This is a genomic window from Colwellia sp. MB3u-55, assembly GCF_014076785.1.
Taxonomy (GTDB): Bacteria; Pseudomonadota; Gammaproteobacteria; order Enterobacterales; family Alteromonadaceae; genus Colwellia_A.
Genome location: NZ_JACGUS010000110.1, coordinates 1 through 110259, shown reverse-complemented (window position 1 = coordinate 110259; position 110259 = coordinate 1). Strand labels below are relative to the sequence as shown.

100 protein-coding genes and 2 pseudogenes are annotated in these 110259 nt (G+C 37.4%); 59 read left to right on the top strand and 43 right to left on the bottom strand.

The window, feature by feature from the left end; translation table 11 throughout:
• From infB to H4J66_RS08780, 7 genes are all read left to right on the top strand, one after another.
• Positions 1 to 2176: translation initiation factor IF-2 (gene infB, locus H4J66_RS08810; protein ID WP_182173307.1), on the top strand; the 2176-nt coding region annotated here is incomplete at its 5' end.
• A 169-nt stretch (positions 2177 to 2345) separates the two neighbouring features.
• Entirely contained in the window at positions 2346 to 2780 is a 435-nt protein-coding gene (rbfA, locus tag H4J66_RS08805; RefSeq protein ID WP_182173304.1) for a 30S ribosome-binding factor RbfA, read from the top strand.
• 11 nt (positions 2781 to 2791) lie between these two features.
• Entirely contained in the window at positions 2792 to 3754 is a 963-nt protein-coding gene (gene truB, locus H4J66_RS08800) for a tRNA pseudouridine(55) synthase TruB (RefSeq protein WP_182173301.1), read from the top strand.
• A gap of 244 nt (positions 3755 to 3998) precedes the next feature.
• On the top strand, positions 3999 to 4268 hold the full coding sequence (gene rpsO, locus H4J66_RS08795; protein WP_070376186.1) for a 30S ribosomal protein S15: 270 nt from the start codon (positions 3999 to 4001) through the stop codon (positions 4266 to 4268).
• A gap of 347 nt (positions 4269 to 4615) precedes the next feature.
• On the top strand, positions 4616 to 6733 hold the full coding sequence (gene pnp, locus H4J66_RS08790; RefSeq protein WP_182173298.1) for a polyribonucleotide nucleotidyltransferase: 2118 nt from the start codon (positions 4616 to 4618) through the stop codon (positions 6731 to 6733).
• 96 nt (positions 6734 to 6829) lie between these two features.
• Positions 6830 to 7726 (top strand): lipoprotein NlpI, encoded by an 897-nt coding sequence (gene nlpI, locus H4J66_RS08785; protein WP_182173295.1) that lies wholly within the window; start codon positions 6830 to 6832, stop codon positions 7724 to 7726.
• Positions 7727 to 7756: 30 nt separating this feature from the next.
• A complete protein-coding gene (locus H4J66_RS08780) occupies positions 7757 to 9139 on the top strand; it encodes a hypothetical protein (protein ID WP_182173292.1) in 1383 nt (460 codons plus the stop codon).
• Positions 9140 to 9187: 48 nt separating this feature from the next.
• Here the strand turns inward: H4J66_RS08780 and H4J66_RS08775 are convergent, their stop codons facing one another.
• Positions 9188 to 9451 carry a hypothetical protein gene (locus tag H4J66_RS08775; protein WP_182173290.1) on the bottom strand — a complete coding sequence of 88 codons (264 nt, stop codon included), beginning with the start codon at positions 9449 to 9451 and terminating at the stop codon, positions 9188 to 9190.
• A 179-nt stretch (positions 9452 to 9630) separates the two neighbouring features.
• On the opposite strand from H4J66_RS08775, the gene H4J66_RS08770 reads away from it, so the two are divergent.
• Positions 9631 to 11310, top strand: coding sequence for a SufS family cysteine desulfurase (locus tag H4J66_RS08770; RefSeq protein ID WP_182173287.1), 1680 nt, complete (start codon positions 9631 to 9633; stop codon positions 11308 to 11310).
• On the opposite strand, the gene tcdA is transcribed toward H4J66_RS08770, so the two are convergent.
• Both tcdA and H4J66_RS08760 read right to left on the bottom strand, forming a co-directional pair.
• A complete protein-coding gene (tcdA, locus tag H4J66_RS08765; RefSeq protein ID WP_182173284.1) occupies positions 11307 to 12107 on the bottom strand; it encodes a tRNA cyclic N6-threonylcarbamoyladenosine(37) synthase TcdA in 801 nt (266 codons plus the stop codon). The two genes, H4J66_RS08770 and tcdA, sit on opposite strands and share 4 nt — an antisense overlap.
• 676 nt (positions 12108 to 12783) lie before the next feature.
• A complete protein-coding gene (locus tag H4J66_RS08760) occupies positions 12784 to 14070 on the bottom strand; it encodes a citrate synthase (protein WP_182173281.1) in 1287 nt (428 codons plus the stop codon).
• A gap of 409 nt (positions 14071 to 14479) precedes the next feature.
• Between H4J66_RS08760 and sdhC the strand changes: the two genes are divergently transcribed.
• The 14 genes from sdhC to H4J66_RS08690 all read left to right on the top strand — a co-directional run bounded on the left by sdhC (position 14480) and on the right by H4J66_RS08690 (position 31816).
• Entirely contained in the window at positions 14480 to 14854 is a 375-nt protein-coding gene (gene sdhC, locus H4J66_RS08755) for a succinate dehydrogenase, cytochrome b556 subunit (RefSeq protein ID WP_182173278.1), read from the top strand.
• On the top strand, positions 14848 to 15195 hold the full coding sequence (sdhD, locus tag H4J66_RS08750) for a succinate dehydrogenase, hydrophobic membrane anchor protein (protein WP_182173275.1): 348 nt from the start codon (positions 14848 to 14850) through the stop codon (positions 15193 to 15195). Before sdhC ends, sdhD begins: the two co-directional genes overlap by 7 nt.
• On the top strand, positions 15196 to 16968 hold the full coding sequence (gene sdhA, locus H4J66_RS08745) for a succinate dehydrogenase flavoprotein subunit (RefSeq protein WP_182173272.1): 1773 nt from the start codon (positions 15196 to 15198) through the stop codon (positions 16966 to 16968).
• Positions 16969 to 16981: 13 nt separating this feature from the next.
• Positions 16982 to 17692, top strand: coding sequence for a succinate dehydrogenase iron-sulfur subunit (locus H4J66_RS08740; RefSeq protein WP_182173269.1), 711 nt, complete (start codon positions 16982 to 16984; stop codon positions 17690 to 17692).
• Between the two features lie 159 nt (positions 17693 to 17851).
• The gene (locus H4J66_RS08735; RefSeq protein WP_182173266.1) at positions 17852 to 20659 is read left to right on the top strand and encodes a 2-oxoglutarate dehydrogenase E1 component; all 2808 of its coding nucleotides are present in this window, start codon (positions 17852 to 17854) and stop codon (positions 20657 to 20659) included.
• A 19-nt stretch (positions 20660 to 20678) separates the two neighbouring features.
• The gene (gene odhB / locus H4J66_RS08730) at positions 20679 to 22154 is read left to right on the top strand and encodes a 2-oxoglutarate dehydrogenase complex dihydrolipoyllysine-residue succinyltransferase (protein WP_182173263.1); all 1476 of its coding nucleotides are present in this window, start codon (positions 20679 to 20681) and stop codon (positions 22152 to 22154) included.
• A gap of 200 nt (positions 22155 to 22354) precedes the next feature.
• Positions 22355 to 23521 (top strand): ADP-forming succinate--CoA ligase subunit beta, encoded by a 1167-nt coding sequence (gene sucC, locus H4J66_RS08725; protein WP_182173260.1) that lies wholly within the window; start codon positions 22355 to 22357, stop codon positions 23519 to 23521.
• A complete protein-coding gene (sucD, locus tag H4J66_RS08720) occupies positions 23521 to 24393 on the top strand; it encodes a succinate--CoA ligase subunit alpha (protein ID WP_182173257.1) in 873 nt (290 codons plus the stop codon). Before sucC ends, sucD begins: the two co-directional genes overlap by 1 nt.
• 1234 nt (positions 24394 to 25627) lie before the next feature.
• Positions 25628 to 27619 (top strand): hypothetical protein, encoded by a 1992-nt coding sequence (locus H4J66_RS08715; protein ID WP_182173254.1) that lies wholly within the window; start codon positions 25628 to 25630, stop codon positions 27617 to 27619.
• Between the two features lie 658 nt (positions 27620 to 28277).
• Positions 28278 to 29033 carry an ABC transporter substrate-binding protein gene (locus H4J66_RS08710; RefSeq protein WP_182173251.1) on the top strand — a complete coding sequence of 252 codons (756 nt, stop codon included), beginning with the start codon at positions 28278 to 28280 and terminating at the stop codon, positions 29031 to 29033.
• A gap of 163 nt (positions 29034 to 29196) precedes the next feature.
• Positions 29197 to 29463, top strand: coding sequence for a hypothetical protein (locus tag H4J66_RS08705; protein WP_182173248.1), 267 nt, complete (start codon positions 29197 to 29199; stop codon positions 29461 to 29463).
• A gap of 9 nt (positions 29464 to 29472) precedes the next feature.
• Positions 29473 to 29988, top strand: coding sequence for a DUF2785 domain-containing protein (locus H4J66_RS08700; protein WP_182173245.1), 516 nt, complete (start codon positions 29473 to 29475; stop codon positions 29986 to 29988).
• Positions 29989 to 30252: 264 nt separating this feature from the next.
• The gene (locus H4J66_RS08695) at positions 30253 to 30840 is read left to right on the top strand and encodes an LURP-one-related/scramblase family protein (protein ID WP_182173242.1); all 588 of its coding nucleotides are present in this window, start codon (positions 30253 to 30255) and stop codon (positions 30838 to 30840) included.
• A 22-nt stretch (positions 30841 to 30862) separates the two neighbouring features.
• Entirely contained in the window at positions 30863 to 31816 is a 954-nt protein-coding gene (locus H4J66_RS08690) for a glyoxylate/hydroxypyruvate reductase A (protein ID WP_182173239.1), read from the top strand.
• An 85-nt stretch (positions 31817 to 31901) separates the two neighbouring features.
• Here H4J66_RS08690 and H4J66_RS08685 read toward each other — a convergent pair whose 3' ends face one another.
• From H4J66_RS08685 to lgt, 4 genes are all read right to left on the bottom strand, one after another.
• Positions 31902 to 32834, bottom strand: a complete 933-nt coding sequence (locus tag H4J66_RS08685; RefSeq protein WP_182173236.1) for an exopolyphosphatase — start codon at positions 32832 to 32834, stop codon at positions 31902 to 31904.
• A gap of 300 nt (positions 32835 to 33134) precedes the next feature.
• Positions 33135 to 33239: a DUF2789 family protein gene (locus tag H4J66_RS20775; protein ID WP_404842798.1), complete on the bottom strand. Its 105-nt coding sequence runs from the start codon at positions 33237 to 33239 to the stop codon at positions 33135 to 33137.
• A gap of 211 nt (positions 33240 to 33450) precedes the next feature.
• Positions 33451 to 34287, bottom strand: a complete 837-nt coding sequence (locus tag H4J66_RS08675) for a ribonuclease H family protein (RefSeq protein WP_182173233.1) — start codon at positions 34285 to 34287, stop codon at positions 33451 to 33453.
• 13 nt (positions 34288 to 34300) lie between these two features.
• Positions 34301 to 35089, bottom strand: coding sequence for a prolipoprotein diacylglyceryl transferase (gene lgt, locus H4J66_RS08670; protein WP_182173230.1), 789 nt, complete (start codon positions 35087 to 35089; stop codon positions 34301 to 34303).
• 109 nt (positions 35090 to 35198) lie between these two features.
• Here lgt and H4J66_RS08665 point away from each other — a divergent pair, with 109 nt between their 5' ends.
• From H4J66_RS08665 to H4J66_RS08650, 4 genes are all read left to right on the top strand, one after another.
• Positions 35199 to 36116 carry an aldo/keto reductase family oxidoreductase gene (locus H4J66_RS08665; protein WP_182173227.1) on the top strand — a complete coding sequence of 306 codons (918 nt, stop codon included), beginning with the start codon at positions 35199 to 35201 and terminating at the stop codon, positions 36114 to 36116.
• 160 nt (positions 36117 to 36276) lie between these two features.
• Positions 36277 to 36858 (top strand): DUF2975 domain-containing protein, encoded by a 582-nt coding sequence (locus H4J66_RS08660; RefSeq protein WP_182173224.1) that lies wholly within the window; start codon positions 36277 to 36279, stop codon positions 36856 to 36858.
• Positions 36858 to 37067 (top strand): helix-turn-helix transcriptional regulator, encoded by a 210-nt coding sequence (locus H4J66_RS08655; RefSeq protein WP_070376211.1) that lies wholly within the window; start codon positions 36858 to 36860, stop codon positions 37065 to 37067. Before H4J66_RS08660 ends, H4J66_RS08655 begins: the two co-directional genes overlap by 1 nt.
• The gene (locus tag H4J66_RS08650; RefSeq protein WP_182173221.1) at positions 37051 to 37653 is read left to right on the top strand and encodes a hypothetical protein; all 603 of its coding nucleotides are present in this window, start codon (positions 37051 to 37053) and stop codon (positions 37651 to 37653) included. The genes H4J66_RS08655 and H4J66_RS08650 overlap by 17 nt, the downstream gene beginning before the upstream one ends.
• Before the next feature lie 26 nt (positions 37654 to 37679).
• Here H4J66_RS08650 and H4J66_RS08645 read toward each other — a convergent pair whose 3' ends face one another.
• Positions 37680 to 38948, bottom strand: coding sequence for an MFS transporter (locus H4J66_RS08645; RefSeq protein WP_182173218.1), 1269 nt, complete (start codon positions 38946 to 38948; stop codon positions 37680 to 37682).
• Between the two features lie 141 nt (positions 38949 to 39089).
• Between H4J66_RS08645 and recR the strand changes: the two genes are divergently transcribed.
• Together recR and htpG are read left to right on the top strand one after the other, a co-directional pair.
• Positions 39090 to 39695 (top strand): recombination mediator RecR, encoded by a 606-nt coding sequence (recR, locus tag H4J66_RS08640; protein ID WP_182173215.1) that lies wholly within the window; start codon positions 39090 to 39092, stop codon positions 39693 to 39695.
• A 178-nt stretch (positions 39696 to 39873) separates the two neighbouring features.
• Positions 39874 to 41835 (top strand): molecular chaperone HtpG, encoded by a 1962-nt coding sequence (gene htpG, locus H4J66_RS08635; protein WP_182173212.1) that lies wholly within the window; start codon positions 39874 to 39876, stop codon positions 41833 to 41835.
• A gap of 64 nt (positions 41836 to 41899) precedes the next feature.
• Here the strand turns inward: htpG and H4J66_RS08630 are convergent, their stop codons facing one another.
• Both H4J66_RS08630 and H4J66_RS08625 read right to left on the bottom strand, forming a co-directional pair.
• A complete protein-coding gene (locus tag H4J66_RS08630; RefSeq protein WP_182173209.1) occupies positions 41900 to 42346 on the bottom strand; it encodes a DUF255 domain-containing protein in 447 nt (148 codons plus the stop codon).
• 316 nt (positions 42347 to 42662) lie between these two features.
• On the bottom strand, positions 42663 to 45212 hold the full coding sequence (locus tag H4J66_RS08625; protein ID WP_182173206.1) for an ATP-binding protein: 2550 nt from the start codon (positions 45210 to 45212) through the stop codon (positions 42663 to 42665).
• 641 nt (positions 45213 to 45853) lie between these two features.
• On the opposite strand from H4J66_RS08625, the gene adk reads away from it, so the two are divergent.
• Both adk and H4J66_RS08615 read left to right on the top strand, forming a co-directional pair.
• Complete coding sequence (gene adk, locus H4J66_RS08620; RefSeq protein ID WP_182173203.1) at positions 45854 to 46498, top strand: adenylate kinase; 645 nt, start codon at positions 45854 to 45856, stop codon at positions 46496 to 46498.
• Positions 46499 to 46711: 213 nt separating this feature from the next.
• Positions 46712 to 47113: an MAPEG family protein gene (locus H4J66_RS08615; protein ID WP_182173200.1), complete on the top strand. Its 402-nt coding sequence runs from the start codon at positions 46712 to 46714 to the stop codon at positions 47111 to 47113.
• 117 nt (positions 47114 to 47230) lie between these two features.
• On the opposite strand, the gene H4J66_RS08610 is transcribed toward H4J66_RS08615, so the two are convergent.
• The 11 genes from H4J66_RS08610 to hisG all read right to left on the bottom strand — a co-directional run bounded on the left by H4J66_RS08610 (position 47231) and on the right by hisG (position 56708).
• Positions 47231 to 47692 (bottom strand): GNAT family N-acetyltransferase, encoded by a 462-nt coding sequence (locus tag H4J66_RS08610; protein WP_070376220.1) that lies wholly within the window; start codon positions 47690 to 47692, stop codon positions 47231 to 47233.
• Between the two features lie 244 nt (positions 47693 to 47936).
• On the bottom strand, positions 47937 to 48233 hold the full coding sequence (locus H4J66_RS08605) for a hypothetical protein (protein WP_182173197.1): 297 nt from the start codon (positions 48231 to 48233) through the stop codon (positions 47937 to 47939).
• 147 nt (positions 48234 to 48380) lie between these two features.
• Complete coding sequence (locus tag H4J66_RS08600) at positions 48381 to 49265, bottom strand: hypothetical protein (protein ID WP_182173194.1); 885 nt, start codon at positions 49263 to 49265, stop codon at positions 48381 to 48383.
• Positions 49266 to 49415: 150 nt separating this feature from the next.
• Positions 49416 to 50036, bottom strand: a complete 621-nt coding sequence (gene hisIE / locus H4J66_RS08595; protein WP_182173191.1) for a bifunctional phosphoribosyl-AMP cyclohydrolase/phosphoribosyl-ATP diphosphatase HisIE — start codon at positions 50034 to 50036, stop codon at positions 49416 to 49418.
• Entirely contained in the window at positions 50030 to 50806 is a 777-nt protein-coding gene (gene hisF, locus H4J66_RS08590; protein WP_182173188.1) for an imidazole glycerol phosphate synthase subunit HisF, read from the bottom strand. The genes hisIE and hisF overlap by 7 nt, the downstream gene beginning before the upstream one ends.
• A gap of 61 nt (positions 50807 to 50867) precedes the next feature.
• Complete coding sequence (hisA, locus tag H4J66_RS08585) at positions 50868 to 51605, bottom strand: 1-(5-phosphoribosyl)-5-[(5-phosphoribosylamino)methylideneamino]imidazole-4-carboxamide isomerase (protein WP_182173185.1); 738 nt, start codon at positions 51603 to 51605, stop codon at positions 50868 to 50870.
• A complete protein-coding gene (gene hisH, locus H4J66_RS08580) occupies positions 51602 to 52225 on the bottom strand; it encodes an imidazole glycerol phosphate synthase subunit HisH (RefSeq protein ID WP_259368611.1) in 624 nt (207 codons plus the stop codon). The genes hisA and hisH overlap by 4 nt, the downstream gene beginning before the upstream one ends.
• Positions 52225 to 53307, bottom strand: a complete 1083-nt coding sequence (gene hisB / locus H4J66_RS08575) for a bifunctional histidinol-phosphatase/imidazoleglycerol-phosphate dehydratase HisB (protein WP_182173182.1) — start codon at positions 53305 to 53307, stop codon at positions 52225 to 52227. The genes hisH and hisB overlap by 1 nt, the downstream gene beginning before the upstream one ends.
• A gap of 1 nt (position 53308) precedes the next feature.
• On the bottom strand, positions 53309 to 54415 hold the full coding sequence (hisC, locus tag H4J66_RS08570; RefSeq protein WP_182173179.1) for a histidinol-phosphate transaminase: 1107 nt from the start codon (positions 54413 to 54415) through the stop codon (positions 53309 to 53311).
• Positions 54416 to 54417: 2 nt separating this feature from the next.
• The gene (hisD, locus tag H4J66_RS08565; protein ID WP_182173176.1) at positions 54418 to 55716 is read right to left on the bottom strand and encodes a histidinol dehydrogenase; all 1299 of its coding nucleotides are present in this window, start codon (positions 55714 to 55716) and stop codon (positions 54418 to 54420) included.
• 92 nt (positions 55717 to 55808) lie between these two features.
• On the bottom strand, positions 55809 to 56708 hold the full coding sequence (hisG, locus tag H4J66_RS08560; RefSeq protein WP_182173173.1) for an ATP phosphoribosyltransferase: 900 nt from the start codon (positions 56706 to 56708) through the stop codon (positions 55809 to 55811).
• A gap of 476 nt (positions 56709 to 57184) precedes the next feature.
• Between hisG and H4J66_RS08555 the strand changes: the two genes are divergently transcribed.
• The 8 genes from H4J66_RS08555 (at position 57185) to fadD (ending at position 64943) form a co-directional block, all read left to right on the top strand.
• Entirely contained in the window at positions 57185 to 57541 is a 357-nt protein-coding gene (locus tag H4J66_RS08555; protein ID WP_182173170.1) for a hypothetical protein, read from the top strand.
• Between the two features lie 97 nt (positions 57542 to 57638).
• Entirely contained in the window at positions 57639 to 59567 is a 1929-nt protein-coding gene (locus H4J66_RS08550; RefSeq protein WP_182173167.1) for an ATP-dependent DNA helicase, read from the top strand.
• A 45-nt stretch (positions 59568 to 59612) separates the two neighbouring features.
• Entirely contained in the window at positions 59613 to 60314 is a 702-nt protein-coding gene (gene tsaB, locus H4J66_RS08545; RefSeq protein WP_220463249.1) for a tRNA (adenosine(37)-N6)-threonylcarbamoyltransferase complex dimerization subunit type 1 TsaB, read from the top strand.
• Positions 60315 to 60380: 66 nt separating this feature from the next.
• The gene (locus tag H4J66_RS08540) at positions 60381 to 60860 is read left to right on the top strand and encodes a hypothetical protein (protein ID WP_182173161.1); all 480 of its coding nucleotides are present in this window, start codon (positions 60381 to 60383) and stop codon (positions 60858 to 60860) included.
• Between the two features lie 57 nt (positions 60861 to 60917).
• A complete protein-coding gene (locus H4J66_RS08535) occupies positions 60918 to 61598 on the top strand; it encodes a M50 family metallopeptidase (protein WP_182173158.1) in 681 nt (226 codons plus the stop codon).
• A complete protein-coding gene (locus tag H4J66_RS08530) occupies positions 61585 to 62163 on the top strand; it encodes a Slp family lipoprotein (protein ID WP_182173156.1) in 579 nt (192 codons plus the stop codon). The genes H4J66_RS08535 and H4J66_RS08530 overlap by 14 nt, the downstream gene beginning before the upstream one ends.
• Positions 62164 to 62168: 5 nt before the next feature.
• A complete protein-coding gene (locus H4J66_RS08525; RefSeq protein ID WP_182173153.1) occupies positions 62169 to 63041 on the top strand; it encodes an alpha/beta fold hydrolase in 873 nt (290 codons plus the stop codon).
• A gap of 237 nt (positions 63042 to 63278) precedes the next feature.
• Positions 63279 to 64943: a long-chain-fatty-acid--CoA ligase FadD gene (gene fadD, locus H4J66_RS08520; RefSeq protein ID WP_070376238.1), complete on the top strand. Its 1665-nt coding sequence runs from the start codon at positions 63279 to 63281 to the stop codon at positions 64941 to 64943.
• A gap of 59 nt (positions 64944 to 65002) precedes the next feature.
• On the opposite strand, the gene H4J66_RS08515 is transcribed toward fadD, so the two are convergent.
• Complete coding sequence (locus H4J66_RS08515; protein ID WP_182173150.1) at positions 65003 to 65749, bottom strand: YciK family oxidoreductase; 747 nt, start codon at positions 65747 to 65749, stop codon at positions 65003 to 65005.
• A gap of 269 nt (positions 65750 to 66018) precedes the next feature.
• Here H4J66_RS08515 and H4J66_RS08510 point away from each other — a divergent pair, with 269 nt between their 5' ends.
• Both H4J66_RS08510 and sohB read left to right on the top strand, forming a co-directional pair.
• Positions 66019 to 68439 carry a VolA/Pla-1 family phospholipase gene (locus H4J66_RS08510; RefSeq protein WP_182173147.1) on the top strand — a complete coding sequence of 807 codons (2421 nt, stop codon included), beginning with the start codon at positions 66019 to 66021 and terminating at the stop codon, positions 68437 to 68439.
• Positions 68440 to 68617: 178 nt separating this feature from the next.
• Positions 68618 to 69679: a protease SohB gene (gene sohB, locus H4J66_RS08505; RefSeq protein ID WP_182173144.1), complete on the top strand. Its 1062-nt coding sequence runs from the start codon at positions 68618 to 68620 to the stop codon at positions 69677 to 69679.
• Between the two features lie 167 nt (positions 69680 to 69846).
• Here the strand turns inward: sohB and H4J66_RS08500 are convergent, their stop codons facing one another.
• The gene (locus tag H4J66_RS08500) at positions 69847 to 70116 is read right to left on the bottom strand and encodes a hypothetical protein (RefSeq protein WP_182173141.1); all 270 of its coding nucleotides are present in this window, start codon (positions 70114 to 70116) and stop codon (positions 69847 to 69849) included.
• A gap of 296 nt (positions 70117 to 70412) precedes the next feature.
• Here H4J66_RS08500 and H4J66_RS08495 point away from each other — a divergent pair, with 296 nt between their 5' ends.
• The 4 genes from H4J66_RS08495 to rlmM are packed head-to-tail and all read left to right on the top strand — an operon-like array spanning position 70413 to position 73521.
• A complete protein-coding gene (locus H4J66_RS08495) occupies positions 70413 to 71321 on the top strand; it encodes a transcriptional regulator GcvA (RefSeq protein WP_182173138.1) in 909 nt (302 codons plus the stop codon).
• Positions 71311 to 71979, top strand: a complete 669-nt coding sequence (locus H4J66_RS08490) for an alpha/beta family hydrolase (protein ID WP_182173135.1) — start codon at positions 71311 to 71313, stop codon at positions 71977 to 71979. Before H4J66_RS08495 ends, H4J66_RS08490 begins: the two co-directional genes overlap by 11 nt.
• A gap of 19 nt (positions 71980 to 71998) precedes the next feature.
• Entirely contained in the window at positions 71999 to 72421 is a 423-nt protein-coding gene (locus H4J66_RS08485; RefSeq protein ID WP_259369095.1) for a DUF423 domain-containing protein, read from the top strand.
• Between the two features lie 11 nt (positions 72422 to 72432).
• The gene (gene rlmM / locus H4J66_RS08480; protein WP_182173129.1) at positions 72433 to 73521 is read left to right on the top strand and encodes a 23S rRNA (cytidine(2498)-2'-O)-methyltransferase RlmM; all 1089 of its coding nucleotides are present in this window, start codon (positions 72433 to 72435) and stop codon (positions 73519 to 73521) included.
• Positions 73522 to 73614: 93 nt separating this feature from the next.
• Here rlmM and H4J66_RS08475 read toward each other — a convergent pair whose 3' ends face one another.
• From H4J66_RS08475 to queF, 6 genes are all read right to left on the bottom strand, one after another.
• Entirely contained in the window at positions 73615 to 74622 is a 1008-nt protein-coding gene (locus H4J66_RS08475) for an isocitrate dehydrogenase (protein WP_182173126.1), read from the bottom strand.
• Positions 74623 to 74826: 204 nt separating this feature from the next.
• Positions 74827 to 75204, bottom strand: coding sequence for a DUF3192 domain-containing protein (locus H4J66_RS08470; protein ID WP_070376247.1), 378 nt, complete (start codon positions 75202 to 75204; stop codon positions 74827 to 74829).
• Between the two features lie 112 nt (positions 75205 to 75316).
• Complete coding sequence (xni, locus tag H4J66_RS08465; RefSeq protein ID WP_182173123.1) at positions 75317 to 76117, bottom strand: flap endonuclease Xni; 801 nt, start codon at positions 76115 to 76117, stop codon at positions 75317 to 75319.
• Between the two features lie 10 nt (positions 76118 to 76127).
• A complete protein-coding gene (gene ppnN, locus H4J66_RS08460; protein ID WP_182173319.1) occupies positions 76128 to 77468 on the bottom strand; it encodes a nucleotide 5'-monophosphate nucleosidase PpnN in 1341 nt (446 codons plus the stop codon).
• 105 nt (positions 77469 to 77573) lie between these two features.
• Positions 77574 to 79172: a GGDEF domain-containing protein gene (locus tag H4J66_RS08455; protein WP_182173119.1), complete on the bottom strand. Its 1599-nt coding sequence runs from the start codon at positions 79170 to 79172 to the stop codon at positions 77574 to 77576.
• Between the two features lie 206 nt (positions 79173 to 79378).
• Positions 79379 to 80242: an NADPH-dependent 7-cyano-7-deazaguanine reductase QueF gene (gene queF, locus H4J66_RS08450; protein WP_182173116.1), complete on the bottom strand. Its 864-nt coding sequence runs from the start codon at positions 80240 to 80242 to the stop codon at positions 79379 to 79381.
• A gap of 61 nt (positions 80243 to 80303) precedes the next feature.
• Between queF and syd the strand changes: the two genes are divergently transcribed.
• Positions 80304 to 80864: a SecY-interacting protein gene (syd, locus tag H4J66_RS08445; RefSeq protein ID WP_182173113.1), complete on the top strand. Its 561-nt coding sequence runs from the start codon at positions 80304 to 80306 to the stop codon at positions 80862 to 80864.
• Between the two features lie 7 nt (positions 80865 to 80871).
• On the opposite strand, the gene H4J66_RS08440 is transcribed toward syd, so the two are convergent.
• Positions 80872 to 81192 carry a hypothetical protein gene (locus tag H4J66_RS08440; protein ID WP_182173110.1) on the bottom strand — a complete coding sequence of 107 codons (321 nt, stop codon included), beginning with the start codon at positions 81190 to 81192 and terminating at the stop codon, positions 80872 to 80874.
• 207 nt (positions 81193 to 81399) lie between these two features.
• On the opposite strand from H4J66_RS08440, the gene H4J66_RS08435 reads away from it, so the two are divergent.
• The 8 genes from H4J66_RS08435 to ybaK all read left to right on the top strand — a co-directional run bounded on the left by H4J66_RS08435 (position 81400) and on the right by ybaK (position 86372).
• Entirely contained in the window at positions 81400 to 81783 is a 384-nt protein-coding gene (locus tag H4J66_RS08435; RefSeq protein WP_182173107.1) for a DUF3192 domain-containing protein, read from the top strand.
• Between the two features lie 213 nt (positions 81784 to 81996).
• Positions 81997 to 82641 carry a GNAT family N-acetyltransferase gene (locus H4J66_RS08430; RefSeq protein ID WP_182173105.1) on the top strand — a complete coding sequence of 215 codons (645 nt, stop codon included), beginning with the start codon at positions 81997 to 81999 and terminating at the stop codon, positions 82639 to 82641.
• Positions 82642 to 82937: 296 nt separating this feature from the next.
• Positions 82938 to 83483, top strand: coding sequence for a DUF7010 family protein (locus tag H4J66_RS08425; protein WP_182173102.1), 546 nt, complete (start codon positions 82938 to 82940; stop codon positions 83481 to 83483).
• Between the two features lie 125 nt (positions 83484 to 83608).
• On the top strand, positions 83609 to 84202 hold the full coding sequence (locus H4J66_RS08420) for an HD family hydrolase (RefSeq protein ID WP_182173099.1): 594 nt from the start codon (positions 83609 to 83611) through the stop codon (positions 84200 to 84202).
• A 116-nt stretch (positions 84203 to 84318) separates the two neighbouring features.
• Positions 84319 to 84915 (top strand): glutathione S-transferase family protein, encoded by a 597-nt coding sequence (locus H4J66_RS08415; protein WP_182173096.1) that lies wholly within the window; start codon positions 84319 to 84321, stop codon positions 84913 to 84915.
• Between the two features lie 108 nt (positions 84916 to 85023).
• The gene (locus H4J66_RS08410; RefSeq protein WP_182173093.1) at positions 85024 to 85401 is read left to right on the top strand and encodes a PH domain-containing protein; all 378 of its coding nucleotides are present in this window, start codon (positions 85024 to 85026) and stop codon (positions 85399 to 85401) included.
• Between the two features lie 95 nt (positions 85402 to 85496).
• The gene (locus H4J66_RS08405; RefSeq protein ID WP_182173090.1) at positions 85497 to 85811 is read left to right on the top strand and encodes a DUF2007 domain-containing protein; all 315 of its coding nucleotides are present in this window, start codon (positions 85497 to 85499) and stop codon (positions 85809 to 85811) included.
• A 93-nt stretch (positions 85812 to 85904) separates the two neighbouring features.
• Positions 85905 to 86372 (top strand): Cys-tRNA(Pro) deacylase, encoded by a 468-nt coding sequence (gene ybaK / locus H4J66_RS08400; protein WP_182173087.1) that lies wholly within the window; start codon positions 85905 to 85907, stop codon positions 86370 to 86372.
• A 57-nt stretch (positions 86373 to 86429) separates the two neighbouring features.
• On the opposite strand, the pseudogene H4J66_RS08395 reads toward ybaK, so the two are convergent.
• The 4 genes and pseudogenes from H4J66_RS08395 to H4J66_RS20320 form a co-directional block, all read right to left on the bottom strand.
• Positions 86430 to 88397 (bottom strand): annotated as a pseudogene (locus H4J66_RS08395) (LTA synthase family protein).
• A gap of 125 nt (positions 88398 to 88522) precedes the next feature.
• Complete coding sequence (locus tag H4J66_RS08390) at positions 88523 to 88870, bottom strand: diacylglycerol kinase (RefSeq protein WP_182173084.1); 348 nt, start codon at positions 88868 to 88870, stop codon at positions 88523 to 88525.
• Positions 88870 to 89877: a sulfatase-like hydrolase/transferase gene (locus tag H4J66_RS20325; RefSeq protein WP_310650642.1), complete on the bottom strand. Its 1008-nt coding sequence runs from the start codon at positions 89875 to 89877 to the stop codon at positions 88870 to 88872. Before H4J66_RS20325 ends, H4J66_RS08390 begins: the two co-directional genes overlap by 1 nt.
• Positions 89878 to 89909: 32 nt before the next feature.
• Complete coding sequence (locus H4J66_RS20320) at positions 89910 to 90566, bottom strand: DUF1705 domain-containing protein (RefSeq protein ID WP_259368673.1); 657 nt, start codon at positions 90564 to 90566, stop codon at positions 89910 to 89912.
• Positions 90567 to 90741: 175 nt separating this feature from the next.
• Here H4J66_RS20320 and H4J66_RS08380 point away from each other — a divergent pair, with 175 nt between their 5' ends.
• The 3 genes and pseudogenes from H4J66_RS08380 to istA all read left to right on the top strand — a co-directional run.
• Positions 90742 to 91509: a DUF3108 domain-containing protein gene (locus tag H4J66_RS08380; RefSeq protein ID WP_259368677.1), complete on the top strand. Its 768-nt coding sequence runs from the start codon at positions 90742 to 90744 to the stop codon at positions 91507 to 91509.
• 965 nt (positions 91510 to 92474) lie between these two features.
• On the top strand, positions 92475 to 93317 hold the full coding sequence (locus H4J66_RS08375; RefSeq protein ID WP_182173077.1) for a hypothetical protein: 843 nt from the start codon (positions 92475 to 92477) through the stop codon (positions 93315 to 93317).
• 944 nt (positions 93318 to 94261) lie between these two features.
• Positions 94262 to 95090 (top strand): annotated as a pseudogene (gene istA, locus H4J66_RS08370) (IS21 family transposase); the annotation flags it as partial.
• Between the two features lie 402 nt (positions 95091 to 95492).
• Here the strand turns inward: istA and H4J66_RS08365 are convergent.
• The 4 genes from H4J66_RS08365 to H4J66_RS08355 all read right to left on the bottom strand — a co-directional run bounded on the left by H4J66_RS08365 (position 95493) and on the right by H4J66_RS08355 (position 98389).
• The gene (locus H4J66_RS08365; RefSeq protein WP_259369094.1) at positions 95493 to 96230 is read right to left on the bottom strand and encodes a TetR/AcrR family transcriptional regulator; all 738 of its coding nucleotides are present in this window, start codon (positions 96228 to 96230) and stop codon (positions 95493 to 95495) included.
• 39 nt (positions 96231 to 96269) lie between these two features.
• Positions 96270 to 97523, bottom strand: a complete 1254-nt coding sequence (locus H4J66_RS08360) for a M20 family metallopeptidase (protein WP_409049360.1) — start codon at positions 97521 to 97523, stop codon at positions 96270 to 96272.
• A 107-nt stretch (positions 97524 to 97630) separates the two neighbouring features.
• Positions 97631 to 97759: a hypothetical protein gene (locus H4J66_RS20315; protein ID WP_259368675.1), complete on the bottom strand. Its 129-nt coding sequence runs from the start codon at positions 97757 to 97759 to the stop codon at positions 97631 to 97633.
• A 399-nt stretch (positions 97760 to 98158) separates the two neighbouring features.
• A complete protein-coding gene (locus H4J66_RS08355; protein ID WP_182173071.1) occupies positions 98159 to 98389 on the bottom strand; it encodes a hypothetical protein in 231 nt (76 codons plus the stop codon).
• A 353-nt stretch (positions 98390 to 98742) separates the two neighbouring features.
• On the opposite strand from H4J66_RS08355, the gene H4J66_RS08350 reads away from it, so the two are divergent.
• Together H4J66_RS08350 and H4J66_RS08345 are read left to right on the top strand one after the other, a co-directional pair.
• Positions 98743 to 100803: a S9 family peptidase gene (locus H4J66_RS08350; RefSeq protein ID WP_182173068.1), complete on the top strand. Its 2061-nt coding sequence runs from the start codon at positions 98743 to 98745 to the stop codon at positions 100801 to 100803.
• A gap of 185 nt (positions 100804 to 100988) precedes the next feature.
• Positions 100989 to 102368 (top strand): M28 family metallopeptidase, encoded by a 1380-nt coding sequence (locus H4J66_RS08345; RefSeq protein WP_182173065.1) that lies wholly within the window; start codon positions 100989 to 100991, stop codon positions 102366 to 102368.
• Positions 102369 to 102591: 223 nt separating this feature from the next.
• Here the strand turns inward: H4J66_RS08345 and H4J66_RS08340 are convergent, their stop codons facing one another.
• The 5 genes from H4J66_RS08340 to H4J66_RS08320 all read right to left on the bottom strand — a co-directional run bounded on the left by H4J66_RS08340 (position 102592) and on the right by H4J66_RS08320 (position 109784).
• A complete protein-coding gene (locus tag H4J66_RS08340; RefSeq protein ID WP_182173062.1) occupies positions 102592 to 105846 on the bottom strand; it encodes an amidohydrolase family protein in 3255 nt (1084 codons plus the stop codon).
• A gap of 229 nt (positions 105847 to 106075) precedes the next feature.
• Positions 106076 to 107341, bottom strand: a complete 1266-nt coding sequence (locus tag H4J66_RS08335) for an amidohydrolase family protein (RefSeq protein WP_220463250.1) — start codon at positions 107339 to 107341, stop codon at positions 106076 to 106078.
• Between the two features lie 81 nt (positions 107342 to 107422).
• Entirely contained in the window at positions 107423 to 108715 is a 1293-nt protein-coding gene (locus H4J66_RS08330) for an amidohydrolase family protein (protein WP_182173059.1), read from the bottom strand.
• Positions 108716 to 109197: 482 nt separating this feature from the next.
• Positions 109198 to 109488, bottom strand: coding sequence for an SIMPL domain-containing protein (locus H4J66_RS08325; protein WP_182173310.1), 291 nt, complete (start codon positions 109486 to 109488; stop codon positions 109198 to 109200).
• Between the two features lie 2 nt (positions 109489 to 109490).
• Positions 109491 to 109784 (bottom strand): SIMPL domain-containing protein, encoded by a 294-nt coding sequence (locus H4J66_RS08320; RefSeq protein WP_182173056.1) that lies wholly within the window; start codon positions 109782 to 109784, stop codon positions 109491 to 109493.
• A gap of 121 nt (positions 109785 to 109905) precedes the next feature.
• Between H4J66_RS08320 and H4J66_RS08315 the strand changes: the two genes are divergently transcribed.
• Positions 109906 to 110259 (top strand): transposase (locus H4J66_RS08315; protein ID WP_182173053.1); only part of this gene is annotated, 354 nt, incomplete at its 3' end.

The window sequence follows — 110259 nt, the reverse complement described above, 5'->3', positions numbered from 1 at the left end:
GCAAGCAGCCGCAGCGAAAGCAAAAACTGCTGAAGAAGCGCCAGTAAAAATTGCTGAAACTGAAGAAGCTAAAAAAGTTCGTCTTGCTTTAGAAGCTGAAACAAAAGCTAAGCTTGAAGAAGAAGCTAAAGAAGCAACAGCCGCCGCTAAAAAATTAGCAGAAGAAAATGAAGCGCGCTGGAAAGAACAAGAAGCTGAGCGTAAAGCTAAAGAGAAAGAGGTTGTTCATTTAACTTCTTCTAAATATGCTCAAGAAGCTGAAGATAAAAGTGACTCTGCTGATGAAAGTGGCCGTCGCCGTAAGAAGAAAAAAGCACCTGCAGACCGTAATGCTCGTGGCCGTAACAATGGCCGCGGTAAAGGTAAAACTTTATCTTCACCTGATAGCTTAAAACATGGTTTCACTAAACCAGTAGAAACAAAAGTACAAGATATTCGCATTGGCGAAACTATTTCGGTTGCTGAACTTGCCAATAAAATGGCTAAGAAAGGCGCGGAAGTAGTTAAAGCTATGTTCAAACTAGGCGCAATGGCAACGATTAACCAAGTTATTGACCAAGAAACAGCCGCGCTTGTTGCTGAAGATATGGGTTTTGAGGTTGTACTTGTTAAAGAAAATGCCTTGGAAGAAGCCGTACTTGCTGACCGTCATCATACGGGCATAGAGATTACTCGTGCACCTGTTGTTACTATTATGGGTCACGTTGATCACGGTAAAACATCATTACTTGATTACATTCGTAAAGCGAAAGTAGCAGACGGTGAAGCCGGTGGTATTACTCAGCATATTGGTGCTTATCACGTAGAAACTGGTCATGGTATGATCACATTCTTAGATACTCCTGGTCATGCTGCCTTCACTTCTATGCGTTCTCGTGGTGCTAAAGCAACGGATATCGTTATCATTGTTGTTGCTGCAGATGATGGTGTTATGCCACAGACTGTTGAAGCAATTCAACATGCTAAAGCCTCTGATGCGCCTATTATCATCGCCGTAAACAAGATGGATAAAGAAGGTGTTGATATCGAACGTGTTAAGAGTGAATTATCTCAACACGGTGTTTTATCTGAAGAGTGGGGCGGTGAAGTTCAATTTTGTCATGTCTCAGCTAAAACAGGTTTAGGTATTGATGACTTACTTGATTCAATATTGTTACAGTCTGAAGTTTTAGAGCTAACTGCTGTTGTCGATAAAATGGCAAGTGGTGTTGTTATTGAATCTAAATTAGATAAAGGCCGCGGCCCAGTAGCAACTATCTTGGTTCAAGAAGGTACTTTAAAGCAAGGTGATATTGTACTTTGTGGTTTAGAATATGGCCGTGTTCGTGCAATGCGCGATGAAAATGGTAAAGATATTCAATCAGCAGGTCCATCTATCCCAGTTGAAATTATTGGTTTAAGTGGTGTTCCACAATCTGGTGATGAAGCGACTGTTGTTAAAGATGAGAAGAAAGCACGTGAAGTTGCTTTATTCCGTCAAGGCAAATTCCGTGATGTGAAACTTGCTCGTCAACAAAAAGCTAAACTTGAAAATATGTTTGCAAGTATGGCTGAAGGCGAAATTTCTGAAGTAAATGTTGTAATTAAGTCAGATGTTCAAGGTTCACTTGAAGCTATTAGTGACTCATTACTCAAGTTATCTACTGATGAAGTTAAAGTCAGAATCATAGGTTCAGGTGTTGGTGCTATCACTGAAACTGATGCAACATTAGCGGCGGCTTCAAATGCCATCGTGGTTGGTTTTAATGTTCGTGCTGATGCATCTGCGCGTAAAGTGATTGAATCTGAAAACATTGATTTACGCTACTATAGTGTTATTTACGCATTAATTGATGAAGTTAAGCAAGCCATGAGCGGCATGTTAGCGCCAGAATTCAAGCAAGAAATCATTGGTCTTGCACAAGTTCGTGACGTGTTTAAGTCGCCTAAAATCGGCGCTATTGCTGGTTGTATGGTTACTGAAGGTATCATTAAACGTAGTGCTCCAATTCGCGTATTACGTGACTTGGTTGTTATATACGAAGGTGAGCTTGAATCACTTCGTCGTTTCAAAGATGATGTTGCAGAAGTTCGTAACGGTACTGAATGTGGTATCGGTGTTAAGAACTACAATGATGTTCGCGTTGGTGACCAAATTGAAGTATTCGAAACAATAGAAATTAAGCGTACGCTATAACTTTAGATTATTGCTGATTGACTGCTTTTTAGGTTAATCGGCTTCAATGTAATGAGATAGCTCACTTACTGTTGTACAAATATTAAATGGGGGCTTTGCCTCCATTTTTGTTTATATATTAAAAGTTATCAGGTAAAAGTCCTCGATAATTTTATTAGGAGAATTTCCTATGGCAAGAGAATTTGCTCGTACCGACCGTGTCGGACAAGAAATACAAAAAGAAATCGCGACTATTTTAATGCGCGAAGTTAAAGATCCACGCTTAGTCATGACAACAGTTTCTGCTGTCGAATTGACACGTGATCTAGCTTACGCAAAAATATTCGTAACTTTTTTTACTAATGAAGTTTCAGAAATAAAAAGCTCTATTGAAGTCTTAAATGAAGCTGCTGGTTTTATTCGCTCGTTATTAGCGAAGAAATTACGTGCCCGTATTATGCCGCACTTACGTTTTGTTTATGACAGCTCTATGGCTGAAGGTGTTCGAATGAGTTCATTGGTTGATGAAGCTGTCGCTAGCGATAAGCATATTGCTGAAAGCTCAGAGCGAGATGCTACTGCTTCTAACGAAGCAACTGATATCAACAACGAAGAAAATTCATAGGGTACAGCTAGATGGCTAAACGCAGAAAAGGTCGCCCAATTAATGGGGTGATCCTACTTGATAAACCGTATGACATGTCATCGAACAGTGCTTTACAAAAAGTTAAGCGTATCTTCTTTGCACAGAAAGCCGGGCATACTGGGGCATTAGATCCACTTGCTACCGGTATGTTGCCGATTTGTTTAGGTGAAGGGACTAAGTTTTCTCAATTTTTACTGGATACCGATAAAACCTATCAAGTAACAGCAAAATTGGGTGTGCGTACTACAACCAGTGACGCTGACGGTGAAGTTGTTGCGGAAAAACGGGTTGATGTTTCAAGTGAGCAATTAGCAATAGCACTTGAGTCTTTTCGCGGTACCACACAGCAAATTCCTTCCATGTACTCAGCGTTAAAATACAAAGGCCAGCCTTTATATAAATATGCGCGAGAAGGTGTTGAAGTCCCTCGTGAATCACGAGACATTACGGTTTTTCGTTTAGACTTATTACGCTTTGAAGGTGACGAAGTTGATTTAGATATTCATGTATCTAAAGGCACCTATATTCGTACTATTATCGACGATTTAGGTGAACTGCTTGGTTGTGGCGCACATGTTGCTAATTTACGCAGAAGTGCCGTGGGAAATTATCCCACAGATAAAATGGTAACACTGGAACAATTACAAGCATTAGTTACACAAGCAGAAGAACAAGAGATAGCGCCATCTACGTTGCTTGACCCTTTATTATTACCGATGACGACAGCCTGTGATGGTATCCCTGAGGTTTTTATCGATGATATGTCTGCTAACTTTTTGCGCCATGGTAATCCAGTACAAGCAGCTAATGTTCCGGCTGAAGGTTTAGTGCAGGTTTTTGTTGGAGACAATATCAATGATGGGGAGTTTATTGGTGTTGGTCATATAGACGACAACGGTTTAATTGCACCAAAACGCATTATTGTTTTAGACGAATTTTTGAAAACGCTGTAATAAATTATTTAACATTTGAGGATATTGGCTGGTTATCGCCTATATCCGTAAAATAAAACAGCGTTTACTCCGGGTTAAATGTTATTGAGTCTAACGGCAAGTTAATAATGGCCTGACACAAATATCAGTTGCAATTTCGTCTGTCGCTGATACAATGCGCGCTCTTTTGTCACCTTAGCTGAATTAGTGTTTGGCGAGGTGCGAATTTTAAGTACTTTCGGGTACATCACACTAAGGATTTATTATGTCTTTAAATGCTACAGAAAAAGCTGCAATCGTTGCAGAATATGCTCAAAAAGAAGGTGATACTGGTTCACCTGAAGTACAAGTTGCTTTGTTAACTACACAAATCAACCATCTACAAGGTCACTTCAAAGAGCACATCCATGATCATCACTCACGTCGTGGTTTATTACGCATGGTTGCACAACGTCGTAAGTTACTTGATTACTTAAAAGGCAAAAATGTTGAGCGTTACACAACGGTAATCGCTAAATTAGGTCTACGTCGTTAATATGTGACTTATTTGTTACCTTTTCTCAAAGGTAATATCAAAAAAAAGGAGCTTTATAGCTCCTTTTTTTATTGCTCATTTACCGGGTCACTTGCCCAAACTTAGTCAAAGTACGCTTTTTTGTCTTTTCTTAATAACAATTCCCCTTTCTGGCTAGTAAATAGCGCGTTTGATAGTATAATGTGCCTGCAAATTTTTAGAAAATTTAAGCTTTTGCAAAACTAATCAATCCAAACTGTATAATTTTTTGTTCAACTTAAGCTGTTAAAATTTTGCTCTAAGTGAATAAATAATTGTACAGATTGGTTAATCAATGAAAATTTATATCTAGCTAAAAAGGAACATTTATGTTCAATACTGTTACAAAAACATTTGAATTCGGTCAACATACCGTTACTTTAGAAACGGGTGCTATCGCACGTCAGGCAACTTGTGCTGTTATGGCAAGCATGGACGATACGTGTGTATTAGTGTCTGTTGTTGGTAAGAAAGAAGCAAAACCAGGACAAGATTTTTTTCCATTAACGGTTAACTACCAAGAGCGTACATACGCAGCGGGTAAAATCCCAGGTGGTTTCTTTAAACGTGAAGGCCGTCCTTCTGAAGAAGAAACATTAATCTGTCGTTTGATTGACCGTCCGATTCGTCCACTTTTCCCAGATGGCTTTACTAACGAAGTTCAAGTTGTTATTACGGTTGTTTCTGCTAACCCAGAAATTGCCCCTGACATCATTTCTTTATTAGGTACATCTGCAGCTTTAGCTATTTCAGGTATGCCATTTAGTGGTCCTGTTGGCGCAGCACGTGTTGGTTATACTGACGGCAAATACATTCTTAACCCATTACAATCTGAATTAGAAACGTCTAAGTTAAACTTAGTTGTTTCAGGTACTGATTCTGCGGTACTAATGGTTGAGTCTGAAGCTGATATTTTATCTGAAGAAGTTATGCTTGGCGCTGTTATGTATGGCCATGAGCAAATGCAAACGGCTATCACAGCAATTAAAGAAATGGCTGCTGAAGTTAACAATCCTAAGTGGGATTGGGTTGCACCAGTTAAAAATGCTGACCTTATTGCTAAAATTGCAGAATTGAGTGAAGCACAAGTTAACGAAGCTTACCAAATCACTGAAAAAGCTGTTCGTTACGAAAAAATCAAAGAAATCCGCGATGTTGTTGTTGAAACATTATTAGCAAGTGACGCAGATCTTAACGTTCAAGAAGCGAAAGATTTATTCCATGACTTAGAAAAAACTGTTGTTCGTGGTCGTATTACTAAAGGCATGCCTCGCATCGATGGCCGTGATCCTGAAATGATCCGTGCCCTAGACGTAATGACAGGCGTATTACCAAGAACTCACGGTTCTGCGGTATTTACTCGTGGTGAAACACAAGCATTAGTTACGGCTACTTTAGGTACACAACGTGATGCACAGCGTCTTGATACGATTATGGGTGAGAAGACTGACGCATTTATGCTTCATTATAACTTTCCTCCATACTGTGTTGGTGAAACAGGTTTTGTCGGTTCTCCAAAGCGTCGTGAAATTGGCCATGGCCGTTTAGCAAAACGCGGTATGTTAGCGGTTATGCCTTCACTTGAAGAATTCCCATATGCGGTACGTATTGTTTCTGAAATTACAGAATCAAATGGTTCATCTTCAATGGCTTCTGTTTGTGGTGCTTCATTAGCATTAATGGATGCTGGTGTGCCAATTAAAGCTTCTGTTGCTGGTATTGCAATGGGCTTAGTTAAAGAAGGCGACGATTTTGTTGTTCTTTCAGACATTTTAGGTGATGAAGATCACTTAGGTGACATGGACTTTAAAGTAGCGGGTACTACCGGTGGTATTACTGCACTTCAAATGGACATTAAAATTGAAGGTATCACTAAAGAAATCATGCAACTTGCTTTAAACCAAGCAAAAGCTGCACGTACTCATATCTTATCTGTAATGGATGAAGCTATCTCTGGTCACCGTGATGATATTTCACAGTTTGCACCGCGCATTCATACCATCAAAGTTAGCCAAGATAAAATTCGTGACATCATTGGTAAAGGTGGTGCTACTATCCGCATGCTTACCGAAGAAACAGGTACAACTATCGAGATTGATGACGATGGTACTGTTAAAATTGCTGCAACTAATGGTGAGCAAGCTGAAGATGCGATTAATCGTATTAAAGCATTAACGGCTGAAATTGAAGTAGGTACAATTTACCAAGGTAAAGTAGTACGTATCGTTGATTTTGGTGCCTTTGTTAACGTACTTCCGGGTAAAGATGGTTTAGTTCACATCTCTCAAATCTCTGACGAACGTGTTAATGCTGTAAGTGACGTATTAACTGAAGGCCAGGAAGTTACGGTTAAAGTACTTGAAGTCGACCGTCAAGGCCGTGTACGTTTAAGTATTAAAGAAGCTACTGAGAAAAAAGAAGCACCAGCAACTGACGCTGCTGAATAGCTTACTTAAAAAGTTAGATAAAAAGGGAGCCTGATGGCTCCCTTTTTTATATACTAAAATGAGTCAATACAAAATTTCATTAGGTACATTATTTCTGTGAATAAATTATTTAAAGTAGCGCTTGTCATCGTCATCTCATCTTTACAAGGTTGTGCAAGCAACCCAGAAAATGACGCATCGCTCGCCATGAATCAACTTATTATTGTTGAACCATTAGCCATAAATTATAAAAGTGAAATAGCGATAGCCCGTCTAACTGATGTTATTCAAAGAGCTGAAATAACCGATGCACAACGAGCTGAACTTTATTATGACCGCGGTGTTGTTTACGACAGTGTTGGTTTACGTTCATTAGCCCGTCTTGATTTCAATCGAGCTTTGCGTTTAAAGCCAGACTTTGTCGATGCGTATAATTTTTTAGGGATCCATTTCACCCAATTGCAAGAGTTCAACCAAGCTTATGAGGCTTTTGATTCGGCCATAGATTTAGCGCCTGAACATGAATATGCCTATTTAAATAGAGGGATTGCTTTATATTATGGTGGTCGTGCTGAACTATCTATTGATGATTTTAGTACTTTTCAGCAACGAAAAAGCAATGATCCTTACCGTATTCTATGGATGTATTTAGCCGAGTCAGCGGCAAATAATCTTGATGCGCAAACATCATTAAAGCTCGCTGCAGAGCAAGTTGAAGAGAGTGTTTGGGCTAAAAATATCATTGAACTTTATCTTGGTGAGATCACAGAACAAAAGTTTATTAGCCAATTATCAATAGGCGTAAATTCTAATAAGGCCTTAAGTGAACGTTTGTGCGAGGCATATTTCTACTTAGGTAAATACTATCAACTCAAAGACAATAATGAACTTGCAGCAAACTTTTTTAAATTAGCCTTGAGTACTAATGTCTATGAATTTGTTGAACACAGATATGCCAAACTTGAATTAGACTTAATGCGACAAGAGATTGTTAAAGCCGCTAAATCGTCTTAATGTGATGATGGATGTTATTTACACCTGCAAATGAAATATAAAGCCAGCTTAATCATCATCAGCTTATTGACCGTTATATCAATAAGCGCTTTTTTATCGGTAAACTCATTAATTAAAGCCGTAGAAAATGGTTATGCTAACCACTCACAATTAACGGTTATAAAAGCGCTTAGCTTAAATACTCTTTTGTATAAGCATTTGAATACATATGTTGATAACGACCCAAGATGGCAAAATATTGCTAAATCACTGGCTAAAAGCGATGGTGAAGTGGCAATTAAATTAGCCAATTATTATAAAAATAAGCAAGGTGACAATAATCAAAATATCGAGCTCTGGCTTGCACAAGCCATTCGATTAGGTCATCAGCAAGCGAGAATAGACTTAGCAAAAATTTATTTTGCCCATAACAAACGACTCCTAGCTAAAAAATTATTACTACCAATAACCTCTAATGGATCTGCCTTAACGCTTTTACTTGAGATTTTAATTTCAATAGGAGAAAAACAAGAGATAGACCGATATTTTAAGCAGTTTGAGATGATGAGCGCTGAAAAGCCATCTGAAGAACTTGAGTCTTTTTCGAAAAAACTATTTCGTTATAAGGTCTTAAATCCCCCTAATATATCGTCACAAGCAAATTGTCTGGCAAGCATTGCCCCCTTTGCAACGAATCTACGCGACTTAGCATATTTTGAAGAACTGATATCTTCATCGACGTTAGCAACATTACAACCTTATCTGTGTTTTTCACCGGTACAATACATCAGCAAAATAACACTCGCTTGTCAGCAAAATACTAATGAAGCGATCCGATGTGACGAATCTATCTGGCCAAACAATAAGCGAGTGTTAGCAGACAGGTTCATTGCTGTGCTTGTTGAAAAAGGTGGCGCTAACGTAAACGCGGGTATTTTATATATTGATCGTCATGATAATGCAGAAGTCTTTTATCATGAACTGGCTCATTTGCTTGGTTTTATTGATGAGTACGCGCTACCAAAAAATCATTCTCGTTGCTTGGCTGTGCAAAACGCTATGTTCTCCCATAATGTTGCAATTTTGCCACGCTTTTATCAAGGCTCTCGTGAGAAAGTCCGTGCGATAATTCTCAGCGAATTACCTTGGGCTAAATATATTTCAAGGGAAACATCGTTAGTGACTCATACTGCGCAAGGTTGGAAGTTAGGGACTGTTTCTAAAGAAGGTGATAGCGTAGGTGCTTTTATTGCTGAAAGCTGTAATGAAAAAGACTTTGTTGCAATAAAGCCTTTAAAGCAAAGAACTAGGATGCGTTATTATCAAACAGGCTTTCCAGTTTTATACTTAAAATTGCTAGCCGATAACCCCGAAAAGTTTTTAATGCCACACTATTTACATAATGTGAATCTAGCATTAAAAGCAAAAAAATAACGCTTTCGCGCTATTTTGATCAGCCAGGTTAGTTGAGAAAAGCTCTGCCTAACCTAAAGGAATAGGGCCAATAAATGCCTTACTCGCTTTAGTGGTCTCGTATTTATGGGGACTTTGAGACGTATTCATTTTCTTCTTTGGCTTCTTAATAATCATAGTCGCGGTTTTAACTTTTGCTATTGGCCACATAGTATTGTGATTAAGTGCACTTATCTCTTCATCTGTGATGTTATTTGAAACGGCTGTTGTAAAACCTTCTTGTGCTGGTTTTGGATGCTTATTTACTTTAATGAACCATGAAAATAACTTCATACTTTTCACCCTTTATTTTCTTTACTGTCTAACTTTAGTTTAAAATAGACAAATTCACCCATTATTTTGGACTTTTGTCTAAATAAATTAGCGAGACCGTTGATTGTTTAAATGATCAATTTTTATCGTATTATCAGGTATAATTGTGTCAGTAATATTATCTTTGCATGTAATCTCTTATGAATAAATTCGATGTCAGCACATTTCGCCAGCATTTTCCTTTGCTCAGTAATACCGTCAACGACTTGGCGTTAGTTTATTTCGACAATGGTGCTACCACTCAAAAGCCTCATGTGGTTATCGATACCGAAGCTGAGGTATATCAGCAATATAATGCTAATGTTCATCGTGCCTCACATGCTCTGAGTGCTAAAGCTACTTTGGCTTTTGAGCAAGCTAGAGCTAAGGTGCAACAGTTTATTCAAGCCAAATACTTAGAAGAAATCATTTGGACTCCAGGTACAACGGGAGGAATTAATTTAATTGCTCAGAGTTGGGGGCAGAAAAATTTACAAGTGGGCGATGAAATATTATTAAGCCATGCTGAGCATCACGCTAACATAGTGCCTTGGCAGATGATTGCCGAAAAAACTGGCGCTATTATTAAAGTTTTACCTTTAGATGCTAGCGGCCGGATCGATGAAAATGGCTTAGCGGATTATTTTAATGAAAAAACTAAGGTGGTCAGTTTTACGCATATTTCTAACGTGATTGGTAAAGTGAATCCCGTTAAAAAAATCATCACCTTAGCAAAAAAATATAAAGCCATAACCGTTATTGACGGTGCTCAAGCTTGTGCCCACTTAACACTAAATATGCAAACCCTAGACTGTGACTTCTACGTTTTTTCAGCACACAAAATGTTTGGACCAACCGGCGTTGGTGTTTTATACGGTCGACGTGACTTATTAACGGCTATGCCTCCTTATCAGGGCGGTGGTGAAATGATTAAAAAAGTCAGTTTCCAAGGAACATCATTTAACCAACTCCCCTTTAAATTTGAAGCTGGGACACCGAACTATGCTGGTGTTATTGCTTTCTCTGCCAGTATTGAATTCATTAATTCATTTGGAGTAACTCAGTTAGCAAAATATGAAAGTTTGCTGACATCCTACTGTTATGAAAAATTAACACAAATTAAAGCGGTTAAATTTGTTGTTGAGGAAAGACCTGATATTAGCGTACTTTCATTTACCGTCTGTGGTGCACACAATTACGATATTGCCAGCGGGCTAGATGCATATGGTATTGCCATTAGAAGTGGACACCATTGTGCGATGCCCTTAATGGATTATTTAAAATTAAGTGGCTGTATTAGAGTTTCATTAGCGGCTTATAATACTTATGCAGAAATTGATTTTTTTATTGAAAAACTAAACTTACTGATCCAAGGCGCGGATGACAATGTTGATAAAATTATTATTGAGCCACTTCACTTAGCACAGCCGGTCAATAAAACTAATCACTCAGCTATGATAGCAAGATTTAGTTTATTAAAAGGCTGGGACTCTCGTCATCGAGAAATAATGATGCTGGGTAAGTCTTTAGTTAGAATGGATAAAAGCTTCCGTAACAACACGACTTTAATTGTAGGATGCGAAAGCCATGCTTGGTTAATGGCAACTAAAAATACTCAAGATGAGTTTATTTTTAGTTGCGACAGTGACGCTAAAGTCATTCGAGGTTTAATGGTGATTATATTAGCTGCTTTTCAGCAGCTTACATCAGCACAGATATTAGCGTTTGACGACCAATCTTATTTTTCAACGTTGGGTTTGTTACAGCACTTGAGCCCATCACGTAGTAATGGCGTTAAAGCCATTGTTGAAAAAATTAAAATGATGGCAAGGCAACATTAAAGCTGACGCTTAGCTAAATATTTCTTAATCGCACGGCTGGTTGCAAAGAAAGCAAATGTGGCTGTAACGTGAGTAACCGCGCCAAAACCTGAGCTGCAATCTAACCGAACCGAACCATTTTGTGTTTGCTTTGCGTGACAAACATTGCCATTTTCGTCAGGATAAACCAGTTGTTCTGTAGAAAAAACAGCATCAATTGAAAACTTTCGCTTATTGCTTGTTTTCGCATCGGCTTTCGGGAAGTTAAATTCACGGCGCAGTTGATTTTTTACCTTAGCGAGCAATGGATCTTGATAAGTTTGGCTTAAGTCACACAGTTGAATCTTGCTTGGATCTGTTTGCCCTCCTGCGCCACCAATAGTAATTACCGGTATTTTATTACGTTTACAATGAGCAATAATAGCCGTTTTTATTTTCACTGAGTCAATAGCATCGATGACATAATCAAAATCGTTAGTTAATAGTTCACGCAAATTATCAAAAGTGACAAAATCTTCAATGACATTGACCTGACAGCTTGGATTAATTTGCTTAATACGTTCAGCCATCACATCGACCTTACTTTCTCCAATCGTTTCAGTAAGGGCATGAATTTGTCTATTGATATTGGTTGTACAGATATCATCTAAATCAATTAATGTTATCGAACCAATCCCTGTTCTTGCTAAAGATTCAGCAGCCCAAGAACCAACACCACCAATGCCTATTACACAGAAGTGCGCTTTTTCTAATAAAGCAGCACCTGCAACGCCGTAAAGACGTGCAATCCCACCAAATCTCATTTGATATTCAGACATACCGTTATCATTAACTCATAAAATTTTTAACATTATAAGGGTGAATTAACAGTGAATACAGCAAATCCCGTAAGCAATTAACTTTTTTCGTTATCTCGCTATTTTTACCCTGACCAATGACGACTTTATCCGCTGGCTGCAGTTTAATTTAAAGTGTTGAGGTACCGGAATTATCATGGCTTAGATGATCTATTAATAAATTAATGATTGAGAAGGGTAAGGTGATACTTAAAGTTGATTTAGCTGGGTATAGTGTTGAAAAATAAATATGCAGTGGCAAGGTATTAATTATTTTGCTTATAATTGATAAATCATCAGTATTTAAGAAAAAATATTGTAGTATTTTTTTGCTATTATTGGTACAGATATAACCCAGTATTAAGCTAAACCATCAGTTTTTGTTTTTTTAACTCTTTATTTATTAACACTATTTTTTATGTGTATAGTTGATATTTTTTATTTTTATAACGTGCAATTATTGAGCTTTCTATGTTTTTATCAAGGTAATGTTGGTTTTATTACAGCAAAGGGAACATTTATATTAGGTTGATGCAAAAAATCTCCTAATAGTGGAAGAAAAAAGGGTTATTAACTGTTTTTATTTTGTGACTAAAATTGAAGAAATAAAAAAGGTAGCGTGAGCTACCTTTCAAAGAGTGATTTATAAAATAAATAATTATCTTTTATTTAATGGGATAAATTCACGGTCAATTTCACCAATATAGTTTTGACGAGGACGACCAATTTTTTGACCCGCTTGACCCAACATTTCATCCCAGTGAGAAATCCAACCCACGGTACGAGACATAGCAAATACTACTGTGAACATGTTGGTAGGAATACCGATAGCTTTCAATATGATACCTGAGTAAAAATCTACATTCGGGTAAAGTTTTTTCTCAATAAAGTATGGGTCTTCAAGGGCTACTTTTTCAAGAGCCATTGCCACGTCTAAAAGAGGATCTTTTATGCCTAACTCTTTTAATACTTCATGGCATGTTTCACGCATTACTGTCGCGCGTGGATCAAAGTTTTTGTAAACACGATGTCCGAAACCCATTAAGCGGAACGAATCACTCTTATCTTTAGCACGAGCAACAAATTCGTCAACACGATCTAATGTACCAATTTGCTCAAGCATTTTTAAACAGGCTTCGTTAGCGCCACCATGTGCAGGGCCCCACAAAGATGCCACGCCTGCAGCAATACATGCATAAGGGTTAGCACCAGAAGAGCCGGCTAAACGGACTGTTGAAGTTGAAGCGTTTTGCTCGTGATCTGCATGTAATGTAAATATTCTATCCATGGCACGGGCAACAGTAGGGCTAACAACATACTCTTCTGCAGGTACAGAGAACATCATATGCAGGAAGTTTTCCGCATAGCTCAATTCATTACGTGGATAAACGAATGGCTGACCAATGCTGTATTTGTAAGCCATCGCTGAAATAGTTGGCATTTTAGCAATTAAGCGATGCGCACTACGCATACGTTGCACAGGATCTTCAATGTCTAAATCGCTATGATAAAATGAAGACATAGCACCAACAACACCACAAAGCATTGCCATTGGGTGTGCATCAGGTAAGAAACCTTGGAAAAAATGAGCCAGTTTCTCGTGAACCATAGTATGGTTGGTAATAATATTAACAAACTCATCATATTGAGTCATTGTTGGTGCATCACCATTTAACAAAATATAACAAACTTCTAGATAATTAGCTTGTTTAGCTAAACTGTCAATTGGATAACCACGATGTTGTAAAATACCTTTCCCACCATCGATATAAGTAATAGCTGATTCACATGAAGCGGTTGCTAAGAAACCCGGATCATAAGTGAAATAACCATACTTACCCAAAGTTCTGATGTCTATTACGTCGTTACCGGCGCTACCTGAAAGTATTGGTAAATCTGCAACTACGTTACCATCAATACTGAGAGTGGCTTTAGATTCAGCCATATGTTTAATCCCCTATAAATTATTTAATTCGCTTTGCTGAACTTACTTTTGAAAAGTTAGTCAGTTTTTATGAATATAAAACTAACCGTATTCTACTTCATTATACCCCCTTAAAGTCAAACCAATTGTTTCTACCTTAGACTAAAGTTAGATAATTGCTAAAGTAGCTCAAATAATAGTCTAATATCTTTAAAATAAAGGTGAAATTCTCGCGTAAGAAAATTGTAATTAAAAATGTTCAGCTATATAATCAAGCTGATTTAATTTTTTATTTGTAGGCTATTCCATTAACAGACAAATATTAACTAAGATCACTAGGGGATTGTTCAATTAATGGTAAATATGTTTAGTTATCTCATTGGGCAATAGTAAAAAAGTTGAAGACTCAAAAAACTCTTTAGGCGAAATTGTGAAAAAACAACGTCCTGTAAACCTAGATCTGACTACAATCAAAATGCATCCTTCGGCAAACGCCTCGATATTGCACCGTATTTCTGGTGTCATTATGGTATTTGCTATTGGTATTTTATTGTGGACACTTTCATTATCTCTATCTTCCGCTGAAGGATTTGCTCAAATTCAAGCATTTCTTGATGGCTTCCTATTCAAATTCATTTTGTTTGGCATAATCTCTGCGTTAACCTTCCATATATTAATGGGTGTTCGTCACTTATTCATGGATTCAGGCTATTTTGAAGAATTAGCTTCAGGTAATTCCAGTGCTAAATTTGCTATGGCTCTTTGGTTTGTGTTAACTGTAGTAGTAGGAGTATGGTTATGGTAAGTAACATTGCTACTGTAGGCCGAAATGGCGTACATGATTATATGCTGGTAAGAGCGAGCGCTATAATCTTAACAATATATACATTAATAATTGCTGGCTTTTTTGTGGTTACCCCAGAAGTTACTTTTGAAACATGGCATGGGTTTTTTAGCCTAATGTCAGTGAAAATTGCAACACTGCTTGCTCTTTTATCACTTGTTGTACATGCATGGATTGGTATTTGGCAAGTATTGTCGGATTACATCAAACCAGTATTTTTACGTGGGTCATTACAATTTCTCTTTTCTGTTACTTTGTTAGTCTACCTTGCGGCAGGCTTTTTAATTGTGTGGGGTGTATAAGTGGGCGTTCCAATTCGTGAATTTGACGCTATAGTTATTGGCGCCGGTGGTGCAGGTATGCGCGCTGCATTAGCTATTTCTGAATCAGGTAAATCTTGTGCCTTGATTTCTAAAGTTTTTCCTACTCGTTCTCATACAGTATCTGCCCAAGGTGGTATCACTGTTGCGCTAGGTAATGCGCATGAAGATCATTGGGAACAACATATGTACGATACCGTTAAAGGCTCTGATTATATCGGAGATCAAGACGCAATCGAATACATGTGTAAAACGGGTCCTGAATCTATTATTGAGCTAGAGAAAATGGGTTTACCTTTTTCTCGTACTGAAGAAGGTAAGATTTATCAACGTCCTTTCGGTGGTCAATCTAAAAACTTTGGTGGCGAACAAGCGGCACGTACAGCAGCCGCAGCCGATCGTACTGGCCATGCTTTATTACATTGCTTGTACCAACAAAACGTTAAAAATAAAACTAATGTCTACTCTGAATGGTATGCACTAGATTTAGTTAAAAATAGTGACGGTGCTATCGTTGGTACAACCGCTATTTGTATCGAAACAGGCGAGATTGTTTACTTTAAAGCTCGTGCTACGGTATTAGCTACCGGTGGTGCTGGTCGTATCTATGCATCAACAACTAATGCTCACATCAATACTGGTGACGGTGTTGGCATGGCAGTTCGTGCTGGCATACAGATGCAAGACATGGAAATGTGGCAGTTTCATCCAACAGGAATCGCTGGTGCAGGTACGCTTGTTACTGAAGGTTGTCGTGGAGAAGGTGGTTACCTGCTTAACAAAGACGGCGAACGTTTCATGGAACGTTACGCACCAAATGCTAAAGATTTAGCCGGTCGTGACGTAGTTGCTCGTTCTATGATGACAGAGATCCGCGAAGGTCGTGGTTTTGACGGTCCTATGGGTCCTCATCTTAAACTAAAACTTGATCATTTAGGCCGTGAAACGCTTGAAAAACGTTTACCAGGTGTTTGTGATTTATCTAAAACATTTGCACACGTAGATCCAGCAGTAGAACCTATTCCAGTTATACCAACTTGTCATTATCAGATGGGTGGTGTTCCTTGTAATGTGAATGGCCAAGCGATTAACTTTAACCCAGAAACGGGTAAAGAAACTATCGTTGAAGGGTTGTTTGCCGTTGGTGAAATCGCTTGTGTATCTGTTCATGGTGCAAACCGTTTAGGTGGTAATTCTCTTCTTGATTTAGTGGTCTTTGGCCGTGCAGCGGGTAATTTCTTAGGCACTTACCTAAATGATACGCAAAGCGGAAAAGATGCCTCTGAGTCTGACTTAGAAGCTTCATTAGCACGTAATAATCGTTGGGAGTCATCTGTGAAAGGTGGAGAAAGTCCAACTGAAATACGTAAAGATTTGCAAAAATGTATGCAATTTAACTTCTCGGTATTCCGTGAAGGTGATGCTATGGCTGAAGGCATGAAAGAGTTGACTGATATCCGTGAACGTCTTCAGCATGCGAGCCTCGATGATAAGTCTTCAGAATTTAATACGCAACGTATCGCGTGTTTAGAATTAGATAACTTGATGGAAACAGCTTATTGTACAGCTAAAGCGTCTAATTTCCGTACTGAATCACGTGGTGCTCATGCGCGCGCAGATTTTGCTGTTCGTGATGATGAAAACTGGTTATGCCATAGTATTTATACGCCAGAGACACAAGCTATGTCTAAGCGTAAAGTAAATATGGAACCCGTTCACCGTGAAGCTTTCCCACCGAAAGCCCGCGTATATTAATAGGAGCATTGCAATGAAACAAATTTTTTCGATTTATCGTTACAACCCTGATGTTGATAATGCACCTTATATGAAAGATTATGAGCTGGATATTCCAGAAGGCTCAGATATGATGGTACTTGATGCACTTATTTTATTAAAAGAGCAAGATACTACTATATCTTTCCGTCGTTCATGTCGTGAGGGTGTATGTGGCTCTGATGGTATGAATATTAACGGTAAGAATGGTTTAGGTTGTATTACACCATTATCGGCTGTTCCAGCAAAGAAAATAGTGTTACGCCCTTTACCTGGTTTACCGGTAGTACGTGATTTAGTTATTGATATGACGCAGTTCTATAATCAATATGAAAAAATCAAGCCGTTCTTAATTAATGATGGTAAAAACCCTCCAGCACGTGAGCATCTTCAGTCTATTGAAGAGCGTGAAAAGCTTGATGGTTTATATGAGTGTATTTTATGTGCTTGTTGTTCAACTTCTTGTCCGTCTTTCTGGTGGAACCCAGATAAGTTTATTGGACCAGCAGGTTTGTTGCATGCTTATCGCTTTTTAATTGATAGCCGTGATACTGCAACTGAAGAACGTTTAGATGGTTTGCAAGATGCCTACAGCGTATTCCGTTGTCATGGTATTATGAACTGTGTTGATGTTTGTCCAAAAGGATTAAACCCAACGAAAGCTATCGGCCATATTAAGTCGATGTTGATTTCACGCGCAGTATAAAATTAAATAGCAGAGTGTTAGATGAAATTATCTAGCACTTTGGTGTTTTAAAACAGGAATAGTCATCATTAGCAGATGACAATTAGCCATTAGTCTAGTTGACTTGCTAACGATAATTGTTTATTTTTTTATTGCTTTTATCCCATAAAGGAACAGGCAATGCCCGAAGGTACAATGAAGGCTTGGTTAGAGTCTTCTCATTTAAGTGGTGCTAACGCTACTTACATTGAAGAATTATACGAATCTTATTTGGATAACTCCCAATCTGTTTCTGCAGAATGGCGAACGTTATTCCAACAACTTCCAAAAATTGAAGGTGCTGACTTAGAATTCAGGCACTCTGAAATCCGCAATGAATTTAAAGAATTAGCTAAGCAATCCCATAAAACTGTTGTTGTTTCTGGTAGCAGTGATGCCAAACAAGTTAAAGTTTTACAACTAATTAATGCTTTTCGTTTTCGTGGACATCAAAATGCCAACCTTGACCCATTAGGTTTGTGGAAGCGAGATAAGGTACGCGATTTACAACTGTCGCATCATGAACTTTCAGAAAACGACTTTGACACAGAGTTCAATGTCGGATCATTTGCTACTTCCCAAGATGCGATGAAGTTAGGTGACTTATACAATGCCCTTAAAACTACTTACTGTGGTTCTATCGGTGCTGAATATATGCACATTACTGACACCGATGAAAAACGTTGGATCCAACAACGTTTAGAGTCTGTTCAGTCGCAAGCAAAATTTTCTGTCGAGCAAAAAGAAGAAATTCTTAAAGGCCTTATCGCTGCTGATGGTATTTGTAAATACCTTGGTGCAAAGTTTCCAGGCGCTAAACGTTTCTCCCTTGAAGGTGGTGATGCGTTAATACCTATGCTGAAAGAACTTATTTCTCGTGCTGGCACACAAGGCACTAAAGAAGTTGTTATTGGTATGGCTCACCGTGGCCGATTAAATGTCTTAGTTAACGTGATGGGTAAAAATCCATCAAAGCTATTTGATGAGTTTGGCGGTAAACACGATGAAATTTTATCTTCAGGTGATGTTAAATATCACCAAGGTTACTCATCAGATTTTGTAACGCCTGGTGGCAATGTTCATTTAGCTTTGGCCTTTAACCCATCGCATCTAGAAATTGTTAACCCCGTTGTTATTGGCTCAGTCCGTGCGCGTCAAGACAGACGTGGTGATAAAGTCGGTGATACGGTTCTTCCTGTTACTATTCATGGTGATGCTGCAATTGCCGGTCAGGGTGTTGTTCAAGAAACTTTTAATATGTCACAAGCGCGTGCATTTAAAGTTGGCGGAACGATACGTATCGTTGTTAATAATCAGGTCGGTTTTACAACGTCTAATCCTGCAGATACGCGCAGTGGTGAATATTGTACTGAAATTGCAAAAATGGTTTCAGCACCGATTCTTCATGTTAATGGCGATGACCCAGAAGCTGTTATCTTGGCAACACAAATTGCCCTTGATTATCGCAACGAATTTAAGCGTGATGTCGTTATCGACCTTGTTTGTTACCGTCGTCATGGTCACAATGAAGCTGATGAGCCTAGTGCAACGCAGCCATTGATGTACAAAAAAATTAAGAAACACCCGACACCTCGTCAATTATATGCACAGCAACTTGATACAGAGGGTTCAATCAATTTAGATAAGTCGAATGAATTAACCCTTTATTATCGTAAATTGCTAGACGAAGGTCAGTGTACGGTTGAACAATGGCGACCTATGACAGAACATTCTGTCGATTGGACTCCATACCTTGGCCATGAGTGGGACGATGATTACGATAAAGAAATTTCTGTTGAAAAGCTGAAAGAACTTGCCAGTAAATTGTCAACATATCCTGAGACTCATCCTGTACAAGGTCGTGTTAAGAAGATATATGATGATCGTGTTAAAATGGCATCGGGTGAAAAATTACTCGATTGGGGTATGGCAGAAAACTTAGCTTATGCCTCGATTGTTGATTTAGGTAAACGTGTTCGTATTACTGGGCAAGACTCTGGTCGCGGTACTTTTTTCCATCGTCATGCTGTTTTACATAACCAAGATGATGCGAGCAAATACTTACCTTTGCAAAATATTCGCGAAGGACAAGGTCCATTCGATATTCATGACTCAGTGTTGTCAGAAGTATCAGTAGTTGCCTTTGAATATGGCTATACCACAGCAGAGCCTGCAGGGCTTACTATTTGGGAAGCGCAATTTGGTGATTTTGCTAACTGTGCACAAGTAGTCTTTGACCAATTTATTAGTTCGGGTGAGCAAAAGTGGGGCCGTTTATGTGGTTTAACTATGTTGTTGCCTCATGGCTATGAAGGTCAAGGTCCTGAGCATTCATCTGCACGATTAGAGCGCTTCTTACAACTTTGTGCCGATCATAATATGCAAGTTTGTGTGCCATCAACACCTGCGCAAGTATTTAACATGCTACGCCGTCAAGTTGTTCGTCCTATGCGTCGTCCATTGATTGTTATGTCGCCTAAGTCATTATTAAGACATCCTTTAGCGGTCTCTTCATTAGAAGAGTTATCGACAGGTGTGTTTCATAATGTCATTGGTGAAGTTGATGATATCGACCCGAAAAAAGTCACACGCGTCGTTTTTTGTAGTGGTAAAGTTTACTATGAATTACTTGATCAGCGTCGCAAGAGTGAGCAAGAAAATGTTGTTATCATTCGAATCGAGCAGCTATATCCATTTCCAGAAGAAGAGCTTCAAGCAGAGTTGGCCAAATACCAGCATGTTAAGCAATTCGTTTGGTGTCAGGAAGAACCGCAAAACCAAGGTGCATGGTATTGTTCACAGCATCACTTTAGAGCGGCAATACCTGAAGGTACTTATTTGACATATGCTGGTCGTAAGGCCTCTGCAGCACCAGCTGTAGGTTATATGTCTGTCCATGTAAAAGAACAACAAGCGCTAGTCAATGACGCGCTATCTGTTGAAGACTAGTGAGTAAGGAATAAAATAAATGACCACCGAAATTAAGGTTCCCGTTTTACCTGAATCTGTTGCTGATGCAACCGTAGCTACTTGGCATGTTCAAGTAGGTGATAAAGTTTCACGTGACCAAGTATTAGTAGATATTGAAACTGACAAAGTTGTGCTTGAAGTACAAGCTGTCGTTGACGGAGTGATCACTGAGATTTCTCAAGCCGAAGGCGCAACAGTATTAGGCGAGCAAGTCATTGCAATCCTCACTGAAGGCGATGCATCAGCTGATGTTTCAGCTCCTGCAGCGGCAAAATCAGCTCCAGCGACAACAGCAGTGAAAGTTATCGACATCATAGTACCGGTTTTACCTGAGTCTGTTGCAGATGCAACAGTTGCTACTTGGCATGTTGCTGAGGGTGATACAGTTTCTGTTGACCAAAACTTGGTTGATATCGAAACGGATAAAGTTGTTCTAGAAGTTGTTGCTCAAGATAATGGTGTGATTGGTAAGATAATCCACGTTGAAGGTGACACGGTATTAGGTTCACAAGTTATTGGCCAACTTAATGCGGGCGCAACAACAAGTGCTCCTGCAGCTACTTCAGAAGATGCGATTAGCTCTGATGAATTAGCTAGCCCTTCTGTTCGTCGTTTAATGACAGAAAAAGGCTTAACAGCCGCTAATGTTAGAGGTACAGGTAAAGGTGGACGTATTTCTAAAGAAGATGTTGAAGCAGCGGCTAATAAACCTGCAACAGCAGCTCCAGCGGCAAAAACTGCTGCTGCGACACCTGTTGCACAAGATTTAGGCGAACGTACGCAAAAACGTGTACCTATGACACGTTTACGCAAGACAATTGCCAAACGTTTATTAGAAGCTAAAAATTCAACGGCAATGCTAACAACGTTTAACGAAGTTAACATGAAGCCAATTATGGATCTTCGTAAGCAATATAAAGATCTTTTTGAGAAGACGCATGATACGCGCTTAGGCTTCATGTCATTTTATGTTAAAGCGGTTACTGAAGCATTGAAACGCTTTCCAGCGGTTAATGCATCAATAGATGGTGACGATATTGTTTATCATAACTTTTTTGACATCTCAATTGCTGTTTCCACGCCACGTGGCTTAGTAACACCAGTATTACGTGATGCAGATCAATTAGGTATGGCAGCGATTGAAAATGGTATTCGTGACTTAGCAATAAAAGGTCGCGACGGAAAGCTTTCAATTGAAGATATGACCGGCGGTAATTTCACTATTACTAACGGTGGTGTTTTTGGTTCATTACTTTCAACACCTATTTTAAACTTACCGCAAGCGGCTATTTTAGGTATGCATAAAATCCAAGACAGACCTATGGCTGTTGATGGAAAAGTTGAAATACTTCCTATGATGTACTTAGCACTTTCTTATGATCATCGCTTAATCGATGGTAAAGAATCTGTTGGCTTTTTAGTGGCAATTAAAGACTTGTTAGAAGATCCAACACGTCTACTTCTTGATATATAATCGAGAATATTAAATCTTTTGATTTAGACTATAGTATTAGCTCTGGGGACTTTGTTCCTTAGAGCTTTTATACTATAATCGATCAAATTTTTTCGATGATAGCGAATTTTATTTATATTTATGATTAAAATTAAGATTTTACTTATATTTATAACTAAGAACAGCTGTCATCATCATTCACAGATAAATGGAAATACACCATGAATTTGCATGAGTATCAAGCGAAACAATTATTCGCTGAATATGGTTTACCAGTTTCTGAAGGTTTCGCTTGCGATACACCTCAGGAAGCTGCAGAAGCGGCTGATAAAATCGGCGGCACTATGTGGGTTGTTAAAACTCAAGTTCACGCAGGCGGTCGCGGTAAAGCGGGCGGCGTTAAGCTAGTTAAATCTAAGCAAGAAATCAAAGATTTTGCTCAAAACTGGTTAGGTAAGAACTTAGTGACTTACCAAACTGACGCGAACGGTCAACCAGTTGCTAAAATTTTAGTAGAAAGCTGTACTGATATTGCTAACGAATTATACCTTGGTGCTGTTGTTGACCGCGCAAGTCGTAAAGTCGTATTCATGGCCTCTACTGAAGGCGGTGTTGATATTGAGAAGATTGCTGAAGAGACTCCTGAGTTAATTCATCAAGCTGAAATCGATCCACTTGTTGGCGCTCAACCTTACCAAGCTCGTGAATTAGGCTTTAAGTTAGGTTTAAACCCAACGCAAATGAAGCAATTTGTTAAGATCTTTTTAGGCCTTGCAAAAATGTTTGAAGATTTTGATTTCGCCTTATTAGAAATCAACCCGTTAGTTATTACTGACGAAGGTAATCTTCATTGTTTAGATGGCAAAATTGGTATCGATGGTAATGCTTTATACCGTCAACCTAAAATGCGCGCGTTCCACGATCCATCTCAAGAAGATGAACGTGAAGCACATGCAGCACGCTTTGAATTAAACTACGTAGCCTTAGACGGTAACGTTGGTTGTATGGTTAACGGTGCAGGCCTAGCAATGGGTACTATGGATATCGTAAATCTACACGGCGGCAAGCCAGCTAACTTCTTAGATGTTGGCGGCGGAGCGACGAAAGAACGTGTTTCTGAAGCATTCAAAATCATTCTTTCTGACGACAATGTTAAAGCTGTTTTAGTTAACATCTTTGGCGGTATCGTACGTTGTGACATGATTGCTGAAGGTATTATTGGTGCGGTTAAAGAAGTAGGCGTTAAAGTACCAGTTGTAGTACGTTTAGAAGGCACTAATGCTGAATTAGGTCGTGAAGTTCTTAAAAACTCTGGCTTAGATATCATTGCTGCTGAGTCATTAACTGATGCAGCGACAAAAGTTGTAGCAGCTGCGGAGGGCAAATAATGTCTATCTTAATTAACAAAGATACTAAAGTAATCTGTCAAGGTTTTACCGGTGGCCAAGGTACATTCCATTCAGAACAAGCACTTGAATACGGTACACAAATGGTTGGTGGCGTAAGCCCAGGTAAAGGCGGTCAAACGCATCTAGGCCTACCAGTATTTAACACAGTACGTGAAGCTGTAGAAGCAACTGGCGCAACAGCAACAGTTATTTATGTTCCAGCTCCTTTCTGTAAAGATGCAATTTTAGAAGCAATTGATGCAGGCATCGAGCTTATCGTTACTATTACTGAAGGTATTCCTACTTTAGATATGGTTGACGTTAAAGCTAAGCTTGATCAATCAGGCGTTCGTATGATCGGTCCTAACTGCCCAGGTGTTATTACTCCTGGCGAAACTAAGATTGGTATCATGCCTGGTCATATCCATTTACCAGGTAAAGTAGGTATTGTTTCACGTTCTGGTACGCTTACTTACGAAGCCGTTAAGCAAACAACTGATGCAGGTTTTGGCCAATCTACTTGTGTAGGTATTGGTGGCGACCCTATCCCAGGTACTAACTTCATCGACGTATTGGAAATGTTCCAAAACGATCCACAAACTGAAGCAATTGTAATGATTGGTGAAATTGGCGGAACTGCTGAAGAAGAAGCGGCTGAATATATCAAAGCACACGTTACTAAGCCTGTTGTATCTTACATTGCTGGTGTTACTGCACCAGAAGGTAAGCGTATGGGTCACGCTGGCGCGATTATCGCCGGTGGTAAAGGTACAGCTGATGAGAAATTTGCAGCATTAGAAGCGGCTGGTGTTAAAACTGTTCGTTCTTTAGCTGATATCGGCGTAGCACTTAAAGAAAAAACAGGTTGGTAAGCTAACGCTGCTCATTTGTAATTCTTAATAAAAACCCGCATTCTCAATAAGAGAGTGTGGGTTTTTTTAAATACCTGTTGTGCTCTATATTTCGATAATTCAATGCAACTGAATATTTTTCTTGAATCTAAGTAACAACATTAAACCATTCAACATCAAGCAACAGTATTCTAATATTACTTTCATATAAACAGATATCAGCTTAACCTCACCATATTGTTTTTCTATCCCTATTTGCCTCTTTTTGAAAATACTTATGCATTGTACATTCTAGTCTTCATAAACTCTCTCTTGCTTGAACTTTCATCTTTAATACTGTGTAAATTTACTCATCCATCATTTGACCGTATAAAAAAACCTATTAAAGTCCCGATAATCTTGAAATTAACTAACATATTGTCTTACTGTATTTATTTCAGTATCCACTTTTGTCGTTCTGAATTATTTCATTTCCATTGTCGTCATGCTGAATTTATTTCAGTATCTGGGGTTTGAGTTGTTAAGGTCGAGATCCTGAAAAAAGTTCAGGATGACGGAGTTTGAGTTCATGCTGAATTTATTCAAGTTACCATTCTCATCGTTCTGAATTATTTCATTTCCATTGTCGTCATGGTGAATTTATTTCAGTATCTGGGCTTGGAGTTGTAAGGTCGAGATCCTGAAACAAGTTCAGGATGACGCCGTTTGAGTTCATGCTGAATTTATTAAAGTTACCATTCTCGTCGTTCTGAATTATTTTATTTCCCACTCTCGTCATGCTGAATTTATTTCAGTATCTGGTCTTGGAGTTGTTAAGGTCGAGATCCTGAAACAATTTCAGGATGACGGAGTTTGGGGGTAGGAGAGATTAAATGGACACTCACTTTAATTTACTAGCTTTGATTTTGTTAAGGGGTTTGATTGTCAGTAGGCTGACTTCTCCAAAAGAAGGGATGAACGCCTAAGCCTCTTTAGGCTCAGAGAGCGCTTTTGCATAAGCTCGCATTAAACCATATCGCAACCCCCAAGCCGTTATTCTATAATTTTTTATACGGAACTAGGGAGATAATTAGTATGTTAATTAACTATTCTGATATTAAATCCTATTTTATTTCTTATTAACATCAATAATCACACTAAGCTTGTTAAATTTTGCTTGATTTTATGTTAATATTTTTACTCTATTGAAGGGGATTCGATACGACAAAGATTGTTTAATTTTATTTCCCTTCTAAATTTTAAAAGGAAAGTAAAATTGAAGTATGTAAATCTAGTGATGATAAGCGTTTCTTTATGTTTATTAACAGCATGTTTAGAAGTAGAAAACGACAATAATAACGAAGATGTAGTGCAAGTAATCCAAGCACAAAATGAAATTCTTAGTGGTACTAACAATTCTATCATTCCTGGTACTCCTGCCGCTTCTGTTACATTAACGGGTATCGTTGTTAATGCATTGGATAACCAAGCCGTATCAACCTCGAACATTACAATTATTGCCGCTGATGTTGTCCTCGTCGATAGCGTTAGCTTCAACGGTGGCGAGTTTAAATTAGAAAACCTTCCTGCTAATTCTGATATTGAAATGATTATTGAAAGTAGCAATAATGAATTTTTATCACGTGCATATTTCATTAATACGGGTCATTCAAATGCAGTCAATACGGCCAATGATTTTGGTCAATTTGAAGTTTCTACAGCTAAAGATATGCAAATAACGGTGATTAATAAAACATCAGGATTGCCTCTTACTGGATTAGCGTTTAAAGCTTCATCTCATTACGGTACCAGTTCAAGATCGAATAAGTATCAACATCACTCAACTTATAATGAAGCCAATGGCGTTTACCACATCACCATACCAAAGTTTCTCAATATTATGGTTAGAGCCAACTTAGATCTCAATAAAGATGGTGAAATAGATTATAATCCTGAGTTAAATAACAACATTAGTAGTAATGAATTATATTTTTTATCATCGAATAGTGATGAATCATTAACGCTTTATGTTGAAGAAAAAATGCCGTTAAAAGAGATTGAATTTCGCATTACAATGATTGATGCAAGTGCGAATGTTCTTTTAGGTGCTGAGTTATTCTCAACAGACTCTGCGGGTACGCAGACGACTTCTACTTTTGATGCTGCAACACAACAATATGTAATATCAGCAATGTTTGGTGATTACTCACAAGTAGAAATCCCTTCATTTATGGCAAACGATATCTCTTATCAAAGTGCTTCAATATCACTGAATAAGAACGATGATGACAGCTTAAGAGTCAACATTTCAGGTGCTTTAGAAAACTGTTGTTATAATATCGCTAATACTGACGTTGTTGAGTTAGCCGTTATGCCAAGAATTGTGACTAATGATAGCTCTTCTTTAGAGGTCGTTATTGCGGCAAATGAAGTAAACTATATAGATAAAAGTTTCAGTATATTCTACTCTCAAGCTATCACCACATCAGTAAATAGCTTGTCACTTATTAATACTTCTGGTTTTACTGTTGTTAAAGGTAATGATTCATCGACTGATGTTATTTTACCCGGCACTACAGTTGTTAGTGGCATGGTAGATATTCCTGTTTCATTTGAGACTAGTTTAAATGACACTAAACTTACGATTACGCCGGTTAACTCTTTGTCTAAAGGCCAAAATTACCAATACAATGTCGGTAACTTAGTTGTGAAGTCTACAGAAAAGTCTGTCGATGTTTATAATGATTCACTTTCGTTTTATATCGAAAATAATGATGACTTTGATATTAATGACGTGCATTTAGATAACAATAACTTTACCAGCAACGGAAATGCGATTACTCTCTCCAATTCAGCGGGTGATAGTTCTTCACCTTCAAATTATGATCGCAGTGTTTATTTATATCTACCATCATCAATTGAAACGTTGCAAAGCTTTTCAATGCGTCTTTACTCGGTAACAGAAGACGGCGTCAGTTATAATTCAGTAAGAAACTTTACTCTTGTTAGAGATAGTAATACTAATAATGTTTCACCATTGGGACTAGTCAAGCTTGCTGAAAATGAAACATTAATTACCGAAAGTCTTCAAACGTCGATTGAAACAGGAACCGCTCAATTAGACAATCAGAAAGTTTACCGCGCATCAACGTCTATATACGCTTCTGATGATTTAGATAGCTCGGAAAATAGTCTAACGTTTGAATATGCTTATCAAACAAAAGCGGGTGATATTGTTACGGGTACTATTAATCTCCCGGTACAATAAATATCAGTGATGATTATTTTATATCAGTAAGTTTAGTCTGATTAATTTACCTTTAAAACCCGCTATCTAGCGGGTTTTTTTATTTTAAATCTAGCTTGTCTTATTGCCGCTGTAGCATTGCTAATAAAATGCCAGGTCAGTGTGTAAAAACGTTAAGTGTTTTTCATTGCGTAAGTCTCTAATATGCAACCTAGAGAATGAAAAAGCAGACCCATGAATAAGTCACGACTGGTATGACGCGAAGTCGCGCCTTTGTGAAACAAGTTTCACCGGACCGGGCTAATTATATCGAGTAGCAGGTCTATGTGTTTAAATTATGACCAAATTGTTTGCATTTCACCCCGATTGTTAACGTTTTTCAATATTGTTATCTGCCACTAGATAGCCATTATATTGGAGTGAGCAAGCTATGCGGGGGCGCAGTTTAAGGTTTTACTTGTCATTTTACTCGCTAATTTATATTATAGTCGTATCGAATAGGCTGTGCATAAGCGTTTAACATCGCTAATGTTGCTGCTATTAAGTCAATTTTGCAAAAAAAAAAAGGAGGTAGTTACCAATAACCTTATGTTTTATAAGTATTAATTTGAAGGTGGTAGTCTAAGTGAAGGTAATATTCAGTCTTTATTTTTTACTTAGTGGTATATGCTTCATTTTGATGGTGTCTCCAAATGTACTTGCTCAATCGATTGTTACCCCTACTTATATTTTATATGAAAATTCAGCAATTAATCCAAAACATAGTCCTCTAGTACTGCCTATAACTCTCCACTACAATTTTGCTTCTATTGAATTACTGATTGAACAAGAAGTCGGTCGAATCGTTTTACCTCAAATTTATAAAAATATTGGAATAGATATTACTATTAAGCCTTTACCTGCTAAAAGAGCGGAATTATTAGCGAGTATAAAGCAAAGTGATGGCGAAATAATGAGAATTTGGTCCTACGCAGATGAGAACAAAGAAATGATCAGAGTTCCTACTCCTTATTATTCTTTGCAAACTATGCCATTTAGCCTCGCAAGTAAGCAGCTCAATATTGTCAGTAAAGATGATTTAAAAAGATATAAATTGGCCAAAATTAGAGGTGTAAAACACACCGATAATATAACGAATGGCTTAAGTCATGTTGTCGAAATGAATAGCACTGAAAATATGTTTAAAATATTACAAAGTGGCTTAGTTGATGTTGTCTTGACCAATACTACAGGCGGTCAGCTAATCTTGAAAAAGTTGGGTTACCAAAACATAATTCCTGCAAAAATGCCATTAGTTGTTTTTCCTCTTTACCATTATATACATCAGAAAAATAAAAAATTAGTCCCTCTTATTAACCAAGAAATAATGCGTCTGCGACAAAGTGGTGAATTAGAAACGTTAATTGCATTAGCTGATAAGCAAGTGTCAGTTTAATCCACCAATAATTGCTATATGTAACTCTGTTAATTACTATCGTTCTTAAATCCTTTCTCAATACTCCTCACTAACGTCTTCATTTTATGTTTTTTTTGCAGATGTGATGGTATCCTGATGTGCTTATTTTTAAGATAATTAAATAACTTTAAAAGGATGTTAAATGAAATTTTCATTAAAAATTCCAATAATATTGATGCTTTTTATCAGTAGCTCTGCCTTTTCTGCTAATGAAGTACAGATCAATGCGCAGCAAGTCAATACAGAGTGTTTATCGAAGCAATGGCATAAAAAAAATCTACTGCAACTCAAAGAAGATAAATTTATCCTTGAAAACAAAGCAGAGAAAGAAGCTTTAGCACTACAATTATTGGCTTGTTTAGCAAGCCCAGATGCTGAAATAATAGATGGTGTCGCTTTTGAAGCATAAAGTTATTGGTTGCGAAACGAACACCTTAGCCAAGCAATACATATTGAAATGTTTAACTACTTAACTCGTGTTTTAGAATCGAAAGTAGCTGACACTTCTGGTGTCTATCAGTCATTCTCAATCTTGGTCTTAGCTGAAGTGGTTCGTGTCGATAGGCACTCACCTTTTTTAAGCGCTGAGCAAAGAGATTATTTAGTTAATGTAGGTACAAGTTTTTTAACTAATGTAAAAGATTATCGCGGTTTTTCAACTAAAACTGGTTGGCAACATAGTATAGCTCACGCTGCAGACCTTATGCTGCAATTGGCGTTAAACCCTAAAGTTAACAAAGCGCAACTCGATAAGATACTGGTCGCTTTAGCTAGCCAAGTTACTGCTAATGATCAACATTCATATATTCAAGGAGAGTCAAAACGTATCGCTATGGCTGTTATATATGTTTTTTTACGAGCACAATACTCTGCTGATGATTTTAACCTTTGGCTTAGTAAAGTGGTTAACCCTGCTCCTTTCAATCAATGGTAAGATGTTTATCAAAGTGAACAAGGGTTAATTAAATTAAATAACACACAGAGTTTTTTATACGCGTTATATGCCACAATTAAACCCAGTCAGAATAAAGTATTAACTGAAATGTCTACCTATTTAGAGCAAGTCATTAAAGCGACTAAATAACGTCAAATTGTACAGTTTAATGGTCATTTTAATCAATGTAAAAGCAAAGATAACCATTATCATCAATGATTTTCGTAATATCAACAATAGCTAAACTCACGGAGTGAGCGTTTAATGAATACTAGAATTAATAAGAATACTTATATAATCAAAGAGCATGTTGGCCTATTTAAAGCGGCAAATAATTACGATATTTATGATCCTGAAACAGGGAATATCATCATGGAATGTCGAGAGCCGAATTTAGGCTTTTTTACTAAAATGCTCCGTTTCACTGACTATAAAACCATGACACCTTTTGATGTTCAAATACGAACGCCTGACGATCAGCGTATCATCCGAATTCAGCGTGGTATCTCTTTATTTATTTCAAAAGTAACTGTTTTTGATTGTGACGGTAATGCGGTTGGTTACTTTAAACAAAAATTATTTTCAATCGGCGGAAAATTCGATATCTTTGATAACCAAGACCAACTTGTCTGTCAGTTAAAGGGCAACTGGGTTGGTTGGAATTTTCGCTTTATGGATGGCAATGATGAACTTGCTCATATATCGAAAGAATGGGGTGGCATAGGTAAAGAGTTATTTACCAGTGCAGATAATTACGCATTAAAAATTTCTGCTGATGTTCCTGAAGATCACCCTATTAGAAAGTTGATCCTTGCTGCCGTAATGTGTATTGATATGGTTTTAAAAGAATAATGGTAAGAGGAAACATTTAATAATGGCAGTTATTACTTTTGTGAGTCAACTTGCCCAGCAAGAGCAAGATGCTTGGTTAGCACTATTATCCACTAAGCTTCCAAATGAAGCTATTAAGCTTGATAAAGACTTATCTGTTGAGCAAAAACTTCAATGCGAAATCGCTATTGTTGCTAATCCAGATGCTGATATCTTGTCACAATACCCCAAACTCATATGGGTACAGAGCCTATGGGCAGGGGTCGATGCGCTAGTTTCGCAATTAAGCGATAATAGACCAACGCCAAGCTTTAAGCTCGTGCGTTTAATTGATCCCATATTAGCGCAAACCATGAGTGAGGCGGTATTAACGTGGGTGCTTTATCTACATCGTGATATGCCAAAATACTTACAACAACAAAAATCAGCACAGTGGCTACAACATCGCTATTTACTGCCACAAGAGCGCACCTTAGGTATTTTAGGTTTAGGTGAATTAGGCAAGTTGAGCGCGTTACGTTTACATGATAATGGCTTTAATGTGCTTGGTTGGAGTCAAAGTGATAAGTTAATTAATGGCATTACATGCTATTCAGGAGACGAGGGATTAGTGACTATGGTTAAGCAAACAGATATTTTAATTTGTTTACTACCCCTTACTTCAGCCACCTACCAACTCATCAACGATGATCTGCTGACAAACCTACCACCAGGCGCCAGTATTATTAACTTTGCTCGAGGGGGGATCGTCGCTAATCACGACCTTATTATTCACTTAGCCAATGGCAACCTTGAACATGCAATTCTAGATGTTTTTGAACAAGAACCTTTAGATAAAAGTGATGATTTATGGTTGAATGAAAAAATTACGGTTCTTCCCCATATTTCTGCGCCGACACATTTTGAAAGTGCCGGTGAAATTGTGACCCATAATATTAAACAATATCGAAGTAACGACCAGATACCTTTTTATATCGACTGGAATAAAGGTTATTAATATTTTTGATTAGCGATTTGCTATTGCCATCATTCTTGATGGCAATAGTTAACTATTATTGAGCCGTGAGTCTGACTAATGCGACTTAGCCATCGGCATTAATCGTCGCAATAAGTTCGGCAAGACAAGCTTCATTTTGATCATGTGGAACTTGACAGGTTCCCGCCGCATTATGTCCACCACCATTGTATTTCAACATAAGTTCACCGACATTTGTTTTTGCACTGCGATCAAAAATAGATTTACCGGTAGCAAAAACAGTATTTTGTTTTTTAAGCCCCCACATAACATGTATTGAAATATTACATTGTGGAAATAAGGCATAAATAACAAAACGATTACCCGAGTAAATAATTTCTTCTTCTCTTAAGTCCAGCACAACTAAGTTATTGTGTATGGTTGCACAGCGCTTAATTTGCTCTATAAATTTTTCTTCATGCTCAAAATAAAGATCGGTGCGTTCCTTAACATCAGGGAGTGCGAGTAATTGGTCAATGTTGTGATCTTTACCAAAATCAATTAAGTCCATCATCAGTTCATAGTTCGAAATCCGAAACTCTCTGAAACGACCTAAACCTGTGCGTGAGTCCATAATGAAATTAAGTAATTCCCATCGCTTGGCATGCAAAACTTCTTCTTTATTAAATTGTGCTGAATCTCCCTTATCTACCGCTTCCATCATGCTTGTCCAGCTTGCGGGAAAAGTTTCTAGGCCACCGTAGTAGTCATAAACAACGCGAGCAGCTGAAGGCGCATCAGGGTCGATAACATGGTTATCTCGTTTCTTATTACGAAGTGTCTCACTATGATGGTGATCAAAAGCGATATGAACACCGTCAACATAAGGTAAGTTGGTGGAAATATCATCTGGCCCAACCGCTATCTTTCCATCTTGCATATCTTTGGGGTGAACAAAGAGAATACCGTCAACTAAATTAATATGTTTGAGTAAAATAGCACAAACTAAACCATCAAAATCACTACGTGTTACTAAACGGTATTTTTTATTATCCGACATTTATCATCTCCACTATATAGATTTTTACACTCTGTTATTTAACACTATATTGTTTATATAAGCATAATTAAAGTAGATTAATGCGCGGAATCAACTTTAAGGTTAAATAAAGTGCTCTATGTGTAGATTCTTTTATCTCGATTCTTTTATCTCAATTCCATTTGAAAAGTCTATGCCTAGGCTTAATTTCCTATGTATTGCTCTCGCATTAACCTAATGAACAAACCAAGCTATTGGTCATTTCAGACCAGTTAGCGTTCTCCTGCATGGTTTCTGTTAAAGTAAGAACTTGTCAGCGGCTTAATGCAAGGGTAATTTTGCTGGAATACCTTTATGAGTCTTTATAAAACTTCCTATACCTGCTTGAACGTTATTCATACCTAATTGGGAGAATAAACAAGTTATTGTATAATTTTAGCGATCGATAAAAGCTACGTTTCTGATAAGAAATAGAGTGTTGAGTAGAGCTTGGATTGAGCAAAGTACCGAAAAATTTAAGTAAAAAAGGAAAAAATAAACGATTGAATATCGTTACATTTTCCCTATTTATTTTGAGGTAAGGCGGCAGTTAACCAATGAGAACGTTGACTATCTGGCGGCATTATATATTGATCTATTATCCCGCTTCGGTTGCTAATATTTCGCGAATATTTATTGTTTGCTGATATTGTACAAAATTTATTTCTTGTGACGTTCTGGCAAGAACAGCCATGCGATCGGCGAGCTCATTACCTTCAATATTCGCGTGACCTTTAACATGAGTGATAGCAATATGTTTTTTAATTTCTTGATAGAGTGTATAGCAAACCTTGACTAACTCTGGATTTTTAATCGCTTCGCCATTTGCTTTTTTCCAACCTTTATTTTTCCATCCTGTTGCCCATTTCGTGATGCTGTCGATGGAATATTTTGAATCCGACAGTACTTGAATGGTTTTATCAGGATTGGCTTCAATATAAGCTTTTGCCAATTTAAAGGCTTGTAACATACCAATTAACTCAGCGGTGTTATTAGTACCATTGGCGTTATACGCTCCATACCAAAGGCTATGAATTTCACCTTGATGATAAACAGCGACACCAGTCCCTGATTTTCCAGGATTGGGCGAACACGCACCGTCACAATAAATATCGATATTAGCCTTAGTGACTTCACGATCGCTGCGTACTGTGCTGCCAGCAGGTTTTGCTGAAGCTGTTGCTCGATTTAATGATGAACTTGCAGTTTTAGCCGCAGCGGGGTATTTAGCTCCGTTGCGTGGTGGTGTTTTTAAGGATCGCTGGGTTAATGCTTTGGTGTAAGTTGACTTAAAAGCGGCTTCTGCTTCAACTTGTGAAGGAAAGCCCATAAATTGAGCATCAGCACGCCCTGATGTTACTGATTGAACCGTTGTCCAGTTGTCAAAGACACCCGTTTTTGAACCTTTCCAAACCACGTAATATTTTTTACTCATTATGCTACTCAGCTTATTTTAGTTTGTTCTTGGCAGATAACGACCATATTAATAAAACGATACCAGCGATAAAGAATGGAATACTCAGCATTTGCCCGGTATTTAACGCCCAAATCGACTCGTAGGCAGCTTGTTTAACTTTTACTGACTCGATTAAAAATCGAGCGGTAAAGGTTAATATTAAAAATAAGCCTAATAATGAACCCTTTGGCGTTTTGTCTTTTGATTTTTTATAGATAAAGAAGAGAATAATAAAAATCAGTAAATACGCAATCGCTTCATAAAGTTGCGCAGGGTGGCGAGGTATATTATCAATACGCGCGAAAATAATAGCCCAAGGCGCATCACTGGCAACGCCTAATATTTCAGAATTAACAAAGTTAGCTGAACGAACAAATACACCAAAGAGTGCGGTACAAATAGCTAATCGGTCGAGCAGCCATAAATAGTTTTCTTGATACTTTCTTGCGTATATACCTAATGCAATAATAAGTCCTAAACCGCCGCCATGGCTAGCAAGACCACCTTCCCAAATGGCCAGTATCTTTAAAGGATTAGCAAAGTAATATTGAGGATCGTAAAAGAAACAATGGCCTAAGCGAGCACCAATAATTATACCAAATACAGAATACATCAGTAAGTTGTCCAGAGCCTCTAGGTTTTTGTGCTCTGTTTGATACACCCATTTCATCACCTGTAAACCCGATATAATAGCAGCAGCAAATAGCGCGCCATACCAATGAACGCTTAAAGGACCTATAGAAAGTAAAACTGGATTAATATCCCAAATAAAATGTTGCAATGAAAAAAACCTTATTTATACGTATGCAGTGATTGAGTTGTTGATGAACAACAACCATAAAGTCGCTATTATGTCAGTCAATTAGCGATAAAACGAGAGCAAAGTTGTAATGAAAAATTATAGTTTAGGTAAGAGTGAACTCCAGTCATCACGATTAATTTATGGTTGTATGCGAATTTCAGGTGATCAATCAGTTAATGCTATCGATAAAGGCAAACGTGCGGTGCAGAGCGCGATTGATGCTGGCTACAATCATTTTGATCATGCTGACATTTATGGTGGAGGGGCAAGTGAACAATTATTTGGTGAATTGTTAAAGCAATTGCCGCACCTGCGAGAAAAGATGATTCTTACCTCGAAAGCAAGTATTCGTCCAAAAAACAATGAAAATACTTATGCGCCAACACGCTATGATTTTAGCAAAGCATATCTTTTATCGAGTGTAGAAGGCTCTTTAAAGCGTTTGCATACCGAGCAACTCGATCTTTTTTTATTACATCGCCCTGATTATTTATTTGATATCAATGAAGTCGCCGAAACGTTTAAGGAACTTAAAGACAGCGGTAAAGTTGCGCATTTTGGCGTAAGTAACTTTAAACCCTCACAAGTAGCGATGTTACAAAGTGCATTAGATTTGCCGTTATTGGTGAATCAGATAGAAATTAATATTCATAATGTTGATGCATTAAATGACGGCACTTTGGATCAATGTCAACAAGATAAACTATCGCCAATTGCCTGGTGCCCGCTAGGTGGCGTTGCATATTCTGCATGGGGGAATACCTTTTCAGTTGAAGATGAACAACGTATCGCCGAGGAGTTAACTTCGCAAGCACAAGTGTATAACTGTCAACCTTGGCAAATTATTCTTGCTTGGTTACTAAAACACCCCGCAAAGATATTTCCTATTATTGGTTCGACCACACCAGAGCGAATTATTGCTGCAAAAGTAGCACTAGAGCTTAATTATAGCCGTGAAGATTGGTATCGATTATTTGAAGCGAGAAATGGTAAAGCTGTTCCCTAGCGAGGAAGATGAATCGATATTGAATCGTTTTTCGCGCTAACTAAAGTAAGTGTGCAATTATATAACAGTATTTATTTATCGTTTATCGATAAAAATAGATTGATAAGCATATTTCTTCTGCTATATTAGGCTTATTGAATGAATTTAGGTTATAAATTTTATGTTAGCGCATCATAGGATCAACAAAGTAAGTAAAATAGTTAGGGCACTCGTTGCACTGTTTGTTGTTATGCAAGTTTTCAGCTTTACGTTTTTATTACTATTTGGGGTTAATAATGAAGGCACTTTTGAGCTAACTGACAATTTTTCATTTATCTCTTCAGCGGTCAATATCGACTTTTCAGGTAGCTGGGAAAATTTAGCGTTAGCCTTAACCGATGAAGGTTTTAACGTTTTGCTTATACTAGGCAGTGCAGATTTGTTGCCAAGCCTTTTAATTTATTGGTCTTTGTTTAAGTTATTTGGTTTATATCAGCAGGGTTTAGTATTCACTGTCGCCAATATTCAATGTATTAAAAATATTGGTACTGTGCTATTAGCTTGGATTGCCTTAAAGCTTCTTTATCCAATAGTGGTAACCTTAGTCTTACGATTTTCAGGAGCTTCTGATACGTTATCGTTATACATAAGCTTAGGCTCTGATGAGTTAAGATTTTTATTAATTGGTTTAGTGATATACGTGATAGCTTGGATAATGAGCGAAGCGACTAGCTTGCATCAAGAGCAGGAGTTAGTTATCTAGTGGCTATGATTATAGAACTGGACGTTATGCTCGCAAAACGTAAAATGAAATTAAACGATCTTGCTTTGTCAGTAGGCATAACGCCACAAAACTTATCTGTACTTAAAAGTGGTCGAGCAAAAGCGATACGGTTTTCAACGCTTGAAGCCATATGCCAAACACTAGATTGTCAGCCAGGAGATATTTTACTTTATGAAAAAGATCAATAAACAAGGAATGATGATGAACAAATCTATAGCGATAATGATTACCTGTGGAGCCTTAGTGAGTCACCTAGTAAGCTTTTCGGCATTAGCAACTGATGATGAATCGTATGCTTTTGTTGGTTTTGGTCTAAGCCATTATGATAATTTGGCCAACTTAGCCTTAAGTGAAACTCAAATTGATCTTGTTCCTGAAGTTTATCTTGGTGTCGGTAAGCGTTATCAATTGAATGAAGACTGGCAGCTAGTGACAGAGGTTTCAATTCATTATGCCAAAGCACATTTTAGTGGCTTAGCTGAAAATGTTGACGCCAATCATTTATCTAAAGAACTGCAAGTTTCTTCGGGTAATTATCAATCACTGGGATTATGGGCAACTTCTCGTTTTAACTATGTTAGCCTAAGTGATAATGTATCACCATTTATTGAACTAGCCCTTGGTGCGGTGCACACCAACCAGAGTGCACTTTTTGGTGAAGAAAAAAATCAGCAGGTTGCTTATAAAACCATCGCTGGTCTAGAGTTTGAGGTAGCTGACAAAATGACTTTTTCTATTGGCGTTGGTCTTTCAGACAACGATGACCACCTGTAAATAAGTCGATGCTATTATTGGTATCGCTAAGATTGAGTTGCCTTGTTGGTGGCTTTTTTTCTGTCTTTAATATAGTAAAACCAAGTTACCACAAAGAGTATGGCAATAAAGGGCATACTCGTAAGAACTACTGTATGCCAACCCGCTTTAAATAAAACCCAACCAGCGAGTAACGATGCAGTTGCTTGTAAGCCAAAAATAATAAAGTCATTAATTGCTTGTACTTTGTGTCGTTCACTAGGCTTATAACTTTGCGGCAGTAAGGTTGTACCGGTCAAAAATAAAAAATTCCAACCTATGCCTAATAAAATCAGTGCCCACCAATAGTGCATAACCTGCTCGCCAGAAAGTGCCACAACAGCGACTAACGCATAAATCACTGTGCCAATTAACATTAAGCTTTTCAAGCCGATCCTTTTTATTAACCAAGCGGTAAAAAATGAAGGGATAAACATCGCGGCAATATGGCTTTGAATTACCCATTTTGTCTCGTGTAAGCTATGACCGCTCATCTGGTGCATGCTCAAGGGGGTTGCTGTCATTAAGTAACTCATTAAGGCAAAACCAATGGCCGCTGATAATATTGCAATAATAAATATAGGTTGTTTGATAATTTCACTCAATGGGCGAGTGTCGCCCACTTGTTGATGAGATTCAATCTGGGTGTTTTTAAAATTCAGCATAATAATCATCGCACAAACGATTAATCCAGCCAACACTAAAAATGAGCCCGCATATCCATAGGGAGATGCTAACCAATCTTTTGCGACTACGGCTATTTCAGGGCCTAGAAAAGCCGAAAAAATGCCACTTAGCATTAAAATCGACAACACGGTTGGAATATCTTTATCGTCCTTAATACTCTCAATTGCTGCAAAACGTAATTGCTGGATAAATGAGGTACTAATACCAAAGAGTAAACCAGCAAAGACAAAAAGTTCAAAATTAGCAATAAGTGCAGAGACCATTGCCGTTAAGGTCGCAACTAAACCAACACTATAACCGGTAAAAATCGCAAAGCGGCGACCTTTGTTTTTTGCCAACATAGCCGCAGGAATAGCACCACAGGCTACCCCTAAAATCATCACGGTAACGGGTAGAGTCGCTAAAGAGGGATCACTTGCCATACGGGTCGACAATATACCACCAATAAAAACAATCACAGGTGATGCCGCCATAACAAGGGGTTGGGCAATAAAAAGCAGCCAAATATTTTTAGGTAAAGTGAAATATCGTGATAAGAAAAAAGCGCTGATCATGAGTAAGGCTAAGGTAATATAGATATTGGATAACATAGCGATTCGTTTTGAAAATTATTCTTGAACTATCATAGCGTATTATTTTTAGTGACGAGAGAATAATTTATCTTGGTTTTTATGCTTCAACTGATAAACTGCCTGCGTTGAAAATTAGCTAAACATTGTTTTAAGGTTGTTATGAAATTTAGTCCACTGGTTCAAGAATTAATCAATTCACTAAAATGTTTACCGGGTGTTGGCGCTAAATCGGCGCAGCGTATGGCGTTTCATTTACTTGAACGTAATCGTATTGGCGGCGCTAAGCTAGCGGGTACATTAAAAGTGGCGATGGAAAATATTGGTCATTGTTCACAATGCCGAAATTTTACTGAAGATGATACCTGTGAAATCTGCCAAAGTGCTAAGCGGCTTATAAACCAGCAGCTCTGTATTGTTGAAAGTCCTGGTGATGTTATTGCTATAGAACAAACAGGGGAGTTTCAAGGACGTTATTTTATATTAATGGGGCACTTATCGCCTCTAGATGGTATTGGCCCCGATGATCTTGGCTTAGATATATTAGAGAAACAGCTGGCGACAGATAAGTTTAAGGAAATCATTTTAGCAACCAATCCAACGGTTGAAGGAGAAGCTACCGCACATTTTATTGCCGAACTGGCTAAAAAATATCAAGTGGTTATTTCTCGAATTGCTCATGGTGTGCCTGTTGGTGGTGAACTTGAATATGTTGACGGTAATACCTTATCTCATGCCTTATCAGGACGTAAGAGCTATTCATTCTAATATTGAGTAAATTTATGCTTTGAACTCATATTCAAAGCATATTTATAAATTTATTTTACCTAAGAAACATCACATTCCCTTGAAATAATTTCTCTTAGCCCCACATGTTATCTATCAACGTGAGCATCATATTTGCATGCTCTCTTTTAAACACAGATAAATGTAGGATATATTTCAAATGTCAGAAACAGGCCAAAAAGAAAATCATCAGTTTGCAACTGATAACGCTAAATTACTTAAATTAATGATCCATTCACTTTACTCAAACAAAGAAATATTCTTACGTGAGTTAGTGTCAAATGCGGCCGATGCTGCTGACAAACTTCGCTTTAATGCACTTTCAAATGCTGAACTATACGAAGGTGATGGTGATTTACGCGTACGTGTTAGTTGCGATAAAGAAAATAATACGCTTACCATTTCTGATAACGGTATTGGTATGACGCATGATCAAATTATTGATCATTTAGGTACTATTGCTAAATCAGGTACGGCTGAGTTCTTCTCGCAACTTTCTGGCGATCAAGCTTCAGACTCACAACTTATTGGTCAATTTGGTGTTGGTTTTTATTCGGCATTTATCGTTGCAGACTCAGTAACTGTGCGTTCTCGCGCTGCTGGTGTTGATGCATCCGAAGGTGTTGAATGGACAAGTGCTGGCGAAGGTGAATTCACCACAGCTAAAATTTCAAAGACTAATCGTGGTACCGATATTATTCTTCACTTAAAAGAAGAAGAGCAAGAATATGCTGATGATTGGCGCTTAAAATCAATAGTAACTAAGTACTCAGATCATATTTCTGTTTCTGTTGAAATGTTAACACCAGCAGTTCCTGGTGTTGAAGCTGTTGCTGAAGTTAAGGATGACGAAGACAATGTTACTGTTCCAGCGGCTGAAGCGGTTGCTGAAGTACCTGCAAAATGGGAACCGGTCAATAAAGCCACTGCATTGTGGACTCGTGAAAAATCAGAAGTTTCTGATGACGAATATAAAGAATTCTACAAGCATGTATCACATGACTTTGGCGACCCACTTGTCTGGGAGCACAATAAAGTAGAAGGTAAAACAGAATATACATCATTACTCTATATTCCAAGTAAAGCGCCATTTGACATGCATAACCGTGAAAAACAACATGGTTTAAAACTCTTTGTTCAACGCGTATTTATAATGGATGACGCTGAACAGTTTATGCCTACGTATTTACGTTTTGTAAAAGGTTTATTAGATTCAAATGATTTACCGTTAAACGTTTCTCGTGAAATTTTACAAGATAACAAAATTACCCAAGCGATCCGTAAAGGCTGTACTAAACGTGTACTTAAAATGCTTGAAAAACTAGGTAAAAAAGACAAAGAGCAATACCAGTCATTTTGGAACGAGTTTGGTCAAGTATTGAAAGAAGGCCCAGCAGAAGATCAAGGTAATAAAGAGCAAGTTGCAAACTTATTACGCTTTGCCTCAACAGAGCATAATACTGCGGTTCAAAGCGTTTCAATTCCTGAATACGTAGCACGTATGAAAGAAGGACAAGAAAAGATTTACTATGTTGTTGCAGACAGCTTTGAAGCGGCTAAAAACAGCCCACATTTAGAAGTTTTCCGTAAAAAGGGCATTGAAGTATTATTAATGTCTGACCGTATCGATGAATGGTTAGTGAGCCACTTAACAGAAGTTGATGGTAAGCAATTACAATCGGTCACGCGTGGTGGTTTAGACTTAGGTGATATGGAAGATGAAGAGTCAAAACAAGCGCAAGAAAAACTTGAGCAAGAGTTTGATTCTGTTGTTACCCGTATAAAAACATCATTAGCTGGTAAAGTGAAAGATGTTAAATTGTCGCAACGTTTAACTGATTCTCCAGCTTGTATCGTTGCTGATGAGCACGACATGAGCAGCCAGATGATGAAGCTTATGCAATCAGTTGGACAAGAAGTACCTGATGCATTACCTATCTTCGAAATCAATGCAGAGCATGAGTTAGTAAAACATGTTGCCAATGAAACTGATGATGAAAAATTCAATCAGTGGACGCAAGTATTGTTTGAACAGGCGATGTTAGCTGAGCGAGGTAGCTTAAAAGACCCAGCAAGTTTTGTTGCACGTTTAAACAAATTAATGTTGAGCCTTACTAAGTAAGCTTTTAATGTTTTTCAGTGTACAGATTAAGAAAAAGGAGCTTCGGCTCCTTTTTATATCTAAATCAGTCTACTTTATTTGTGGCTTTATTAAACAGTGTTTGTAGTTGCTCGATACTTTTATAACCATGACTCAATGAATATTGGTCACCGCGAACGATCATCACTGCTGGAAATCCTCTAAAAGTAAGCTGCTCGCCTTTGTTATCTTTGAGATCGTCAAAAACAAAACTTGAAAGCATAAAGTTGATGGTTTCTCTGACAGGAATAAACTGCTCATTCAATATTTTAGCTAGGGCGGGATCAGTAAAAACATCTTTTTCCATTGCAGCACAAGTGGTACAAAAGCGCATTTTAGCAAAGACAAAAATTGGTTTTGTCGAGTCCATCGCACGCGCATCTTGATAACTATGCCATTCAACTTGAGAGGTATATAAAGTTGATGAAATAGCCGCATAGAGGCTTGGTATTAAAATAATGGCAGCAATTATTGCGATAAAAAATTTATTCATGGGCTTTTCGATAATATAATTGAACAAGTAACCACTAGACCCACTATTTTAGTATATGCTTTCACTTGAGTTCATTCATTTAAAGCTGAACGTTAATACTCAATTCAATATCAAGGAGAACGCTAGCAGAGCCTGTTATTTTGACCTGTAACAATTATATTATCCCATCATAAAATTGGCGTTATCGTATGGGGTATTTGCAGCCTAAAGGCATTAACAGTTAACTAAGCATGTAAGTATGCATAAGTTACTTGTCTCTATAGCTAAGTGTGTTAATTTTTAAAGAAGCGTTATCAATATCATTTGTTTTATTGGTCTAGGCACTTGTTAAAAATTTTTGCAATAGTGTATAAATTTCCTGAACGTCAATGGGCTTGCCTAAACAATCATCAAATCCTGCTTGTTTGTACTTTTTAATATCGTGAGCCATAACATTCGCTGTTAAGGCAATAATTGGGATATTTGGATTGCTTTTTTTAATCGCCTTACACGCTTCAACGCCATCCATATTTGGCATTTGAATATCCATAAAAATTAAATCAGGTATTAGTTTGCCAATTTCTGCTATTGCCTCTATGCCATCATTTGCAATACGAATGTTTGCTTTAGTCGGGCGTACAACAGCATTAAAGACTTTTTGATTTATTTTGTTGTCTTCTGCCAATAGAATATCAAATCCCTGTGCTTGTGGGGCTTGCGTTTTATTCAATGTTAACTTGCTATGACTTTTTAATGTAGTTTTCTTTAATGGCAATACTACACTAAAAACAGATCCAACATTTTCTTTACTAATGACGTTAATGTCACCTCCCATCAAGTTTGTTAATTGCTTGGCAATAGACAGACCTAGACCTGTACCACCATAATTCCTTGTTGTGGAAGTATCTGCTTGTTCATAACGGATAAAGAGTTTTTTAATTTGAGCTGGTGACAATCCAATCCCCGTGTCCTTGACTTCGAAAACCACTTTCTCATGTTTCTCCATAAGCGTTATGCTAACTTCACCTTTAAGGGTAAATTTAAGCGCATTAGAAATTAAATTTACAATAATTTGTCTTAACCTTATCGGGTCTGTTAACCAGTAAGTACAAAGATCTTCTTCTATAGTAAAAGTTAAGTCAATACCTTGTTGTTTTGCTAAAAAAGACAGTTCTAAAATAATAGATTTGAACAATTCGCCAATGTTAGTTGGCAGCGATTCTAAGCTAATATTGTTTGATTGTATTTTTGATAAATCTAAAATATCATTAATAATGGTAATAAGATTTTTAGAGGAAATAATGCCGATATCAACTAACTCTTTTGATGAGTCAGATAAATCTTCTTGTTTTAATACTTGTAATGAGCCTAAAACACCATTCATTGGTGTGCGGATTTCATGACTCATGTTTGATAAAAATTCGCTTTTAGCTTGATTCGCCTTTTCTGCTTTCATCGTTGCTTTTTCTGCATCTATCTTAGCTTCTATTGCCAATGATTTTGCCTCACGCAAACCCACCTCAGCTTTAACTCTTGTTTCTACTTCATGTTTTAGTTTTAGATACATTTTGTATTGAAAGATAACTAAGATAAAAATAATAAATAATACCGTCGCCAATGTGATACTGGCTTGCTCAGACTTCAATAACAGTTGTTCGACAACTATTCTGCTTTTTTGTTCTTCATCAATGACCTTCTTGAGGGTATTTCTAACATCAATAATATTATTTTGTTGGTTGGTTTTTATTGTTAAGTATTTTTTCCACCAAAATTTATCTTGTAAAGCTTTTGCCTTGCTATAGTCCTTCCGGTTAAAGGCGAGTATTGATTCAATCTCTATAAATTCATCAGGGGTAGCTAAGTCGGGTTGTGCATCAAAGTAGTGCTTGGCTACATCGAAATAATACCGTGACATTTGCTCGTTTTGTTCAGTTGCATAATAAAATGACAGGACAGTATTTAACCAAGCCTGCCAAAATTCATCATCGGTGGTTACTGATTTGATATAGTTTATTGTCTCAGCAGAAACATTTTCTTCAAGCCGGGCTTTATTATCTAAGTAGGCTAATAAAAGTAGCACTTTACTGCTTTTATCTGTTTCTTTTTTTGCAAGTTTTAATAACTCATTAGCCACATAATTGGCAATAATAATTTCGTTAACACCGGTTAAATGCCATTGTAAATTATATAAAAAAGAAGCTTTATTAATTACGTAATTATGTTTGTTTGATGAGCGTAATAACCGCAGAGTTAAATTAACATATTCATTTGCATCTTTAGAAATAGCAGAGAGTGCCCAAAGCATGGCAAATTCTTCGAAAGAATAATTTGATTGTCCAATTATTTTTTGCAGACTATTACGCAGTATCTGATTTTCTAAAATAGGAAAATCTTCTCTAATAGCTGCCATAGCAAAGGCTATATCATAATGAATTTTTGCGCGCGTGCTCATTAACCTTGGGTAAAGTGCACTTAATTTTTTATGTGCGACGTCGGATGAGTCTCGTAAGTTTACTTCACCAACGATTAAATAAATTGTGGCAATCTCTATCGCACTTTTATTTTTAATTTGCTTGGCTAAAATACGGAGACGCTGACTACAGATTTTTACCTCACTGTATTGATCGGCAAACATGCTGTAAACACAGGATTGAATCAGTAAGCTTATTTTTTGGTTATCGTCATCAATAGTGGCTAGGCGTGGCAATAGTTTTTCTTGAAAATAGTCAGTTGAATATTGTTGTTGGTTTAACAAACTTATTATTTCATCAACATCTTTACCCGCTATGTTTTGTGCAAGAACAGAGGTTATCGTTAATAAATTCGCGACAAAGCAAAATATAATGATGAAAAAGGAGTTTCTACAACGTTTATGTATTTGATTCATCGCTGCTTTCCATAAAGCTGATTGTGGAACTACTTATTATTACTACATGAATTTATAGCGTTAATATTATAAACAAGTAATAGGGCTGACCATTTAGAAGTAGAAGTGTGAATACTTTAATTTTTTTTGCCCAGCCACAATGACTCATCAGTAGGTTAAAACGCAAGCTTTACTTTTACTGATTCTAGTGAAGGTAAATCATTGAGTGTTTAATCATTTTTTTGGTGGCTCTAAGCTATATGGTTAATGTAATGCTTATCTATGAAGTGGCACACTAGTGAATGGTCATTTAAATTTAACTCGTTATCCAAGTGCTTGGAGATTATATTTGTATCGCAAGGTTTGTTCTTTATATAAGTAAGACTCATTAGTCTTTATTTACTTGTCCCTTTATTGATTATATTTTTTGGAATTATCTTTAAATGCCTTATATAACCACGATAATCGCATAGACTTTAGTATGAAAAATAGCTTTTTAGTACCTTTTTTGATGATAGAGCGGTAATGCTACTTGTTTGACTACAATTGAACTTGTATAGTGTTGCACAATCGAAAAATACTCATTTGGCTGTTATATTCGAGAAGTTTTGACGCCAGTACAACAGCCTAATTAGTATATTAAACATATAAGGCAAGATTTTATGCGCATTATTTTATTAGGTGCTCCCGGCGCTGGGAAAGGCACTCAAGCACAATTCCTAATGGCTAAATTTGGTATTCCACAAATATCTACTGGTGACATGTTACGTGCTGCTATTAAAGCAGGCACTGACTTGGGTAAGAAAGCTAAAGCAGTGATGGATGCTGGACAATTAGTTTCTGATGATCTCATTATTGGTTTAGTTAAAGAACGTATTGCACAAGATGATTGTAAAGCAGGTTTCTTGCTTGATGGTTTTCCTCGTACGATCCCACAAGCAGATGCGATGAAAGATAACGGGGTTTCAGTTGATAGTGTCGTTGAATTTGAAGTTCCTGATGAAGTCATTGTAGATCGCATGAGTGGTCGTCGTGTTCATGCCGGTTCTGGTCGTGTCTATCATTTAGTTTATAATCCGCCTAAAGTTGAAGGTAAAGATGATGATACTGCTGAAGACTTGTCTATTCGTCCTGATGATGAAGAAGCTACAGTCCGCAAACGCCTGGGTATCTACCATGAGCAAACTAAGCCATTAGTGGCTTACTATCAAGATGAAGCAAAAGCGGGTGCATGTTCGTATTTAACGATTGACGGGACTAAGCCTGTAGAAGAAGTCAGTGCTTTACTTGCTAAGGAATTAAATTAACTCGGTTGATGTTATAAGTCCTTTATTAATAAGTAGCTAATAACGAGCTTATAAATACCTAACAAAAAATTCGCTTCGGCGAATTTTTTTGTTTTTATTGGCTGTGAACATTACACCGGGTAATCTTTCTTAAAAATATGGTCTTTAAGCTATCAAAATTAATTTTAGAACGTAAACTATATTCACTCATCTATAAATATAAGAAGAAATTTCATGGTAGTAAGTTTATCAATAACAGGGCTCTACACGAGTTTGTTGGCGCTTTTATTTGTTGGTTTAGCCATCAATATTATTCGCCTACGTTTACATTTTAAAGCCGGTATTGGTGACGGTGGTCATCAACCCCTTGCTAAAGCAATTCGCGTACATGGCAACTTTGCTGAATATATTCCTATGGTTTTGATAATGTTAGGTATTTATGAGGTTAATGGGGCAAGCCCAATAGTGTTGCATGCTTTAGGTGCAATATTATTTATTGGTCGAATTTTGCACGCCGTAGGGCTTTCAAAAACTACAGGGGTTTCTAAGCAGCGTCAAGTAGGCATGTTATCACTATTCCTTGTTATGCTTATTCTAGCTGTTGAGAATATCCGCTTATTTATCACTGCAGTTTAGCGAGTACTACCCTCTTTTGAACTAATACATAACTCAAATAAGCATGCATACTGCAATGCTTATTTGAGCGCTATGCCTGTGCTATGCATGTAATAAGGGTTGAAAATATCCGCTTATTTATTGGTCAGCTTTTAACATAGCGATGTGCGGAATATCATCTTCGAGATACATGGCAGAGACACGTTCAAAACCGTGATTGCCATAAAAGCTTTCAAGGTGCTCTTGGGCTGATATTTTAATTTGTTGATCTGGAAAATATTGCTGACAAACGGTTAACGCCTCAGCCATTAACTGGTGACCCAAACCTGTCCCTCTCGCATGACTTGCAACAATAACTCGGCCAATAGCAATATAGTCTTGGTAACTTTGGCCCTTTGCTAAAATACGCAAGTAGCCGGCGATCTTACCCTCTAGGTAACAAAAGAGGTGAATGGTATCTTTGTGCCGGTCAATATCATCAATATCAGCATAAAAACAAGTTTGTTCAACCACAAAAACATCAATACGAAGCTTTAATATTTCATACAGTTCATCGATATTGAGCGCTTTAAAATGCTTCACTTGCCAAGCTATTTTCATTAAACCTTACCTATTGTGATTATCAGGAAACAGTTTATTTTTTCATGATTTATCTACTAGGTAAAGTTAATAACACCCATTTCATTAATTAGCGGGTTTACTTTATTAGCAAAGCTAATGCTCAAGATAAGCTTACTGACTTTAATGCTGAGATATTATAAATATTAAATATCTAAGGTACTAATAGCTGGTTTCATCGGTAGATGTTTTCAGATAATGAGACATATTGGCATAACACAGAGATTTAGTGATGAAGTACCTGTAAGTAGCCATGATAACTTTTACTGATTAAATAATTTGAAATTTCTTGTCGATATTCATTAATATCTATGTGGGGGAACTCGATATACATCGTTTCTTTTAAAGAGATCTCATCAAGAAAGAGTATGTAACCTAAAGGTAAGTAGGTGGGGGAGAAGTTATTTTTAAAGATTGTTATGCGAATTTCAGCGGCGCTATAGTATTCTTTGCAACCAAAATCACGTTCTAGTGTTGGCAATAATTTTGTGCCATAACTTTTTATTGACCAGTATTTAAACATTGCTATTCCTTAGCTGTTTTTAACATCCATTTTCTGCTGGAAAAATATACGCTCTTCTCTGTAAATGTCAATAGCAATAATGAATTACTGAGTTTTTAATCATGTAGAATAAGGGCTGTAGGACATAATATGTAGATATTACTAAGATTAGTTTCGGTTTAATATTTTGACTGTATCAGGGCTTACAAAAAATCCGGCTTGTGTAAAAGCTTGTACAATTCTATGTTGATTTCGTAATTTTTTTAACCCGATATTAATGGCTTTAAATGCGATTTTTCCGTGAGGGTGTTTCGTACTAATAACAAAGTGGCGACTGTCTTTGAGCTCGATAGCAACACCTTTTACCGGTACTAAATGAATTTTATCCATAGTAAAAGATTGATCGGGTGTCGAATTAAAAGGCATTAATAAAAAGTCTATCCAACCTAGATTTACCATGCGAGCTTGGCTTAACCACTCATCTTCTTGGATCAGCTCTTTTAAAGACAATAACTTTAGCGTTTGCCAGTCAGTACGCCATTTTGGCGTAGAAACGGCAGTAAATTTTTGCAGATCTTCAAATTCTGTTATTGCTAAAACAGCACTATTACTTGGGCTGGTGTATATGCCGGCAATGTATTCGCCTTGACGGATAACTGCATCAGAAGTATAAACACTGTCATTAAGTGCTTTGGCATCAGCAAGCCAATAAGAGTCAAAACTAATGAGTAAGCGTCCTGATGCCAACATCTTGGTATTTCTGAAGTTAATTTTACCAGTAGCATATTTAAAGCTGTGTTCAAAACCACCTATTTTTAAAGCTTGCTGAGCGATAATCATATCGACAACATCGCGGCGAATTTTTTTTCCTGAAAAATTTTTAATTGTATGCACATCCCGACCATCTAAGAAGCTCATATAATCTTGGTAAACATCATCACGAATGAAGATTAAGATATCTTCTGCTTTTGTAAGGGGACTAAATAATGAACTCTGTATAAAGAGCAAGGGAATAATAACCGTTATTAATTTTGTAAATATTTTTAATATCATGAGTGTTAAATATCTCTATCTTGGGCGCGTATAAAAATTCCTTTTCTAAAAAATTACCCTTAGACGTAAAATTGAGTATAGCCGCTTAATTAAAGAAAGATAGCTGTTGATAAAGCGTTTTATAAACAACTATCTTAAAGTTAACTCAGTTTATTTGTTATGTCGTTTTTGTAGTACTGCCATTACCTCAGACACTTCAATATTTTTATCTTGAAGTAAGACGAGTGTGTGATAGAACAAATCAGCACATTCACCAAGTAAGTCTTCTTTGGTTTCAGCAACTGCAGCCAGTGCAACCTCAACACCTTCTTCGCCAACTTTCTGTGCTATTTTAGTGGTGCCTCGCGAAAATAAATGCGCGGTATAACTGCTTTCAGGATCGCAACCTTTTCGACTAGCAATCACTTGCTCTAATTCGCTAAGGAAGTTTTGCTGAGTTAATTTTTGTTCAGGAAAACATGACTCAGTCCCTAAATGGCAGCTTGGTCCCAGTGGTCGACAAGCAATTAACAAACTATCGTTATCACAATCAGTTAAAACCTGACTAATATTGAGAAAGTTTCCTGACGTCTCACCTTTCACCCAAAGTGCTTGTTTTGAACGACTAAAAAAAGTAGCTTTACCCGTTGTTAACGTTGCTTTGAGGGAGGCTTCATTCATATAACCTTGCATTAGAACGGCACCCGTATCTTGATGCTGAATAATTGCTGGTATTAAATTTTCCATTTTAGCCCAAGCTAATTCGTTGATGTTCTCTAGGGTAACTAGCATAATCTTATCTCTATATTTTGATTCTTCAATGTTTGTTTTAATTGGTTTATCTCAATGATACCTTTATGGAAAACACTTGCAGCAAGCGCGCCATCTACATCGGCTTGTTTGAAAACGTCAGCAAAATGCGATATTTCACCGGCACCACCTGATGCTATTAAAGGAACATTACACACCGCACGCGCTTTTTGTAATTGCTCAATATCATATCCTTGGCGAACACCATCTTGATTCATACAATTTAAAACAATTTCACCGGCACCGCGTTGCTGAACTTCTTTGATCCAATCAAAGGTTGTCCACTTGGTTTGTTGAGTGCGATTTTCATCCCCAGTAAATTGATAAACTTGATACAACCCCGTTTCTTCATCATAAAAACTGTCAATGCCGACAACAATACATTGTTGACCAAAAACATCAGCCAAACGAGAAATCAAATTAGGGTCACGTAAGGCAGGGGAGTTCACTGATATTTTATCCGCACCCATCATTAAGATTTCTTTTGCGTCTTGCTCTGTTTTTATACCACCGGCAACACAAAAGGGAATGTCGATGACTTCAGCAATACGACTAACCCAGCTTTTATCAACCACTCTATTATCAGAGCTAGCGGTGATATCATAAAAAACTAATTCATCAGCACCAGCTGCTGCGTATTTTTGGGCGAGTGGTACAATATCACCAATAATTTCATGGTTTCTAAATTGAACACCTTTAACTACTTTGCCATCACGCACATCGAGACAAGGTATAATTCTTTTTGCTAACATAAAACTTCAACCTTTGTACTTTGCTCGGACAATAAAAAATTCACGGTTTCAAACCCATAATTTAAGCGTTTGGCCAGCATGCAATTGCCTCCTCAAGCGTGAATTTACCTTCAAGTAATGAACGACCTAAAATAACACCGCTAACACCGGTTGGAATTAAAGCCTTAATATCGTCAAGGCTGCCAATACCGCCTGAAGCTTGCCATTGAATGTCAGGATATTTTGCACAAACCTCGCGATACAAATCTACATTGGTGCCTGTTAACGTGCCGTCTTTACTGATATCAGTACAAAGTACGTGTTTGATGCCAGCGTTTTGGTATTGAGCAAGTAGCTCTTCTAAATTAACGCCACTGTCCTCAATCCAACCGTGTGTAGGGAGTGTTTTATTGCCAGCAGCATCAATTTTAATATCTAGTGCTAAGACAATTTTTTCACATCCATAGGTTTTTAACCACTGAGTCACAAGTTCAGGTTGTTTAATCGCTAAACTACCAATGACAACTCGGTCTGCACCTAATGCCAGTAGCTGTTTAACATCGTCTTCACAACGAATTCCACCACCGACTTGAATCGTCATCGTTGGATGTTTGACGACGGTCTTTAAGGTTTCAAGTTGACGCTTTGTTGAGTCTTTAGCGCCGTCTAAATCAACGAAGTGCATTACGGTTGCGCCTGATTTAGCATAGGCTTGTTGGCGCTCTTGCACTGTGTATTGGTAATTAGTTTTTTGGCTGTAATCACCTTGAAATAATCGTACGACTTGGCCATCGATTAAATCAATTGCTGGGATCATCATAGGGCTAACTCCAAAAAATTCTTAATAATTTTACTGCCTAATTTACTTGAACGCTCGGGATGGAACTGGCAGCCAATGAAATTATCTTTGGCAATCACCGCGGAGAAGCTAGAGCCATATTGACAAGTTGCTAAGGTGTATTCACTTATTGGCGCGGCAAAGCTATGAACAAAGTAAAAGTAGTCACCTATATTTATGCCTTTAAATACTGGGTGATCGTCAACAGATGTTAATGTGTTCCAGCCCATATGCGGTAATCTATTATTTTCAGCATTGAGCGGTATAATATCGGTATGAATAATACCTAAACAGTCAACTTTTTTGCCATCGCTACTTTCTACTGACGAGTCACACATTAACTGCATACCTAAACAAAAGCCCAATACGGGTTGAGTTAAGTTTTGTAAGGTTTCAACCAGTCCTTTAGCGCGAATGTTTGCCATAGCATGTTTTGCTGTGCCAACACCTGGCAGTATCACTTTGTCGGCATTTTTAATAAGAGTAATATCGTCAGTGATGGTCACTTGAAAGCCTAAACGTTCTACAGCAAACTTAACCGAAGAAAGATTGGCACAACCAGTATCAACAATAACGTTCATCATTGCTTTTTCAACAGACATCACAGGGTACCTTTCGTGCTAGGTAGCACATCACCACTTACCGTAATGGCTTGACGTAATGCTCGACCAAACACTTTAAATAAACTCTCTACTTGGTGATGGCAATTACCTTCTGTTGTTGAAAGGTGCAGGGTAATAGCCATAGAGTCAGCAAGTGAGCGGAAAAAGTGTGAAACCATTTGCGTCGACATATTGCCTACTCGGTTATCAGTAAAATCAGCATCAAATTCAAGCCACGGACGACCCGATAAATCGATAGAACATTCAGCTCGACATTCATCCATCGGCAGAACAAAGCCAAAACGACCGATACCACGTTTGTCGCCCAATGCTTTCCTTAGTGCTTGACCAAGTGCCAGTGCGGTATCTTCAACGCTGTGGTGCTCATCAATGTGGTAATCACCATCGACACTGACTACCAATGAAAAACCACCATGGGCAGCAATTTGTTCAAGCATGTGATCGAAGAAGCCTAATCCGGTGTTAATTTTTACCGTACCGACTTTGTCTAAATTAACTGCAACGTTAATATTGGTTTCTTTAGTGGTACGAACAATTTTAGCTTCACGTTCTTGTTGGTTCAATAATTGTGCTGAAATTGCCAACCAATTTAAGCTTTCTTTATTATATTTTATGCCGCGAATACCCATGTTAGCAGCAAGTTGTATATCGGTATCACGATCGCCAATCACAAAAGAGTTTTCGAAGTTTACTTTTCCTTGCTGTAAGTAATCACTTACTAAGCCAAGTTTAGGCTTACGACAACTGCAATTCTCATTGTCAAAATGCGGACAAAGTAACACATCGTCAAATATAACGCCTTGTGAGGAAAAAATATCCATCATCTTGTTATGAGGTAAATCAAAGTCGGCTTGTGGATAACTAGTCGTTCCTAATCCATCTTGGTTTGACACCATAACTAAGCGGAAACCCTTTTTTTGCAGTGCTAATAACACTGGAATAACGCCAGGCTCAAAAACCAATTTTTCAAGTGTATCTACTTGCTTATCAGAAACAGGTTCTTCAATTAAAGTGCCATCTCTGTCGATAAATAGTATGTTTTGTTTTTTTGTATTGAGCATTTTATATCTCTTTTACTGCATTAATAATCGTTTGTTTTAAGAGCGATAATTCACGTTCGCTACCTATGCTAATACGTAAACAATCGGCTAATTGTTGTTGCGCAGATTGGTCGCGAATTAAAATACCTTGTTGTTTTAGGCAATCGAAAATAAAGTTTTTAGTATCAGTATCTACGGCGCGAAATAAAATAAAGTTTGCATCACTGTTAAAAACTTTAGCACACCATTCTTGGTCTTTCAGCCAATCAAATAATTGGCGACGTAAAATCACCGTTTCTTGAACACGGATACTTACTTGTTCAAGCGCTAATTTTGCTAATGCTTTACTGGCAATGTCTGCTACTGGTGCAGAGATAGGGTAAGGGGCGATGACCTTACTCAGCATAGTGATAATATCAGCATTAGCTAAAGTAAAGCCACAGCGTAAACCCGCTAAGGCAAATGCTTTTGATAACGTTCTAAGAATCACTAATTGCGGGTAGTCTTTTAACCAGCTTGCGGTACTATTTTCAGGACTAAATTCAATATAAGCTTCATCAACAACAACAATTGCGCTATCACCAAACATATCAAGTACGGTTCGAATTGAATCTGTGGTTAATACATTACCCGTTGGGTTACCGGGTGAGCATAAAAAAATAACTTTAACTTTACCCACTTGAGCTTTTATAGCCTCAATATTAAGTTGGTTATCAACTAGCGGTACTCGCATTATATTTGCGCCGTGATTCTCTGCGCTAATGGCATACATACCATATGTCGGTGGACAAATTAAAATACTGTCTTGATAGGCTTTACAAAAGGTACGTATGATCAATTCAATACCTTCATCAGCACCGCGTGTAGCAAGAATATTAGCAGGGGACAATCCGGCATATTCACTATAAGCATTGATTAAGTTGTCAGGTTGAAAATCAGGGTAGCGGTTAATGCAATTGCTATCTATAGCATATATTCCTGGACCTGATGCTTCATTGGCATTAAGCCAAATCTTATTACTATTTGTAGACGATGTGTCACTTCCACTTGCATAAAGTCGCCTTGCTGATTGATATGGCACCATATCAACAAGTTCCTCACGGGCAAGTTTATCAGCTATTGTTGACATGATTATTCCTCTAACCTGATGGTTACTGCTCGTTTGTGACCGTCTAGTCCTTCGGCATCGGTGAGCTCAGTGATACATTCGGCAATATTCAACAAGCCTTGTTTAGTGATTTCTTGTACAGTAAATCGTCGAGAAAAATCGGCCAATGATAAACTAGAAATTACTTTAGAATAACCGTAAGTTGGTAATACATGATTAGTACCGCTGGCGTAATCGCCTGCAGACTCTGGCGTGTACTCACCAACAAATATTGAACCTGCGTTGCGTAATGTTTTTAATAACTCTTGGGCATTATCGGTTTGAATAATTAAATGTTCAGGAGCATAAATATTTGAAACCTCAACCGCTTGCGACAAACTTTTTACTAAAATCAAACGACTTTGTGTAAGTGCTTGTTCTGCTATTTCTCGACGAGAAAGTACTGCGACTTGTTTAAGTAACTCATCTTGAACGTTAGTAATTAATTCGGCACTGTCAGATAATAAGATAACTTGGCTATCTGGTCCGTGTTCAGCTTGAGAAAGCAAGTCAGCTGCGACGAAGTTTGCTTTTGCATTGGCATCGGCAATAATTAATACTTCAGAAGGACCTGCTGGCATATCAATAGCAAAACCATTCACTTGTTGAGCAAGTTGCTTTTTGGCTTCTGTAACGTATTTATTACCAGGACCAAATATTTTATTGACCGGTTTTATTGTTTCTGTGCCAAAAGCCATTGCTGCACAACCATGCGCGCCACCGACTGTGTAAATTTCATCAATTTCACATAATTTCGCGGCCACTAGAATTTCGTCAGCAAGGTTACCATTGATGTCGGGAGGGCAAACTAAAACAGTACGTGGACATTGGGCTAACTGTGAAGGTACACCAAGCATTAGAACCGTAGATGGCAAAGGAGCAGAGCCTGCCGGAATATATAAACCAACACTTTCGATTGCTTCAGTTTTTAAGGTACAACGAACGCCTGGGGATGTTTCTACAGTAATGTCGTCACATATTTGTGCTTGGTGAAAGCGCCTGATCTGACCATAAGCCGTTTCAATGGCTTTTAATCTTTTAGTCGACAATGCTGCTCTGGCTGCAGTTATTTGTTCATCAGTAACGGTTAATGTGGTTAGTTTTACACCATCAAATTTTTCCGTTAATTCATAAAGCGCTTTGTCACCATTTCGTTTCACGTTATTTAATATGTTTTCAACTTGCTGTGAAAGTAAACCACTCTCACTTATCGCGGGTCGAGCAAGTGCTGTTTGTTGCTCTCTTTTTGATAATGCTTGCCAATCGATCATTTTATTTATCATTACTTTTAACCTTAATACTTTACTTACCGTGAAAGGTACCCTAAATTTTTGGGATCACAGCCGTGGCGATGAAATCCCAAAGATGACGTGCATTAGCCCATCATTTTTTCAATTGGCATAACTAATATAGAGTTACAACCGAGTGCATTGAGTTTTTCCATTGTTTCCCAAAAAAACGTTTCGGTAGCAACAACATGAACAGCAACTAAATCATCGCGACCCGCTAAAGGTAAGATTGTTGGCGTTTCTTTACCTGGCATTAAGGCACTTACTTCGGCAATTTTATCTTTTGGCGCATGCAACATAATGTATTTGCTTTCTTTCGCTTTCATAACACCTTGGATGCGTGGCAATAAGGTATCAAGAATACTCTGTTTTTCGCTACACAAAGTACTCGCTGTTTGAATAAGCGATGCTTTAGATTTAAAAATCTCTTCTACTTCAACTAAACCATTGGCTTCTAGTGTAGCGCCAGTTGAAACTAAATCACAAATACCGTCAGATAAACCGACTCGCGGAGCGACTTCAACAGAGCCTTTCAATAAACAAAAATCAACATTGATGCCTTGTTCTTTTGCATAACGATTGAGTAGTTGAGGGTAAGTCGTTGCAAAACGTAAACCGTCTAAACTTTTGACACCCTGATAATCAAAGCCTTCAGGCATCGCAATTGATAAACGACAACCACCAAAATTAAGCTGTGAAGTACGAATGTATTGAGACTTTTGCCCCATCAATTCACGTTCTAATGCCGCCTCTTCTAAGGTGTTGTCACCAACAATACCTAAGTCACAAACCCCGTCCATCACTAAACCTGGAATATCTGAGCTTCGAACGCGCATTATATCGATAGGCATATTAGCAACATGTGCTAACAAACGTCGATCAGTAACATTGAGTGTTAAACCACAACGTTTGAGTAAGGCTTGAGTGTCGTCACTTAAACGACCTGATTTTTGCATAGCGATGCGTAAGCGAGTTTCTGTTGTCATGTTTGTATTTCCTTTAATAAAGCGTTGGCCAAAATTCTAGTACGTGTATATACAATTTCAAGGCCTATAAAATGCGAAAAACCCCCGAGAGAGATAGACTCTTTCGGGGGTTAAATCTGAGTTATACAACTCGCCGAAAGGTCACAGCCCCTCAGCGAATAAACCTGAGCAGCTAATCGATATGGTGGTGATGACGATGTAATGTGCTTAGGTTAATGTTCATATTATACTCATAGTTTGTTTTGTTATTTAACGAGCAAGTGTCATTCACTTTACACATTAAATGAATTAAATAATCGTTACGAAAATTTTATTTCGTAACGATTATCTTCTAATGGCATTTACAGTACTGATTATTTTTATAATGAGCAAGTAATAAATAAACACTTCTTATAAAATAATCGCATAAGGTAATAAAGAATTGTCTAAAGTAGTCGATACTTAAGTAACGAGTTTAATAAAAGGACCTATAACTGATGGATATTTTTACCACCGTATTAACACGTGTTGTATCGGTGCCGATTAAACCTGAACGTCTGCGCGTGAAACCACTCACTAAAGAAGCTGCAATTAACGAGCTGACCGATGATTTGGATCACCTTGAAAATCATGAGCATTACGTTGTTTTAGCTAAAAAAGATTCTGATCAAAAAGAACATCAGGAAAATAAAAAGAAGCATCAATCAACGTCTGCTGTGATTGCCGATACTATTGTGGATAACACTCATGATGACACCGATAACGTGATCACTCATAAAGATGAACTGACTCACCCGAAGAAAAATCATGATGAACCCGATGAAGATATCACTCATTTGGATATTTTTGTTTAAGTTTTTTACTGGGCAACTCGCTCATTAATCGAATGTATATTTCTCTCTGGCTTTTTATTCTTTATACTGGTGGTAATATTTATCAGTAGTATTATCTATGACCCTAGTTGAACAAGCATTTTCACCCTCAGGTATTCTCGCTAAAGTACTTAACGGCTATTCTCCTAGGCAGGCGCAAATTGATATGGCGATAGATGTTGAACGCGCCATCTCACAAAAGAGTTGCTTAATTGTAGAAGCGGGCACAGGAACAGGAAAAACCTTTGCTTACTTAATCCCATCTTTACTCTCTGAAAAAAAAGTCATTATTTCTACAGGTACTAAAAACTTACAAGAACAGTTGTTTCATAAAGATATACCGCTTATTCGTAATGCTATGGCAACCAATACGCAGATTGCTCTATTAAAAGGGCGGGCCAATTATCTGTGTATATATCGCCTCGAACTTTATGTAAAAGAGCGTGGTCAACTAGATGCGGCAATGTTGACAGATTTTGTCAAAATTCGTACTTGGGCAACGTCGACTCGCAGCGGTGACATCGGCGAAATAGTCGATGTAGCTGAAGATTCTGGCATTTTTCCTTTTGTTACCAGTACCACAGATAATTGCCTGGCAAAAGATTGTCCTAACTTTGATGACTGTTATTTAGTGCAAGCTCGAAAAAAAGCCATTGATGCGGATGTTTTGGTTGTTAATCATCATTTGTTTTTTGCTGATATGGCTTTAAAAGACACTGGATTTGGTGAACTTATTCCCAAAGCAGATGTGGTGATTTTTGACGAAGCCCATCAAATACCTGATATTGCCAGTGAATACTTTGGTGACGCTTTTTCTACTAAGCAAATTCTCGATTTATGTTCTGATGTTATTCAAATATACAAAACAACCTTAACCGATGTGAAACAATTAGGCCGAGCTGCAGAGAAATGCCAAAAAGCGGCGCAAGAATTTCGTTTACTCTTTTTTCATGATCCTGAACGTGGCAACTGGCGAGATAAATATGCCCAGCCAAGGTTTCAACAGGCCTTTGCTGCACTAAAAACAGATTTAGACTTTCTCTATCAAGTGATCAAATTATGTATTTCTCGTAATGAAGCCATTGATAATTGCTACGATCGTGCCGTAGACATACTCGCTAAATACGACATTATGGCAAACGTTGATATCGATGGTATGAGCTTTTGGTATGAGACAACACGTCGGCATGTGGTTTTACATTTAACACCATTGAGTGTTGCCGACAAATTCAGTGACTATATTGCTAAGTCTGAAGCGGGTTGGGTTTTTACCTCAGCTACACTGGCGGTAAATGGTGGTTTTGAGCACTTTTCTCAGCAATTAGGTTTAAATATAGCGAAAACGAAAGCCGCGACCTTACTTGTTGATAGCCCGTTTGATTATCAATCGCAGTCACAGCTAATTGTACCGCGCTATTTACCTGCTGCTCAGCACCATAGTCGAGCACTAGCACTCGCTGAGTTAGCGATACCTTTAATAATGGCAAGTAAAGGAGCTTGCTTCTTATTATTCACTAGCTATCGGATGTTAAACCAAGTTGCAGATATCTTAGCGGAAAAGATTGAATCACCCTTATTAGTTCAAGGGCGAATGAGTAAAGGACTTTTGTTAGCCGCGTTTATTGATAACCCGGAAGCGATTTTATTAGCAACCGCCAGTTTTTGGGAAGGGGTTGATGTTAGAGGTGACAAATTAACTTGTGTCATTATAGATAAACTTCCGTTCGCTTCACCCGACGACCCGATGTTGCAGGCGCGCTGTGAAGATGTTCGACGACGCGGAGGAGATCCTTTTGCTGAAATCCAATTACCACAAGCCGTTATTGCATTAAAACAAGGTGTTGGTCGTTTAATTCGAGATGTTACCGACCAAGGTGTCATGGTAATATGTGATGATAGATTAGTGAATCGCCCTTATGGCGAAGTTTTTTTAAAAAGTTTACCTATGATGAAACGCAGTCGAGATATTGAGCAAGCGAGTGAATTTCTTACTTCACTATCAGAGTAATAGTTAATTTAAATAGTAATAATGATAAGTATTAGAGAGAATAATTTGAATTTTTTGGCAATAGACGCTTCAACGGAAGCATGTTCAGTAGCATTAACGTTTAACGACCAAACGATCAGTGAATTTGAGCTAGCACCACAATCGCATAGCTTAGTGTTACTGCCGATGATTGATCGCTTACTTAAAAAAGCCGATATAACGTTAGCACAATTAGATGGGCTTATTTTCGGACAAGGGCCGGGAAGTTTTACCGGCGTTCGAATTGGCGTTGGCGTCGCACAAGGCTTAGCTTTTGCTGCTGATTTAAAAGTTGTTGGGGTATCAACCCTGCAAGCTATGGCTCAACAAGCTTACAGTCGGCATCAGCAAGTAGAGGTTATTGCAACGATCGATGCTCGTATGTCAGAGGTTTATGCCGGCTATTATCGATTAAATGAGCAAGGTATTATGGAAGCTGCGCTGCAAGATACCGTACTAGCACCTGAAAAATTAGCTGAGTATTTAAATCAGTCTTTAACTGAAAATCAACAGGTCTATGGTGTCGGTACTGGCTGGGAAGCTTATAAAAGTGAACTTGAACCTTTAAAAATTAATGCGGGAACACCAGAGATACTTTTTCCTAATGCGGAAGAACTATTAGAAATTGGTCAGTATTACTTTTCCCAAGGAAAGGCGGTTAGTGCTGAAAACGCTCAACCGGTTTATGTACGTGATACTGTTTCATGGAAAAAGCTGCCGGGTAGGTAATCGATTTTATTTACGTGAAAATACAAAAAGTTTTGTAATTTGGCAAAACCTTGGTAAATTTAAACTATGCAAATAAATAGTACGAGTTCGTTCACGCCTCAATCAAGCGCATCGTTGTCGGTTGATAATCAAAATCAGGTTGCTGAGCAACGTGATCGCTTTCGTGTCCAACAAACTCAGCAAAGTACAGAGCAAACTGAAAAAACCAACAAAGACAGCACGCAACAAACCCAAGATCAAGACCAACAAGCGAGTCAAATTGCACGTTTTGATATTGATGAGCAAGCACTTGCTTTAGTCGAACAAGCTCAATTTGAAAATCAGCAAGCACAACTCAATTCAAGTGCATCTCAAACTGTTTCAACAAGTAATATTTCTTTTTCAGGCCAAACTAACCAGCAAGTCGGCAATAAGAATAATAGCCAAGCAAGTTATGACAGCCCATCAAAGCAAAACCAAACCGCAATTGCAGCATATTCTTCAGTAGATAATATCGCTCAACGTGAAAATATTCAGCAGGTATTTGGTATCGACTTACTTGTCTAATTAACACTAATCGCGTTTTGTCATATATTCTTCTTTTATCATAATGAAAAATAATCCATGAATAGTAAGCCTTCGTCCTTTTTGAAAAAATATCACTTTTGGTTAATATTGATTACCGCATTAATTATTAGCCAAATCCCCATTGTTTCAATACCTTTCAAATGGCTTGAAAGTTATTTTCATGAAATCAGTCATGGCCTAGCTGCGCTCTTTACCGGGGGGACTATCGTACAAATTCAATTGTTTTCTAACGGGGCAGGGCTATGCACAACTCGTGGAGGAATGAATTTTTTTATTAGCTTTATGGGTTATGCTGGCGCGGCGTTATGGGGAATAGGGATTTACTTTATCGCGAGTATGCACCAACGGGCAGCACAAATATTAAGTGGTATTATCGCATTATTGTTACTAACCACTTTGATTTTTTGGGCTAGAGATATTTTAACGCTAATGATTATTAGTGTTTTGCTAGCACTCGTTTTATTGAAATTTAAATATAAAAAATTAAGTTACTTACAGATAAGTTTGCAAATAACAGGGGCAATTATTTTACTTAACAGTGTAAAAAGTCCTTGGTACTTGGTTGATGGACGTAACTTTGGCGATGGTGCTGCATTAGCACAACTCACTGGCATACCTGAATTTTTATGGGTCGTTATATGGTTTAGTATTGGTGTTGGTGGTATTGTTTGGTTAGCGAATATATCTAGAAAAGGTAAATATGATGAAAAAACGTAATATAATCTTAATGCTACCCTTATGGGTAAGTGCAATATTTATAAGTGGCTGTTCATCAGTTCCAGAAGCATTGCAGGTACCTGATAATACGGTATTAACAGACTTTGTCGTTGTTCGAGATAATGCTAACACAGAACAAGGAAATGCAGCTCGCTGGGGTGGCGTTATTGCAAAAGTAACCAATAATGCTAACAATAGTATGTTAGAAATTGTTCACTTTCCGTTAAAGTCGTCTGCGATACCCAAGCAAGGTAATGAAACGTTAGGACGATTTCGTGTTTATTTCTCAGGTCTACTCGATCCTGTTATTTATAAAGAAGGTCGCAGTATAACCGCATTAGGAGCTGTCGCCGCTTCCGAAGAAGGAAAAATTGGCGAGCACGAATATAATTATCCGGTCCTAACCGCGACAAAAATACACTTGTGGAAAGAAAAAAAGCAAGTCGATGTGCGCGTTATCCATAATCCATTTTGGTCGTCTCCTTCTTTCTGGCAGCCTCGCTATTCCAATTACCCAAGAAGAGTTGTGGTAAGAAAAGCACCAGCACCTGTCAAAAAGAAATAGTCACTTTGCGTATCCCTGATAACGTCGAAGAGGTGAGTTTTAACTTAGGTGAACTCACCCTGACTGGCCTAGCTTGTGGTGACAAAAACGACGAGCTAATTTTGTGTTTACATGGTTGGTTAGATAACGCGGCTAGTTTTTTACCTTTGTTACCTTACTTTAAAGGTAAACGTGTTATTGCCATAGATTGGCCAGGACATGGCTTATCGTCCCACAGAAGTGCCGATGCCCATTATCATTTTATCGATTATGTTTATGATTTGTTATTGCTGTGGGAAATAAATCACTGGCAAAAAGTTGATATAGTTGCCCATTCAATGGGTGGAATGATTTCATCAGCATTTTCAGCCGCTTTTCCTGAAAAGGTTAAGTCATTAACCTTACTTGATTCAATTGGCTTTATTAGCGGTGAAGCCGAGGAAGCGACCGATCATTTACGTAAGGGGCTGTTAAGTCGTTTAACGTGCAATCAACAACTATCGCCCTCAACAAAAAAGAAAAAATTTCACCCCAGTTTAGATTCTGCAATTAAGGCTAGGGTACAAGTCTCTGATTTAAACTTTCAACAAGCAAAGTTGTTGGTTGAACGGGGGATTATTGAAAATGATAATGGCTTTATTTGGCGAACTGACCGTCGTTTAAGGAATACATCGCCGTATCGGCTAACGTTGGCGCAAGCAAAACAGTTTATTGAAGATATTACTATTCCTGTGCAATTAATTTATGGTGACAAAGGTTTGTCTTTTGTACAAACTGGTTTGAAAGAGTTTGGTCCCTTGTTTGATAACTTTACTAGTTATAAATTAATTGGAGGACATCATTTTCATATGGCTGAGCCTGAGCAGACTAGTAGACATATTTTAGAGTTTATTGGCTGATTTTTTCTAAATGTTACCGTTTATAAAGAGAAAACGGTAAACGTGGCTAAAATTAATAGACATCAGACCAGTAATCACGTAAAAAGAAAATTCAAACATCCGTTTTAAAAATAAAAATTCATTCATATAGAGTAAAATGACGATATCGATTAAAAAATAATACATAAAATATAAAAGTATTAATCGAATAAAACCAATAATCGTCTACAGTTAAGCTATTATTAGAGGAGTCGCAAAGTGCAACAAACGCAAAAAATTTGGCTTGAAAAAAGTTATCCACCCGGTGTCCCATTTGAAATCGATGCAGATAAGTACTCCTCGTTATCTGATATGTTCAATAAATATGTTGATATTTATGCTGAACGCACTGCCTTTATTAATATGGGCGCAGAAATCAATTACCGAGATCTAGAGATACAATCAAAAGCGTTTGCTGCTTATTTACAAAATGATTTAGGTTTAGTTAAGGGCGATAAGTTTGCCATTATGGTACCTAATTGTTTGCAGTATCCTATTGCATTGTTTGGTGCTTTACTTGCTGGTTTGACCGTGGTTAATGTTAACCCGCTATACACGGCCCGTGAACTCGAGCATCAATTGAAAGATTCAGGCACTAAGGCAATGTTAATCATTGAAAACTTTGCTAGTACCTTAGAAAAAGTCATTGATAATACCTCGGTTGAGCATGTCATTCTTACTTCTTTAGGCGACCGACTGGGTACTGTAAAAGGTGCGCTAGTTAATTGTGTGGTCAAGTATGTTAAAAAAATGGTACCAGCCTTTAAATTATCAAACACCATTAGATTTAATAAAGTTGTCTCTCAAGGGATGCTCAAAACTTACCAGCCAGTAGAACTTTGTGGTGAAGATCTTGCTTTCTTGCAATATACCGGTGGTACAACAGGTGTGTCAAAAGGGGCTATGCTGACCCATCGCAATATGATTGCAAACTTATTACAAGCAAAAGCCGCAATAAAGCCTTTGATGGAAGACGGCAAAGAACTTGTGGTCACCGCATTACCGCTTTATCATATCTTCGCATTAACGGCTAACTGCCTAACCTTTTTAACGTTAGGTGGTACCAACTTATTGATCACCAACCCTCGTGATATGCCTGGTTTTGTAAAAGAGCTGGCTAAATATCCTTTTACCGCAATTACTGGCGTTAACACTTTATTCAATGGCTTATTAAATACTCCTGGTTTTAAAGACCTTGATTTTAGTACGTTGAAAATGTCGCTTGGCGGCGGTATGGCAGTGCAGCGTTCTGTGGGTGAAGCATGGGAGCGTGTCACAGGCACACGTTTATTAGAGGGCTATGGCTTAACTGAGTGTGCACCTTTAGTAACATTATGTCCTTATGATCAAAAAAGCTATAGTGGCAACATTGGTTTACCGGCGTCATCAACAGATATACGCATCATTAAAGATGATGGCAGTGATGCTGAGATTGGTGAACCAGGTGAGATGTGGGTAAAAGGTCCACAAGTCATGAAAGGATATTATCAGCGCGAAGCGGACACGGCTGAAATTCTAAAAGAAGGTTGGCTGGCGACAGGCGATGTAGCTCTTATGGATGATAAAGGTTTCTTTAAAATTGTTGACCGTAAAAAAGATATGATTATCGTTTCAGGCTTCAATGTTTATCCTAATGAAATTGAAGAAGTGGTCATGATGCATGAAGGTGTATTAGAAGTCGCTGCTATTGGAATAGATAATGACGCAACAGGTGAAGCGGTCAAGATATTTGTTGTGCTTAAGGATAAAACATTAACGGAAAAAGATCTGATTAAACATTGTCGTGCCAATTTAACCAGTTATAAAGTACCGAAGTATGTTGAGTTTCGAGATGACTTACCCAAAAGCAACGTAGGTAAAATTTTAAGAAGAGAATTACGATAATTCTTAAGTGATAAAACATAAAGGCTGTAAGTTTATTCTTACAGCCTTTTTTTAGCTCTTTATTTTGCTTTTTGCGCGTTAACACGTTGGCCATTTACAGCCAAACTATCACTCGTCATTAAATACACATAGGCTGGCATTATATCTACCGGTTTTGCTGAATCGTTTTCATGTTCTGCTGGGTAGGCAGTGTTACGCATATTAGTGCGTGTTGCACCTGGGTTTATCGCATTAACACGTAACGTGGTATTTTCGTATTCGTCAGCAATAACTTGCATTAGCCCTTCTGTTGCAAACTTTGAAACGCTGTACGCCCCCCAATAAGCCTTACCACTATTACCAACACCAGAGGTGGTAAATATCAATGATGCGTGATCACTGAGCAATAATGCAGGGATTAATGCCTGAGCCATTAGATGCTGAGCAGTCACATTAACTTGCATTACATCTTGCCAAATTTGTTGATGTATCTGCGTGTAAGGTGTCAACTCACCTAGCATTGAGGCATTGAGTAACGCGCCATCAATTTTACCAAATTGATTAACAATGGTCGCCGTCATATCTATATAGTGCTGTTTGGTTGCACCCTTTAAATCAAGGGGAATAATGGCAGGTTCAGTGGAACCTTGTGCGATGATTTCGTCGTAAACTGACTCTAATTTAGCGGTTGTTTTTCCTAATAAAATAACTGTAGCACCTAATTCAGCATAGGTTAATGCCGCTTGGCGACCAATACCATCGCCTGCGCCGGTAACTAAAATGATTTTATTGGCTAATGAATTTGCTGTTATTTGGTAATTATACATAGTATCGATACAAATTATTTGAGGGTAAATAAGGCAGTAATTCTACTACTTTGACCTATTGACTGACGAGTAATATTTAAAAGTTTTAGCTAAAATGCCAGTTAAAGTTATAATAAAAGAAGAAACCGCTAGCACTTAAGCAATTCTTACGGTAAGTTTAACTGGTCGAACAAGTTAGTTTTGTGAGTACGCTTAACAAAATTATAGATAAATAAAAAATAAAAGCATAAAAAGCTAAATAATATAAAGCTCGTCTGTGGGGAGATAAAATGAAAAAGCTCGTACTTAGTGTTGCTATTGCCAGTGTTCTTGGACTAACGGCATGTGATGATGAATCAATTAAAGATGTTCAAAATGAAGTGGTTGAAAACGGCAGTGCCGTAACACCAACCGCTCGTGTTAAATTTAATCCAAGTGCAGGTGCTGCCGGACTTTCTATTCCAAACGATTTGATTTTTCAAGGCACCGTTGACGGTACTTTAGAAATACCCGTTGCAGACCCTACTGATGGCTCAGATCCTTTTGTTGCTATTAGTGCGCTTGACGGTTGGTCTATTTCTCAACCATTTCCCCTTGGAATTGAATTCCCAGCGGGTACCTCTTTAGATGCAAGTAGTGCTTCTGAACCTGGTTCGGTAAGAGTTTTTGAAACCGTAATGGGTGGTGACGTAAATGACGCTGATTGTACTGCTGTAACACGCGGCTTCGCTTGTAAAGTTGTTAGTGAATTAGTGTTTATGCAAGACTTTGTTACTCAAAAGTCTGGCGATAATGTTTTATTTATCCCAATTCAGCCACTTAAGGCAGAAACGACTTATGTCATGGTGATGACCAATAATCTCCGTGACAACAACGGTAAAGCGATTGCTGGTTCTAGTACTTATGAATTAGTACGTCAAGATATAAAAACATTACCTCTAGGTAGTGCTTCACAACTAGGTTTGCAAGCTGTTATTAACAGTTATGAAGCTGCTGTAGTCGCAGCAGGGGTTGGTAGTGATAGTATTGTTTATACCGCTGCAATGACAACACAATCAACGACACGAGTATTAAGTACGGTTAAGTCTTTGATGGCTGCGGGCGTACCTCAAATGGTTGCTAATGCTCAACAAGGAATTCCTGCAATTGGCGTAGCCGATACCGGTATTTCAGTTGCAAACGTATTAGCGGGTTCAATTCCAGAAAGTTTGATCCCATTATATTCAGCAGCAAACTACATGCGTGGTTCAATTACACTTCCTTATTACTCAGGTGTACCTTCTGCCGAAAACCCATTAGCTCCTGTTAATGACTGGTGGCGTGCACGTTGTGATTCTGGCGCTACACTTGCAGGCTTAGCAGCAGCAAACCCAGCGGCGATTCCTGCTGATGCGTTAGATGCTAATGATGGTTTTTGTATGAATTTTGGTTTACGTGATTTAAGCTCAAGCGCAAATCCAGTATTAGCTACTCTTGATACCGAACGTAATTTAACTAAGTTTAACCCTATCCCTGCAACAAGTGCGATGTTGCCCATTGATGTGCAAATGACTACCCCTGATTTAGTTTGGGCTAACCCAGTACGTGCAAGCATGGGCTTACCAGCATTAGAAGTGCCTGAAAATGGTTGGCCAGTAGCGATTTTAGTTCATGGCATAACTTCAACTAAAGAACAAATGTTACCGATCACTGGTATATTATCTGCCTTTGGTATCGCAACTATTGCGATTGATCAGCCACTACATGGCAGCCGTGGTTTTGATTTAAATGGTGACGGCACTGATGAGATTAATACCTCTACAGTGTCAACATTACACTATGTTAACTTACGTAGTATGCTGAGTATGCGTGATAACACGCGTCAAAGTACCGCTGATTTATTAGGTTTACGTTTAGGCATTAACTTCTTAGGTGGTGCTGACAGCGATGGCAACCCAATTAAAATTGATAGTAGTAAAGTACACCTTCTAGGACATTCACTAGGTGGTATATATGGTATGAATACTGTTGGTTTAGCAAATACTGAACTAAATCCACAAATTGACGGATTATTTAAAATTGCTAGTACCTCTTTAGCAATGCCAGGTTTAATGTTAGCCAACTTCGGTATTGATTCACCAATATTTGAAGGCTTAACTAAGTCTAATTTAACTTTACGATTATCGCCTGATTTTGCCGCAGCAGTTGCAGCAACATTACCTGCTGATTACACTCAAGCTGAACTAAGTGGTTTCTATTTTGCTTTCTATGATGGTTTATCTATTGAGCAAAAAGCAACACTAAATGCTGGATTCGCGCAGTTTACGTTTGCCGCGCAAACCGTTACTGATTCTGGTGACCCTATTGCTTATGTACAAGCCTTAGCAGCAACACAAACACCTACACACTTGATTGAAGTTGTTGGTGACGGCGCAGATAACCTTCCAGACCAAACAGTGACTAACAGAGCACCGTTTACCCCTATGGGAGGCACCGAACCTGCTATTGCTTTATTAGGCTTGGAAGCTGTTAGTGAAACTACTGCTGGCTCAGGTGTGGTAAGATTTGTTCATGGTCATCATACTTCAATACTTGACCCTCGTGCTACTGCCGCTTCACCTGACGCTGTGTTAAGTGCTAGAGCAACACAAGAGATGCAATCGCAAGTAGCCGTATTCTTTGCGACTATGGGACAATTAATTCAAGTAACAGACGCAGCTGTTGTTAAATAACTTTAGCAATAACTAAAAAAGCCCTCTTAGGAGGGTTTTTTTTTGCCTTTTTTTGCCTTTTTAACTTATTAACTTTATTTATTGACAATATGCCCCATATAGTTAGTAGATAAATTTATATATTAGCTTCAAGTCAATAAACGACTTAGACATATGATGTTAATAACAGGAGAATATATTGGAATTTTTGTATGAGTACGGGTTGTTTTTAGCGAAAGCGATCACCTTAGTTATTGCTATTGTCGCAATTGTCACGGTTATTGCTTCTTCAGCAATGAAACCCGCCGGTAAAAAAGGTGAGTTAGAGCTTAATGACTTATCTGAAGAGTTTATCGATGTTGAAGAAGATATTATTCATTACCTCTTATCTAAAGAAGAATTAAAAGAAAAAGATAAGAAAGATAAGAAAGCAGCGAAAGAAAAAGCTAAAGCCGATAAGAAAGCAGCAAAATTATCAGCCGATAATGAAGGTTCCATAGTTAAAGCTGAAGCTAGGATTTTTGTTGTTGATTTTAATGGCAGCATTGACGCACGTGAAGTGAGTGCACTACGTGAAGAGATATCAGCAATACTAACGGTTGCAACCCTTGAAGATGAAGTGTTTTTACGTTTAGAAAGCGGTGGTGGCATGGTTCACGGTTATGGCCTAGCAGCTTCACAACTTGACAGACTTCGTCAACATAATATCCCGTTAACTGCATCAGTTGATAAGGTTGCGGCAAGTGGTGGCTATATGATGGCATGTGTTGCCAATCATATTATCTCTGCACCGTTTGCAATTGTTGGCTCAATCGGTGTTATTGCACAAGTTCCTAACTTTCATAAACTGCTCAAGAAAAACGATATTGATTACGAACAATTTACTGCTGGCGAGTTCAAACGTACAGTGACTATGTTTGGTGAAAATACCGACAAAGGTCGTGAAAAGTTTTCTGAAGAGTTAGAAGAAACACATGTGCTATTTAAAGACTTTGTTCGCGAACGTCGTCCAAGTTTAGATATTGATAAAGTTGCAACAGGCGAACATTGGTTTGGCAGTACCGCGAAAGAGCTTGGTTTAGTTGATGAAATTCAAACCAGTGATGATTTCCTTCAGTCTCGAAGTAAGTCGCACAAAATTATTGCTTTAAGATACGTAATGAAAAAAACCTTAGCGGAAAAGTTTTCAAAAGCTGCATCAATGTCTGTTGATTCTATCTTTAGTAAACTTTGGCAAAATAATCGTATATTTCCAAGTTAACGCATGCATTTTGAGTAAATAAGATCTAAAAAAGGATGCTAATGGCATCCTTTTTTGTTTCTTTACGCTGGGCTATTAGAGGTTATTATTTAATTATCCACTTGAGAGAAGTTCTAGAGAAACTTCCTTAAAAGCTTTTAAAGTATACCTATAATTAAGATAAACGCTTACTCAGCAATCAATAGCGACTTTTCAAAGTCATGAGTAGACTTTACTTCTTTATCGCTTATTTGTGTCACTGGCACATTAATATTAGCTGATGCCAACATGGTACTAAAGGTACTCAATTTCATTGAATCAGCGAGACTTTTTTCAGCCGCTAATGTTATTGAAAATTCAGCGACTGTTTCTACTTCCACCAATTCTATGGCTTGAACTTGTGCTACCATCATGGTTGCTGCTACTGTTAATATCGCTACTTTATTAAAAAATTTCATAGGGTCACCCTTAAATTAAACGTTATATCCATATAGATGTTCTGGGACCTTTCTTACTTAATTCTTGAATATGGGTTGGGAATCATACTCAATAGTTAGCCCAATAGGTTTGGGATAAAGATGAAGTCCTTCATCTATGAAATGAATTCTACGTTAACTCTGGTAACTTTTGAAATGACAATTTATAATGTTTATCATTAGAAAAACTAATGAATAATAGTTATTTATCATTGTTGCTTATTTATGCATTTATTTTGAATGTCATTACACGTAAAAGTTATGGTTAAAGGTGAATTTTGTCTAGCAGGCTCCCGCCACTAAACGCTTTAAGAGCATTTGAGGCATCAGCAAGACAGTTGAGTTTTACTCGCGCTGCTGAAGAATTATTCGTCACTCAGGCGGCAATCAGTCATCAAATAAAATCGCTTGAAGATTTTTTAGGCATAAAGTTATTTATGCGTAAAAATCGTGCTTTGTTGCTTTCGGAAGAAGGACAAGCCTACTACCTTGATATTAAAGATGTCTTTAATGCCATTAACGAAGCAACTGAACGATTGTTTGCCCGTGGTGAAAAAGGCGCAATAACCGTTAGCACCCAACCAAGCTTTGCTATTCAGTGGTTGGTGCCAAGATTAAATGCTTTTTATGCTTTACATCCTGATATCGATGTTCGCATTAAAGCGGTAGATCAACCTGAGAATTCATTGACGGGTGATGTTGATGTAGCGATATATTTTGGCCGCGGTCATTGGGCCGACATTGATGCAGAACAATTACAAAAAGAATACCTTATACCTGTTTGTTCACCTTTATTGTTGCAAGGTAAAAAACCACTCGATAAAGTCGAAGATTTGATCAACCATACTTTATTGCATGATACTTCTCGCCGTGACTGGAAACGATGGTTCAAACAAGTAAACGTTAAAGCAACCAACGTCAATCATGGACCCATATTCAGTCATTCCGCTATGGTTGTTCAGGCTGCAATGCATGGGCAAGGTGTCGCCTTAGCGCATAGTTTCCTGGCGAAACCTGATATTGATGCCGGTAGGCTTATATGTCCCTTTGAAGATGTTTTAGAAAGTAAAAATGCCTACTACGTCGTGTGTCGAGACCGGCAAGTTGATTTAGGTAAAATTGCAGCATTTCGTGAATGGGTGCTTGATACGGTTGCCCAAGACCAAGAAGAATTAAATGACCAATAAGATGATTAATCTTACTCCAGATATTTCAACTATTATCAGTACCGTAGCACAGCCTAAAGCTTTGGTTGTTTTTGCTCATGGTGCGGGTGCCGATAAAAGTCATGAATTTATGGAACAAGTCAGTCTGGCTTTAAACCAAAAAAATATCAATGTATTGAGATTTAACTTTTCGTATATGGATGTTCGCTTGGCGCAAGGTAATCGTAGACCACCCGATAGAATGCCAAAATTACTGGAATGTTTTTCCACCGTTATTGACGGGTTAGAAAGTGATTTACCCCTTTTTATCGCGGGGAAATCAATGGGTGGACGTGTCGCTGCGACATTGGCTGGAGACAAAACCGCTAAGTTTTTAGGGGTAATGTGCTTAGGTTACCCGTTTCATCCACAGAAAAAACCTGAAAAATTAAGGTTGGGACCTTTGCAAGAAACACAAATACCTATATTAATTTTACAGGGCACTCGAGATGCTTTAGGTAGCCAAGAAGAAATTGCACAATATGAATTTTCAGAGCGTTGCCACTGTATATTTTTTACCGATGGTGATCATAATTTGAAACCACGAATAAAGTCAGGTTTTACCCACGCTCAACACATACAATCGGCGGTTAATGAAATGGTGAAATTTATTGATGAGCATAAACCAGATGAAACATAGTTGTGTTTATAGAAATTACTTGACCGCCATTATTATATTTATTGGTATCAGTGGCTGTTTTTCTGTATTATTCGGCGCTTGGTTTGCTCATGCTGGGGCAAATTTGCCAAATGAAGTACAATCACGCCTTGCCAATGCATTGCAATATCAATTTTTTCATACTATAGCACTACTTACCGTGGCCATTTGGTTACAAGTTCTAATGAGTAAGCGTCATGGTGCTAAAGTAATTAATCTTTTATATTTATCAGCAAGCTTTTTTATAGCCGGGATTTTATTTTTTAGTGGTGTTTTGTATATAAAAACATTTTTTGATTTTACTGTTATTGGAAAAATAGTTCCCTTTGGTGGTATATCATTTGCGCTGGGTTGGTTGTGTATCAGCTGGGCGGGAATTAATAGTACTCTGTGTACTTCAAACACAGACCAAGATCGTTTGTAGGTAAATTAGTTATGACCTCTATTATATTATATTGTCGCCCAGGCTTTGAAAAAGAGTGTGGTGCAGAAATCCAAGAAAAAGCCGCGTGGAATGAAGTGTTTGGCTATTTACAGCTCACTAAAAACGAAGGTTTAGTCTATTTTCATTTAAACAATCCTGAAGACGGTGGAGTTTTAATGGAAAAAATCCCTTTGCGTCGTCTGATATTCGCTCGTGATTGGTTTGTTACCGTAACAGATAAAATTGATTTACCTGATTACAATCGTGTTGAAGCTATTACCGAAGTTTTAGGTACCGAATGGCAATATGCTGATTTACGAATGGAAATGCTCGACACAAACGAAGGCAAAGAACTTTCAAAATTCTGTCGTAAGTTGTCAGTACCGCTACGCCAGGCATTACGTAAGAATAAAATTCTTATGGAAAAAGGTGATAACGATGGCGCTATCTTACATGGTCTTTTTCTTAGTGGTAAAGAAGCTATTTTTGGTTTTTCATTAGCCGATAATAGCTCTGTTTATACTATGGGTATTCCAAGGTTGAAGTTTCCAAGCGCTTCACCGAGCCGTTCAACATTAAAATTAGATGAAGCTTTTCTTCACTTTGTACCTCGCGATGAGTGGGACGAACGTTTAACATCAGGTCTTAAAGCCGTTGATTTAGGCGCTGCTCCTGGTGGTTGGACTTATCAATTAGTACGTCGTGGTATGATGGTGACAGCTATTGATAATGGCGCTATGGCTGAGTCATTAATGGATACAGGGCAAGTTAAACATCGCATGATGGACGGTTTTAAATATGTACCGATGAAGCAAAATGTCCATTGGTTAGTATGTGACATGATTGAAAAACCTCAGCGCGTTGCTAAGCTAATGGCTGAGTGGTTATTAAAAGGTTACTGTAAAGAAGCTATATTTAATTTAAAGTTGCCAATGAAAGGTCGTTATCAGGAAGTCACTAATGACTTACAAATACTTAAAGATGCTTTTAGTGAGCATAAAGTGAAGTATGAACTCTACGCTAAGCATCTTTATTATGACCGTGAGGAAATAACTGTTCATGCAAGATTATTATCTCCACCGCCAATGAAAGAAGAATAGCACGACTCTTCTTGCATTAAAAAACCGACGTAATGTCGGTTTTTTAATGTCTGTTACAAGCAAGTATTTATAACAACTTCTAACCCGTTAGGTTTATAAGCGCTCTAATACCGCTTGGGTAAAATCAGTGGTGCCGTGAGTGCCGCCTAAATCGCGAGTTGTTCTATCACCTGTAGCAATGACATCTGTAATTGCATTACGGATTTTACTGGCTTTATCACCCATGTTTAAATATTCAAGCATTTGAATAGCGGCTAATATCACTGAGGTAGGGTTAGCTAAGTTTTTGCCTGCAATATCCGGTGCACTACCATGCACAGCTTCAAAAATAGCGCAGTCGCCACCAATGTTAGCGCCAGGAGCCATACCTAAGCCACCAACTAAACCTGCACACAAGTCAGATAAAATATCACCAAATAAGTTGGTTGTTACAATGACATCGAATTGCTCTGGGTTCATCACTAATTGCATACAACAATTATCAACGATCATTTCTGTCGATTCTATTTGTGGATAGCGGGCAGCAACCTCACGTGCAACTTTTAAAAACAAGCCAGAAGTTGATTTTAAAATATTCGCTTTATGAACAGCTGTTACTTTTTTTCTACCTTCTTTGATAGCCGTTTCATAGGCAAAAATAAGAATGCGTTCAGCACCTTCACGGGTAATTAAACTTTTTGCTTCAGCAACTTCGCCATCATCAGACAATGTTTGTCCTAAGCCTGAATACATACCTTCGGTGTTTTCACGTACCGTTATAATGTTTATGTCTTCGTAGCGGGCTTTAGTGCCTTTAAACGATATTACAGGACGAACATTTGCGTAGAGTTGGAAATGCTTACGCAAGGTAACATTGATAGAAGTAAAGCCTTCGCCAACTGGCGTGGTAAGTGGGCCTTTAAGGGCTATTTTATTTTTTTGAATAAGCGCTAAGGTACTTTCTGGGATCAAGTCACCATGATTTTCAAGAGCAGTAAGACCGGCGTCAGCATATTCATATGCAAAATCACATCCGGCTTTGTCTAGTATTTTAATTGTAGCATCGATAATATCGGGACCAATGCCATCGCCGGGGATCACTGTTATGGTTTGTGTAGCCATTTTTCTGCCTTTCAAAAGAGTTTGTCAAATTAGGAAACGGGTGCTGTTATAGCACGCGGTACTTATGTAATCTAGGATAAAACCTTTCAGGAACCCTACATCGTTTGGTTTTACCTGATTGTGTTTTATAGTTGTTAGTATAAAGGATCGTTTAATAAAACGTTATTAGACTTTTGTTTTATTAAAGCTGCTTTCAGCGTTAGTTTATAGTTGCTGAAACTGTTCGTAAGCTGTGTTGCCAATAGCGATAAGTGACCCATTTTTAAATAAAAGTGCGGTACATTCGTCTTGGGTAGTAAACCCATCAGATTTAACGTGTTGAGTACGATAAAATGTCACTTGAAAACTGTTTTCATTAACTTTTTTCGCCTCTGTTATATCTGGGCTGCCTAATTCTTCGATCGCTTGGTCGAAATTAAACTTTTCTAAGGTTAATTTACCTATGTACTGCTTGTTATATGATTCGCGGTCACCCCATTCCATATCAGATGGACTGTCATCATAAAAGTTTACCACTAGGGCAACAAAAACACCGTAAATGGCTAATGCGATTAAGATACGAGAGATGACTTTCTTATTCATTTATTAAAATTTCCGTTAAATTGTTGATCAATATTGAAAGATGAAGCTTAACAACCGCTAATGATTTTAGTTAATTTATACAACGTTTAATACAAATATTTTGTTCACCCCCCTAAGAAGAAAGGCGAATATCTTTCAAATTAAAGCCCAGTGGTATGTCTTTTTTGAGCGTAATAAGCTCTTGGCTGAGTGTAATTTGTTCTTTATGTTCAGCAAGCTTATTGGCTAATGTTGCTTTAATATCAGTTGCTTCAAGTATACTTTTTAATGAGCCATACTGATTTAGTAACTGTGCAGCAGTGACTTGTCCAATCCCCGCAACCCCTGGAATCTTATTGGTATTGTCACCGGTTAATGTCCATAAATCCATAAGCTGTTGTGGCTTAACATTGAATTTACTTAGTACAAAGTTAGTATCAAGATGGCGACGATTAAAGTGATCATAAACGCCGATATGTGGACCCAGTAATGAGAGAAAGCCTTTATCTGTCGAAACGATCGTGACATTTTGATCTTTTAATGCCATTTTTACTGCCAATGTCGCAATGATATCGTCAGCTTCATCTTCTTCTGGTATTAATGAATCGACTTGTTGCTTCATTAACTCATCTTGAATATCAGGAAGGCTGGCAGCCAAATGCGCTGCCATTTTTTTTCTGCCTTTCTTATAATCAGGGAATAGTTCGTAACGCCAACAAGGCTTGTCACTGTCAAATACCGCTAAAACATGACTAGGTTGTAGATGTGCAAGTATTTTTGTTAACGCTTGTCCGCAAGCGATCTGGGTATTAAACAGGACTTGTTGTTTGGTGTTTTCTGCAAGCTCGTTATTAAAAAGAAAAGGACGCTCTTGTACTGCGTATATTCTCCTAATTAAATTCAACGCATCAATTAATACAAGATGTGCGGACATTCATTTACCCTTAAATTACTTTATAGCATGGTAGATATTTACTGCCAGGTAGTTTCATTCGCTGTTGCTCAACAAATGACGCCAGTAAATTATCCATTAGTTTCATTATTTTTTTATCGCCAGATATTTCAAAGGGACCATTCTCTCTGATCGCTTTAATACCCTGCGATTTTACGTTACCCGCTACTATAGCAGAAAAAATACGGCGTAAGTTTGCTGCTAATGTCGCTTTGTCTAAATCATAGTTAATTGGCAGGTTAGCAATGTTTTCGTGCGTAGGTTCAAAAGGCTGTTGAAAGTCGGGCTCAATCACTAAAGACCAGTTAAAATGGAAGGCATCACCCGTTTTTTTGCGATAAGTTATGACTTCATTTAATTTATGACGCATGGCTTTAGCTACCGCAATTGGGTCATCAACAATAATTTCATAAAGGTTTTGTGCTTTTTCACCTAAAGTTGCGCCAATAAAGCGATCAACTTGAATAAAGTATTCTGCGCTCTCTTTAGGTCCTGTCAAAATAATAGGCAATTTTTGAGCTTCATTTTTGCTATTAAGCATAATACCTAAAATATAAAGCAATTCTTCGGCGGTTCCTGCGCCCCCAGGGAAAATAACAATACCATGTGACATTCGAACAAACGCTTCTAAACGTTTTTCGATATCAGGCATGATAACTAATTCATTAACGATAGGATTAGGTGGCTCAGCCGCAATAATACTTGGTTCTGTTAAACCAATATAACGACCGTCTTTATTACGCTGTTTTGCATGAGCTATAGTTGCCCCTTTCATTGGACCTTTCATTGCACCAGGGCCACAACCTGTACAGATATTAAAGCCTCGCAGGCCCAATTGATAACCCACTTCCTTAGTGTACTTGTACTCATTGTCGTTTATAGAATGCCCCCCCCAACAAGTGACCAGATTAGGATCGCTTTCAGGGATAATAACATTCGCATTTCGTAAAATATCAAATGTAAGATCTGTTATTTGCTGAGTATGTTTAGCATCGGCTTGGTATCTATTATGGGTAAAAAGAATATCGCGTAACACCGCTGATAAAAGCTCTTGTATACCTTTTATTATTTTACCATCAACGAAGGCATCACCGGGTGGGTTTGTTAAAGATAATTTTACCCCACGTTCGCGGCGCAGAACTTGTATCTCAAAATCTTGAAATTTTTGATATATTTGTTCGGCATCATCGGTATGGCTGCCGGCATTTAATACGGCGAGTGAACAATTTCGATAGACTTGATAAGTTTTACTGTTCGCTGATTTTTGAAGTTGCTCTATTTCTGATTGCGAGAGCAGGTTCATATTGCCAACAGGGTTTATTTGCGTATTCATCATTGAGCTCCTTCAGAAAAATGTAAAGCTAATAACTTGAAATGTGCCAAGATTATTAGCTTTTTATGGGTAATTGCAGAAATAAACGGAATTTTTAGGCGATATTTATAGGTAGACAACGTTGTTTTTGCCTTTTTCTTTTGCTTGATAAAGTGCACCATCTGCTCGTTCAAAAGCCATATGGACATTATCATCTTGTTGGATATGTGTAACGCCAATAGAAATGGTGATGGTCACTTTATTACTTTTAAATTTAAAGGGTAATTTTGCGACTTGTAAGCGCAGTCGGTTAAGTTTCTCAATTAAGTTTTCTTGATTGGTACCAGAGAATACGAGTACAAACTCTTCTCCGCCATAACGTGCAATAAATGCGTCACTACCTATGTGTTTTTTTAAGGTACTAGAAATGACTTGTAAGGTTTTATCGCCAGCAGTGTGGCCGTAGGTATCATTAATACGCTTAAAGTTATCAAGGTCCATAACCACAATAGCCAAATCGAAATTTTTATTATGAAAACTCACCATTTCTCTAGCGAAGTATTCATCAAATGCGGCGCGATTGTTGAGCTTAGTCAAGGCGTCTTGTAAGCTTCTGGCTTGTTGTTCTTGAATGCGTTTTTCAAAGTTTCGGCTATGTCTTTCTAATAATTTGACCTTTTCAGTCATTGACGATAATTGGCCGTGTAAAGCATCTTGTTGTTCATGTTCAAAGGTTGTTTTCTTTACAAGTGTGCTGGCAATAAGTTTTAACTTAGCATTAATATCAACTTTTATATCCGCTAGAGACGTGGCTTTATCTAAACCATTAGCCATATCTACAATCTGTTTTTGCAACTGTTCATTTAATAAATCATGTTGTGATTGAGATGCTTTGCAACTGTTTAGTGTTGTCTTTACTGCGGACTGCACGGTTGTTAAGGTTTCGCTTAGTGTTGAAAGAAATACTTTTGCAGTATTTCTTTCATCGTTCAAATCTTCAATGATCACATCAAATACGGCCAAAAAACTGTCCAATAAGTTGTTGTTTGATAAACCTTCATTGAGCTGAGACTTTATCACAGCGATATCTTTTGCATGTTTATCTGAGACAACTAAGTCGGCAATAATTGCTTCAAAACGAGCGATGTATTTCAACTCGGCATCGTTATTAACTTCAACCGTTTTTGTTGTTAAATTCTGTTGTCCTGATAATCCCCCCACAGGAGCAGCGTCAAGAAACTTTGCTGCTAAGGCGTCATCGTAAAAGGTTAATAACTGACTTAACAAGGGAACATATTGTATAACAGCATCTTTGGGATCTTTTGACTCCGTGATAAAACTGCGTAATTTACGTCGTAAGTCAGCAGGTAAGCCATTGATTTTTTGCAAAGCTAAACCAGCGATATGGAATTTTTCGTGCAATTGGTTAAGATTTGAAATATTTATTTGAGATTGCTGTTGTAGTAAAAGTGAAGTTGCGGCTATGTGTGCTTGAATGTCAGCAAGTGGCGCCAACTGTTTGAGTAAAAGTCGTAACTTAGCCAACTTATGATCTAACGTAATATCCATGCCCTTGCATACAAGAGAAAGCTTTTCAATAAAGGTTATTAACAGTGAAGACTGTGAGCTCAGGTCTTTTTCTACGTCGGCACGTGAAGTAATGGCGAGTTCGAGTTTTTTCTTTAGTAACGCTATTTCTTTGTTGGCGGCTGGGTTATTGCTCATAAAAAACGGTCTTCCGTAAAGTACTTTATCGGCTAATGGACTTGATACATTTGCATTGAGTATAGCTAAATATAGTTAATATAAAAATGAATACACTTTTAAATTATATGACTTAATAGTAAACCTAAGATGCTAAAAAGTCAGCATTGATAATGATTTATAATTGATTTATAGTTGATTTATAGTTGATTTAACTCAAATAATGCTTATTGTCTTAGCGTTCTTCCGGTTGGTGCGTGTAAGGTAGACGTCGATCGAAATGGATTTATGTCTAAACCGCCTCGTCTGGTGTAGCGTGCAAAAACAGTCAACTCAGTCACTTGACAATATTTCATTAAATCACAATATATTCTTTCAACACATTGTTCGTGAAACTCATTATGTTGCCTAAATGATATTAAGTAAGCTAGCAAAGCGCTTGGTGAAATTTTTTGACCGCTGTATTGAATATAAATACTTGCCCAATCGGGTTGATTAGTAATTAAACAGTTAGATTTTAATAAATGGCTGACTAAAGATTCATTCTTGACCGTTTTTCCTGCAATATTTGCATTGTTGAGCAGCTTTGGATCAAGTTGATAGTTATCAATATCAAGTTCAACATCATCTATACATAGAGTGTTTTCAGAAAAAATTTGATGATTTATTTCCAGAGCAGGGCAATTATCAACAGGAAATAGCTTTACGCCCGCTTTGCCTTTAGCGGTATTGGATAGATCTTTAATTAAGCAATCTTCAACCTCTTGCCAAGATGAAAACCGACTCTGATTAAAGCTATTTAAATACAATTTAAATGACTTTGACTCAACTATGTTTGTGCTGGTGCAAGGAAAACGAAATTCTGCAACAGCAACAACGGGTTTACCTGTGCTATTGAGCCACGAAATTTCATAGGCATACCAGACATCTTCGCCAATAAAGGGTAAGCTTTCAGCGTGAATAGCTAAACTGTCTCTATTTAAAGTTCGAGGTACCGCTTGCAAGAGTTCTGGGTTATATTCACTACAATAATTAGTGGCTTTTCCAAGTGTTAATTGGCTTAATACTTTTGCGTTTTTATAATTTGTCATACAATGGCTAGTCTAGTCTATTGGTTATGTGTCATTACATTTTAAAGGATCTTTTTAACAGATGAAATCATCACCATGCGAGTTAATGCAATCTTTATCATTATTTTCACAAAAATATTTATCACAATACCAAGAACGCTACCAACATTTACCGCTTATAGAAAAAGACGAGGAATGGCCTTCTCCATGTTTATCAGATGATTATGATGAAAATCATCAATATTGGCAACCTTGTGAAATCAGCGACCCGATTAACTTTGATAATGTTGAAAAAGCGTTAGAAATAACAATACACGCTGATTTTAAAATCTATTTCACCAGTTTGTACAGCGACACCTTAGATGCGAGCTGTGAGGAAGGCGCTTTATCACTACTTTTTGCTTGGAGCAAAGATGACTTCCAACGTTTACAAGAGAATGTGATAGGGCATATATTAATGAAGCAGAAATTAAAACAACCATTGACTTTATTTTTTGCTTTGACCGACGACGATAATATGATTTTAAGTGTCAACAATGACAACGGGGAGATCTGGGTCGAAAAAGTAGGTGCTAAAGCGCATAAGAAAGTGGCCGACTCACTGGTTAGCTTTATTAATATGCTCAGCCCTAGAATTCCTTAACTTATACTTATTTTAGGCTAATGATCAGGGCTTTTAGCTCTGCTAATTCAGTTTCTATTGGCGCTAATGCCGTTGCTATTGCTTTAGCTATCACCATCTCTATTTCTGGAGAGTTCAAGGCTAGCGTTTTATTTTCTTCAACAAGCTTCTCAGTTTCACCGGTTAATTTGCTCAGCTTAGGGTCATGGGTCCAATTTCTTAATATTGATATAAGGGTTGGCAGTGGAACTGGTTTTTTTAGCCTGGTTTTAAGTAAGGCTACCGTTGGCTTTTTACCTTGATTAGCTAATTGATTAGCGATGATTGTTATTTCGTCAGTTATGGTCATAAATTTATAATTACTTGTCAAAGAGGCTATGTTTTAGCGAATATCACAAGATATGTTCGCTGTGTTTACTTGATTTTTATTTTATTTATATATATATCAATGTGTTGCCAAGTTGGTTTGTCACTTGCTATTAAGTAAGTTGTAGACCAATAACGTTGTTTAAATTATATAAAATAATTATACATAAAATATCAATTAGGGAAACTTATGAAAAAATCAATTATAGCATTACTTATTGTGGCACCTTTAACTTTATCATTAACGGGATGTGTTATTGCTGTTGGTGGCGGTGATGAAGGGCATTCAATGTCAACTTCGTTTGGCGATCGTGAATATGAAAACCGTAAGAAAATTGACAAGATTCCATTAAATGCCAGCTATAGCTATGTTAAGCAAAAGCTAGGGCTTGGCGACTTCAATGAAAAATATCAAATAGGCGGTAAAGAAATACAGGTTCTCTTTTATCGTACTCATCGCGTACATAAAGATGATTTAACCACTAAGGACGAGTGTACATATTTACATTTTGTTAATGGTGATTTATTAGAAACAGGTAATGGTGCAGATTATAGGCGCAAAATTTCAGGTTAATCGTTATTGCTAAATAGTATAAAGGTAACCGCTAGTGTTACCTTTATAACTAAACCCTATGTTTTTACTCTAGCTGCACTTGCTATAGACGGTTTATTATTAAATATTTGTCTTAATAAAATAGCTTCAAAGCGTTGGAGTTTTGTTTGACCTTATTCGTTTTTTACTGCTATGGTGATGTAATAAAAATAATAAATGCAAGGATGACAAGGTATGTCAGAAGTAATACGTGATAAAAAAAATCTTGATATAAAAGCCGCTTATTTGTCAGGTGAAGATTTAAAACTCGCTGCCTCTTTACTGTATCAAGCTTATCATGATGATCCTGTTTTTTTAGAAATATTTTCCAATGAAAACAATGATTACGAACAAAAATTGCGCGCAGCCATTCGAGAAGAGTTAAGTGCTTTTTGGCATGCTAAACAACCTATGGTTGGCTTATACTTGGGGGAGGCAATGGTAGGTGTTGCTTGTTTAAATAGCCCAGACGAAAGTGTTAGTTCAGAGCGATTTTGGCACTGGCGTTTGAAGATGATGTTAGGTGCTGGCTACTTTAGTACCAAACAGATGATTGAAAAAGAAAAAATAGTACTTGCTGCTGTACCAATGAAGAAATTTCATATGCTTGCCTTTATTGCAATTCATCCTTTACATCAACATCATGGTTTTGGTCATTACCTTATGGCAGCCGTCAATACAATATTAGAAGAACACTCTGCAAGTGAGGGGGTTGCTGTTTATGCGACAACAAAGAAATATCAACAATTTTTTAAGGAAGTTGATTATGAACTGGTTAAAGAGCTCTCTATTGGCAATGTTTCGGGTTCACTGATGGTTCATTACAGAAGTAAAAGTTAAACCGAATCTCTTCATCAACTTTAGATAAATACCGAATTAATATTTGGTATTTTTTTATTTAATTTAAGGTGTTTTTTTACCTGTTCTAAAAATTTAGCGGTTGTATTTTAAAAGTAGCCAATGTTATATTTTACTGACTAATCGAATTTTTGTACCTTAACTATCTATTTTAACTAACAAAAAATGTTCAAATACTAAGTGTAAGCTGTAGCGTTTTGCTCAATATTTTTGTTAAGGTCATTATTGTCAGTGAATAGCAGTTAATAGGACATGCATTGCAAAATTAAGGAGTTTATATGAAGTTTGAAGCAGCACAGGAAAATATGCGCTTTTCATATTTTGGTGGTGGAGTCGGTGTATTAGTTTCTGGTTTAATTTGGTGTGCTGCAGGTTCAGTTGCATTAATGCATTCGAATCAATTGAGTATGCTAGCATTGTTCTTTGGCGGTATGTTTATCCATCCGTTAGCGATGCTATTGTCAAAATACTTTAAACGTCCTGGCAATCACCATCCTAAAAATCCGCTTGGCAAACTGGCATTAGAAAGTACGATTATCTTATTTGTCGGTTTATTTTTGGCTTTCTATGTAGCAAAGCTGCAAGTTGAATGGTTTTATCCAATCATGCTGATGATCATTGGTGTACGTTATTTAGTGTTTAATACGCTGTATGGCTTAAAAATATATTGGCTTTTAGGAAGCGTGCTGATATTTTCAGGTATGCTATGTATACTGTTAGGTGCTAATTTTATTATTGGCGCATTTATTGGTGGAGCAACAGAAATTGTCTTCTCACTTGTGATCATTAATCAATCGAAATGTTTGGTTTTAAACGCCACTTAGTTGCTCACTCCCACCTCGCCATTATTTGATGATTTGTTGATCTCCACTAAGCACGAACTTTTATGCTATAGGCGGCGAACTGTCGTCAAATTATGCTTCATTTACCTTATCATTTTGGAAAAACAATGGAAGAACTCAATAAACAATTAGATTTTATTATTGAATTAGATAGGCTCAAAGGAATTTATCGACAAGCGCTGGTCAAGTCTGATAAAAATAGATTTGAGAACAGTGCAGAGCACAGTTGGCATATTTCATTAACGGCTGAAATACTTCAAGAATATGCGGTAGAAAAAGTCAATATAGCACGAGTGATGAGTATGTTACTTATTCACGATATTGTCGAGATAGATGCAGGGGATATGTTTGCTTTTTCCGATAAACAAGCACTAGCAGAGCAACAAGAAAAAGAAATTGCTGCAGCAACCCGTATTTTTGGTTTATTACCAGAGAAACAGTTTCAAACTTTTAATGCCTTATGGACAGAGTTCGAAAAAGCTGAAACTGTTGATGCTCGATTTGCTAAAGCCATGGACAGCGTCTTACCCTTTTTACAAAATATAAAGAATGAGGGGGGCAGTTGGGTTAAGCACAAGGTTAAAAAATCACAGGTACTAAAACGTAATAGTTTTCTTGAAGGGCTCGCTCCTCAGTTATGGTTATATGTTTGTCAGCAAATTGATAATGCGGTAGAGCAAGGTTGGTTGTTGGACGAGTAATCAGCATAGCTAATCAGTAAAGTATTACGCTGTTTAATTACACAAGCTATTATTTATATTGTCGATAATAATTGTTCGAGCAATTATTACAACGTGGCATGCTCAAGGATAATGTAGTGAAAATATATGCGGATATTCAGTTAGGTAATTGTTATAAAATTAAGCTTGTTACCTCGATTTTACAGATAGAGCATGAGTGGATTAATATTAATATACTTGCAGGCGAGAGTGGCACAACGTCGTTTTTGAAAAAGAACCCAACAGGAAAAATCCCGTTACTTGAGCTTGATGATGGACGTTTTTTATCAGAATCTAACGCTATTTTGAATTACCTTGCCTCAGGTTCATCACTGTTACCTAAAGATAGATTTGAAAATGCAAAGGTACAGCAGTGGCAATTTTTTGAACAATATAGCCATGAGCCATTTATTGCTGTTGCTAGGTTTATTGCTAAATATCTTGGTTTACCTGATAACCGTAAAGCGGAATATCAATCCAAACAAGAAGGGGGTGATAAAGCACTAAGAATTATGGAAAAGCAATTGAAAATAACACCCTATCTTGTCGGGAGCACATTGACTACCGCTGATATTTCACTTTATGGATATACACACGTAGCAGAAGAGGGTGGTTTTAATCTGCTTGAATATCCTGCTATTCAAATGTGGATCAATAGGGTACAAGCACACCCCAACTATACAGCTATGGCGTAACATCATTGTGGAGAACCATGAAGTTTGAGATAAAGATAACGTTTGTCAACACTGCAAAGCTATGCTGTTTATTACGGTATTCGAAAATTATTTACACAAGGATTAACTATGATAGATTTTAAAAACTCTTCGGTGTTCAAATTAAAACCAATAGAAATCGAAGATGCGAGAGAAGACTTTCACAAGTTTATGATTGAGGGTGAGTCAATTTTTGCCGCTTTTAAAAGTATTAGAGATCAAGTGGTATTCACGAATAAACGCATTATTGCCGCCAATGTTCAGGGAATTACCGGCTCTAAGGTCGACTATACTTCTTTGCCTTATAGCAAAATACAGGCTTTTTCAGTTGAGTCATCAGGCACTTTAGATTTGGATTGTGAAATAGAAGTCTATGTCAGTGAACTCGGTATGGCTAAATTTGAGATTAAAGGTTCTTTCGATCTTATCCAATTTAATCAGCATATTAGTCAACACGTACTTGCGTAAATTCATTGTTATTGACAAATTAATAGTGAGTTTGTTGGTTAATATTTTAGCTAACTGCCCCTCTAACTATTAATAGCTATCACTAAGGCGAAATTATGAAACTGCTTTATGCTCACGAAAACCATTTTATGGTTAACAATGTTAAAAACCTTATTGAGGCACAACAAATAAGTTGCTTTATTAAAAATGAATTTGCTCAAGGAGCCGTAGGTGAAATATCAGCGTTTGACGCTTGGCCAGAAGTTTGGCTTGTTAATGAGGCTGATTTTGAACGTGCAACGACGATATTAACGTCATATCAGCAGGCTAATAAAGGCGAAGACTGGCTGTGTAAAAGCTGCGCTGAAACAAATGATCCCTCCTTTGAGATATGCTGGAACTGTCAGCATGAACATAAAGGGTCGCTTTAAAGAAGCTCTTTAAGTTCGAACATTGTTTTTATAATAATATATTAGCCAACAATTATCAGCGACTTCTTTAGGCTACTCACTTAGGATATTGAAATGACACCAGGAATCAATGTAGCTAAAAAAAACAAAGTTTCACATAAAATACATGAGTATTCTCATGATGAAACCACGGAGTCCTATGGACTCGAAGCGGCCGAAAAATTAGGTGTCATCGAACAACGAATATTCAAAACTTTAGTGGTAATGCTAGATGATAAAACCTTAGCCGTAGGCATTATTCCGGTTTCCGCTATGCTTAGTATGAAGCTTATTGCAAAAGCTGTTGGAGCTAAAAAAGCTAATATGGCTGATAAGTCTGATGTTGAACGTTCAACGGGGTATGTTCTTGGAGGAGTAAGTCCACTTGGGCAAAAAAAAGCACTGAAAACAATTGTTGACGCCTCAGCTAACCATTACGCCTCTATCTATGTCAGTGCAGGTCGGCGAGGATTAGAAATAGAATTGAGCCCCGCCGACTTAATAAAGCTCACGAATGGAATGCTAACGAAAATTTGTCAGTGATAACATTAATAAATTATTAAAAATAATAACTTAAGTCTCGATTATTCAGCTTTTCATTCAGTTTTTACTGGTATACCACTGATTCTCATAGGCTAAACTTCCCCATAAAGCATGGGCTAAAGCGATTTCAGCAAGTTTCGAGTTAATTGCTTTAGGTACTAGTTTCTTTTCCTTTAAAGAATAGCCAAAATTTACAGGTGGCTTTTGTGGTTGCAGTATTGTGACATCATCATCGGTCATATAGGCAAAGTTATCGGCATATTGCATCATTGCCCTTCCTCGGGCCAGGGTATTGTTTAAATCACGGCCAATCATAGGGGAATCGTTAGTTACCCGCATTAATGACAGCAAGGTCGGAGCAAGGTCGATTTGACTTACTATTCTTTCATCAGATAAATGTTTATTGCCTGAATTAAGAATAACAGCTGGAATATGAAAGTTTTTAATAGGAACAAGGTCGTTTCCTAACGCTCTAGCATCATGGTCAGCAACAATAATAAATATAGTGTCTTGCCAATAAGGTTGTTTTTTTGCTTGGTCGATAAACTTACCCAAAGCATAGTCTGCATATTGGATCGCTTGATGGCGCAATAGTTCTTTTGAGTCGTACTGAGCTAATTGCGCTGGTGAATATGCCAGTGGGGTTATTTTACCTGAGGGTATTTCAAAAGGATCATGATTACTGGATGAAAAAATAAAACTTAAAAAAGGCTTATCACCTTTGTGTAATTTACTTAATTCGATATCTGCTTGATTAAACAAGTCTTCATCACTGGCTCCCCACGAACCGACAAACTGAGGGTTTTTTATATCTTTAAAATCAACTATATCGCTAAAGCCATTACCTAAAAAGAAACCTTTCATATTATCAAAATGGCTTTCACCGCCATAAATAAATTGTGTAGTGTAATTATTTCTTTCTAGTAAACTTGCGATGGTGAAGAAGCCATGCTGAGATTTATCAAGCTTGACTACTGCTCGAGCTGGCGTTGGTGTGAACCCAGTAATAACCGCTTCAATGCCTCTTACAGACCGTGTACCGGTAGCATATAAATTTTTGAACGTTCAGCCTTCAGTATTTAATTTATCAATTTCAGGCGTAAGTGGTAACCCTCCTAATGAAGAAACAAATTGTGCGCCTAAACTCTCTTCTAAAATTATCACTAAATTTTTAGGTTTTCCTTGGTAAACCGGTGCTCTAGCACTAAAAGAAGGTTGCGCATTATTATTAAAAACTTGTGTATTTCAGCCAGTCTCCTGGCGAACAAGTTTAATTACTTGTTCTGTAGCCATAGTGCCATAAAGTTTTGACGCATATTTTTCATTACCAAATTGTTTATAAGCATGAGCAACACTATAGATTGAATTTAAGGTTAATGAATTAATCAGTGGGTCGGTAGAAAAATAAACGAATGACGGGTTAATAGGACGATGACCTACAGTACCTCTGGCGCAGAGAAAAAGGATAATAAAGAGCATAATAAATGATACGGATGATGATGGCAGCGTTACAGCAATGATGGGTTTGTTGGTACGAGTGAGTTTACCGACCGTGCGCCAAATGAAAGGACTAGGCACTATTATTAAGGTACATACCACGACTATGGTCAATAAGTGTCCATTGAATAACATTTTCATGACTTCATCAGGATAAGCTAAATATTCGATGAATAACCTGTTAGGTCTAAATCCATATTCATTAATAAATGCAGGCGTGGCAAGCTCAAAAAAGAGCACGGCCATAAAAATAAAGAAAAACATTGCTCTTAACGCGCTAAGCCATCTGCTTTGCAACTTAGACCGCATTAGCAAGGGATGAACTATTCCAGGTAAAATTAATAGATAACCTAGCGTGCTTAAGTCGATTTTTAGCCCATTAAGTATCAGGGTAACCATACTGCCAAAATCGGTAAAACGCTCAATTTGCCAAACCGCAAAGCCAAGCCTAGCGACAAAAAGTGTAAAAATTAATAATAATGCAAACAATAAAAATGGACGAACTAAAGCGGTTGTAGAGGTAAACATCGTTATTAATATCTCTAATAAAACACGATACTTACCTTAAAATATAAAACTTAAGGAAAGCTTAAGTTAAACTGAAGTTAAGCTTTATGAGCATTACAGAAGTATTATTAGCTAAATGCTAAATGCTAAATGCTAATGGCGACAATAAGGCTGATCATCACTGCTGCAGATCCTAAGTCTTTTGCAAGCCCCGACAATGGATGAATCTCTAAACCTACCCTATCAACAACAGCCTTTATGGCGGTATTTATTATTTCTGTAAATATAATAAAGAGAATCGCCAAGACTAATATCACTTGTTCTTTGAAGCTTATATCAAATAGAAAAGACAGTGGTATGGCAATAATAAGCAGTAAAAGCACTCGTCTAAACGCTGACTCATTGGCGTAAAGCCATTTAAATGCGCGTAGTGAATTTAAAGCTGCTAAATAGACTCTATACAACCCTTTGGGTTTATTTATATTGTCAAACATTAGTCTTGAATCTCCATTGATTTGTCTTGGGTTATAGTGGTGCGTGCTATAGCACCTTGTGATTTACACGTCAGAAAAGGGTCATTATCAATATAATATGCTTTTGTTCGCACTGACATAATACTAAGCAAAGTGTCAAAAACATTGTCATGAGTAACAGGTGATTTTACTAAGTTTTTCAAGCAATTAAGGTTGAAGTTATTTTGCATTGGGTCATTCCAATAGATCATAGGTACATGGGTTTGCTCCTCTGGAGCGAAGGTGTAGGGCAAGCCATGTAAATAAAGCCCATTCTCACCAAATGATTCGCCATGGTCTGAAATATAAAGCAAAGAAGTTTCAATATCATTTTTCTCAGCCACATGATTTAACTCATTAATAATTTTTGAGAGTACCAAATCGGTATAAGCGATAGTGTTGTCATAACTGTTAATAAGTTGCTCTTGTGTACAGTTTTTAATATCGCTGCGTTGACAATCTTGAGTGAAAATACGTTTGTTTTTAGGATAGCGTTTAAAATAAGTGGGTCCGTGAGAGCCAATCATATGCAGTATGATCATGGTGTTTTTATGGGTTAGTCCATTGAGCTTACTTTTTAAGGGCGCTAAAAGTGCTTCGTCGTAGCAGACCTCACCATCACACAAAGGGTTTGATTGGTTAGAGTCTATCTGTTTCGTTTTTACCCGCGTACAAACGCCTTTACAACTACCGTTATTATTACTTATCCATAAAACGTCAGCCCCCGCTAAGTGGATAATATCTACAACATTTTGTTGTGCCATCGCAACACGTTTGTCATAACCCGCTTTATTTAATCTTGAATACATACAGGGGACAGAAACAGCCGTTGCCGTTCCACATGAACTCATATTTGAGAATGAGACAACACCTTGTTTTTCGGTATATGGGTTAGTCCGTTTACTATAGCCATTTAGTGAAAAACTTTGCGCACGAGCTGTTTCTCCTAACACCATTACGGTGACACGCTTTTTCTGACTATTACGCACTATTGATGGTGTTGTATCTAAGACCTTAAATTCTAATGGTGGGTAAAAATAGTGATTTCGGACAATTTGAATGACAAAACCATCATTTTATAAGAGATGATGTAGGTAATAAGGTCTTTATTATTTCTGCCAACAGCCGCGTAATTTGAATAGAAAAAAACGCCTATTAAAAAGACAGAGATAAGACTTAAGCTAATGATTTTTAGTCGACTTAACAGTTCTTTTAACAAGGGCTTATAAATTAATTGTACCGAATAAATAATGAAAGAGGGGAGTAATCCAAAAAATATAAAAAATATAATAGCGTGAAAATTTATGTAGGACCACGCTTCAGCCGTGTCGGTTTCTATAGTATTTTTTACCATACCGTAATCAAAAACGATCTCGTATGAAATGGTGCCATAAAATACTAAAGCAGAACAAATGACCGTAGCGATTAACAAAGGTTTAGTTAACCATCTAAAAGAAAAAAGCCCTTGGATGATAATGGTCAAGGCTAATAGAAATATCGGCAATGGCACCAGAAAGAATAAATTATAGTTATCGAGCGCGGTAATAATCGTTGTGGATTTGATCAAAAAAGGCAAATTCAAGATCAGTGCTATGTAGCAACTGGTAAATAACAATAATTGATTCGTTGTTAATTTTATATTATTGAAATAAGAGATATATTTAATTCTTAAATTCATAAAAATACCTATGGGTTAGTGTCTTCATAGTAATTATACAAACTTAAGTTTCGCTTAGGCTAAACTGAAAATAGCCTTTAAGATAAAAATCAATTTACCTTGGACGTGATTTACGCTAAAAAGAGAACGTTTTACAGGTAATTTTTCTGCATCACCACAACAAGGTACTATTTTGATGTTTCTCTACTCTTATTTTTTACGCTCAACTTATATTCGAACTTATATATTGTCCTGTTTAGTTATGGTCAGTTGTTATGCACAAAGCACAGAAAAATCCACCGCAGCGAATAATGCGACTTTGGCAGAATATACTGCGCATTATACCGTTTATCGACAGGGTGATAAATATGGAACGGCAGAGCGGATGTTATCAAAAACTGCTGATAACCAGTATAAATTGACGTTTAAAACCGAGGCTTCAAAATATTTTTATGTGATTAATACCGAAGAGTCTAGTGAGTTTTCATATGATGACCAACAGATAGAGCCAATAAAATATATCAGCAAAGATCAGCGAACATTTAAGAAAACAAAAAATCAAACGATTGAATTCGATCATGCTAACCATCTTGTTTTAGGGAGCGATACCGCTGAACAATGGTCGCTTGCTTTAAAAGCTAATATACTCGACCCTTTATTAGTTATCGAAAAATTGAGCCATGACTTACAAAAAAAAGAACAGCATTTAGAATATTTTGTTTATGATGATAATTCAGTTAAAAGTTATATATTTGAATATTCAGGTAGAGAAAAAATTAAGACACCAATGGGGCTGGTTGATACGGTAAAGGTTTCTCGAGTAAAAACCAATAGCTCAAGAAAAACCCATTTTTGGTTAAGTGTCGAGCATAACTTTATTCCTTTTAGAGTAGAGCAAGAAAAAGAAGGTAAAGAAGTAGCAACACTCAAATTAAAAAAATTGATAATACCTGCCGTAATCTAGAAGCATCTTAAATAGGTGATTTTAGTGTTTACCTATTCGGTTAAAGTGTGACTAGATTAAAATTCAAGCCTCATTTTAGTCAAAAAGCGAAGAGCGTTTTGTTTTAAGCGGGCCTTATAAAAAGTAAGATTTGTAAATTGAGTCATATCATCTTGGCATTCGCCACTAAATCGATAACTTAGATAAAAGGTGGTCAGTGTTAAAAACATATTTATAACGAAACTGAACGACATTAGCATTTATTTCAATAATCGGTATTTCTGCTGATCCATTACTTTTTTGAATAATAACATCGGTTATGTCACCCAATTACATTAACACTTTCGATTATTACCATTTACTTCTGCGACTAAATAACATTGACCAGCTAATATTATTTAGGTTAACCAGCAACTTTCAGAAATAAATCATAATCATTTCAGAAAAAGAGCCATTAAGACTCATTATTATAATAGCAACTGTTCCGATTAAGCGACGTTAGCATCAATATATTTTTAGGCCATTGAGAATAATCATAAGTCATAGATCTCGATTTATCTTAACTGGCAACTAAACCACGAAAGGCGTCGTTCACATTTGAAATATTAACGATCACGTTGTGCGCATTGAAGACATTAGCTTTAAAATATTTGCTATAGATTTTCTAATGAATAATTACAACTTAGCAACACATTTTTTATGGAAATTTTGGTTTTAATAGTTTCTAATTTATTGACTTTATCGGTTATTAATGACACTTAAATATAAATTAAGGAATTACTGTTACGTATACATAGTAATATATTGAACTCACATGTATGACACTCCCAATTGAGATTTATGTAAGCTTCGAATTAGGAGGAAAGCAATTTGACTACAGTAGTGCTCTTAAAGTAGCATTAACCCTTAACTCTTAACTATTTAATAAAAAAGGATTTTCCATTAAAACATCTCATCTAATTTTCCCTTTCTCGGTTTTATTGTCAGTGCCAGTTTTTGCAGAATCAGAAAACAAGGCCATTCAACATGAATTACAATACGGTATTATCAATTTGGCTAGCCTTGCATTTATAGATGGGGATTGGTCTGAATTTCCAGTTGTCGGTGCCAGTTATAAATACTATTTTTCTCCTGTTGCCGATAATGAACAGCCTTATGATTTGCAATCCCACTTAGGCCGGTTCAGCTGGTTAAAAGTGAATTTAAATGCTCTGAACTATAATCCTAATTTGGCTGGCAAGTTATATTTCAGCCAACGTTGGAGCTTCGAAGCTGATTTTAGTTACCAACGCCATACCAATAAATACAGTTATACTGACCATAGTGGGGAATTTAGGACGAGGAAGTATGATGAAGATGAGTTACTCACAGACCTTGCTCTTAACTATACGGTTAACCAACAATTGACGCTAGGGTTTGGAATCCATAACTACTCTGAAAATAGTGAATATACTGATATTATTGATGATTATGTCAAATCCAAAAATTCTCAATATGACAGTGAGACTTTTGTTGCTATTAAAGCTAGATACACCAATGTTAATGAAGGCAAAGGTTTGGACATTACTTCCTCAATTTCGCATCATGAAGAACGAAATACGGCAAAAGTATTTGCTACCTTTTACACTGCTAAGCATAACGCTTATAAAGTTGGCTTAGTTTACTCAGATTTCACTGACGACTGGAATGATGAAACTTTATTTACTGTTTCGTTGGCACATCACTATTGGTTTTCGCAAACAACAGCGATTAAATACGGTGTATCTTGGATAAAAGTTGATGGTGATAATTTTGGCCTGTTTGATATAAACGGTACTTGGCGTTTTTAGCACTATCGCATTGTTAAAATACGCAGAAAGAGAAATTGAAGATTCTGGCTTCGTAATAATTGACTGAGTTGAAAGCGAAAACTGAGTCAATTGTATCGATTTTATATGATTTCTAGGCCTGACATCTAAATTTTTAGTAAGACCGTCCTCTTTTTTGAACGGAAAATATTATCAATACAAAATCTAATCCAACTTGTCCAATTAGATGTAATAACTAATGTATATTTTGTGGCATAAGTTATCGTACAGAGACAACATTTCATTGGCAGCAATGAGCTTGCAGGAGTCATAGCTCTAAATATATACAAGACCGGATTTAACAACACTGTTACTGGCTTTTGAGCGACCACAGTGGTCATTCACATAATTACATGACTATTACTGCGCACTAATTGAAACCCTTGATACTCTCTAGATCAAATGGATAGCATCATTTAAGGTACCATCAGGTCAATCTAACTTTCAATTTGAAATTTATTTAGGGTAGTTAAGTAACCATTAGTGACATATTATTATGTTTCTAATTACTTATCGGATAAAACAATGGTCTTAAGATTTCGTTTTTTGTTTTTATTATTTATTCATTTTTTCAAACGAACTATTGGTATCATGGATGCAAATATGCTGGAATTTCGTGTTTTATTTAATGATGTTGATATCAAGAGAATGAGCAGTGACAGATACCTACCCATTATGGAATTAACATTATTCTTCAAGCAGGCCTTCTGATGCATATTATTATACATCAGAAGGCCGAAACCATCTAAGCCGATCATCTAATACTATCGATCGCAATCACCCCATACTATCTATTTCGATCACTTTTTGGTCAAAATAGTATTGAGTAATCAACTTGAGTAGTATCGGTCCATTTTTGTACTTTTTGTCTAGGCAGTTGGTGTTTATAACCATTGTTATTTTCATTTTTTCTGATGAGAATGGCCATCCCAACGGCACCTATTTTAATTCGTAAACTTAAAGAAATTTTAATACTAAAATACGGATGTAAAATCAGTCATCTATTAGGCGACAATTAGCTTGGCTAGATCGCGACAAGCTTATCTTTTTCACCCCAATCGCGTCTAAATATGCCTGTAAATCAGCAGAAATAGATATTATTTGTTGGCCGCTTGATGAGAAGTGGGATGATCACTCTCTGCAACAAGCGTTTTTCAAAAAAGCCTCAATTAAAAGGCTTTACTATTCCTGATTGGTCGTTAGTTCAGCAAGAGCTTCGGCCTAAAACCATGACGTTGTTGCTGCTTCTGGAAAAATACAAAGAGCGACACGCGGAAGGTTTTTACAGTTACACTCACTTCTGCCATTATTATAAGGCATGGCTTAAATGCTAAAAACCTTTCATGCGACAAAATCATAAAGCAGGTGAAAAACTGTTTGTGGATTATTGTGGCCCAACCATGAGTATCGTTGATGGAAGTACAGGCGTTCGTTGCGGTCATGGTGGCATCAAATTATACCTATGCCGAAACGACTTATAGCCAGAAACTCGAAGATTTGGTGATGAGTCACGCCTATTTTTTTGAGTTCTTGGTGGTGTTCCTCAGCTGATCATTCCTGACAATCTTAAAAGTGCCGTCACCAAAGCCTGCCAATATGAGCCTGATTTAAACCCAACCTACCAACAACTAGCGACACATTACGATACAGTCATTTTGCCCGCTAGGCCCTTGTAAAACAAGGGATAAATCTAAGGCTGAAGTGGATGTGAAAATTTTTGAACGTTGGATGATGGCACACCTTCGCAATGAAACGTTAGAACACAAGCTGCCCATTGTAATAGCAACATCACATCACAAATAAATTCATCGCTAATGTAGCCGTCACAATGGTCACGCCAGACTGAACAAAAAAAATCGTGAGAAGCGGAAGAATAAGGAATAGATAAAATGCCCAACTACCTACATTTTGATAATCGTGAAGAAAAATTTTACCTATTAGACTCCCATATTTTGGACCAAATAAGAAAAAAAGATACTTAACAACGTGATAAAGAATGATAAGCCTAATAACGCAAAACCAAAATCAGCGCCCGCTCGCGTTGCTTGAACAATATGGGAAACACCAATACTCGTCGCAGTTCAAACAATGCTGAGCCCTAAAAGAGCGAAGTTCTTAGTTAATTCAATCGTATATGCGCTTTAATGCAACTTGTTTCTATATAGTCAAATAAGGCAATATTATTTTTGGTAGTTCAATAGAAAATTCGGCATCATCAATCTCACAGGCAATTGCGGGGGTTAGAGTTGGATAAAGAACCTTGTCTAAAAGACCGCTAATAATCATAAAAATAGCCACTTCAGCAACTTTTGATTGATCTTCTGCTGTAATTTCTTGTCTAAATCTTAATAAAATTTCGACCAAACGTCGGTAAATTACTTTGCGGTCCACTGATTTATCTGAATCAAGTAATTCTGAGTGGAGCCTTGAATTTAAGTGGAGTGTTCGAAATACACTTTTGCGTGTCGAAAGAAATTGATAGGTTTCAACGGATACCTTTTCTAAAGCTTCCTTTAAATTTGTAAATTCGATAAGTTCGAGGTTAGTGACCCATTGAGAGAGATCGTTACCAAAGTCTTGATAGAGTAGTGGCAATAATGATTCTTTGTCTTTAAATCGTCGGTAAAAGGTGCCTACGGATACGCCAGCACGCGCGGATAATTCTTTAATAGTGATGTGCTCGAAAAACTTGTCTTGGAGACAAAAATGTAAAGCGTTTAATAGTTTACGTTGTGTATCTTGGCTTCTTTGCTGTTTTGGCAAGAAAACATTTTTTGTTGGCATAGTTATCGCTATATATCCATTTAAGGTGAAACTAGTTGAATGATGCGATTTTTTAAGGAAAACAGCAATACCAAAATTCATTTGGGTAACTACTAGGGGTAATAATCCCAAATAATATTTTCATATTGCCATACACTTTACTGGCAAATACTATTTAGCTTGGGCCATATAGTCAAGGGTCAGTTGAGTCAATGTAGCAGTGCCCGTTTTAAATGAGGACTCGTCAGCAAAAAAATAAGGGGAATGGTTACTTGGTGCTGTTTTTTCGTCTTTATCACTTGGAGTTCCCCCTAAAAAAACGAATAAACCTGGTACCTCAAGGGCGTAAAATGAAAAATCTTCTGCACCGGTGATCTTAGGTATAATCATTACATTTTGCTTTCCGGCTGCTTTTTCCAAACTCGGTAACATTTGTGTGGTTAATTCTGGGTTGTTTATCGTAACAGGGTAACCTTTGAAAATATTAACATCGGCCTTTGCTCCTGACGAGGCAGCAATATGCGTTGCCGTTGTTTTAATTTTTTCAAAAATTTGTTGCCTATTATCCATGTCAAAGTTACGAATAGTACCTATCATTTCGACATTTTCAGGAATAATATTATTACGCACACCACCCGAAATTTTACCAAAAGAAACGACAGCAGGTTCTTTGGTAATATCAATATGACGACTAACAATGAGGTTCACACCATTAACAATTTGAGCCGCCGCTGCAATGGGATCGACGCCGTTCCAAGGTGCAGAACCATGTGTTTGTTCACCATGGACATTAATTTCAAACCTATCTGCACTAGCCATAAATGGGCCACTTCGATAACCTATAGTTCCGGAAGGCAGGCTAGATGTTATATGTAAACCAAAAGCAGCATCAGGTTTATAACGTTTAAATATTCCTTGCTTTAACATCAGTTCAGCGCCACCTTCTTCACCTTTAGGTGCACCTTCTTCTGCGGGTTGGAATACAAACATGACATTACCATTGAGTTGATCTTTCATGCCAGCTAGTACTGAAGCTGTTCCCATCAACATGGCAACATGGGTGTCATGGCCACAGGCGTGCATAATACCGACATCGACACCGCGGTAGTTAGTTGTTTTAGTTGACTTAAAAGGTAAATCGACCTTTTCTGTTACCGGTAAAGCATCCATATCGGCACGAAGCATTACCGTAGGGCCTGGCTTTGAACCTTTCAAAATCCCAACAACACCGGTATAGGCAATATTGGTTTCCACTTCCATGCCAAGGCTTCTCAAATGCTCTGCAACTATGCCAGCGGTGCGAAATTCACGGTTTCCTAGCTCAGGATTTTGGTGAAAATCACGGCGCCATTCAATAACTTTATGTTCAACATTTTTAAGTAGTTCTTTCGGGCCTGTCGCAGCCTTAGCACCAAATGAAGACATTAATCCTAAAGCAACACAACAAGATATTACTGATTTTTTCATGTTTATTCCTTTTAATTTATTATTAGTATTATGATTTATTTTAAGTGATATTAACCGTTTTTGGATTAATGTGAGCCAACAATCGACTTAGTCGTTGCCGGTATTTTTTCTATGTTATAGCCTATGCCGCCTTTAAAAACGACTGACCTATCACGAATAGCCGATGGATCTTTTGATAAGTCACCATCAACCAAAACTAAATCAGCACGTTTTCCTGTTTCATAGAGCCAATTAGATTTTCACAATGTAAATATTTAGCGGTATTAAGCGTAGATATTTCAATGGATTCTTCCACGCTAAAACCTGCTTATACAAGCAATTCAACAACCCGTTGATTAGAAAAACCAGCAATAACACCACTAAAAACTGTTGGATCCGTTCCTACCATTAATTTTCTGTCAGCTTCAATAAATATCTTTCAAGCTTCATCATCTTTTTAAAGATAATAGACCAAGTAGCATGTTCTTGGTTGGCTATTTTTTCCAAAATTGCTTCGTATTGATAGCGTACTTGTGGAATAAGGACATCAAGTGCTTTAGGCTAAGCTTTTGGGCGGCCTTTAGTATAGATTTCAAAGACAGTTAATATTGAGGTTAACGCAACCTCTTTTTTATCAAAAATTCAATAAGGTCGTTAACTTCTTTAGAGTCTATATCAAGATCTACTAGCGATTGGTGTGATACTTTATAACTTGGGCATTCATCTTTAACTTTTCCTTTAACAACATCTGTTGAGGCAAAAAAGCCATGTTCTAAATTATCAAGACCAAGTTCAGCTGCTTCTCTGTAGGTGATAGAACATAAGTCACTGTCATTTGCATACAACTGTAACTAAGTAAAAGTGGCTAACAAGCATATGGCTTGAGCTGCTGATAAATTCTTTGTGAAGATATTTTTTTTTATTCTGAACTGCTCATTATAAATTCACTAATCGCTTTTTATACTAACGAGTAATTATCAAAATGTTCGATAAATTAAGATTCACATTTTGATAGATGCCCCCGTCATTGGTTATTTAATTGTGAACTACTCTGCACTAAAGTACCCAGTTTTCTCGACGGTGCTGATAAATGTAAATCTAAATTCACATAATTTTGTAATTTAAATAAATTATGTTAATTTAGCTTAGAGTTCAATCATGAATAATAGGGTTAAAGCTACCCGTTTAAGGAATAATAATGAAGGAAAACATTTGGGTAGCAGTAATAATTGCGCCGCTCTTTTCAACAATGACCTTTGCTAAAGTCGAGCCTGTATTACAACTAGAAGATGTTTTTACACTGGAGTATGCTTCTGGACTTGCTATAAATGCTGGCGGTGATGAAGTCTATTTTGTTCGTAACTATATGGATATTCATAGTGATAAAAAACTTGGCAACATTTGGAAAGTTGACAAGAAAAAAAACTTAACTCCGGTAACTAATGGTCTTCATGTTGATTATTCGCCAAAGCTTTCTCCTGATAATACAAAACTAGCTTATATTTCTACGGCGAGTGGTAAATCTCAAATACATATGAAGTGGTTGCAAACAGGTAACGCTGGACAATTGAGTCACTTCACTAACGCACCTTCAAATCTAAGTTGGTCGCCTGATGGAAAACATTTAGCTTTCTCAATGTTTGTTGATAGTGAAACAAAGAGTGTTGTATCACTGCCAGGTATGCCTAAAGGAGCAAAATGGGCTAAGCCAGCGGTGTATATTGATGACATGTATTATCGCTTTGATGGTGCAGGTTATAATAAAGCAGGTAATAGCCATATTTTTGTTATGTCAACTGATGGGGGAAATGCACGTCAACTTACAGAGGGTGAGTTCAATCATAATGAAAAAGTTAGTTGGAGCAAAGATGGAAGCAAATTATATTACTCAACCAACAAACGTTTAGATAAAGATCTAGAATGGACAGATAGTAATATTTACTCTGTGGATATTGAAACGCAAGAAGTTAACGTATTAACAGATCGTAATGGACCTGATTCAAGCCCTATTATCTCGCCTAATGGTAAGTTGATTGCGTATTTAGGCTCTGATCAGCACTATAAAAATTACGAAAACACTGAACTTTATATCATGAATATTGATGGTTCAAATAAACATTCTATTACTGAAAATTTAGACCGTTCAATTAATAACATTCAATGGGCTAAGAACAGCAAATCCGTTTTAATGAGTTATCAAGATAAAGGAGAAACTTATGTTGCTTCTCAATCGTTGAGTGGCAAACGAAAAATTGTTGCGAGACAGTTAGGCGGACTCTCTTACGGTAGACCATATAATGGCGGTGAATTTGTTGTTTCAGAAGATGGAACTGTTGCTTTTACTTTTTCGAATCCTCAACGCCCTGCGGATATAGCAATAACGAAAAAGGGTAAAACAACCCTACTAACTACACTTAATGAAGATGCATTAGGTTATAAAACTCTAGCTAGTATAAAAGAAATTAATACCAAATCTTCATTTGATAAACGCAATATTCAAGCTTGGATTGCTTACCCTCCAGGGTATGATACAGCTAAAAAAGCGGGTAAAAAATTTCCTTTGATCCTAGAAATTCATGGTGGTCCAGTCACAAATTATGGACCTCATTTTTCTGCAGAAATTCAACTTATGGCAGCGAAAGGCTATGTCGTAGTTTATGCTAACCCAAGAGGAAGTGATAGCTACGGTAAAGAATTCTCTCAAACCATTCATAATAATTATCCAAGCCAAGATTATGATGATTTAATGTCTGTTGTTGATAATGTTATTAAGCAAGAAGCTATTGATGATGAGGCATTATTTGTAACAGGTGGTTCTGGTGGTGGTGTTTTAACGGCGTGGATTATTGGTCACACTGACAGATTTAAAGCTGCTGTGGTCGCAAAACCTGTTATCAATTGGATTAGCTTCGCACTGACCACTGATATTTATCCTTTTGTTATTAAAAATTGGTTTAACAAAATGCCATGGGAAGACAGCGAGCACTATATGAAATTATCACCTATTAGTTATGTCGGTAATGTCAGTACACCTACCATGCTACTAACAGGGGAAGCAGATCAACGAACACCCATTGCTGAAACTGAACAGTTTTATCAAGCGCTTAAATTACGTGATGTTGATACAGCCATGGTAAGGATACCAGACGCTTATCATGGTATTTATAAACGACCTAGCAATTTAATGTCTAAAGTTGCTCATATATTATGGTGGTTTGAGCAATATAAAACGACTCCGAAATCAAAGGGAGGTTATTGATTACTAATATAAAGTAGAGGTGATGAACTAAATGTAGAATAGTAATCTCTTAGTTCTTTAATCATCATAGTTGTGTCGCCATTGGTTATTGAGATAGTGATTTCCTTTAATCAATGATGATATTTTTCAATCAGTTGTCAGGTGAAAATATACATTTTTTCCTTTGTAATAAGCGAGTTTAAAATATGCGGAATTTATACCCTATAGCGGCGTGTAGCTTAATCGTCTCAGCATTAACGATTACTTCGGCGTTAGCTGAAGTTAAATACACGGATCAAGTAAAGCTACATCAGATAGCTGAGCAGGTATCAGCTGATAATATCGAAAAAGACATTAGGAAACTCGTCGGCTTTGGCACCAGACATACTTTATCAGAAACTCAATCTGAATCACGCGGTATCGGCGCTGCAAGACGTTGGATTAAATCTGAATTTGAAGCTATTTCGAAGGCTTGCGGAGAGTGTCTTGAGGTGTATTTTCAACGTGATGTGATATCGGGTGAAAAACGTATACCAGAGCCTACCGAAGTGGTGAGTGTCATCGCGATATTGAAAGGTAAAACGGATGATAATCGCTATGTCATTATGTCAGGCGATATTGATTCTCGTGTTAGTGATCCTATGAATGCTACCTCAGACTCTCCGGGCGCCAATGATAATGCTTCAGGTGTTGCAGGCGTTTTGGAAGCGGCAAGAGTACTATCAAAACATGAATTCAATGGCTCAATTGTGTTTGCTGCCTTAGCTGGTGAAGAGCAAGGGCTCTTTGGCGGTAAAATTATGGCTAAGCAAGCGCAAAAAGATGGTTGGCGAATTAAAGCGGTACTAAATAATGATATGATCGGCAATATTGAAGGGATTAATGGCGTTATTAATAATACAACCGCAAGAATATTTGCTGAAGGCACTCGCCAAAAAGAAACACAAAAGCAGGCAACTAAAAGACGTTTTACAGGGGGAGAAGTCGATTCACCTACTCGTAACTTAGCTCGTTATATTGACTGGATGGCAGATAGGTATATTCCTAATTTAGACACTATGATGGTTTACCGTTTAGATAGATTTGGACGTGGTGGACACCACCGTCCGTTTAACGACCTTGGTTATCCTGCGGTTCGAATTATGGAAACGAATGAGAACTACAACCGACAACATCAAGACCTTAGAACAGAAAATGGTGTCAACTATGGCGATACTATCGACGGTATCAACTTTAACTATGCGGCAAAACTTACGGCACTCAATGCAGTTTCTTTAGCTGGCATGGCATGGGCTCCTAATCCACCCGTTAACGTTGAAATAAGCGGAGCAGTGCAACCCAGTACTAAACTTGCTTGGGCAAAGGCAAATAAAAATGAAAAAAGTATTATTGCAGGCTATAAGATTTACTGGCGATTAACGGATGCTTCACAATGGCAAAACAGCCGTTTTGTTGGTAATGTAACAGAATACACTTTGGAAAATATTGTTATAGATAATTACTTTTTTGGCGTGGTTAGTGTCAGTAAAGATGGCTTTGAAAGCCCTGTTGTTTTTCCTGGTGATGCGGGTTCATTTGGTAACTAGAACACCCATAGTTACTATATATTCAGCGAAAGAAAATACGTTAACCTATAAGTTAAACTCAATAGTGTCGGCTATTTTGAAAAGTGGTGAATAATATCGCCCACCATTTTTTGCTGTTTTTTATCACTATCCAGGTGATTATAACGCTAGCTCATCTTTATAAACATAAAAAAGCCTTGTTTTTTATTAAAACAAGGCTTTCACATTCATATTAAATTATCTATTATTTTTCGAAATAAAACTTATTACGTTTATTATCGTAGTTACCAATTTCATTCATAGTATTAGCATCGTATAGACGACCATTTACCATGGTATGGGTAATACGGTCACTTAAACGGATGTCTTTTGTTACATCACCATCAACTACGATGATATCAGCTAATTTACCGACTTTAAGTGAACCTAACTGATTGTCTAAACCTAAAGTTTCAGCAGACGAGATAGTTGCGGTTCTAATCGCTTCTAGTGGTGACATACCACCTTGCGCCATCATCCACATTTCCCAATGCATCCCTAAACCTTCACGTTGACCATGACCACCAGCATTAACCTTAATACCTAAATCTTGCATTTCTTTCGCTACTGTTGCCACATTTTTATGGTTGTAATGATGCTCTGGTGCCGTAGTGCGTCGCATGGTGCGCGGGTCTAATATTTCACTGGGTACATATTTACTTAACAGTGGATGTTTCCACACTTCTGTTTTGTCGTACCAGTAATGCTCTCCCCAAATACCACCGTAGGCGACAATAAGTGTTGGCGTGTATGCCATTTCGGATTGTGACCAAAGTTGCTTCACATCGTCATACACCTTTTCCGTCGGAATTGAATGCTCTAAGCTTGTGTGACCATCAACAATCATTGATAAGTTATGTTGTAAAAGTGAACCACCTTCTGGCACGACCATCATTTTCAATTCACGTGATGCTTGGATGAATTGTTGACGTTGGTCACGACGAGGTTGGTTATAACTTTTAACACTAAATGCACCTGCTGATTTTAAACGCTCAACGTGGAATTTAGCATCATCAAGGCTATCAACATGCGAGGTATAACCAGCAACTGTTGCACCGTACAAAATTGTACCGGTTGAAAATAAACGTGCTGAGGTGATTTTACCCGCTTTTTGCATTTCACTTGCGGCAAAAAACTCCGTGGTATCATTTGACGGGTCATGAATTGTTGTCACACCTAGTGCCAAACCTGCGTAGTTTTTCCAGTTTTGCTGTGGAATAATTTCACTGCTCGCCTGTGGGCCATGAGCATGTGCATCAATTAAGCCTGGCATTATGGTTTTACCAGCAACATCAATAACTTTAGCACCACTTGGAACATTAACCTGCTCTTTGGTGCCAACGGCTTTAATGGTATTGCCTTCAACGATAACAATACCGTTTTCAATAACTTGTTCACCTTCCATTGTGACCACGGTTCCACCAACAAAAGCAACAATACCTGATGGTTTATCTGCTTTTTTCTTGTAGCTTAAGTTAGTCACTTTAGGCTTGGTTTTATCTACTTTGGTGTCAGTATTTTTACTCTTTTCAGTTTTTTTATCTTCAACCTTGGCAACAATATCAAACGCACCAATAACGGGGGCTTGATATAAATTCGCGCCTAAACTCCAATGAAGTTCGTCTGATTTACCGTTCCAACTAATGCCTTCACCTGCACGCATAGAAAGTTGTTTAACAGGTAAGTTTTTAGCTTTCGGGCCAATATCGATCACATCACCACGTTCTACCATAGGGGTAACAAACACTTTAAACCGCTCTGTAAACGCTAAATTCTTGCCGTCTGGTGATACTTTATACTCGGTGGAAAATTTACCTTGGTATAGTTTTTTCTCATTCTGTCCGTCTAAATCAATACGCGTTAAGCTTGGCTTTTCACTATCACGAATAACGTAAATACGGTCATTTTTACTACCAAAGTGTGGTTGTAAGCCTGATTCAGTAATTAATGTAGCTTTGCCACCTTTAGCAGATACGTGATAAATACCTGGGTTTAAACCCCATTTAGGATCGGTAATATAACCGCCTGACACTTTACGGAACACAACCGTTTTACCATCAGGAGAAAAGCTCGGTTCAATATATTTACCAGGCTCTTTTGTTAAAGCTTTACCTTTGCCACCACGTGCTGAAACAACACGCAATTGGCCTTGGCTTTTGTCATTCCATGTGGCGTAAACAATTTTTTTGCCGTCACGTGAATAACTAGGGTTCAGTTCAAAATGATTTTTTTGACGAGTTAAACGCTTTGGCTTTCCGTCCGGTAAGCTACGAGTATAGATATGACCCATAGATTCAAACACGACACTTTTCCCGTTAGGCGATACTTCAACGTCACGCAACATTTTCACGTCAAATATGTCTTGGTTAACATCTTGTTGAAAACGTAAAGCAGTTTGAATTTTCTTTGTTGTTTTTACATGGAATTCAATGTTTTCAGATTTTTTACTGGCAACATTTAATTTATTAATTTTACCGCCAGCCCAGAAAATCATTTCTTCACTGTCAGGTGTCCAAGCAATGGTTGGGTAAACACCATGAATCGCCCATGTTTCTTGCATATCACGTTCTAACTTTCCGTATATTTCGGTCTGTTCACCGCTTTCAAGGTTATATAGATAAAGTTTTGATTGGAAATCATCACGGCTAATAAACGCTAAATGCTTGCCATCTGGTGATGGAGTAGGACGAATAGCACCACCCGTACCAGAAATAACCACTTTAATTTCACCGCTTTCTAAGTCAAGGCGCTTAATTTTGTAAAAGCCTTTGGTGGAATCTTTACTGTAATGAAAGGTTTTGCCTGGGGAAGTGTCTTGTGAAAAATATACATATTTACCGTCGTGTGAAAATGCTGGCTCGCCTAAATCTTTTTGTTGATCTGGGCGTTTAGTGAGCATTACACCACTACCGCCAGTTTTGTGGTACATCCATACTTCACCTGCACCTAGCGAGCGACTACCTGTAAAGTGTTTGCGACCGACAATATAATTACTGTCTGGTGACCAAGCTGGACTATTAAGTAATCGGAATGTTTCTGAACTTACCGCTTTAGCATTACTACCATCTGCATTCATCACCCATAGGTTATCGCCACCATCTTCATCTGATGTAAAAGCAATATATCTTCCGTCAGGGCTAAACGTAGGTTGCATTTGCCATGCAATATCGGTCATGAAAGGCTTAGCTTCGCCGCCGGTAATAGGCATGCTATAAATATCACCTAATAGGTCAAATATAATTGTTTTACCATCAGGACTAATATCTACGTTCATCCATGTCCCCGTACGAACATCAATGTTCGCCGTTTTGAACTCTCCTTGCGGGGCGTTAACTGACCAGCTAGGTTTTTCATCTTTTTTACTCGATGTTTCTTTTTCAAATGCGCTACTTTGAGACGCTGGAAATAGCATCATCATCGATAGTGCAAGAGAAGATAGTTTTGGTGTTTTAATTAACATTTAACTTATTTTCCTTTTATACGAAATGTTGTCTTTTTTTAAATTAAGTACGTTATAAATTTATTTAAAAGATAATTATTTAAAGTTAAGTAACCGCTGTACTATGATGGAGTTTATCCAGCACTACAATTAAGCATTAGATTATCGTTTTAATAATAATGATTTAGTAACTATATTTACCTCTCGCCTTATGGTTGACAACACATTAAGGCAAGAAAAAATCTCGTTATTATTGTTTGTAGATAACGCCGTCTTTCATTACAAAGGTTACATTTTCCATCAAGGAAATGTTATTAATCGGGTTGCCGTCAACCGCAACAATATCGGCTAAATAACCTGATTTAATTTGTCCCAAAGAACCCTGTTGCTGAAGTAAAGTAGCGCTGTTGATAGTTGCTGCTTGAATGGCTTGCATTGGTGTCATGCCATAAGTCACCATACGTGAGAATTGCCTTCCGTTGTCACCATGTGGGTAAATAGCAGCGTCTGATCCAAATACCATTTTTACACCCGCTTTTGTTGCCCTGCGGAAGCTTTCACGTTGTGCTTTTGAAACCATTTTTTCTTTATTAATATTTTCTTCAGGCACACCATTGGCCGCACCAAACTCTAATGTGTATTCTGTGTTGTAAATATCGCATGACATGTAAGTCCCATGTTTTAATGCCAACTTAATTGCTTCATCATCTAAGAAACTACAATGCTCTATTGAGTCTATACCCGCGCGAATGGCTGCTTTTATACCGCTAGTACCATGTGCATGTGCCGCGGTGATTAAACCACGTAAATGCGCTTCATCAACGGCCGCTTTCATTTCTTCTTCGGTTAACTGTTGAATACCAACTTTAGTACCTTTAGAAAAAACACCACCTGTAGCACAAACTTTAATGGTATTTGCGCCATACTTAATGTTTTCTCTTACTTTCGCTCTTACCGCCCAAGGGCCGTTTGCTACTCCACCGGAAATGCTTTTTGCCTCAGGAGGAGAAAAATTATCATCACAATGGCCACCAGTAATGCTAATCGAATGACCCGCAGCCCAAATACGAGGACCAGGTACTTCACCAGCATTAATACCATCACGAACTCCAATAACAGAATATCCTGAAGCACCTAAATTTCGTACCGTAGTAAAGCCAGCCAGCAAGGTCTTTTTTGCATTTTTTACTGCTTTTACCGTTTGACGCGGTACTGAGTTGCCTTTTGCGGCTAAAAAATTATCTTCGGCATCACTATTTAAATGTACGTGCATATCCATCAAGCCCGGCATTAATGTTTTGCCTTTTAGGTTAATAATGCTAGCACCTTGTTCGGTTTTCACTTTTCCTTGTTTACCCACTTGGACAATTTTATTGCCGTCTATTAAGACCGCGACATTTTTTATTATTTCACCATTTTTTACATCAAGATAAGCGCTGGCATTAATTAATGTTTGTTGAGCATAAGTATTCGAAACTGCGAGTAGTACAGTAGCGACACCAAGTAATTGAAACAATTTCACGATATATTCCTATTTATTGTCGTTATTAATATTAACCAGACTGTAGGTTAACTCTGTTAAGTTCGTAATTCTTTATTATTGATGCTTATAAACTTTACCGCCTTTCATAACAAAACTTACATCAAGTAACGCTTTAATATTTTTTAATGGACTAGTATTAGTCGCGATGATATCTGCAAATTTTCCGGGTTCTATTGTGCCTAATTTATCACTCATTCCGATAAGATCTGCACTATTAACTGTGGCAGATTTTAAGATTTCTGACGTAGACATTCCCGCTTGGTGCATTAGAACAGCTTCTTGAGCATTGATGCCGTGTTTTGACACGCCACTGTCAGTACCAAAAGCGATTTTCACACCAGCTTTGTAAGATATCTCAAAATTTGCCAGCATATCAGCACCAACACGAATGGCTTTTGCCCTAATAGGCAAAGACATAAAGTCAGATGTTTCCGCCATATTTACAACCGTTGCTCCAGCAAGTAGCGTAGGTACTAAGTAGGCACCTGATTGTTTAAATAGTTTGATGGTTTCTTTATCAGCGTAGCTACCATGTTCAATACTATCTACACCCGCTCTTAATGCCGCATTAATGCCTGCTGTAGCGTGTGCATGGCTTGCAACTTTACGGCCTAAGTCATGGGCTGTATCGACAATTTCTTTTAATTCATCATCGGTCATTTGTTGACCCGTACCTGTATTTGTATCTGATAATACCCCACCAGTTGAGGCCACTTTAATGGCATCTGCTCCATATTTAATCGCTTGACGGGTCATTTTTCGACATTCAAAAGGTCCATCACAAAGTGTTTTTGGTGATTTCATTGCCAATAAGTCAGGTGCCATACCATCAGTATCTAAATGCCCACCGGTAATCGATATTCCTGCTGCTGCAATTATACGTGGACCTTCAATCCATCCTTTATTGACACCATCCCTCAATGCATACATTTGCTCTGATTCACTCAATAAATCGCGCACAGTAGTAAAACCGGCCATCAACGTTTTTTTTGCGTAATGTACACTTTTCATAGCAATATCGGCATTAGATAACTTGACTGTATCTTTGATATTGTCAGGACCAAGCTCCATTTGTAAATGAACATGCATATCCATTAATCCGGGCATAACAAAGCTATTAGATAAATCGATAAAAATTGCATTTTTATCAACTGTTTTTGCGTCAACAAAGCCTTTTTTTACAGCGAAAATTTCTCCATCTTTAACAATAATGGTTTGCTTTTTTAAAGGATACATACCAGGCACAGAAAGGAGTTCGCCAGCATGTATTACTTGAGTAGAAGCTATAGCTGACTGATTTAACAGTGATGATAAAACTAGAGCAAGCAGAGTTGGGAGTGGTTTCATTGTTATTTGTAATCCATATTTAGTGCTTTTTATTTGGTTCACCATGTTCATTATTCAACAGTTTTTTTCTTTTGATTTGTTTAAAAATAGAGACGCATTAGTGTGATAAAACGGATTGTCTTAGTTACTAATATACCTAATACAAATAAAATGTAAATTCACATCAACTTGTAATTTAAATAAATATTTAATAACTGTTTTAAAAGTGAAAAAGTTACAGAATAATGAAATACTGTAGTCTGTTAGTTACTTGCAGGAATGGATATACGTTTTATTCGTTTTTTTCATTATAAGTGACTAATTAAAAGTTCCAGAGCAGTAGAGTTTTTAAAAAATCATCGCACCAACGTTTAAAGACTGTCTCTTATCCATCACAATTACCTCACTAGAGTTCTATGATATATTCCCAATGCAATCCCTGCTAATACATAGGTGCTAGGAGCTGAAGGTCTTGAAAAAAGTAAATAGGTGTCGTTGTTTTTTTAATAATTAATATCAGCCAGCATTAATGTACATTTGGCAATATGATCCAATGCAAAAACGGAATTTATTTTAACACCTAAACCAAGCGCCATATTTTTAGCTTTTTGTTTAGCTTTTTTCGATGCCTCTTTAATTAATTCAACTTCGATTTCATCTTTCTTTGAAAAATCAAAATAACTCTCGATATCTTCAACATTATTGCTATCCATCAACTCATTAGTTAACTTAGAATAAATTTTCAAATCATTAATGGTAACTTTAAATTTTTGAATAAATTCATAACCTAAAATAGCTAAACCATGATACTCATTGCCTGTTTATTAATTTCAAATGATTTTATCTCTGTTTCTAAAATGCCATTAGATTTTAAGATGATTACTACATCATTTGATGTTTTGTTTAATAATGATTTAGCCAAAGTAGCTTGTTTGTTAAATGTCACGACATAAAACTCTAAGGTTGTTATGTCAGGTTCAACTTTTATGACACTTTTATCTGTGACAGTCACAAATGGAAAATCAGGCATCGTAGATGCATTATTAAATCCTGAGAATATAAAAATAAAAATTATGACTGTAAGTTTCACCAAACTCTCCTTAAAAATATAGACACAATGACTCCCCACGAGGTGCTAGCCTCTGAACGTGGGTTAGTTTTACAAACCAGAGCCATACTATATGTGTCAACAATATAAAACAGAGGCTAGCATGATAAAACATAACATACTTTTCATTGGCTTAGATACCCATAAAACATTTACTAAAGTCGCTTATAACGAAGACCAGCGCGGCGCTAAGTCAGTTCATTTAGGTAAAATACTCAGCAATAAAGCCGCCTTTAAAAAACTCGTACGACAATTACAGTCAAAATATCCTGACGCTACGCTCCATTTTTTTTACGAAGCCGGTCCTTGTGGCTATTGGATTTATCGCTTTTTCACCAGCCTTAATCATTGTTGCTATGTCATCGCTCCTTCGCTTATCCCTAAAAAACCAGGAGATAAAATCAAAACCGATAAACGTGATGCGCTCAAACTTGCAAAGCTGCTCAAGTCTGAAGAC

Coding starts and splice junctions, on each gene's coding strand:
- H4J66_RS08455 (WP_182173119.1), bottom strand. CDS start 79,172: ATGAGCAATAACCCAGCCGCCAACAAAGAAATAGCGTTACTAAAGAAA.
- H4J66_RS08550 (WP_182173167.1), top strand. CDS start 57,639: ATGACCCTAGTTGAACAAGCATTTTCACCCTCAGGTATTCTCGCTAAA.
- H4J66_RS08425 (WP_182173102.1), top strand. CDS start 82,938: ATGAAGTTTGAAGCAGCACAGGAAAATATGCGCTTTTCATATTTTGGT.
- recR (WP_182173215.1), top strand. CDS start 39,090: ATGAAATTTAGTCCACTGGTTCAAGAATTAATCAATTCACTAAAATGT.
- H4J66_RS08650 (WP_182173221.1), top strand. CDS start 37,051: ATGAAAAAGATCAATAAACAAGGAATGATGATGAACAAATCTATAGCG.
- adk (WP_182173203.1), top strand. CDS start 45,854: ATGCGCATTATTTTATTAGGTGCTCCCGGCGCTGGGAAAGGCACTCAA.
- H4J66_RS08665 (WP_182173227.1), top strand. CDS start 35,199: ATGAAAAATTATAGTTTAGGTAAGAGTGAACTCCAGTCATCACGATTA.
- rpsO (WP_070376186.1), top strand. CDS start 3,999: ATGTCTTTAAATGCTACAGAAAAAGCTGCAATCGTTGCAGAATATGCT.
- odhB (WP_182173263.1), top strand. CDS start 20,679: ATGACCACCGAAATTAAGGTTCCCGTTTTACCTGAATCTGTTGCTGAT.
- H4J66_RS08430 (WP_182173105.1), top strand. CDS start 81,997: ATGTCAGAAGTAATACGTGATAAAAAAAATCTTGATATAAAAGCCGCT.
- H4J66_RS08500 (WP_182173141.1), bottom strand. CDS start 70,116: ATGAAATTTTTTAATAAAGTAGCGATATTAACAGTAGCAGCAACCATG.
- H4J66_RS08690 (WP_182173239.1), top strand. CDS start 30,863: ATGGCAGTTATTACTTTTGTGAGTCAACTTGCCCAGCAAGAGCAAGAT.
- rlmM (WP_182173129.1), top strand. CDS start 72,433: ATGACCTCTATTATATTATATTGTCGCCCAGGCTTTGAAAAAGAGTGT.
- H4J66_RS08735 (WP_182173266.1), top strand. CDS start 17,852: ATGCCCGAAGGTACAATGAAGGCTTGGTTAGAGTCTTCTCATTTAAGT.
- H4J66_RS08410 (WP_182173093.1), top strand. CDS start 85,024: ATGATAGATTTTAAAAACTCTTCGGTGTTCAAATTAAAACCAATAGAA.
- H4J66_RS08345 (WP_182173065.1), top strand. CDS start 100,989: ATGCGGAATTTATACCCTATAGCGGCGTGTAGCTTAATCGTCTCAGCA.
- rbfA (WP_182173304.1), top strand. CDS start 2,346: ATGGCAAGAGAATTTGCTCGTACCGACCGTGTCGGACAAGAAATACAA.
- truB (WP_182173301.1), top strand. CDS start 2,792: ATGGCTAAACGCAGAAAAGGTCGCCCAATTAATGGGGTGATCCTACTT.
- sdhD (WP_182173275.1), top strand. CDS start 14,848: ATGGTAAGTAACATTGCTACTGTAGGCCGAAATGGCGTACATGATTAT.
- hisA (WP_182173185.1), bottom strand. CDS start 51,605: ATGATGATCCCAGCAATTGATTTAATCGATGGCCAAGTCGTACGATTA.
- sucD (WP_182173257.1), top strand. CDS start 23,521: ATGTCTATCTTAATTAACAAAGATACTAAAGTAATCTGTCAAGGTTTT.
- H4J66_RS08630 (WP_182173209.1), bottom strand. CDS start 42,346: ATGAATAAATTTTTTATCGCAATAATTGCTGCCATTATTTTAATACCA.
- queF (WP_182173116.1), bottom strand. CDS start 80,242: ATGACAAATTATAAAAACGCAAAAGTATTAAGCCAATTAACACTTGGA.
- ybaK (WP_182173087.1), top strand. CDS start 85,905: ATGACACCAGGAATCAATGTAGCTAAAAAAAACAAAGTTTCACATAAA.
- H4J66_RS20320 (WP_259368673.1), bottom strand. CDS start 90,566: ATGAATTTAAGAATTAAATATATCTCTTATTTCAATAATATAAAATTA.
- H4J66_RS08760 (WP_182173281.1), bottom strand. CDS start 14,070: ATGGCTGAATCTAAAGCCACTCTCAGTATTGATGGTAACGTAGTTGCA.
- H4J66_RS08420 (WP_182173099.1), top strand. CDS start 83,609: ATGGAAGAACTCAATAAACAATTAGATTTTATTATTGAATTAGATAGG.
- H4J66_RS08530 (WP_182173156.1), top strand. CDS start 61,585: ATGAAAAAACGTAATATAATCTTAATGCTACCCTTATGGGTAAGTGCA.
- H4J66_RS08775 (WP_182173290.1), bottom strand. CDS start 9,451: ATGAAGTTATTTTCATGGTTCATTAAAGTAAATAAGCATCCAAAACCA.
- hisF (WP_182173188.1), bottom strand. CDS start 50,806: ATGTTAGCAAAAAGAATTATACCTTGTCTCGATGTGCGTGATGGCAAA.
- hisH (WP_259368611.1), bottom strand. CDS start 52,225: ATGTCTGTTGAAAAAGCAATGATGAACGTTATTGTTGATACTGGTTGT.
- pnp (WP_182173298.1), top strand. CDS start 4,616: ATGTTCAATACTGTTACAAAAACATTTGAATTCGGTCAACATACCGTT.
- H4J66_RS08615 (WP_182173200.1), top strand. CDS start 46,712: ATGGTAGTAAGTTTATCAATAACAGGGCTCTACACGAGTTTGTTGGCG.
- H4J66_RS08600 (WP_182173194.1), bottom strand. CDS start 49,265: ATGATATTAAAAATATTTACAAAATTAATAACGGTTATTATTCCCTTG.
- hisG (WP_182173173.1), bottom strand. CDS start 56,708: ATGACAACAGAAACTCGCTTACGCATCGCTATGCAAAAATCAGGTCGT.
- H4J66_RS08470 (WP_070376247.1), bottom strand. CDS start 75,204: ATGAATAAGAAAGTCATCTCTCGTATCTTAATCGCATTAGCCATTTAC.
- H4J66_RS08555 (WP_182173170.1), top strand. CDS start 57,185: ATGGATATTTTTACCACCGTATTAACACGTGTTGTATCGGTGCCGATT.
- H4J66_RS08610 (WP_070376220.1), bottom strand. CDS start 47,692: ATGAAAATAGCTTGGCAAGTGAAGCATTTTAAAGCGCTCAATATCGAT.
- H4J66_RS08435 (WP_182173107.1), top strand. CDS start 81,400: ATGAAAAAATCAATTATAGCATTACTTATTGTGGCACCTTTAACTTTA.
- H4J66_RS08695 (WP_182173242.1), top strand. CDS start 30,253: ATGAATACTAGAATTAATAAGAATACTTATATAATCAAAGAGCATGTT.
- ppnN (WP_182173319.1), bottom strand. CDS start 77,468: ATGAATACGCAAATAAACCCTGTTGGCAATATGAACCTGCTCTCGCAA.
- H4J66_RS08360 (WP_409049360.1), bottom strand. CDS start 97,523: ATGTCTTCATTTGGTGCTAAGGCTGCGACAGGCCCGAAAGAACTACTT.
- hisD (WP_182173176.1), bottom strand. CDS start 55,716: ATGATAAATAAAATGATCGATTGGCAAGCATTATCAAAAAGAGAGCAA.
- H4J66_RS08350 (WP_182173068.1), top strand. CDS start 98,743: ATGAAGGAAAACATTTGGGTAGCAGTAATAATTGCGCCGCTCTTTTCA.
- H4J66_RS08685 (WP_182173236.1), bottom strand. CDS start 32,834: ATGTCGGATAATAAAAAATACCGTTTAGTAACACGTAGTGATTTTGAT.
- H4J66_RS08330 (WP_182173059.1), bottom strand. CDS start 108,715: ATGAAACCACTCCCAACTCTGCTTGCTCTAGTTTTATCATCACTGTTA.
- syd (WP_182173113.1), top strand. CDS start 80,304: ATGAAATCATCACCATGCGAGTTAATGCAATCTTTATCATTATTTTCA.
- H4J66_RS08740 (WP_182173269.1), top strand. CDS start 16,982: ATGAAACAAATTTTTTCGATTTATCGTTACAACCCTGATGTTGATAAT.
- H4J66_RS08540 (WP_182173161.1), top strand. CDS start 60,381: ATGCAAATAAATAGTACGAGTTCGTTCACGCCTCAATCAAGCGCATCG.
- H4J66_RS08660 (WP_182173224.1), top strand. CDS start 36,277: ATGTTAGCGCATCATAGGATCAACAAAGTAAGTAAAATAGTTAGGGCA.
- H4J66_RS08710 (WP_182173251.1), top strand. CDS start 28,278: ATGGTGTCTCCAAATGTACTTGCTCAATCGATTGTTACCCCTACTTAT.
- hisIE (WP_182173191.1), bottom strand. CDS start 50,036: ATGCTAGTTACCCTAGAGAACATCAACGAATTAGCTTGGGCTAAAATG.
- H4J66_RS08625 (WP_182173206.1), bottom strand. CDS start 45,212: ATGAATCAAATACATAAACGTTGTAGAAACTCCTTTTTCATCATTATA.
- H4J66_RS08780 (WP_182173292.1), top strand. CDS start 7,757: ATGAAATATAAAGCCAGCTTAATCATCATCAGCTTATTGACCGTTATA.
- hisC (WP_182173179.1), bottom strand. CDS start 54,415: ATGTCAACAATAGCTGATAAACTTGCCCGTGAGGAACTTGTTGATATG.
- H4J66_RS08535 (WP_182173158.1), top strand. CDS start 60,918: ATGAATAGTAAGCCTTCGTCCTTTTTGAAAAAATATCACTTTTGGTTA.
- H4J66_RS08390 (WP_182173084.1), bottom strand. CDS start 88,870: ATGTTTGACAATATAAATAAACCCAAAGGGTTGTATAGAGTCTATTTA.
- htpG (WP_182173212.1), top strand. CDS start 39,874: ATGTCAGAAACAGGCCAAAAAGAAAATCATCAGTTTGCAACTGATAAC.
- H4J66_RS08605 (WP_182173197.1), bottom strand. CDS start 48,233: ATGTTTAAATACTGGTCAATAAAAAGTTATGGCACAAAATTATTGCCA.
- H4J66_RS08380 (WP_259368677.1), top strand. CDS start 90,742: ATGTTTCTCTACTCTTATTTTTTACGCTCAACTTATATTCGAACTTAT.
- H4J66_RS08645 (WP_182173218.1), bottom strand. CDS start 38,948: ATGTTATCCAATATCTATATTACCTTAGCCTTACTCATGATCAGCGCT.
- H4J66_RS08675 (WP_182173233.1), bottom strand. CDS start 34,287: ATGAGTAAAAAATATTACGTGGTTTGGAAAGGTTCAAAAACGGGTGTC.
- H4J66_RS08475 (WP_182173126.1), bottom strand. CDS start 74,622: ATGGCTACACAAACCATAACAGTGATCCCCGGCGATGGCATTGGTCCC.
- xni (WP_182173123.1), bottom strand. CDS start 76,117: ATGTCCGCACATCTTGTATTAATTGATGCGTTGAATTTAATTAGGAGA.
- H4J66_RS08705 (WP_182173248.1), top strand. CDS start 29,197: ATGAAATTTTCATTAAAAATTCCAATAATATTGATGCTTTTTATCAGT.
- H4J66_RS08490 (WP_182173135.1), top strand. CDS start 71,311: ATGACCAATAAGATGATTAATCTTACTCCAGATATTTCAACTATTATC.
- tcdA (WP_182173284.1), bottom strand. CDS start 12,107: ATGTCTGAATATCAAATGAGATTTGGTGGGATTGCACGTCTTTACGGC.
- H4J66_RS08340 (WP_182173062.1), bottom strand. CDS start 105,846: ATGTTAATTAAAACACCAAAACTATCTTCTCTTGCACTATCGATGATG.
- hisB (WP_182173182.1), bottom strand. CDS start 53,307: ATGCTCAATACAAAAAAACAAAACATACTATTTATCGACAGAGATGGC.
- H4J66_RS08405 (WP_182173090.1), top strand. CDS start 85,497: ATGAAACTGCTTTATGCTCACGAAAACCATTTTATGGTTAACAATGTT.
- H4J66_RS08770 (WP_182173287.1), top strand. CDS start 9,631: ATGAATAAATTCGATGTCAGCACATTTCGCCAGCATTTTCCTTTGCTC.
- H4J66_RS08440 (WP_182173110.1), bottom strand. CDS start 81,192: ATGACCATAACTGACGAAATAACAATCATCGCTAATCAATTAGCTAAT.
- sucC (WP_182173260.1), top strand. CDS start 22,355: ATGAATTTGCATGAGTATCAAGCGAAACAATTATTCGCTGAATATGGT.
- H4J66_RS08510 (WP_182173147.1), top strand. CDS start 66,019: ATGAAAAAGCTCGTACTTAGTGTTGCTATTGCCAGTGTTCTTGGACTA.
- H4J66_RS08515 (WP_182173150.1), bottom strand. CDS start 65,749: ATGTATAATTACCAAATAACAGCAAATTCATTAGCCAATAAAATCATT.